General features: G+C 69.9%; 148 protein-coding genes. 41 read left to right on the forward strand and 107 right to left on the reverse strand.

The genetic code is table 11. The features are described from left to right. Positions 1-259 precede the first annotated feature (259 nt). The 8 genes from ACQEV1_RS52390 (at position 260) to ACQEV1_RS52425 (ending at position 6,254) form a co-directional block, all read left to right on the forward strand. Positions 260-484, forward strand: coding sequence for a hypothetical protein (locus ACQEV1_RS52390; protein WP_433405741.1), 225 nt, complete (start codon positions 260-262; stop codon positions 482-484). A gap of 221 nt (positions 485-705) precedes the next feature. Then, a complete protein-coding gene (locus tag ACQEV1_RS52395; protein WP_433405743.1) occupies positions 706-993 on the forward strand; it encodes an HU family DNA-binding protein in 288 nt (95 codons plus the stop codon). A 70-nt stretch (positions 994-1,063) separates the two neighbouring features. Then, entirely contained in the window at positions 1,064-2,215 is a 1,152-nt protein-coding gene (locus tag ACQEV1_RS52400) for a DUF2637 domain-containing protein (RefSeq protein ID WP_433405745.1), read from the forward strand. Positions 2,216-2,437: 222 nt separating this feature from the next. Next, complete coding sequence (locus ACQEV1_RS52405) at positions 2,438-2,815, forward strand: hypothetical protein (protein ID WP_433405747.1); 378 nt, start codon at positions 2,438-2,440, stop codon at positions 2,813-2,815. A 124-nt stretch (positions 2,816-2,939) separates the two neighbouring features. Beyond that, on the forward strand, positions 2,940-3,203 hold the full coding sequence (locus tag ACQEV1_RS52410; RefSeq protein WP_433405749.1) for a hypothetical protein: 264 nt from the start codon (positions 2,940-2,942) through the stop codon (positions 3,201-3,203). After that, positions 3,190-5,586, forward strand: coding sequence for a DNA translocase FtsK (locus tag ACQEV1_RS52415; RefSeq protein WP_433405751.1), 2,397 nt, complete (start codon positions 3,190-3,192; stop codon positions 5,584-5,586). The genes ACQEV1_RS52410 and ACQEV1_RS52415 overlap by 14 nt, the downstream gene beginning before the upstream one ends. Before the next feature lie 11 nt (positions 5,587-5,597). Then, on the forward strand, positions 5,598-5,966 hold the full coding sequence (locus ACQEV1_RS52420) for a hypothetical protein (protein WP_433405753.1): 369 nt from the start codon (positions 5,598-5,600) through the stop codon (positions 5,964-5,966). A gap of 66 nt (positions 5,967-6,032) precedes the next feature. Beyond that, positions 6,033-6,254: a hypothetical protein gene (locus ACQEV1_RS52425; protein WP_433405755.1), complete on the forward strand. Its 222-nt coding sequence runs from the start codon at positions 6,033-6,035 to the stop codon at positions 6,252-6,254. Between the two features lie 175 nt (positions 6,255-6,429). Here ACQEV1_RS52425 and ACQEV1_RS52430 read toward each other — a convergent pair whose 3' ends face one another. The 3 genes from ACQEV1_RS52430 to ACQEV1_RS52440 form a co-directional block, all read right to left on the reverse strand. Continuing rightward, complete coding sequence (locus ACQEV1_RS52430; RefSeq protein ID WP_433405757.1) at positions 6,430-6,531, reverse strand: DUF397 domain-containing protein; 102 nt, start codon at positions 6,529-6,531, stop codon at positions 6,430-6,432. Positions 6,532-6,559: 28 nt separating this feature from the next. Beyond that, a complete protein-coding gene (locus ACQEV1_RS52435; RefSeq protein ID WP_433405759.1) occupies positions 6,560-7,429 on the reverse strand; it encodes a helix-turn-helix domain-containing protein in 870 nt (289 codons plus the stop codon). A gap of 269 nt (positions 7,430-7,698) precedes the next feature. Then, a complete protein-coding gene (locus ACQEV1_RS52440; protein ID WP_433405761.1) occupies positions 7,699-7,977 on the reverse strand; it encodes a GntR family transcriptional regulator in 279 nt (92 codons plus the stop codon). Positions 7,978-8,195: 218 nt separating this feature from the next. Here ACQEV1_RS52440 and ACQEV1_RS52445 point away from each other — a divergent pair, with 218 nt between their 5' ends. Both ACQEV1_RS52445 and ACQEV1_RS52450 read left to right on the forward strand, forming a co-directional pair. Then, on the forward strand, positions 8,196-8,699 hold the full coding sequence (locus ACQEV1_RS52445; protein ID WP_433405763.1) for an ATP-binding protein: 504 nt from the start codon (positions 8,196-8,198) through the stop codon (positions 8,697-8,699). Positions 8,700-8,807: 108 nt separating this feature from the next. Continuing rightward, positions 8,808-9,383: an NUDIX domain-containing protein gene (locus tag ACQEV1_RS52450; RefSeq protein WP_433405765.1), complete on the forward strand. Its 576-nt coding sequence runs from the start codon at positions 8,808-8,810 to the stop codon at positions 9,381-9,383. Here the strand turns inward: ACQEV1_RS52450 and ACQEV1_RS52455 are convergent. After that, the gene (locus ACQEV1_RS52455; protein WP_433405767.1) at positions 9,325-10,713 is read right to left on the reverse strand and encodes a hypothetical protein; all 1,389 of its coding nucleotides are present in this window, start codon (positions 10,711-10,713) and stop codon (positions 9,325-9,327) included. The two genes, ACQEV1_RS52450 and ACQEV1_RS52455, sit on opposite strands and share 59 nt — an antisense overlap. 229 nt (positions 10,714-10,942) lie before the next feature. On the opposite strand from ACQEV1_RS52455, the gene ACQEV1_RS52460 reads away from it, so the two are divergent. The 7 genes from ACQEV1_RS52460 (at position 10,943) to ACQEV1_RS52490 (ending at position 18,252) form a co-directional block, all read left to right on the forward strand. Next, positions 10,943-11,257, forward strand: a complete 315-nt coding sequence (locus ACQEV1_RS52460) for a hypothetical protein (protein ID WP_433405769.1) — start codon at positions 10,943-10,945, stop codon at positions 11,255-11,257. 125 nt (positions 11,258-11,382) lie between these two features. Then, positions 11,383-11,808, forward strand: a complete 426-nt coding sequence (locus ACQEV1_RS52465) for an ATP-binding protein (protein ID WP_433405771.1) — start codon at positions 11,383-11,385, stop codon at positions 11,806-11,808. A gap of 462 nt (positions 11,809-12,270) precedes the next feature. Next, positions 12,271-12,642 (forward strand): helix-turn-helix domain-containing protein, encoded by a 372-nt coding sequence (locus ACQEV1_RS52470; RefSeq protein ID WP_433405773.1) that lies wholly within the window; start codon positions 12,271-12,273, stop codon positions 12,640-12,642. Between the two features lie 404 nt (positions 12,643-13,046). After that, positions 13,047-13,535: a helix-turn-helix domain-containing protein gene (locus ACQEV1_RS52475; RefSeq protein WP_433405775.1), complete on the forward strand. Its 489-nt coding sequence runs from the start codon at positions 13,047-13,049 to the stop codon at positions 13,533-13,535. Then, positions 13,532-15,385: a hypothetical protein gene (locus tag ACQEV1_RS52480; protein WP_433405777.1), complete on the forward strand. Its 1,854-nt coding sequence runs from the start codon at positions 13,532-13,534 to the stop codon at positions 15,383-15,385. Before ACQEV1_RS52475 ends, ACQEV1_RS52480 begins: the two co-directional genes overlap by 4 nt. Continuing rightward, positions 15,378-16,064 carry an SDR family NAD(P)-dependent oxidoreductase gene (locus ACQEV1_RS52485; RefSeq protein WP_433405779.1) on the forward strand — a complete coding sequence of 229 codons (687 nt, stop codon included), beginning with the start codon at positions 15,378-15,380 and terminating at the stop codon, positions 16,062-16,064. Before ACQEV1_RS52480 ends, ACQEV1_RS52485 begins: the two co-directional genes overlap by 8 nt. Positions 16,065-16,362: 298 nt before the next feature. Continuing rightward, on the forward strand, positions 16,363-18,252 hold the full coding sequence (locus ACQEV1_RS52490; protein ID WP_433405781.1) for an AMP-binding protein: 1,890 nt from the start codon (positions 16,363-16,365) through the stop codon (positions 18,250-18,252). Positions 18,253-18,266: 14 nt separating this feature from the next. Here the strand turns inward: ACQEV1_RS52490 and ACQEV1_RS52495 are convergent, their stop codons facing one another. Continuing rightward, positions 18,267-18,707 carry an NUDIX hydrolase gene (locus ACQEV1_RS52495; RefSeq protein ID WP_433405783.1) on the reverse strand — a complete coding sequence of 147 codons (441 nt, stop codon included), beginning with the start codon at positions 18,705-18,707 and terminating at the stop codon, positions 18,267-18,269. A 77-nt stretch (positions 18,708-18,784) separates the two neighbouring features. Here ACQEV1_RS52495 and ACQEV1_RS52500 point away from each other — a divergent pair, with 77 nt between their 5' ends. Then, positions 18,785-19,492 (forward strand): TauD/TfdA family dioxygenase, encoded by a 708-nt coding sequence (locus ACQEV1_RS52500; protein WP_433405785.1) that lies wholly within the window; start codon positions 18,785-18,787, stop codon positions 19,490-19,492. 91 nt (positions 19,493-19,583) lie between these two features. Here the strand turns inward: ACQEV1_RS52500 and ACQEV1_RS52505 are convergent, their stop codons facing one another. The 3 genes from ACQEV1_RS52505 to ACQEV1_RS52515 all read right to left on the reverse strand — a co-directional run bounded on the left by ACQEV1_RS52505 (position 19,584) and on the right by ACQEV1_RS52515 (position 21,364). Continuing rightward, entirely contained in the window at positions 19,584-19,847 is a 264-nt protein-coding gene (locus ACQEV1_RS52505; protein WP_433405787.1) for a hypothetical protein, read from the reverse strand. 369 nt (positions 19,848-20,216) lie between these two features. Then, a complete protein-coding gene (locus ACQEV1_RS52510) occupies positions 20,217-20,480 on the reverse strand; it encodes a hypothetical protein (RefSeq protein WP_433405789.1) in 264 nt (87 codons plus the stop codon). A 539-nt stretch (positions 20,481-21,019) separates the two neighbouring features. Then, entirely contained in the window at positions 21,020-21,364 is a 345-nt protein-coding gene (locus ACQEV1_RS52515; RefSeq protein WP_433405791.1) for a hypothetical protein, read from the reverse strand. A 214-nt stretch (positions 21,365-21,578) separates the two neighbouring features. Here ACQEV1_RS52515 and ACQEV1_RS52520 point away from each other — a divergent pair, with 214 nt between their 5' ends. The 3 genes from ACQEV1_RS52520 (at position 21,579) to ACQEV1_RS52530 (ending at position 23,228) form a co-directional block, all read left to right on the forward strand. Then, positions 21,579-22,247 carry a DUF433 domain-containing protein gene (locus ACQEV1_RS52520; protein ID WP_433405793.1) on the forward strand — a complete coding sequence of 223 codons (669 nt, stop codon included), beginning with the start codon at positions 21,579-21,581 and terminating at the stop codon, positions 22,245-22,247. Positions 22,248-22,333: 86 nt separating this feature from the next. Further along, entirely contained in the window at positions 22,334-22,684 is a 351-nt protein-coding gene (locus tag ACQEV1_RS52525; protein ID WP_433406171.1) for a hypothetical protein, read from the forward strand. 136 nt (positions 22,685-22,820) lie between these two features. Then, the gene (locus ACQEV1_RS52530) at positions 22,821-23,228 is read left to right on the forward strand and encodes a hypothetical protein (RefSeq protein ID WP_433405795.1); all 408 of its coding nucleotides are present in this window, start codon (positions 22,821-22,823) and stop codon (positions 23,226-23,228) included. Between the two features lie 201 nt (positions 23,229-23,429). On the opposite strand, the gene ACQEV1_RS52535 is transcribed toward ACQEV1_RS52530, so the two are convergent. The 12 genes from ACQEV1_RS52535 to ACQEV1_RS52590 form a co-directional block, all read right to left on the reverse strand. Then, entirely contained in the window at positions 23,430-23,741 is a 312-nt protein-coding gene (locus ACQEV1_RS52535) for a hypothetical protein (protein ID WP_433405797.1), read from the reverse strand. A gap of 56 nt (positions 23,742-23,797) precedes the next feature. Beyond that, positions 23,798-24,577 carry a hypothetical protein gene (locus ACQEV1_RS52540; RefSeq protein ID WP_433405799.1) on the reverse strand — a complete coding sequence of 260 codons (780 nt, stop codon included), beginning with the start codon at positions 24,575-24,577 and terminating at the stop codon, positions 23,798-23,800. A 107-nt stretch (positions 24,578-24,684) separates the two neighbouring features. After that, a complete protein-coding gene (locus tag ACQEV1_RS52545) occupies positions 24,685-25,740 on the reverse strand; it encodes a DUF1906 domain-containing protein (protein WP_433405801.1) in 1,056 nt (351 codons plus the stop codon). Continuing rightward, positions 25,730-26,404, reverse strand: a complete 675-nt coding sequence (locus ACQEV1_RS52550) for a CHAP domain-containing protein (protein ID WP_433405803.1) — start codon at positions 26,402-26,404, stop codon at positions 25,730-25,732. Before ACQEV1_RS52550 ends, ACQEV1_RS52545 begins: the two co-directional genes overlap by 11 nt. Continuing rightward, a complete protein-coding gene (locus ACQEV1_RS52555) occupies positions 26,401-26,862 on the reverse strand; it encodes a hypothetical protein (protein ID WP_433405805.1) in 462 nt (153 codons plus the stop codon). Before ACQEV1_RS52555 ends, ACQEV1_RS52550 begins: the two co-directional genes overlap by 4 nt. After that, positions 26,862-27,167: a hypothetical protein gene (locus ACQEV1_RS52560; RefSeq protein ID WP_433405807.1), complete on the reverse strand. Its 306-nt coding sequence runs from the start codon at positions 27,165-27,167 to the stop codon at positions 26,862-26,864. Before ACQEV1_RS52560 ends, ACQEV1_RS52555 begins: the two co-directional genes overlap by 1 nt. Positions 27,168-27,204: 37 nt before the next feature. Beyond that, positions 27,205-29,532 carry a glycosyl hydrolase family 28-related protein gene (locus ACQEV1_RS52565; RefSeq protein WP_433405809.1) on the reverse strand — a complete coding sequence of 776 codons (2,328 nt, stop codon included), beginning with the start codon at positions 29,530-29,532 and terminating at the stop codon, positions 27,205-27,207. 13 nt (positions 29,533-29,545) lie between these two features. Further along, on the reverse strand, positions 29,546-30,169 hold the full coding sequence (locus ACQEV1_RS52570) for a hypothetical protein (protein WP_433405811.1): 624 nt from the start codon (positions 30,167-30,169) through the stop codon (positions 29,546-29,548). After that, positions 30,166-31,359 (reverse strand): hypothetical protein, encoded by a 1,194-nt coding sequence (locus tag ACQEV1_RS52575; protein ID WP_433405813.1) that lies wholly within the window; start codon positions 31,357-31,359, stop codon positions 30,166-30,168. Before ACQEV1_RS52575 ends, ACQEV1_RS52570 begins: the two co-directional genes overlap by 4 nt. Beyond that, on the reverse strand, positions 31,359-32,279 hold the full coding sequence (locus ACQEV1_RS52580; RefSeq protein WP_433405815.1) for a hypothetical protein: 921 nt from the start codon (positions 32,277-32,279) through the stop codon (positions 31,359-31,361). The genes ACQEV1_RS52575 and ACQEV1_RS52580 overlap by 1 nt, the downstream gene beginning before the upstream one ends. Before the next feature lie 8 nt (positions 32,280-32,287). Next, positions 32,288-33,232, reverse strand: a complete 945-nt coding sequence (locus tag ACQEV1_RS52585; RefSeq protein WP_433405817.1) for a hypothetical protein — start codon at positions 33,230-33,232, stop codon at positions 32,288-32,290. Between the two features lie 13 nt (positions 33,233-33,245). Continuing rightward, a complete protein-coding gene (locus tag ACQEV1_RS52590) occupies positions 33,246-37,163 on the reverse strand; it encodes a phage tail tape measure protein (RefSeq protein WP_433406256.1) in 3,918 nt (1,305 codons plus the stop codon). Here ACQEV1_RS52590 and ACQEV1_RS52595 point away from each other — a divergent pair. Next, positions 37,066-37,290 carry a hypothetical protein gene (locus ACQEV1_RS52595; protein WP_433406296.1) on the forward strand — a complete coding sequence of 75 codons (225 nt, stop codon included), beginning with the start codon at positions 37,066-37,068 and terminating at the stop codon, positions 37,288-37,290. The two genes, ACQEV1_RS52590 and ACQEV1_RS52595, sit on opposite strands and share 98 nt — an antisense overlap. A gap of 175 nt (positions 37,291-37,465) precedes the next feature. On the opposite strand, the gene ACQEV1_RS52600 is transcribed toward ACQEV1_RS52595, so the two are convergent. From ACQEV1_RS52600 to ACQEV1_RS52685, 18 genes are all read right to left on the reverse strand, one after another. Beyond that, positions 37,466-38,053 (reverse strand): hypothetical protein, encoded by a 588-nt coding sequence (locus ACQEV1_RS52600; RefSeq protein WP_433406258.1) that lies wholly within the window; start codon positions 38,051-38,053, stop codon positions 37,466-37,468. Further along, entirely contained in the window at positions 38,053-38,556 is a 504-nt protein-coding gene (locus ACQEV1_RS52605; RefSeq protein ID WP_433406260.1) for a hypothetical protein, read from the reverse strand. Before ACQEV1_RS52605 ends, ACQEV1_RS52600 begins: the two co-directional genes overlap by 1 nt. 6 nt (positions 38,557-38,562) lie before the next feature. Then, positions 38,563-38,859: a hypothetical protein gene (locus tag ACQEV1_RS52610; protein ID WP_433406262.1), complete on the reverse strand. Its 297-nt coding sequence runs from the start codon at positions 38,857-38,859 to the stop codon at positions 38,563-38,565. A 1-nt stretch (position 38,860) separates the two neighbouring features. Next, a complete protein-coding gene (locus ACQEV1_RS52615) occupies positions 38,861-39,202 on the reverse strand; it encodes a hypothetical protein (protein WP_433406264.1) in 342 nt (113 codons plus the stop codon). 63 nt (positions 39,203-39,265) lie between these two features. Further along, positions 39,266-39,706: a hypothetical protein gene (locus ACQEV1_RS52620; protein WP_433406267.1), complete on the reverse strand. Its 441-nt coding sequence runs from the start codon at positions 39,704-39,706 to the stop codon at positions 39,266-39,268. After that, positions 39,703-40,065 carry an HK97-gp10 family putative phage morphogenesis protein gene (locus tag ACQEV1_RS52625; protein ID WP_433406269.1) on the reverse strand — a complete coding sequence of 121 codons (363 nt, stop codon included), beginning with the start codon at positions 40,063-40,065 and terminating at the stop codon, positions 39,703-39,705. The genes ACQEV1_RS52620 and ACQEV1_RS52625 overlap by 4 nt, the downstream gene beginning before the upstream one ends. A gap of 3 nt (positions 40,066-40,068) precedes the next feature. Continuing rightward, positions 40,069-40,491, reverse strand: a complete 423-nt coding sequence (locus ACQEV1_RS52630) for a DUF6093 family protein (RefSeq protein WP_433406271.1) — start codon at positions 40,489-40,491, stop codon at positions 40,069-40,071. After that, positions 40,491-40,874 carry a hypothetical protein gene (locus ACQEV1_RS52635; protein WP_433406274.1) on the reverse strand — a complete coding sequence of 128 codons (384 nt, stop codon included), beginning with the start codon at positions 40,872-40,874 and terminating at the stop codon, positions 40,491-40,493. Before ACQEV1_RS52635 ends, ACQEV1_RS52630 begins: the two co-directional genes overlap by 1 nt. A 41-nt stretch (positions 40,875-40,915) precedes the next feature. Beyond that, positions 40,916-41,635: a hypothetical protein gene (locus tag ACQEV1_RS52640; protein ID WP_433406276.1), complete on the reverse strand. Its 720-nt coding sequence runs from the start codon at positions 41,633-41,635 to the stop codon at positions 40,916-40,918. Beyond that, positions 41,635-42,897, reverse strand: coding sequence for a hypothetical protein (locus ACQEV1_RS52645; protein ID WP_433406279.1), 1,263 nt, complete (start codon positions 42,895-42,897; stop codon positions 41,635-41,637). Before ACQEV1_RS52645 ends, ACQEV1_RS52640 begins: the two co-directional genes overlap by 1 nt. Before the next feature lie 14 nt (positions 42,898-42,911). Further along, positions 42,912-43,190 carry a hypothetical protein gene (locus ACQEV1_RS52650; RefSeq protein ID WP_433406281.1) on the reverse strand — a complete coding sequence of 93 codons (279 nt, stop codon included), beginning with the start codon at positions 43,188-43,190 and terminating at the stop codon, positions 42,912-42,914. 21 nt (positions 43,191-43,211) lie between these two features. Further along, complete coding sequence (locus tag ACQEV1_RS52655; RefSeq protein WP_433406283.1) at positions 43,212-44,360, reverse strand: hypothetical protein; 1,149 nt, start codon at positions 44,358-44,360, stop codon at positions 43,212-43,214. A gap of 13 nt (positions 44,361-44,373) precedes the next feature. Then, positions 44,374-44,727 carry a capsid cement protein gene (locus ACQEV1_RS52660; RefSeq protein WP_433406286.1) on the reverse strand — a complete coding sequence of 118 codons (354 nt, stop codon included), beginning with the start codon at positions 44,725-44,727 and terminating at the stop codon, positions 44,374-44,376. 42 nt (positions 44,728-44,769) lie between these two features. Further along, positions 44,770-46,785: a hypothetical protein gene (locus tag ACQEV1_RS52665; RefSeq protein WP_433406288.1), complete on the reverse strand. Its 2,016-nt coding sequence runs from the start codon at positions 46,783-46,785 to the stop codon at positions 44,770-44,772. A 10-nt stretch (positions 46,786-46,795) separates the two neighbouring features. Beyond that, positions 46,796-47,128, reverse strand: coding sequence for a hypothetical protein (locus ACQEV1_RS52670; RefSeq protein ID WP_433406290.1), 333 nt, complete (start codon positions 47,126-47,128; stop codon positions 46,796-46,798). A gap of 4 nt (positions 47,129-47,132) precedes the next feature. Further along, on the reverse strand, positions 47,133-48,206 hold the full coding sequence (locus ACQEV1_RS52675; protein WP_433406291.1) for a phage minor head protein: 1,074 nt from the start codon (positions 48,204-48,206) through the stop codon (positions 47,133-47,135). Positions 48,207-48,230: 24 nt separating this feature from the next. Continuing rightward, the gene (locus tag ACQEV1_RS52680) at positions 48,231-49,877 is read right to left on the reverse strand and encodes a hypothetical protein (RefSeq protein WP_433406294.1); all 1,647 of its coding nucleotides are present in this window, start codon (positions 49,875-49,877) and stop codon (positions 48,231-48,233) included. Positions 49,878-49,912: 35 nt separating this feature from the next. Next, the gene (locus ACQEV1_RS52685; protein WP_433389668.1) at positions 49,913-51,391 is read right to left on the reverse strand and encodes a hypothetical protein; all 1,479 of its coding nucleotides are present in this window, start codon (positions 51,389-51,391) and stop codon (positions 49,913-49,915) included. 61 nt (positions 51,392-51,452) lie between these two features. On the opposite strand from ACQEV1_RS52685, the gene ACQEV1_RS52690 reads away from it, so the two are divergent. Beyond that, entirely contained in the window at positions 51,453-51,779 is a 327-nt protein-coding gene (locus ACQEV1_RS52690; RefSeq protein ID WP_433389671.1) for a hypothetical protein, read from the forward strand. Positions 51,780-51,872: 93 nt separating this feature from the next. On the opposite strand, the gene ACQEV1_RS52695 is transcribed toward ACQEV1_RS52690, so the two are convergent. Beyond that, positions 51,873-52,094: a hypothetical protein gene (locus ACQEV1_RS52695; RefSeq protein ID WP_433389673.1), complete on the reverse strand. Its 222-nt coding sequence runs from the start codon at positions 52,092-52,094 to the stop codon at positions 51,873-51,875. Positions 52,095-52,174: 80 nt separating this feature from the next. Here ACQEV1_RS52695 and ACQEV1_RS52700 point away from each other — a divergent pair, with 80 nt between their 5' ends. Beyond that, positions 52,175-52,663 carry a hypothetical protein gene (locus ACQEV1_RS52700; RefSeq protein WP_433389676.1) on the forward strand — a complete coding sequence of 163 codons (489 nt, stop codon included), beginning with the start codon at positions 52,175-52,177 and terminating at the stop codon, positions 52,661-52,663. A gap of 52 nt (positions 52,664-52,715) precedes the next feature. On the opposite strand, the gene ACQEV1_RS52705 is transcribed toward ACQEV1_RS52700, so the two are convergent. Then, entirely contained in the window at positions 52,716-52,958 is a 243-nt protein-coding gene (locus ACQEV1_RS52705) for a hypothetical protein (protein ID WP_433389683.1), read from the reverse strand. Beyond that, positions 52,955-53,209 carry a hypothetical protein gene (locus ACQEV1_RS52710; RefSeq protein WP_433389685.1) on the reverse strand — a complete coding sequence of 85 codons (255 nt, stop codon included), beginning with the start codon at positions 53,207-53,209 and terminating at the stop codon, positions 52,955-52,957. Before ACQEV1_RS52710 ends, ACQEV1_RS52705 begins: the two co-directional genes overlap by 4 nt. An 84-nt stretch (positions 53,210-53,293) precedes the next feature. On the opposite strand from ACQEV1_RS52710, the gene ACQEV1_RS52715 reads away from it, so the two are divergent. The 6 genes from ACQEV1_RS52715 (at position 53,294) to ACQEV1_RS52740 (ending at position 57,579) form a co-directional block, all read left to right on the forward strand. Further along, positions 53,294-53,893: a DUF6011 domain-containing protein gene (locus ACQEV1_RS52715; RefSeq protein ID WP_433389688.1), complete on the forward strand. Its 600-nt coding sequence runs from the start codon at positions 53,294-53,296 to the stop codon at positions 53,891-53,893. A gap of 27 nt (positions 53,894-53,920) precedes the next feature. After that, positions 53,921-54,145, forward strand: a complete 225-nt coding sequence (locus tag ACQEV1_RS52720; protein ID WP_433389690.1) for a hypothetical protein — start codon at positions 53,921-53,923, stop codon at positions 54,143-54,145. A gap of 50 nt (positions 54,146-54,195) precedes the next feature. Beyond that, entirely contained in the window at positions 54,196-54,795 is a 600-nt protein-coding gene (locus ACQEV1_RS52725; protein ID WP_433389693.1) for a hypothetical protein, read from the forward strand. Positions 54,796-54,948: 153 nt separating this feature from the next. Further along, positions 54,949-56,133, forward strand: coding sequence for a poly-gamma-glutamate synthase PgsB (gene pgsB, locus ACQEV1_RS52730; protein WP_433389695.1), 1,185 nt, complete (start codon positions 54,949-54,951; stop codon positions 56,131-56,133). 13 nt (positions 56,134-56,146) lie between these two features. Then, positions 56,147-56,629: a poly-gamma-glutamate biosynthesis protein PgsC/CapC gene (locus ACQEV1_RS52735; RefSeq protein WP_433389698.1), complete on the forward strand. Its 483-nt coding sequence runs from the start codon at positions 56,147-56,149 to the stop codon at positions 56,627-56,629. Next, entirely contained in the window at positions 56,626-57,579 is a 954-nt protein-coding gene (locus tag ACQEV1_RS52740) for an NlpC/P60 family protein (RefSeq protein ID WP_433389701.1), read from the forward strand. The genes ACQEV1_RS52735 and ACQEV1_RS52740 overlap by 4 nt, the downstream gene beginning before the upstream one ends. A gap of 161 nt (positions 57,580-57,740) precedes the next feature. Here ACQEV1_RS52740 and ACQEV1_RS52745 read toward each other — a convergent pair whose 3' ends face one another. Continuing rightward, the gene (locus tag ACQEV1_RS52745; protein ID WP_433389704.1) at positions 57,741-58,154 is read right to left on the reverse strand and encodes a hypothetical protein; all 414 of its coding nucleotides are present in this window, start codon (positions 58,152-58,154) and stop codon (positions 57,741-57,743) included. 213 nt (positions 58,155-58,367) lie between these two features. On the opposite strand from ACQEV1_RS52745, the gene ACQEV1_RS52750 reads away from it, so the two are divergent. Both ACQEV1_RS52750 and ACQEV1_RS52755 read left to right on the forward strand, forming a co-directional pair. After that, positions 58,368-58,571, forward strand: a complete 204-nt coding sequence (locus tag ACQEV1_RS52750; protein WP_433389707.1) for a hypothetical protein — start codon at positions 58,368-58,370, stop codon at positions 58,569-58,571. Positions 58,572-58,646: 75 nt separating this feature from the next. Next, positions 58,647-59,147, forward strand: coding sequence for a hypothetical protein (locus tag ACQEV1_RS52755; RefSeq protein WP_433389709.1), 501 nt, complete (start codon positions 58,647-58,649; stop codon positions 59,145-59,147). A gap of 274 nt (positions 59,148-59,421) precedes the next feature. Here the strand turns inward: ACQEV1_RS52755 and ACQEV1_RS52760 are convergent, their stop codons facing one another. After that, positions 59,422-59,799: a hypothetical protein gene (locus tag ACQEV1_RS52760; RefSeq protein WP_433389712.1), complete on the reverse strand. Its 378-nt coding sequence runs from the start codon at positions 59,797-59,799 to the stop codon at positions 59,422-59,424. Positions 59,800-60,034: 235 nt separating this feature from the next. Here ACQEV1_RS52760 and ACQEV1_RS52765 point away from each other — a divergent pair, with 235 nt between their 5' ends. The 4 genes from ACQEV1_RS52765 to ACQEV1_RS52780 all read left to right on the forward strand — a co-directional run bounded on the left by ACQEV1_RS52765 (position 60,035) and on the right by ACQEV1_RS52780 (position 61,951). Continuing rightward, a complete protein-coding gene (locus tag ACQEV1_RS52765; protein WP_433389715.1) occupies positions 60,035-60,550 on the forward strand; it encodes a hypothetical protein in 516 nt (171 codons plus the stop codon). Between the two features lie 117 nt (positions 60,551-60,667). Next, positions 60,668-60,934, forward strand: coding sequence for a hypothetical protein (locus tag ACQEV1_RS52770; protein WP_433389718.1), 267 nt, complete (start codon positions 60,668-60,670; stop codon positions 60,932-60,934). Continuing rightward, positions 60,931-61,347 carry a helix-turn-helix transcriptional regulator gene (locus ACQEV1_RS52775; protein WP_433389720.1) on the forward strand — a complete coding sequence of 139 codons (417 nt, stop codon included), beginning with the start codon at positions 60,931-60,933 and terminating at the stop codon, positions 61,345-61,347. The genes ACQEV1_RS52770 and ACQEV1_RS52775 overlap by 4 nt, the downstream gene beginning before the upstream one ends. 64 nt (positions 61,348-61,411) lie before the next feature. After that, positions 61,412-61,951: a hypothetical protein gene (locus tag ACQEV1_RS52780; protein ID WP_433389723.1), complete on the forward strand. Its 540-nt coding sequence runs from the start codon at positions 61,412-61,414 to the stop codon at positions 61,949-61,951. Positions 61,952-62,175: 224 nt separating this feature from the next. Here ACQEV1_RS52780 and ACQEV1_RS52785 read toward each other — a convergent pair whose 3' ends face one another. Both ACQEV1_RS52785 and ACQEV1_RS52790 read right to left on the reverse strand, forming a co-directional pair. Next, the gene (locus tag ACQEV1_RS52785) at positions 62,176-62,799 is read right to left on the reverse strand and encodes a hypothetical protein (protein WP_433389725.1); all 624 of its coding nucleotides are present in this window, start codon (positions 62,797-62,799) and stop codon (positions 62,176-62,178) included. Beyond that, positions 62,799-64,004, reverse strand: a complete 1,206-nt coding sequence (locus tag ACQEV1_RS52790) for an RtcB family protein (protein WP_433389728.1) — start codon at positions 64,002-64,004, stop codon at positions 62,799-62,801. The genes ACQEV1_RS52785 and ACQEV1_RS52790 overlap by 1 nt, the downstream gene beginning before the upstream one ends. Before the next feature lie 484 nt (positions 64,005-64,488). Between ACQEV1_RS52790 and ACQEV1_RS52795 the strand changes: the two genes are divergently transcribed. Next, a complete protein-coding gene (locus ACQEV1_RS52795; RefSeq protein ID WP_433389731.1) occupies positions 64,489-64,986 on the forward strand; it encodes a hypothetical protein in 498 nt (165 codons plus the stop codon). Between the two features lie 58 nt (positions 64,987-65,044). Here the strand turns inward: ACQEV1_RS52795 and ACQEV1_RS52800 are convergent, their stop codons facing one another. The 62 genes from ACQEV1_RS52800 to ACQEV1_RS53105 all read right to left on the reverse strand — a co-directional run bounded on the left by ACQEV1_RS52800 (position 65,045) and on the right by ACQEV1_RS53105 (position 93,133). Further along, positions 65,045-65,170, reverse strand: a complete 126-nt coding sequence (locus ACQEV1_RS52800; RefSeq protein WP_433389734.1) for a hypothetical protein — start codon at positions 65,168-65,170, stop codon at positions 65,045-65,047. 94 nt (positions 65,171-65,264) lie between these two features. Beyond that, the gene (locus ACQEV1_RS52805) at positions 65,265-65,597 is read right to left on the reverse strand and encodes a hypothetical protein (RefSeq protein ID WP_433389737.1); all 333 of its coding nucleotides are present in this window, start codon (positions 65,595-65,597) and stop codon (positions 65,265-65,267) included. Further along, entirely contained in the window at positions 65,594-66,496 is a 903-nt protein-coding gene (locus ACQEV1_RS52810; RefSeq protein WP_433389739.1) for a hypothetical protein, read from the reverse strand. The genes ACQEV1_RS52805 and ACQEV1_RS52810 overlap by 4 nt, the downstream gene beginning before the upstream one ends. Then, positions 66,493-66,774, reverse strand: a complete 282-nt coding sequence (locus tag ACQEV1_RS52815; RefSeq protein ID WP_433389742.1) for a hypothetical protein — start codon at positions 66,772-66,774, stop codon at positions 66,493-66,495. The genes ACQEV1_RS52810 and ACQEV1_RS52815 overlap by 4 nt, the downstream gene beginning before the upstream one ends. After that, a complete protein-coding gene (locus ACQEV1_RS52820; RefSeq protein ID WP_433389745.1) occupies positions 66,771-67,046 on the reverse strand; it encodes a helix-turn-helix domain-containing protein in 276 nt (91 codons plus the stop codon). The genes ACQEV1_RS52815 and ACQEV1_RS52820 overlap by 4 nt, the downstream gene beginning before the upstream one ends. Further along, positions 67,043-68,041: a hypothetical protein gene (locus ACQEV1_RS52825; protein WP_433389748.1), complete on the reverse strand. Its 999-nt coding sequence runs from the start codon at positions 68,039-68,041 to the stop codon at positions 67,043-67,045. The genes ACQEV1_RS52820 and ACQEV1_RS52825 overlap by 4 nt, the downstream gene beginning before the upstream one ends. Next, complete coding sequence (locus tag ACQEV1_RS52830) at positions 68,034-68,243, reverse strand: hypothetical protein (protein WP_433389750.1); 210 nt, start codon at positions 68,241-68,243, stop codon at positions 68,034-68,036. The genes ACQEV1_RS52825 and ACQEV1_RS52830 overlap by 8 nt, the downstream gene beginning before the upstream one ends. Beyond that, positions 68,236-68,388, reverse strand: a complete 153-nt coding sequence (locus ACQEV1_RS52835; RefSeq protein WP_433389752.1) for a hypothetical protein — start codon at positions 68,386-68,388, stop codon at positions 68,236-68,238. The genes ACQEV1_RS52830 and ACQEV1_RS52835 overlap by 8 nt, the downstream gene beginning before the upstream one ends. Beyond that, positions 68,385-68,975 carry a hypothetical protein gene (locus ACQEV1_RS52840; RefSeq protein WP_433389754.1) on the reverse strand — a complete coding sequence of 197 codons (591 nt, stop codon included), beginning with the start codon at positions 68,973-68,975 and terminating at the stop codon, positions 68,385-68,387. The genes ACQEV1_RS52835 and ACQEV1_RS52840 overlap by 4 nt, the downstream gene beginning before the upstream one ends. Beyond that, positions 68,968-69,300, reverse strand: coding sequence for a hypothetical protein (locus ACQEV1_RS52845; protein ID WP_433389757.1), 333 nt, complete (start codon positions 69,298-69,300; stop codon positions 68,968-68,970). The genes ACQEV1_RS52840 and ACQEV1_RS52845 overlap by 8 nt, the downstream gene beginning before the upstream one ends. Further along, complete coding sequence (locus ACQEV1_RS52850) at positions 69,290-69,925, reverse strand: DUF5662 family protein (RefSeq protein WP_433389759.1); 636 nt, start codon at positions 69,923-69,925, stop codon at positions 69,290-69,292. Before ACQEV1_RS52850 ends, ACQEV1_RS52845 begins: the two co-directional genes overlap by 11 nt. Then, positions 69,922-70,653, reverse strand: a complete 732-nt coding sequence (locus ACQEV1_RS52855; RefSeq protein ID WP_433389762.1) for a hypothetical protein — start codon at positions 70,651-70,653, stop codon at positions 69,922-69,924. Before ACQEV1_RS52855 ends, ACQEV1_RS52850 begins: the two co-directional genes overlap by 4 nt. Then, entirely contained in the window at positions 70,646-71,035 is a 390-nt protein-coding gene (locus ACQEV1_RS52860; RefSeq protein WP_433389764.1) for a hypothetical protein, read from the reverse strand. Before ACQEV1_RS52860 ends, ACQEV1_RS52855 begins: the two co-directional genes overlap by 8 nt. Further along, positions 71,035-71,358 (reverse strand): hypothetical protein, encoded by a 324-nt coding sequence (locus ACQEV1_RS52865; RefSeq protein WP_433389766.1) that lies wholly within the window; start codon positions 71,356-71,358, stop codon positions 71,035-71,037. The genes ACQEV1_RS52860 and ACQEV1_RS52865 overlap by 1 nt, the downstream gene beginning before the upstream one ends. Continuing rightward, complete coding sequence (locus ACQEV1_RS52870; RefSeq protein WP_433389769.1) at positions 71,355-71,657, reverse strand: hypothetical protein; 303 nt, start codon at positions 71,655-71,657, stop codon at positions 71,355-71,357. Before ACQEV1_RS52870 ends, ACQEV1_RS52865 begins: the two co-directional genes overlap by 4 nt. Further along, positions 71,654-71,980, reverse strand: coding sequence for a hypothetical protein (locus tag ACQEV1_RS52875; protein WP_433389771.1), 327 nt, complete (start codon positions 71,978-71,980; stop codon positions 71,654-71,656). The genes ACQEV1_RS52870 and ACQEV1_RS52875 overlap by 4 nt, the downstream gene beginning before the upstream one ends. An 11-nt stretch (positions 71,981-71,991) precedes the next feature. Continuing rightward, entirely contained in the window at positions 71,992-72,165 is a 174-nt protein-coding gene (locus ACQEV1_RS52880; protein WP_433389774.1) for a hypothetical protein, read from the reverse strand. Further along, on the reverse strand, positions 72,162-72,368 hold the full coding sequence (locus ACQEV1_RS52885; protein ID WP_433389777.1) for a hypothetical protein: 207 nt from the start codon (positions 72,366-72,368) through the stop codon (positions 72,162-72,164). Before ACQEV1_RS52885 ends, ACQEV1_RS52880 begins: the two co-directional genes overlap by 4 nt. Continuing rightward, the gene (locus ACQEV1_RS52890) at positions 72,368-72,610 is read right to left on the reverse strand and encodes a hypothetical protein (RefSeq protein ID WP_433389779.1); all 243 of its coding nucleotides are present in this window, start codon (positions 72,608-72,610) and stop codon (positions 72,368-72,370) included. The genes ACQEV1_RS52885 and ACQEV1_RS52890 overlap by 1 nt, the downstream gene beginning before the upstream one ends. Before the next feature lie 128 nt (positions 72,611-72,738). Then, a complete protein-coding gene (locus tag ACQEV1_RS52895) occupies positions 72,739-73,161 on the reverse strand; it encodes a hypothetical protein (protein WP_433389782.1) in 423 nt (140 codons plus the stop codon). After that, positions 73,158-73,628, reverse strand: a complete 471-nt coding sequence (locus ACQEV1_RS52900) for a hypothetical protein (protein WP_433389785.1) — start codon at positions 73,626-73,628, stop codon at positions 73,158-73,160. Before ACQEV1_RS52900 ends, ACQEV1_RS52895 begins: the two co-directional genes overlap by 4 nt. A 3-nt stretch (positions 73,629-73,631) precedes the next feature. Beyond that, positions 73,632-73,886, reverse strand: a complete 255-nt coding sequence (locus tag ACQEV1_RS52905) for a hypothetical protein (RefSeq protein WP_433389787.1) — start codon at positions 73,884-73,886, stop codon at positions 73,632-73,634. Continuing rightward, positions 73,883-74,293 carry a hypothetical protein gene (locus ACQEV1_RS52910; protein ID WP_433389790.1) on the reverse strand — a complete coding sequence of 137 codons (411 nt, stop codon included), beginning with the start codon at positions 74,291-74,293 and terminating at the stop codon, positions 73,883-73,885. Before ACQEV1_RS52910 ends, ACQEV1_RS52905 begins: the two co-directional genes overlap by 4 nt. Next, positions 74,290-74,619 carry a DUF7694 domain-containing protein gene (locus ACQEV1_RS52915; RefSeq protein WP_433389792.1) on the reverse strand — a complete coding sequence of 110 codons (330 nt, stop codon included), beginning with the start codon at positions 74,617-74,619 and terminating at the stop codon, positions 74,290-74,292. Before ACQEV1_RS52915 ends, ACQEV1_RS52910 begins: the two co-directional genes overlap by 4 nt. Next, positions 74,616-74,810, reverse strand: a complete 195-nt coding sequence (locus ACQEV1_RS52920; RefSeq protein ID WP_433389795.1) for a hypothetical protein — start codon at positions 74,808-74,810, stop codon at positions 74,616-74,618. The genes ACQEV1_RS52915 and ACQEV1_RS52920 overlap by 4 nt, the downstream gene beginning before the upstream one ends. After that, entirely contained in the window at positions 74,807-75,637 is an 831-nt protein-coding gene (locus ACQEV1_RS52925) for a hypothetical protein (protein ID WP_433389798.1), read from the reverse strand. Before ACQEV1_RS52925 ends, ACQEV1_RS52920 begins: the two co-directional genes overlap by 4 nt. Further along, positions 75,637-76,095 carry a DUF6248 family natural product biosynthesis protein gene (locus ACQEV1_RS52930; protein ID WP_433389800.1) on the reverse strand — a complete coding sequence of 153 codons (459 nt, stop codon included), beginning with the start codon at positions 76,093-76,095 and terminating at the stop codon, positions 75,637-75,639. The genes ACQEV1_RS52925 and ACQEV1_RS52930 overlap by 1 nt, the downstream gene beginning before the upstream one ends. Beyond that, positions 76,092-76,898, reverse strand: coding sequence for a hypothetical protein (locus ACQEV1_RS52935; RefSeq protein ID WP_433389803.1), 807 nt, complete (start codon positions 76,896-76,898; stop codon positions 76,092-76,094). Before ACQEV1_RS52935 ends, ACQEV1_RS52930 begins: the two co-directional genes overlap by 4 nt. Then, the gene (locus tag ACQEV1_RS52940) at positions 76,895-77,152 is read right to left on the reverse strand and encodes a hypothetical protein (RefSeq protein ID WP_433389806.1); all 258 of its coding nucleotides are present in this window, start codon (positions 77,150-77,152) and stop codon (positions 76,895-76,897) included. Before ACQEV1_RS52940 ends, ACQEV1_RS52935 begins: the two co-directional genes overlap by 4 nt. Further along, positions 77,152-77,367, reverse strand: coding sequence for a hypothetical protein (locus ACQEV1_RS52945; protein WP_433389809.1), 216 nt, complete (start codon positions 77,365-77,367; stop codon positions 77,152-77,154). Before ACQEV1_RS52945 ends, ACQEV1_RS52940 begins: the two co-directional genes overlap by 1 nt. A 2-nt stretch (positions 77,368-77,369) precedes the next feature. Further along, on the reverse strand, positions 77,370-77,804 hold the full coding sequence (locus ACQEV1_RS52950; RefSeq protein ID WP_433389812.1) for a hypothetical protein: 435 nt from the start codon (positions 77,802-77,804) through the stop codon (positions 77,370-77,372). After that, the gene (locus ACQEV1_RS52955) at positions 77,801-78,652 is read right to left on the reverse strand and encodes a hypothetical protein (protein WP_433389819.1); all 852 of its coding nucleotides are present in this window, start codon (positions 78,650-78,652) and stop codon (positions 77,801-77,803) included. Before ACQEV1_RS52955 ends, ACQEV1_RS52950 begins: the two co-directional genes overlap by 4 nt. Continuing rightward, positions 78,653-78,868, reverse strand: coding sequence for a hypothetical protein (locus ACQEV1_RS52960; RefSeq protein ID WP_433389821.1), 216 nt, complete (start codon positions 78,866-78,868; stop codon positions 78,653-78,655). Continuing rightward, positions 78,865-79,770 (reverse strand): WhiB family transcriptional regulator, encoded by a 906-nt coding sequence (locus tag ACQEV1_RS52965; RefSeq protein ID WP_433389824.1) that lies wholly within the window; start codon positions 79,768-79,770, stop codon positions 78,865-78,867. Before ACQEV1_RS52965 ends, ACQEV1_RS52960 begins: the two co-directional genes overlap by 4 nt. Further along, entirely contained in the window at positions 79,770-80,540 is a 771-nt protein-coding gene (locus tag ACQEV1_RS52970; RefSeq protein WP_433389827.1) for a hypothetical protein, read from the reverse strand. Before ACQEV1_RS52970 ends, ACQEV1_RS52965 begins: the two co-directional genes overlap by 1 nt. Next, positions 80,537-80,920, reverse strand: coding sequence for a hypothetical protein (locus ACQEV1_RS52975; RefSeq protein WP_433389829.1), 384 nt, complete (start codon positions 80,918-80,920; stop codon positions 80,537-80,539). Before ACQEV1_RS52975 ends, ACQEV1_RS52970 begins: the two co-directional genes overlap by 4 nt. Then, positions 80,917-81,060: a hypothetical protein gene (locus ACQEV1_RS52980; RefSeq protein ID WP_433389832.1), complete on the reverse strand. Its 144-nt coding sequence runs from the start codon at positions 81,058-81,060 to the stop codon at positions 80,917-80,919. The genes ACQEV1_RS52975 and ACQEV1_RS52980 overlap by 4 nt, the downstream gene beginning before the upstream one ends. Further along, positions 81,057-81,284: a hypothetical protein gene (locus ACQEV1_RS52985; protein WP_433389835.1), complete on the reverse strand. Its 228-nt coding sequence runs from the start codon at positions 81,282-81,284 to the stop codon at positions 81,057-81,059. Before ACQEV1_RS52985 ends, ACQEV1_RS52980 begins: the two co-directional genes overlap by 4 nt. Then, positions 81,281-81,754, reverse strand: coding sequence for a hypothetical protein (locus tag ACQEV1_RS52990; protein WP_433389837.1), 474 nt, complete (start codon positions 81,752-81,754; stop codon positions 81,281-81,283). The genes ACQEV1_RS52985 and ACQEV1_RS52990 overlap by 4 nt, the downstream gene beginning before the upstream one ends. Continuing rightward, positions 81,751-81,978 carry a hypothetical protein gene (locus ACQEV1_RS52995; RefSeq protein ID WP_433389840.1) on the reverse strand — a complete coding sequence of 76 codons (228 nt, stop codon included), beginning with the start codon at positions 81,976-81,978 and terminating at the stop codon, positions 81,751-81,753. Before ACQEV1_RS52995 ends, ACQEV1_RS52990 begins: the two co-directional genes overlap by 4 nt. After that, positions 81,975-82,895, reverse strand: coding sequence for a hypothetical protein (locus tag ACQEV1_RS53000; RefSeq protein ID WP_433389843.1), 921 nt, complete (start codon positions 82,893-82,895; stop codon positions 81,975-81,977). The genes ACQEV1_RS52995 and ACQEV1_RS53000 overlap by 4 nt, the downstream gene beginning before the upstream one ends. Next, positions 82,895-83,296: a hypothetical protein gene (locus ACQEV1_RS53005; protein WP_433389845.1), complete on the reverse strand. Its 402-nt coding sequence runs from the start codon at positions 83,294-83,296 to the stop codon at positions 82,895-82,897. The genes ACQEV1_RS53000 and ACQEV1_RS53005 overlap by 1 nt, the downstream gene beginning before the upstream one ends. Beyond that, positions 83,293-83,913: a hypothetical protein gene (locus tag ACQEV1_RS53010; RefSeq protein WP_433389847.1), complete on the reverse strand. Its 621-nt coding sequence runs from the start codon at positions 83,911-83,913 to the stop codon at positions 83,293-83,295. Before ACQEV1_RS53010 ends, ACQEV1_RS53005 begins: the two co-directional genes overlap by 4 nt. Further along, positions 83,910-84,281, reverse strand: a complete 372-nt coding sequence (locus ACQEV1_RS53015; RefSeq protein WP_433389849.1) for a hypothetical protein — start codon at positions 84,279-84,281, stop codon at positions 83,910-83,912. The genes ACQEV1_RS53010 and ACQEV1_RS53015 overlap by 4 nt, the downstream gene beginning before the upstream one ends. Then, entirely contained in the window at positions 84,278-84,502 is a 225-nt protein-coding gene (locus ACQEV1_RS53020) for a hypothetical protein (protein ID WP_433389851.1), read from the reverse strand. The genes ACQEV1_RS53015 and ACQEV1_RS53020 overlap by 4 nt, the downstream gene beginning before the upstream one ends. Further along, positions 84,499-84,972, reverse strand: coding sequence for a hypothetical protein (locus ACQEV1_RS53025; RefSeq protein ID WP_433389854.1), 474 nt, complete (start codon positions 84,970-84,972; stop codon positions 84,499-84,501). Before ACQEV1_RS53025 ends, ACQEV1_RS53020 begins: the two co-directional genes overlap by 4 nt. Continuing rightward, entirely contained in the window at positions 84,969-85,280 is a 312-nt protein-coding gene (locus tag ACQEV1_RS53030) for a hypothetical protein (protein WP_433389857.1), read from the reverse strand. Before ACQEV1_RS53030 ends, ACQEV1_RS53025 begins: the two co-directional genes overlap by 4 nt. Next, entirely contained in the window at positions 85,277-86,296 is a 1,020-nt protein-coding gene (locus ACQEV1_RS53035) for a hypothetical protein (protein ID WP_433389860.1), read from the reverse strand. Before ACQEV1_RS53035 ends, ACQEV1_RS53030 begins: the two co-directional genes overlap by 4 nt. Continuing rightward, positions 86,293-86,559, reverse strand: a complete 267-nt coding sequence (locus tag ACQEV1_RS53040; RefSeq protein WP_433389862.1) for a hypothetical protein — start codon at positions 86,557-86,559, stop codon at positions 86,293-86,295. Before ACQEV1_RS53040 ends, ACQEV1_RS53035 begins: the two co-directional genes overlap by 4 nt. Then, entirely contained in the window at positions 86,559-87,065 is a 507-nt protein-coding gene (locus ACQEV1_RS53045; RefSeq protein ID WP_433389865.1) for a hypothetical protein, read from the reverse strand. The genes ACQEV1_RS53040 and ACQEV1_RS53045 overlap by 1 nt, the downstream gene beginning before the upstream one ends. Continuing rightward, on the reverse strand, positions 87,065-87,415 hold the full coding sequence (locus tag ACQEV1_RS53050; RefSeq protein ID WP_433389868.1) for a hypothetical protein: 351 nt from the start codon (positions 87,413-87,415) through the stop codon (positions 87,065-87,067). Before ACQEV1_RS53050 ends, ACQEV1_RS53045 begins: the two co-directional genes overlap by 1 nt. Continuing rightward, positions 87,408-87,851, reverse strand: a complete 444-nt coding sequence (locus tag ACQEV1_RS53055; RefSeq protein ID WP_433389870.1) for a hypothetical protein — start codon at positions 87,849-87,851, stop codon at positions 87,408-87,410. Before ACQEV1_RS53055 ends, ACQEV1_RS53050 begins: the two co-directional genes overlap by 8 nt. Further along, a complete protein-coding gene (locus tag ACQEV1_RS53060) occupies positions 87,851-88,129 on the reverse strand; it encodes a hypothetical protein (RefSeq protein WP_433389873.1) in 279 nt (92 codons plus the stop codon). The genes ACQEV1_RS53055 and ACQEV1_RS53060 overlap by 1 nt, the downstream gene beginning before the upstream one ends. Continuing rightward, a complete protein-coding gene (locus tag ACQEV1_RS53065; protein ID WP_433389875.1) occupies positions 88,122-88,754 on the reverse strand; it encodes a hypothetical protein in 633 nt (210 codons plus the stop codon). Before ACQEV1_RS53065 ends, ACQEV1_RS53060 begins: the two co-directional genes overlap by 8 nt. Next, positions 88,754-89,731, reverse strand: a complete 978-nt coding sequence (recT, locus tag ACQEV1_RS53070; protein WP_433389878.1) for a recombination protein RecT — start codon at positions 89,729-89,731, stop codon at positions 88,754-88,756. Before recT ends, ACQEV1_RS53065 begins: the two co-directional genes overlap by 1 nt. Position 89,732: 1 nt before the next feature. After that, on the reverse strand, positions 89,733-90,668 hold the full coding sequence (locus ACQEV1_RS53075) for a YqaJ viral recombinase family protein (protein WP_433389881.1): 936 nt from the start codon (positions 90,666-90,668) through the stop codon (positions 89,733-89,735). After that, positions 90,665-90,949, reverse strand: coding sequence for a hypothetical protein (locus ACQEV1_RS53080; protein WP_433389884.1), 285 nt, complete (start codon positions 90,947-90,949; stop codon positions 90,665-90,667). The genes ACQEV1_RS53075 and ACQEV1_RS53080 overlap by 4 nt, the downstream gene beginning before the upstream one ends. Beyond that, positions 90,946-91,602 (reverse strand): hypothetical protein, encoded by a 657-nt coding sequence (locus ACQEV1_RS53085; RefSeq protein ID WP_433389886.1) that lies wholly within the window; start codon positions 91,600-91,602, stop codon positions 90,946-90,948. The genes ACQEV1_RS53080 and ACQEV1_RS53085 overlap by 4 nt, the downstream gene beginning before the upstream one ends. Next, positions 91,599-92,333 (reverse strand): hypothetical protein, encoded by a 735-nt coding sequence (locus ACQEV1_RS53090; RefSeq protein WP_433389889.1) that lies wholly within the window; start codon positions 92,331-92,333, stop codon positions 91,599-91,601. The genes ACQEV1_RS53085 and ACQEV1_RS53090 overlap by 4 nt, the downstream gene beginning before the upstream one ends. Next, entirely contained in the window at positions 92,330-92,635 is a 306-nt protein-coding gene (locus tag ACQEV1_RS53095; protein WP_433389892.1) for a hypothetical protein, read from the reverse strand. Before ACQEV1_RS53095 ends, ACQEV1_RS53090 begins: the two co-directional genes overlap by 4 nt. Positions 92,636-92,714: 79 nt before the next feature. Further along, complete coding sequence (locus ACQEV1_RS53100; RefSeq protein WP_433389895.1) at positions 92,715-92,906, reverse strand: helix-turn-helix domain-containing protein; 192 nt, start codon at positions 92,904-92,906, stop codon at positions 92,715-92,717. Beyond that, positions 92,906-93,133 carry a hypothetical protein gene (locus ACQEV1_RS53105; RefSeq protein ID WP_433389897.1) on the reverse strand — a complete coding sequence of 76 codons (228 nt, stop codon included), beginning with the start codon at positions 93,131-93,133 and terminating at the stop codon, positions 92,906-92,908. Before ACQEV1_RS53105 ends, ACQEV1_RS53100 begins: the two co-directional genes overlap by 1 nt. 184 nt (positions 93,134-93,317) lie before the next feature. Here ACQEV1_RS53105 and ACQEV1_RS53110 point away from each other — a divergent pair, with 184 nt between their 5' ends. The 4 genes from ACQEV1_RS53110 to ACQEV1_RS53125 all read left to right on the forward strand — a co-directional run bounded on the left by ACQEV1_RS53110 (position 93,318) and on the right by ACQEV1_RS53125 (position 96,611). Continuing rightward, on the forward strand, positions 93,318-93,830 hold the full coding sequence (locus tag ACQEV1_RS53110; RefSeq protein WP_433389900.1) for a hypothetical protein: 513 nt from the start codon (positions 93,318-93,320) through the stop codon (positions 93,828-93,830). A gap of 147 nt (positions 93,831-93,977) precedes the next feature. Further along, positions 93,978-95,033, forward strand: coding sequence for a hypothetical protein (locus tag ACQEV1_RS53115; RefSeq protein WP_433389903.1), 1,056 nt, complete (start codon positions 93,978-93,980; stop codon positions 95,031-95,033). A 44-nt stretch (positions 95,034-95,077) separates the two neighbouring features. Next, positions 95,078-96,406, forward strand: coding sequence for a tyrosine-type recombinase/integrase (locus tag ACQEV1_RS53120; RefSeq protein WP_433389905.1), 1,329 nt, complete (start codon positions 95,078-95,080; stop codon positions 96,404-96,406). Between the two features lie 40 nt (positions 96,407-96,446). Then, positions 96,447-96,611 (forward strand): ribbon-helix-helix domain-containing protein, encoded by a 165-nt coding sequence (locus tag ACQEV1_RS53125; RefSeq protein WP_433389908.1) that lies wholly within the window; start codon positions 96,447-96,449, stop codon positions 96,609-96,611. The last annotated feature ends 147 nt before the right edge of the window (positions 96,612-96,758 follow it).

Raw genomic sequence — 96,758 nt, forward strand, 5'->3', positions numbered from 1 at the left:
GCTCTGGGCACACGTGTCATTGCGTGTCACCAGGTGTCGCGGCCCTCCGAGTGACACCTAATGACACCCAACGACACGTAATGACACGAGCCGCGCTGGTGTACGCGCTGGTGTACCCAGCCCCCTCGTTGCCGCAGGTAGGGAGGTGTCGCCGAGCCCCCTGAGACCCGCGAAAAGCGGCGGCCCCCGCCCGGTGTTGGCGCACCAGGCGAGGGCCTAGGAACCCACTTGGAACACCTCGCGAAAGGTAGGTGGGCCCATGGCCCACGATCGTAGGCGTCAGCCGAGCCCCGGAGCACCCCTCGCGCGCGCCGCCATCCTCATCGTCCTCATCGACGTCGGTGTGTGCATCGCCGCGCCGTGGCTGATCCACCCCGCCGCCAAGGCCTTCGAGACGGCCCTCATCGTGGTCGGCTTCTCCGCCGTCGTCCTGCTCGCGCTGGCCGTCGCCTGGCGCCGCGTACGGCCGCCGCGGGGGCACTGATGCGGCGCGATCCCTGGAACGACTTCCTCTGCATGATCGGCATCATCGGCTGCCCGATCGCTTTGATCATCGGGATCGTGCTGGCCCTCCGCTAGCAGCAGAGAAATCGTGAGCAGGCCCCGAGGCCGGAGCCCGCCGGGCGCTCCGCACCCCACTAACCCCGGGCCGCCACTCCCCATGGCTGAGGGCGGCCCGCCCACCCACACAAGAACAGGAAACCCATGAACAAGCGCGAACTCGTCGAGGCCATCGCCGACCGGCTGCCCAGCAAGGCGGTCGCCGGCGACGCCGTTGAGGCGATCCTCGACACCATCCAGGAGACCGTCGCCCAGGGCGAGAAGGTCACCCTCACCGGCTTCGGCACGTTCGAGAGGGCCAACCGCCCCGCCCGCGCGGGCCGTAACCCGGCCACCGGCGACACCATCCAGATCCCCGCCAGGTCGGTTCCGACGTTCAAGGCCGGGGCCGTCTTCAAGGGCTGCGTCGACGCCCGCCGGTTCAGCTCGTAGCTCGATCTCCGGCCCGCCCCTCACCACGGTTGAGGGGCGGGTCTCCTTCCCGACCAAGGAGCCCTCGCTCGTGACCACGCCCCAGCCCGCCAAGCGCCGTATCAACTGGCAGCGGATCCAGTACGGGATCCGCTACTTCTTCGCGTTCGCCGGCGGCCTCACGGTCGCGGGCGTGGGCGACTACATGAGCTTCCGCAACCTGAGAGAGTTCGGCGAGCGGCACGACTTCAGCCCTGGGTGGGGTCTCCCGGTCGGCCTGGACGCGGGGATCCCCGCCTTGCTGCTCCTGGACTCCCTGCGCCCGAGCCGCTTCCTCCGCGCCGTGGCCTGGGCGCTGTCGGCCGGCACTGTCATCGCGAACGCCGCGGTCACGCCGGACCACTCCTGGGTCTCGCGCGGTCTACACGGCGTCATGCCCGCGCTCGCGATCACCTGGTACGAGGCCGTACGGCGCCTCAACCGGCCCGAGACGGCCAAGACGATGGACCGCGTCCGGCTGATCCGGTACCTGGTCTCCCCGATCCGGACGGTGCGGCTCCGGGTCCGGATGATCCGCTGGGAGGTCGTTTCCTACAGCGAGGCGCTCCGCCTGGAGTCCGCCATCCTGCTCGCCCGCGCCGTGCTGGTCGCCGAGTACGGCCAGCGGGTCTGGCGCCGGACCCGCCGGCACGTGCCGATCATCCTCGCGCACTTCCTCGACACCGGGCAGTTGCCCTCGGAGTTGTTCTTCAGTCCGGACTGGGGCACTGAGGTCCGTGGGTGGGTCCGCGAGACCCTCGACGAGCTCGACCCGCGCCGCCACGGCGACCTGCTCAAGCCGGACCGGACCGAGGCGGACCCGAACCGGTCCGGCGACGAGCCGGAGCGGTCCCCGTGGGACCAGATCTGGGACCGGCGGACCGAGCTGGTCCCGCACGGGGTTGACAGCACCGTTCTCGCTCAGTCAATCGGCATCGCCCGCGACCACTTCGAGCAGGTCGGCGGGTACATCAGCGGCAGCCGCCTCGTCGCTCGGATCGGCGGCGCGAAGGGTCGCGCCAACGCGATCGCCGCCGTGCTCCGGACCGCCCACGAGTCCGGCGTCGACCAGGCGGTCGGAACCCAGGACTCCTCAGGCGCACCCAGCGGGACCGAGAAGAACCCCGTCCGGACCAGTCCCCCCCCAGCCGGTCCGAACGGTCGACGGGCGGACGCCCAGATTCCCGCTGGGGCCCAGCCGTGACCCGGCCCCAGCCCGGCCGAGGACCGGCACCGACCGGCCCTCGGCGGCACCGGTCCCCTCGGTCCCCTGCGCGGTACCGGGCCGTACGACCACCGCCCCACCACGGCGAGAGGAGGTGATGCCGACAAGCCATCGACGACCAGCCCAGGAACCGCCCAGGCCCGACCGGACGACCTGGACTGGCCGCCTCACGACACACACGCGAACGAGATGGAGATCACGATGGACACGAGCATTGCCGAGACCGGCAACGCTCCACCCCAGCCGGGGATCGTCCTGGCGCTCGACCCGACCAGCTCGGCCGGGTCCCCGGCGGTCGCCGCCGCGGCGACGCCCGAGCAGCTGCCCGCGAGCACGGCCACGACGGTGGCCGCCGGCAGCACCGGCCTGATCATCGTGCTGTTGATCGGCTTCGTGCTCTGGCGGGCCCTCGACAAGAAGAAGGCCAAGCCGATGCACCTGGCCTTGGCCTTCACGATGGGCGCGCTGCTGTCGGGGTCGATGGTCGGCGTGATGGCCAAGCAGACCGCCGACTCGATCGGCAGCGGCGTCGCGACGATGTTCAGCACGGTCACCACCAGCGGTGGCGGCCACAAGTAGCCCACGGGCGGGGGCGGTGTCTCACCGCCCCCGTCTCACCCCTCTCTCACCCAGTTGACAGGCCCCAAGGCGCGCGCGTATGCGCGCGCGCGAGCCCTGTGAGACACCCACCACGGAGACCCGAGTGCCACGCCTGTCCCTCGGCGCGATGGCCCGCCGGCGCATCGCGAACCAGGCCAGTTTCTTCGCCCAGAAGAGGGCCCAAGCGACCACCCCCAGCGACCGCGCACGCGTCGCCTGGGACCAGTGGCGCGCCCTGCTCCGGGAGCTCCCGGCCGACCAGGTCGCGCCGTGGGCAGACGCACTCGCCCGCACGCTCGACACCCACATCGCACGGCTCACCCAGATCTTGGATTCCGACGAAGGAGACCGGCATGACCGCCGATGAGGACGAGCTGCCGTCCCGGTATCAGGCCACACGGCTCGACAAGGTCCGCGACCACGCCAGGGCCGTGTACGCGCGGCTGCGTGGGTCTGACGACTCGGCGGAGGCCGCGGCCGAGGACCTGGAAGCCGCGACCACCGAGCCCGCCGAAGCGCCAGCGACGCTGTCCGACCAGGCGCCCGCGTGGGCGGCCGCTCAGCGCGCGCGGGTCCGCGCCGGCCTGCTGATGCTCCGCGGCCGGCTCGGGGACTGGGTGAGCACGCGGTCGGTCAGCGACGCGGAGATCATGAAGCGCATCGCCGAGGCTCTGCACGAGGAGCAGACGGGCGAGAGCTCCCGCGCCGCCCCGGCCGCGCCGAGCGAGGCGCAGATCGCCGAGACCCGCGGCCGGATGCGGTGGGGCAGGCGTCTCGCCGTTGCGGTGGCCGTCTGGTTCGGGCTGATGTTCGTGCGCGCTCAGCCCCTCGCTCTCGTCCTCGCGTGCCTTGGGTTGCTGCTGTACGCCTGGCATGTTGGTGAGGCTTCTGAGGGCGATGAGGCGGCCGTTGACGAGCCGGCCGAGACGACGCCAGCCTCCGAGACGCCGCCGGACAGTGCCCCTACCGACCTTCCAGGCCCGCCGGAGCCCGAGCCTGTCCGGCCGGCCTACACCATGCCGCCCGACGGCCTGCTGGAAGCCGCGCGGCCGGCGGCCGGCGGTAGCCGCGAGGCCGAGCGGATCACCGCGGCGATCACCCGGGTGCTCGCCGAGTTCAAGATCAACGCCAAGGTCATCGGGCATACCCGCGGGCCCACCGTGACCCGCTACGAGATCCGGCCCGGGCCCGGCGTGAAGGTCGAGAAGATCACCGGCCTCGCGCGGAACTTCACCCTCGCCGTCAAAGCGCGCGACGTACGGATCCTCGCCCCGGTGCCCGGCAAGGCCGTGATCGGCGTCGAGATCCCCAACGACGCCAAGGACCTCGTACGGCTCGGTGACGTACTGCGCTCGACAGCAGCGACCAGCCAGACGCACCCGCTCCTGGCCGGCCTAGGCAAGGACGTCGAAGGCCACATCGTGGTCGCGAACCTGGCGAAAATGCCGCACCTCCTCGTCGGCGGCGCGACCGGCGCCGGGAAGTCCACCTGCATCAACGGGCTGATCTGCTCCATCCTCATGCGGGCCACACCCGAGCAGGTCCGGCTGATCCTCATCGACCCCAAGCGCGTCGAGCTCACGGCGTACGCCGGCATCCCGCACCTGCTGTTCCCCACCATCACGAACCCGCGGAAGGCCGCCGAGACGCTGGAGTGGGTCACCGGGGAGATGGACCGCCGGTACGACGTGCTCGCCGCGGCCGGCTTCCGCAACATCGACGAGTTCAACGCCGCCGCGGCCGCGGGCAAGGTCGTGGTCGACGGGCAGCCGCTCGCGCCGATGCCCTATCTGCTCACCATCGTCGACGAGCTCGCCGACCTGATGCTCACCGCCAAAGACCAGGTGGAGACCTCCATCGTCCGCATCACGCAGCTGGCCCGCGCCGCCGGCATCCACCTGGTGCTCGCCACACAGCGCCCCAGCGTGGACGTCGTCACCGGCCTGATCAAGGCGAACGTGCCGTCCCGGCTGGCGTTCGCCACGTCATCCCTGGCGGACAGCCGCGTGATCCTCGACCAGGGCGGCGCCGAAAAGCTCCTGGGCCAGGGCGACGCCCTGTACTGGCCGATCGGCGCGAGCAGCACACTGCGCCTGCAGAACGCCTACGTCTCCGACAAGGAGATCGAGGCCATCGTCCGGCACTGCAAGCGCCAGGCGTCCCCTCCCCTCGACGAAGAGTCTTCGGCACCGGCCGAAGCCAAACCCACCGCCGAGGACGTCGGGGAAGACCTCGAGCTCCTTCTCCGTGCGGCTGATCTGGTGGTCTCGATGCAGTTCGGGTCGACGTCGATGCTGCAGCGGAAGTTGCGCGTCGGGTACGCGCAGGCGTGCCGCCTGATGGACCTGCTGGAGAGCCGGACCATCGTGGGGCCGAGCGAGGGATCGAAGGCCCGCGACGTCCTGGTGAGTCCCGACGCCCTCCCCGAGCTGCTGGCCTCCCTACGCAAGCAGAACGCCGAGGGCCACGAGGACGCCGTGACCGTCGCTGACGGCGCCCCGAGCACCGTGGCGCCCGGAGTCACCCCGGCCGCCCCGGAGGAGCCAGAGGAACCGCCCATCCTCGACCAGCTCGTCACCGCCCTTGAAGCGGCCGACGGCGGCCCGCTGGAGTGGCGGCCGCTCGCCGAGGCCGTGGGCGTCAGCCGACCCACGCTGTACCGGCGCATGGCCGAACTGGTCAAGGCCGGCCGTGTCCAGCCCGTCGCCGGCGGCGGCTGGCAGCTCCCCAACGACAAGCCGACTGACTGAAGGAGACCCGCATGGGCGCGTTGTCCGACATCAACCTCGAGCCCGACGACCTGGCCGACATCGCCGAACGCCTCGCCGACGAGGCGCCGAACGCGGCGGCGCTCATCACCGCGATGACGACGTTCCTGGCCGAAACCGAGGAACGCTGCGAGGACCTTCTCGCCGAGACGATCGACATGCGCCGGTCACACCTGACGGCGCTACTCGCCGTGGCCCAGGACACGCGCGCCCGGCTGGCGGAGGTCCTGCGCGGCGTCGATCTGGACGGCCGACTTCCGGACGCGGACCTGGTCGACCCGGTACACGATGGCCTCAACACCACCGGCGATGCCCTCGCGGCCATCGTGGGGGTCCTGGCCCGGAACCCGCACACGAGCTGAATCCCGCGCCAGCCACACAGGCTGGTCGGTCGAACGACTGTAGAACTATCAACGGAAGGATCGAGGATGACAACGAGAGTCGAGCTGCAGGTGCTGCTGACGGTCGGCGACCAGGCCGAGCTCATCACACCCGAGCACACGGCCGAGAACCCGCTGCGGATTCCGATGGCCACGATCGCGCAAGAGGCGGGTCTCCCCGAGAACGAGTTGCCAGGACGCCGCTTCACGGCGATACGGGACGGCCAGTCCTACCGGGACTTCAAGCTGGTCGACGATCCACGGATCTAGCGTCCTGCGCGTGCATACGCGTGACAAGCGGTGGCTGTGGGCGAGCGTGCAACATGCGACGAAAAGTGTCGATTGTCCAACAGTGAACGGCATTTCTCATTAAACTGGTATGAAATTCCCTCTCGGGAACAGATAGGGGCACCGAGCACCTTCGGTGCCCCTATCTTCTCTGCAGTCACTTGCCAGTTGGCGGGACCAGTGCGACCTCTACACAGTTGCCCTGCTGATTGGTCCTGCTACTCTTTCTCCAGGTCAGAGGCTTGTCAATTTTGGCCATTGAGAACAGACCTTAATCTTGGGACGGATCACATAGTTGCCGCTGCTGCGGTGATTACGGCGATCGTATCCAGCCTGTTCAATGCTTTGCCCCTGAGGGTCTCAAACGCGTTGGAGTAGACGGCGACGTCGGTTTCATCCTCGATGAACAACTCACCCGCGATGGTCTCGACGTAGACGGCCGGCGCGTCGGCAGCGTCCGCGAACTGCAAGATCATGAAGGAGCCAGCGACGCCCGGGTGCGCGCCCGCGCGAAACGGCAGGACACCGATGGTGATATTCGGCAGCTCCATGAGCTCGATGAGGTGCTCCATCTGCGCGCGCATCACCTCCGGGCCGCCGACGATCCGGTGGACGGCGGCCTCGTCGACGATGACCGACAGCCGCGCCGGGGCGTCCGGGCGGTGAAGGATGCGCTGACGCTCACGGCGAACTTCGACCCTGGCGGCGACGTCTTCGGCCGGCATGTTCGATGGGCCGCCGGCGGCGATCAGCGCGCCGGCGTACGCCTCGGTCTGGAGCAGGCCGGGAACGGCGGACGGCTCGAACCCGCAGACCTCATCGGCCTCTGCCTCCAGGCCGATCAGTGTGGTGAAGGTCCTGGACAGCATCGTGCTGTACGGATGCCACCAGCCCTTCTGCCGCGCGGCCTTCGCCAGCTCGACCAGTTCTTGACGTTGTTCGTCGCTCACGCCGTACAGCTCGGCGAGGCGTTCCATGTCGTGCGGGTCCGGGCGCTTGGCTTGGCCGGACTCCAGGTAGAGCGGCTTGTTCTTGTCCCAGCCGAGGCGGCTGGCGACTTCGGCTGCGGACATGCCGCTCGCGGCGCGCAGGTCGCGGAGGCGGCTGGTCAGGCGCCGCCGTCTCAGCGTGGGACTGGGATCGCGCGAAGCAGCCACTGATTTCCTCCTCCTCGTCGTCGCTGGGGGCGATCGTAGAGCAACCGGCTTTCTCGCATACCGGACATTCAAGGAGGAATATGGCATCCGAAAGTTCAGGTATTGAAATTCGGTTCCCGAAGATGCATGGTGGCTTAAGTCCCCACCTGGGAGTGATGAGTATGGCACTCGCCGCAGTGACCGCTGGCTTAGAGCCCGAGACGTACGCCAGTCTGCTGTTCGCCGACACGTGCGTCCGTACCGCTCTCGCCGCGGTCGAGCCGAGGCGGTTACTCCTTAGGCGGCGGAGTCTTCACCACGTAGGTCCCCCGTCCGTGCACGGTCTCGACCGTGCCGCGTTCCCGAAGCTCTTCCATCGCACGTCGGATCGTCGAGTACGCCACGCGGTACAGGTCTCGCAGATCCCGCTCCGACGGCAGTTTGCTATCGACGGCCAGCTCACCTCGCCGCACGCGCTCGTCGATCAGGTCGGCGACCTGAAGGTACAGCGGTCGGCGCCCCTGGTAGTTGATCGCGGGATGCCCCTGCCACTCCTCTTCCTCTGGCACCCGCACACCGTAGAACTCTCAAGATCACTTAGGTGCTCCCATGTGCTCTGGGGTGCTCCTATGAGCTCCTTCCTCCATCAGCGCACATGCGCGCTGCCCACAGACGGCGGCGGCGTGGGTCCCGAACCGGGTCTCCGGGGTCCAGCCTGCGTCGCCGTCCACGCCGAGCGGCCGCGGCGGCTGGTCACCGCCGCGGCCCTCGGACCGAGGAGATAACCATGGTCGCGCCGCGCGTTCGCCTGTCCCGTTCCCTGGAGGCCAAGGCGATACGACGCGGCCATCTCGTCGGCCGGCACCGAAGTCCCACCTGGCATCGGCTGCCGATTGCCTCTACGTCGGTCAGCGCGGCCCGGAAGGTCGCAGCGGCGCTCCTCGTCGACGTCGCGGCTACCGATGCGCAGCACGTCGACGACGTGATCCTCGTCGTCTCAGAACTGGTCACCAACGCGGTGCGTCACGCAGCCGGCGGGAAGACCCTTCGCCTGGGCGTCGCTGTGCATGATCGGTGGACGCACGTGCTCGTTGAGGACCCTGATTCCACCGTGCCCGCACCGCCCCCTGACCCCGATCAGCTGAGCGAGTCAGGCCGGGGCCTCGCAGAGATCGTCATCCCGCTGTGCGCACTGTTCCGTTTCGAAGTGCGCCGGTCCGGCAAGGTCGCGCACGCTGTCATCGCTCGGGCGCCTCGCCAGTCCTCGGCCGGCGGGGCATCTTCGGTCTGAGGCGCCCAGCGACCACGGAGTGAAACAGCTCGACGTCCATAACCTCGTCGAGACGCCGCATTCCCCCACCCACCCCCACTTTCAGAACCGCGCGGGTACCGTCGCCACGTGACCGATGACGCCTTGCCCGAGCGCTCCCGCTGGACCATCCACGGCGAACGCCTGCTTGATGACAGCCCGCATGTCCGAGTCTCGATGGCCAGTGTCGAGCTCCCGAACGGTGTGACCTTCGAGCAGTACGTCTTCCGGATGCGCCGCTGCGTCATGGCCGTCGTGCTCGATGACGCCGGGGAGAACATTCTGCTGATCTGGCGGCACCGCTTCATCGTCGATCAGTGGGACTGGGAGGTTCCAGGCGGGTACGTCGACCCGGGGGAGGATGCGGCGGCGGCCGCCGCCAGGGAAGCCGAAGAGGAGACCGGCTGGCGCCCCCGAGAACCGAAGTTCCTGCTCTCCTATCAGCCGATGGTGGGATCAGCCGACGCCCCGCAGGACATCTACATCAGCCACGGCGCCGAGCACGTCGGTGAACCTGAGATTGATGAGGCCGAGATCGTACGGTGGGTGCCGATCGCGGAGGCGCAGGCGATGATTGCGCGTGGCGAAATCCTCGGTGCCGCGACGATCATCGGAGTGATGCATGCGGTCGCAGAGCGGGCAGACGGGTCTTCGCGTACTCCCTGAGATCTCGGCATTCCGCGACGTCGTCGTAGTCCGACAGATCGACGAGCAGGTTCCTGATGTAGGTCACCACGCGCGCCGACATGAGGGGGGCGGCTCGGTCGATGGCCTCCCGTCCTGTCACGCATGCCTGCTCGACGTCGCCCTGGATCGCGTAGCTGGCCGCCAGGAGTGCGACGTTGAACGCCCGTCCGCGGACGTACCGCTTGTCCATGATCAGGGATTGCTTGGCGTACTGAACGGCCGTGTGGCCCTGGCCGAGCGCGCGGAACGTGTGCGCGATGCGTGCCGAGAGATAGGCCTCGTCGAAGTACCCCAGCCACGCCGGTGTCTCCGCGCTGTTCTTCTCGAAAGCGACACTCGCCCGCCTCAGTGCCCGCGAACAGGCGCCAGCGTCGCCGAGGAGGGCGTGAGCATGCGCTTCCATCACCAGTCCCTCGGTCTTCAGGACCGGCAGATCAGCGCGGTTCGCGGCCTCTTGGGCGGCGTGCGCCAGATCGATCGCGTGGGTTGGCTGGGACACCCATATCGCCTGGTGGCTCATCGCGGCGAGGATCTCACCGCCCAGGCCGTCGTCGCCGGCGTGACGCGCCATGGACAGCGCCTGTACGAGGTACCGCTGGGCAACGCCCTGCTGCTCCAGGTCGTAGGCCTGCCAGCCGGCGAGCTGCGCGACCTCCGCCGCTGCTGAGAACAGTTCCCGCCGGACGTCTTCCTTGCAGCGGGCGTCGTGCAGCAGGGGGATGAGGTTCCCCCGCAGGTAGTCCACCACCGTTGACTGGATCCGCCCACCGCCCATCTGGTTGTCCAGAACCCGGAACGCGCGTGTGGCCTCTCGGATGTCTTCGACGTCGGCCATGCCAATCGCCCGTGAGCCCTGGGCGTCGAGCAGCGCCGTGCGGGGCGCCAGTAGCCACCGCAATGCAGCGGACGAGTACGCGGCCAAATCGAAGCCGGCCTCAACGAGCGCGCGGCGATGTTCCAGGTCGTCGTGGGCGAGAGCGGCGAGTCGATGAGCGCTCTCGGCGGGGTGGAGCGTTAACCGCAGCGCGGCGCCGGAGTCGCTCTTCTTCCTCTCCTTCATGCCGATGTCGGCGGCGGTGATCGACCGGGCGAGCGAGTTGCTCAGTACCTCGGCGATCAGATCAGGCGTTGGCTGACGTGGCGTTTCACCACGTACCCATCGTGCGACTGAGGAGTGGTTGTAACGAAGCTCGAGACCTCGGCGTTCACCGAGCTTGACGACGCGCGCGGCCAGCCCCTTGCGCGACATACCTGCTTCGCGCATGAGCGCGTCGAGGGAGTCGTTCGGTTGCTTGGGCCGTCGTCCCATGGTCCCTGCCCCTTGCCGGTACACGCAGTGTGGCATGGCCAACACAACCGGTTCTATGGGTTCGTGGCACTGCACGCCCCCCCGTTCACGCACCCGCCCTGCTTCACACGCCTGATGTTGGACCGTCGCATCGTGTTCGCTGCACTGCATGAGTACGGAGCTTGCAGGTGCTGGCAGCGTGGTAGCCCAGCTGCGCGATGCTGCGAGGGAGGCGGCCAGAGTCGCTCTGATGAGCGAGCGACTGCGCGATCTCGCGGCTCTGCTGCTCGCGCAAGGACTCAAGGTCGTGACCCGGTCGACGGTCATGACGGTGTCGGATCCTGTCCCCGTCGAGGCCAACAATCCAAAGGACCGCCGAGACCTAACGCAGAGCGTGCTTCTTCGAGCCACTGACGAGGGACTGCGCTGGTACTTGGTGCGGTCAACGCCGCCAGGGCGCACGCCAGAACTGGAGCCGCTATGTCCGGGTGAGGACATCGACCAGGCTGCCGCACGTATCGCCCAGGCGCTCGCCGAAAAGCTAGCCGCGGCGGCGGAATCGTGATCGCCGTGGCCGTGAAGCCTTCCACCATCACCCCGTCGTCGGGGTATCCGGTGATGGCTCCGGATCGCGCATGGACGCCGTTGGGCGATTCACCGTGGCTTCGGCTGGGGCCATATCCCGAACTCGTGCGTACGGCCCGCAACCACGTGCTTGAAGTCCTCGCAGAGCACTCCGTCGATGACATCGCCGAGGACGTGCAGCTCATCGTCAGCGAGCTCGTGACGAACGCGATGCGGGCCGCGCAGCGGTTCGCCGTGAACCGGGGCGTGGGATGGGCGTGGTACGAGCGGCCGGTGGCGCTGCGGGTGATCTACCGCCCCGCGTGGGTGCACCTCATCGTTGTCGACCCCGACCCGGTCGTGCCGGACCCCGCACCGGCGGACCTCCTCGAGGAGAACGGCCGCGGCCTGTCCATCGTCGACTCCGTCGCCGCGCTGCACTGGTGGATGCCAGGCGATCACGGCAAAGCGTGCCACGTCGTGGTCACCCGCGAGCAGACGCCGCTGAAGCCCGAAGAGGCCGACATGCTCAGGCGCCGGGTGATCTTGTGACCAACAGCGGCTCCTGCGGCGCGGCCACCGCCGAGCAGTACCGGGAGGCGATGGCGATCCTGACGAGAGCATCCACGACCGAGACCCGCCCCCCGGGGAAGGTGTCCCGCACCGGCGACCCCCGTGCCGGGCGGGATGAGGGGGGAGGGGCTGCCCGCGGTAGGCGCTGACCGCGAGCAGTCCTGGCCGCCGGGCGGGTGCGCCTCAACCCCCGTCGACACGCCCCCGCCCGGCGGCCGCGAAGCCCCGTGGCCCCGGTGCTCCGCAGCCATGGACGGATGCCGGGGACGCGGCCACAACGAGAGACCAGGAGAGGAGGAAGGCATGGACCAGTACTGGCGGTGACCCGACCACGACTCCTGTAGTCGCGCCACACCGTCGTCGGATACCCAGCGCCGTGGCCTCGGACCGTACGACAGCCGGGGCCACGGCGCCCCTCCCGCTAGGAACTCCCCCACCGCCGTGACGTCCCTGAGATACCACCTGCACCTGCTCAAGCCCAAAGAGGCGGCCGACGTGTTAGGCATCACCACGACCACTCTCGCCCGATTCGCCCGCGAGGGACGGATCGACTCGGCGTTCAAAACGCCCGGCGGGCACCGCCGCTACAGCCTCGAGAACCTCCGATGCTTCCAGGCCGGGCGGGCCGGCGTCACCGAGGAGGACGTACGGGCCGACGACATGGCGCGCCTGTACGAGCAGGGCTGGAGCATCCGGCAGGTGGCCGCCAAGTTCGACACGACCTACCCCATCGCGCGCCGCCTCCTTCGGACTCGGACAGTTCTGCGGAGACCGGGGGGCGTCCCCGCCGGCCAGATAGGTCTCTTCGACTAGTCAGCAGCCCCCTCGTTCCTCCCCCCGTCTCTCTGTCGGACACAGGTCGAGACGCGACTCAAGCATCGGAAAGGATCAACGATCGTGCAGGTAGCTGACCCGGCGCCATTCCGCCGGCGGATCCGTCACCTCCAGGACCTGAAACGTGCCCTGGCAGACGAGGGCGTCACCACACGGATCGAAACACTCGGCCCCAGGCACGCCGTGCTGGTTGTTCCCGGGGTGCCGAATGGGGTCACGTGCAGACCCAACGCGGCCGACGCCCAGCACTGGTGGTACTGGGCCGGTACCGAGCCGTTCGCGGCGGCCTACGACGCGGCGCAGGCCCACGAAGCGGCCGTGACGCTCCTGAGACGGCCTACGGTGGCGGCGGCTTCTGGCGTAAGCGACGGGTGAGCAGGGCCGTGCCTGTGCCTGCTGGGCAGTTGCAGGCCCGTCGGGCGCTGGCGCGTGAGCTTCAGGCGCTGCTGACGGTCAGCAAAATCAGCCAGCGGGAGATGGCGAAGCGCGTCCGCATCAGCCAGTCGATGGCGTCCCGCGCCCTCAACGGCACGGCAACCCTGACCAACTCGGTCATCACCCGCTGGGCGCGTGCGGCGGGAGCTGACCAGACGAAGCTCGATGAGCTTCTCACCTTGAATGAAGCGGCGGCACGCGCGGGAGCGCAGGCCATCCCGAAGGGCAGCGCCGTCTGGGGGTTCTCCTTCACCTACGTCGAGCCCGAGAACGCCCCACCGTTCTTGGCAGTGCAGATGCCTCAAGGCGAACTGCAGGTGGAAGACCCCGACCGTGACCTCATCGAAGAGCAGAAACGACAGCTGTACCAGATCGCCAGCGATGTCATTACCGGCCGCTATCGGGCGGGCGGAAGATCCCCGAAGGAGGGACGATGATCCTCACCAGCACCTACCGCGACCACACCACGGCCAGCCGTGACCTGCTCGCGGCGTTCTCCTCGCTCGACCACGCCACCACAGCGAACCTCGCCGCCGATGCGCTGGCGGCCGCGTTCGACCGGCTTCTACGGCGCCTAGCCGTCCTGGCCTCGCTCCACGGTCCCGACGTCCCCGGGCAGTTCCTCGCCGCGCTCGCCGCCGCCGGCCCCGGCGTCGACGTCGTCGACCTGACCGCCGCCTACCTCGAACGCGGAACCGGCGAGGCGTCCGGCGAAGCGAGCGAGATTCAGCAGGAGCTCGTCCACTTCTCCCGGATCGTCGACATCGGGCAACTCGGTCTCGACGCCGGCGCTACCGAGCACGCTCTGCGCCGGCTCCGCGGATCCGACCGCCTGCCCGACTCCCTCAAGGTCTTGTCCGAACTCATCATCGTTACCCGCGCCCGGCTCGCTCAGCGCGGCCAGCTGTTGCCGATCCCCTGGCTACGGCCGCTCGCCGCAGCCGAGACCGACGTCGGCGACGTCACCGTGGCCATCCCACCGACCACGCCGGACTACTGGATGGCGATTCGGTGCGACCGGCGCCGCCTCCGCCGCCAGTTCCGTTACGAGCTGTCGGCGCTCCTGGAGTACCTGACACCGGTCGAGGCGGCCCTGGCGCTGTGGGTCCACGCCCACGAGCAGCAGTTGCCGATCCGGGTTGAGCTCGCCCTCGTCCAGGCCGACGCCGCCGGCGGCATCACGACCACGGCCTGGACCTACCAGCCCACCAGCTGCCCGCCGGATCAGGTGATCGGGCATGTCGCGGAGCAGCTCCCGTCCATCACTCGGGTGCGGGCGGGCGAATCCCACCTCATCCGGCTCGGCGAGTCCGGTTACCGGGTCACGGCCGGGGCGTTCGCCTCCGCGCTGGTGGCCGATCAGTCCAGCGACGGCGTCGCCGCGGAACTCACCGCTCCCCTGGAGGAGACCGCGGGCCCAGGCGTTCTCGCGGAGCAGGCCCGCGCGCTGCTCGCCGGCTACAGCGGCCCGGAGCTGGTCAGCATGGAGGCGGGGCATATCCACCTCGACCGTGACCTGGACATCGACCAGGAGACCGGCGCGGCGATCGGCGAAGCGGTCTTAGGGCTGCTCGACGAACGGCAGACACGACGGCCTGTGCTCACGCCGATGATGGACGACGACCACGTGCTGGTCCGGCTCACTCCGGCGACCTACCGGCGGTTCCTGCGGTCGAACTTCGGTGACGCGCCGATGCACCTGATCTGTGAGTCCTCGCCCGTCATCCGCTCCATCGTCGTCGCGCTGTACCAGCGGATGGCCAACTCCCGGCTCGCGAACCGCTTCGCGCGGCGTGGCGGGAATCTGTTCCTACCGCTCGGCGACGGCACCAGCTGCGAGCTGTTCGAGGGCGTCGACAGTGACGTGCCGATCACCGGGTGCGTGTTCTTCGAGACCGCGCTGCTGACCTACCGGACCGCCCCTGCCCGCTTCGACCGCTACTTCTGCGACCGGTACGGCCTGACCGTCGACGTACACACCCACGCGGCGGAGTTGCTTTCCACCGATGAGCCGCACGATGCGAAGGTCGCCGCGCTGCAGGACTACTACGCCACGTTCGCCGACGTCACCGACCCTCGCCACCCGGACCGGCATGTCACAGCGCTCGTCGAGGAGGTCCTCGACGACGCCCGCCCGGTCACCGCGCACCTCAACATCTTGGAGGACTACTACGAGGTCCAGCAGCGTCGCGTCCGGAGCCTGCTGAGCCTGCTCGACCTGCCGCTGCGGCTGGTCACCGTGCACTTCAACGCCGCCACCGGCCGCGTGGTCCTCCGCGATGACTGACCCCGGTGTCCTGGTCGTCACCGGGGCGTCCGGGACGGTCGGCACCTGCGTTCTCGACCACCTGGTCCCGGCCTGGCCCGGCCGGCTGTGCGCAATCGGCCGGGCCCGCCCGCCGCAGCTGCCCGCCGCCGACTTCCTCGCCTGCGACCTGGCGGACCCGGCCGCCACGGTCGAGGCGGCCAGCCGCCTCGCAGCGCAAGCGCCCATCGCCGGGCTCATCTGCATCGCCGGGGTGGACTGCCGGGCCAGCCTCGACCAGATGACCGTGGCCGCCTTCGCCGTCAGCGTGCAGGTCAACTGCGTCGCCCACCTCGAGCTCCTGCGCGCGTCCGTGCGGGCCCAGCCGGCGGTGACCCGCCCCCTGCCGGTCGTGCTCGTCTCCAGTGACGTCGTCGGCGCGCCGCAATTCGGCACGCTCATCTACGCCGCAGCGAAGGCCGCGGCCGAGGAGGCGTTCCGGCACGCCGCGGTCGACGTCCCGGCCCCGGGCATCGCCCTGCTGACCGTACGGCTGCCCGACATCGGCGTGCCGATGCGGGCCGCCGCTCCCGGACCGCCACCTCCGCCACGGACCAGCGAAGACCGGCCCAGCGCGCAGCTGCGGGCCGCCGCGCAAGCCATCACGAAGTTCATCACCGCCGACCACGCCACCGGCATCGAGGAGATGTGGCATGCCTGAGTGGATGATCTCCACCAGCGGAGCAGACCCGTACCCGGCCCGGCACGTCGCCGAGGAAACTCGTCTGCCGCTGAGCTGCTCGGCCGAGCACCCGGCCACCTACCTGCTGTCCGGCTCGGACCAGCCCCGCATCGCCGCCTGCGCCGAAGCCGCACTGCACGCCGGTCACCGCGTTGTCCTGCTGCCGGGCGAACCGAGGGGCTCCTTGCCCGACGGGACCGGCGTGCACATCGACCACAAGCGCGTTCACACCGGCCCGTACGCCGGCCGTGGGGCCCGCTCCGGGTGGGACGTCGCCATGTTCAGCTCCGGCAGCACCGGAACACCCCGCGGTTACGGCTTCACGACCGCTCAGCTGGAGGTGGTCACCGGCTGGTATGAGCAGATCTACCAGGTCACTCCGGACAGCATCATCGTCACTGCGCTGCCGGCGGCCTACAACTTCACCTTCGTCGCCGGTGTGTTGCTGGCCGCCCGCCTCGGTGCCCGCCTGCACCTGAGCCGCGCTTTGCACCAGGTCCTCCACGACGCTCGTGAGCTGGCCGTCCTGGCGGACCGCGTGGTGATACTCGCCAACCCCGTCGTGCTGGAGCAGGCTGACGTGACGGGACCGCTGCCGCGCAACGTGCTGGTCGATTCCGGCGGCGCGCCGCTGTCGACGACGGCGGTGATGGAGTACCGCGACCGGGGGATCGACCTGCGCGAAGGCTACGGCCTGACGGAGACGGCGTCGCTGACCCACTTCGACGCGGTAGGCGGCATGTTCGCAGCGGGGACCGTCGGCCATGGCATGCCCGGCGTACGAACGACGCTGGAGCCGGTGGCCGACAAACCGCGCATCGTCTTGGCCAGCCCTGCCATCGGGGTCCCGCTCGATCCGTACGAGCCCGAACCCACTGGTCTGCTGCGCAGTACCGACGTCGGCGCGATCGACGCCGAGGGCCGCCTGCGGCTGCTGGGCCGTCTCGACGACGAACCGATCGGTGGTCTGTGGCCCCGCGACACCCTCGACGTCCTCGGGCCGCTGCTGCATCGCCGCTGCGCCCTCGTCCGCCACACCGACGGCCAGGTCATCATCAAGCTCTTGGAGGTGGCCAGCGACGAATATGCTGCGGCGATCCGGCATCGGGCGGCCGACGCCCTCGACGTCCCGCTGGAGAACGTCACCGTCACATCCCAGCACCAGCGTCGCCTGCTGCACTCGGTGAAGTTGTCCCGTTACGATCGCCGCGTGACGACGCCGCGAACCGTCGAACCGGGGAACACCGCCATCCGCCCGACCTGGAAGCAGCTGCCCGTTGCGCTCCGCGCAGGCCTCGCCGACCGGCTCGGTGAAATCGCTTCCGCCGACGTCCAAGGCGGTGGCTTCACCCCGGGCCTGGCCGCGCGCCTGCAGCTGGCCGACGGGCAGCGCGTGTTCGCCAAGGGCATCCCCGCCGAGCATCCACTCGCCGGGAAGTACCGCGATGAAGCCGCGACGACCCGGCTGCTGCCGCCCACGGCACCGGCGCCACGGCTCCGCTGGGACGGTGACATCGGCGGCTGGGTGGTGCTCGTCTTGGACGACGTTGACGCCCGGCACGCTGATCTGTCCGTCGGCTCAGCCGATGTTCCGCGTGTCGTCCCGACGATCGCCGGCCTGGCCGACGTGCTGACGCCCTGCCCTTCCGCTGACGCGCCGGCCGCCGAGGTTGACCTTGCCGGGCTCGTGCACGGGTGGCGCGAGCTCGCCGAGGCGCCGCCGGCTGATCTGCCGGAGTGGCCGCGCCGCCATCTCGCTGCGCTGGCGGACCTGGAAACCTGGTGGCTCGCGGCGGCCGCCGGCGACACACTCGTTCACGGCGACGTCAACGCCTCGAACCTCCTCGTCAACGATGCAGGCGTGTACCTGATCGACTGGGCTCAGCCCGCGCGCGGTGCCGCCTGGCTCGACGTCGCCGACCTCATCCCGCATCTGATCCTCGCCGGCCACACGCCTGCGGGGGCCGAGGCGGCGATCGCCGACGTGCCGGCCTGGCACGGCACCGACGCCAAGGTCATCACCAGTTATGCGGCGGCGTTCGCCGGCTACTGGGCGCGCGTCTCGCGCCAGCCCGCACCCCCTGGCGTTCCGCACCTACGCGGGCATCAAGCCCGAGCCGCGCGTGCTGCGACCGCCTGGGTGGCGTACCGAACGGGCTGGGTGTAGCACCGGATGGCATGTCACCCGTGCCATCCGGTGTACCAGGACGCGATGCTGTTCTTGTAGCCCTCCGGCATCCGGAGCCCCGGCACCTCAGCCTCGGTGAACAGGCCGATCTCCTTGTGCTCGTGGCTGAGCACGGGCGGCCGGTCCGTATCCAGCCGGCACCCGTAGGTGACGATCAGGACGTCCACGCCCTCGGTGATGTGGTACACCCAGCTGTCCAGGATCGCCTGGACTGTCACCGGCCAGGACGCCTCTTCGGCGATCTCTCTCGCCACGCACACGGCCGGGTCCTCGCCCAACTCGAGTTTGCCGCCGGGCAGCTCCCACTCATCGCGTTCGTTCCGTAGCAGCAGCACCCGGCCGTCGTGATCGAGGACCACGCCTTTCACGCTGACCGGGAAGCGGTGCGCCGCGTTGTCGGTGGCGGTCACCACCGCCGCCGTGATCTCACCCATAGCCGCACCCCAACACGCCCCATTGGCGCGCACCACAGCCGCCGGCGATCACCGATCAACAACCGAAGGAATCCTTGATGACCGTTGACCTTCGCGCCGACACCTGGCGCGACACAGCAATCGAGCTCCTGGCCACCTGCGGGCTCGTCATGTTCACCGGCCTGCGCGATCGCAACCACCTTCTGCGCGTGGCCCGCCGCCTGGTGACGATCCGCCCCCACCGCAGCGCCGGCGCCGACGGCGTCAGCGTCATCGCCGACCGCGCCGACCAGCGCAGCGGATACACCGCCTACAGCACCGCCGCGCTCCCGCCCCATACCGACGGCACGGCCATGCCCAACCCTGCTCACCTCATCATCTTGGCCTGCCAGGAACAGGCCGGCGCCGGCGGCGAATCCCTGGCGATCGACGGCCAGGCCGTCTACCGCACGCTCGCGGCGGAATATCCCTCCGAGCTGAAGGAGCTCTGCCGGCCGAACAGCGCGGTGTTCAACGGCCTTCGCTCCTCCGTCTTCGCACAGCTCAACGACGGCCGGGTAGTCGTCCGCTGCCGCTTCGACGAGCTCGTGCAATACGACCCGGCGGTCGCCAGCATCCTGGCGATCTTCAAGGCGGTCATCGCCAAGCACACCGAGACGGTCCGCCTCCGTCCGGGCGAGGGTTACATCATCGACAACTCCCGCTGGGCGCACGGGCGGGCTCAGTTCACCGGCACACGCGTGATGTTGAGGGTGCTCGGCGACCCGCTGCCCGACGCGAGGCTGCCTCTGGGGTTCATGCCCTGATCCACAGCAGTCGCCAGCCAGCCGATCGCCCACGCGCCACGAACGCCCCGCGCCCTCATGTGGAGGGACGGCGGGGCGTCGCGCTATCGGATCAGGCGCGCTTCCACCGCCACCGGCCGTTGCTGTACCGCGTGCACCGGTACCGCTTCCCGGTCTTGTACGCGTACCCGTAGTGCTTGTGCGCCGCAGCCGGGCAGTAGCTCCCCGGCGTGATGCATGTCCAGTGGCTGGTACCCGACACCCGATGGGCGTGGCAGCGTGCCTCAGCCGCCGCGCCTACCGACCCGGTCACCGCCACGGCACCGCCGGCGAGAGCCAGCGTGACCGCGGCCGTCACCGCGAACCTCTTCAGCACTCGAACTCCTCGATGAGAACGACGCGGGGTGATCCTGCGGTTCTACCGGTGACCAACCGGTAGCGGCGGCGGATGACCAGACACGGACCGCATGTGAACCAACCCGCCCGGTTCGGAGTCATCCACATCGCCGCAGGTAGATAGCCTGTCCCCATGCTCATGGTCGACGGGTACGGACGACGCCTCGAGGTGATCGTCCTGAACCGTGGCCATGGCCCGCAGACCTGGATCCGCGTCTCGTGGAGAGGCATCCTCCTCGGCCCCGGCGCCGCGTACGCCGGCATCGGCCCCGGTTACTACAGGACGGTGTCCGCCGCGCTCCGCCATGTCGATGTCGAGTCCCTCGTCGAGGTCATCGAGCTACCCCGGTTATCCGCCCGAGCTGTCGGCTTCCAACGCCTGCGCGCCAGCCATGGCTTTTCGGGCGGCTTCACGAAGCGCCATCCGCGCTTGGTAGGGCGTCTCGTGCTTCCGTGTTTCCTTGACGAGCTTGTGGGTCAGGTCTTGCAACCGCTGGCCGGCGGCCTTGAACGCCGCGTCGTCGCCGCTCTTGGCGGCCGCCGTGCGGGCCTGGTCAGCGACGAACCAGTCGACCTGGAGCTGGACGAGTTCGAGCGAGAAGGTGAAGCTCACGGCCACCAGTATGCGCGGCGGCCTCGTGGGTGATTTGTCCGGGTCGCCAACACTTCGTTTGCGAAGAAGTGTTGGCGACCGGTGGTTTCGCCTGGTTCTTCGGTACGGTCGTCCCCGCATCACCGCTTCATTCCCTCGGTCGGCACGGATCCGGCCGACCGGAGTGGATGGTCGGCCGGCTGGCCCTACATGGGTCGGTCCGTCCTGACCGGCCGCCCCGTACGGGCGGCTGCGGAAGGTGGTGCTGATGGCCGGGAAGCACCGGCGATCAAGACCGTACGGTGCCTGGCGGCTCCGACTTCAGCTGGTGAGGCTGCTCGTGGAGTCGCTGGTCATGAGATACGGGAACGGCCCCGGCCGCCGCTCCTGAAGGGAGCGGAGACCAGGGCCAGTTACTGGCCCTCGCGTTGACCAATGCCCGGACGGCGCGAGGGCCTTCGTAATTCGGCACGTCGGACGATCGGGGACATGTCGACGTTGCCCCGATCAACCTGAGCACACCGTACCGCGCGGAGTCTCGCGAGATGGCGAGAGACGGGCTACCAGCCCCGGGGAGCCTCCGGCCGGCGCCATCGGTTCCGCCGCTCGACGCCGACCGGCACCCACTCCTGCACGCGCTTGTCGTCGCGGTCCACGTCGGCGACTTCGAGAAGGAGCTCGGCGCCGCCGTCGTATCGGGTGTAGTTCGGGTCGGCCTCGTCGGCTGGGCGCAGGCCCAGCATGATCCCGGCCGCCTGCGCCAAGAGGTCCGTACGGTCGCCGGCGATTTCGCGGAGGCGCGCCAGCACGCCCGCACGGTGTTGGCCGGTCGGCGCCGTCCAGGTGCGGGTGGCGATGGTGAGCAGGGTGCTGATGACCCGCTGGTCCTGCTCGTGTTCCCCCATGACCGCAGGCTAGAACAGACGTTCGACTGATCGCCAGTGGGCGTCCCGTCGATCACTCGCTCGGGTGGCCGTGTACGGCCATCGGTGGAAACGGTCAGGCGATCTGGTCGATGGTCTGGTGAAACACCGGGCAAGGTGGCGGTGACTCTACGGGCATCGCCTGCCATCCTGGGGAAGGAGGCTGAAGAGTGACAGCAAGCGGAAGGGGGAAACCGTGACGAGCGTGCTGGACCGCGAGATGTACTCCGAGGCAGAGGCCGCTCGCCTTCTCGGCGTCCACCAATCCACGCTGCACTACTGGCTCGAAGGCGGCCAGAGCAGGGGCAAGACCTACCGGCCCATCATCCGCGAGGCCCCGAGAGGGGTCAGGACAGTGACGTGGGCTGAGTTCGTAGAGGCGGGCTTCCTGCGCGAATACAGGAACCGCAAGGTGCCCATGCTGGAGTTGCGGAAGTTCGTCGACGAGCTTCGGGACACCTTCGGTGTTCCTTATCCCCTCGCGGACCGCCGCCCCTTCGTCTCCGGCCGCCGCCTCGTCTATCAAGCGCAGGTGTCGGCCGGGTTGAACCCGGAGTACTGCCTCGTCTCCTTCATCGACGACCAGCTCATGCTCACCCCGCCCGCGGAGACATTCGTCGACCGTGTGGAGTGGGTCGACAACGTGGCCGCGCAGTGGCGACCCGACGACAACCCCAGATCCCCCGTCCGCGTCAATCCCGATATACGGTTCGGCCGGCCGAACATCGAGGGGATCAGCACTGAAGCGATCTGGGAACAGATCGAAGCCGGCGAGAACGTCTCCACAGTCGCGGACACATACGACCTCACCGTGCCCCAGGTGCGCTGGGCGTTGTCGTATGAGAACTCCGTGCGGGCGGCGTGAGCCGCGTCAAAGCGGCCAGGATCAGGTTCTACGTCGACGCTGACGTATTGGGTCTCGCTCATGTCCTGGTCCGGCTGCGCCCTGATGTGACCTACCCCGGAGACCCGGGTGGGCCTGTACACAAACGAAAACGCCCTGCGTGTCCGATTACGACACCGAAGACCCCCGACGAGGTGTGGATCCCCGAGGTGACCCATCGTGGGTGGTTGATCATCACCCGCGACAGCAAGATCCAGATCCGAAGACGGGAGATCCAGGCCGTTCGCGAGCACGGGGCCCGGATGATCGCGTTTGGTGGGGTGGATGCGATCAGCACCTTCGCCCAGCTGGAGATCCTCATGTGCCAGTGGCGGAACATCGAAGCACGTCTGGACGAGGACGGGCCGTTCATCTACGCGGCGAACCGAACGAGCTTCCGACCCGTGCCGCTCGGCTGAAGCGCAGCACGGCTACTCGCCCGGCGAGTACGCGCGAATCCGAGCGCCAAGGACTGGTCGCGGTGACCCATCCTTGCGCCAAGCCCCAGCGCGTCTCGACGCCGCACCAGCGTCAGCCGTCCTACGGTCACGCGACATGGCGAAGAAAAACGAGGCGTCGTGCTGCGAAGCCGCCGCCGAGGCAGACGAGGCCGACGCACCCGAGCGGACACTGACACTCACTGGTGAGGAAGCCGACGCCTGGGACGAGTTCGTCGGCGTGAAGACAGCACTCCGCATGATCAACACGGTCGTCGACAATGGCAGTAAAACGACCGACCCGGATAGGTGGTCCGAAGAGTGGGAGAAGCTATCAGCTGAGCAAAAGACAGAAGCGGCATACTTCCTGACGACTGTCGGCGGATGCGCTACATCCAAGGTCTCCGGGACGCCGCGTGAGTGGCTTCTCCTGGCCAGCACGCACTGGCTCATGCCCGAGGAAGTACGCCGGGTATCGACATCCTCAGACAACGTGACAGCGCTACAAGCTACAGGGACGGAGTGACGGCGCGAGCCGGAACGCTGTCGCGGCTCCGGGCCGAACCTCGAACATCGCCGGGTGCCCTCAGAAGCCCAGGGTCTCCGCATGCCGAAAGCCGCCGCCCTCCCGAGGAGGACGGCGGCTCTCTGGTGAGTGCTCCCAGGAGCCCGAAGGCTCCAGCGCCGAAGGCGCTCTCGATCCGGGTGATCAAAGTCTGCGGCCAGCCTACCGCTCGCCGGGCCTCGGCCAGTGCTCCCCGGTCGTCTCCTCGACGCGGCCCTGGATGACGATCGTCGCACCGGGCGGCAGGTAGAGCGGCGCTTGCCGACGCGCCAGGCCGGCGGACAGCAGCACCCGGCCGAGGCCCGGCCAGCGCTGTTCGACCCAGCGGGCGAGGGCGTAGTAAGCGGTCGTGAGAATGACGGCGACGATCTCGGTGACCGCACCGCCGGGCAGGTTGAGGCCGATCATCGCAGCCCAGGCGAGCAGGTGCCCGACGATGAGCGGCACGACGGTACGGGTGATCGAGTCGAGCATGGGTAGCCTCCTCAGGCGAGGTCGGAAAACTACAAGTCCCCACGCAATCGCGCAGGTCAGACGCGGATCTGCTTCACATCGATCTGCGCACGGAGCCGCGCGTACGTGGCCAGGCGCATCCGGCCGTAGCCGTTGTCGCCCCACGAGCGGTTCCACGAGTTCGGGAAGCGAATCACCGAGTTCTCCGGCGCCCGCTCGTCCCAGGTCTCCAGCGCGACCACACAGAACTCGTGGCCGCCGGCGACCTCGGAGGACTCCCAACCGCCTTCGTCGACGAATCCGTCCGGGCCCGGCTCGAACCACGCTTCGTACCAGGGCGCGCCGAACATGATGCTGCCGCGTTGGAGGAGCGCCGCGACGCCTTCCAGCGTGGTCGCCCAGGTGTAGGAGCCGATCAGGCCGCGGGCCTTGAGAACCTTGCAGACACCGAGGCCGCTGCTGCCGCAGTCGGTCGGTGGAAACGCCACGTCGGGGTACTCGTCCGCGCGCGTGACCTTGGGGTACAACCGGATCGCGAACCGCTCGTCCAGGACCTCGCCTGCCGCACGTACGCGCTCGGACAGCGCCGGGGAGGTCGAGAGGGAGTAGGTGCCCGCGTTGCAGGTGCACGAGCCGAGCCCATCGACGTCGGTCGCGCCGGGCACGAGCTGGGAGACGTGGATGCCCTGGGCGAGCAGGTTGGACTGGTCGAGGATCGGGATCGAGATCGGGTGGTCGACCGGCTTGATGGTCGGCGGGGTCTCCTGCCGCTCGATCGCGTACGGCAGCGACCGGTCGTCGAGGAGCATGTGCCGGCCGAGCAGCGGGTGGTAAGGGAATCGCTGGACGTGGACCACTCATGCCTCCTGGCATGACGAAGCCCCGCACGATGGCGGGGCCGAGAGTTGAAGAGGTTGGGCGAAGAGGTGAAGGTCAGGCGGGGACCCAGCGGCCTTCGCGTAGCTCAGTACCGGAAGAGGCTGGCCTTGGCCATCGTGACCGGCTTGCCGTCGGCTCCGGCGGCGACGACCGTGAGGTCCTTCTCGCTGGTGTTGTGGATCCGCAGCCGCAGCCGGTTCGAGTCGTTCAGGCCGAACTGGCCGCCGATCTCCCCGTGCACGACGCCCTGGGCGTCGGCGATGTAGGTGAAGGGGCCCCATCCGTTGTCGATGAACGTCCCGTCGTCCTTGACCCGCACCCACGCGACCTCGACCGCGTCGCCCTGGGCGAGGCCCGCGAACGTGAACTCGGCGTCCAGGACCGCCCACAGGCTCTCCTTGGCGATGGCCACGGAGGTGCCGCCGTCGCCGTGCAGGCCGTGCTTGTCGGTGTACTCCTCCGTCCACTTCGCGTCGGCGGTCTTGCCAGCCTTGATGACCTGGGCGCCGTCGACGCCGAGGGAGCTCACCTGTGCCATGTCGTCCTCTCCTTCTGGGCTGACGCCGACGCGCCACTGTCCGTAATCGCTGGTCATTGCTCGGTTGTAGTCACAGCCGACGCCGCCGAGCGTGTGGCCGTTGCTGTACTGCTGCAGGTGCACCCCGGCCGCCCAACGGCCGCCGGACCAGGCGTAGGTCTGCCACGCCCAGCGGGCCTTGCCGACGGCGAGCGCCCGGGAGACGGGCCCGTACCCGCCGTAGATCCCGACCCGGTCCCGGCCGAGCACGGACGCGGCACCGTCGAGGTAGGCGTTGATCGCGGACTGCTGGCTCACCGTGGCGTCCCAGTCGACCGCGAAGTAGATCGGGCGGCCGTCGGGCATCCCGCACACTTGTGCCTGGGACAGCGCGTCTCGGGCGTCCGTGGTACCGGCCGCCTTGCCGTCCAGTGCGCGCTTGGCGGTGGTCTCCCAGACCGCAACGATCCAGACGCCGGCCTCGGACAGCCCGCGGGCCTCGGCCGCCGTGAGGTTCTTGGACGGGCTGTGGGACAGGTACCGGCAGACGAACGTCTTGCCGGCCGCGAGGAGTGCGGCGAGCGAGGGGCGGCCCCAGGCGTAGTCGATCCCCTCAGCCGACACCGAGGCTCACCACCATGGCCACGTCGTCGGCGCCCGCGTACGGCGGGCGGCCGCGGCCCACGACGTACGTCGCGTCGCGGTGCTCACGGCGGCACTTGTCGCCGATGTTGCACTCGATCGTGGTGAAGCTGCCGTCCGCGTAGACGTGCTCAACGATGCCGACGTGTTCAATGTCGTCGATGCTCTTGCCGCGCGACCAGGAGAAGAAGACGACGTCGCCCGGCTGAAGGTCGTCGGCGCCGTAGTCCCACAGGCCGCGGTGCTTGAAGTCGGCGGCGTGTGCCGGGGTGAAGGCGAACCCGCGGCCGAGGCCGCCGCAGACGGCGTCGATGTTGCCGGAGTGGATCGCCGCGACGCTGACGCCCATGTCGCACCACGGCCCGTCGCCGATACGCGCGATCTTGGCGTTGTACTCGACGGTGACTGCGTTGTGGTTGGCCGGACGCTCGCCCATCCCCAAGAACGCCACCATCGCGGCGACCATCGCCGCGGCGGTGCCCGACACGATCGCCGCCTTCGCCTTCGCGCCGTACCGGCCAGCGGCAGGCTGCTCGTCGAACAGGCGCGGATCTTGGGAGATCTCCGAGATGCCCGGGAGCGGCGGCACGTAGGACGGCAGCTCGTTGGCGTGCGCCTCGATCTCCTGCTCGGTCCAGTTGGTCACTTCCGACCTCCTACGGTCACGTCCACGCCGACGTCCGGCAGGACCCCCAGCGGCAGCCGCGCGGACAGGTTCAGGCCGCCCGCGGGCGAGCCGCCGGACGTGGGCTCAGCTGTCGGTGACGGGCGAGCTGTCTGGCCGCCACCGCTCGAGCTGGCGCCGGAGCTCCCGCCCGAGCCGCTCTTCGCGCCCGCCGCTCCGGAGTGCCCTGCCCGCTCGCTCGCCGCGAGGAGCGTGCGGCCAGCGCTCGGTTCGGCGTCCGATGGGCGCGGGCTCGGAGACCGGCGGTCGGCGGCCGGCGGCCGGGCGGTCACGGTGGCTGTTGCGGTCGGTCGTGCCTGGGCCGCCTCGCGGCCCTGCCGCCATCCGGCCGCTGTCGAGCTGAGGAAGCTCGCGAGCAGCACGACACCGGCCGCGCCCGCCGCGTAGCTCACACGCTCGGCGGCGTGTTTGGCCTGCATCAATGGCCTCCTTTGAAGGCGATGAGAATGAGGCTGGTCACGAGCGTGCCGGCCGCCGCCCAGACCGCGTTCGCCGCGCGCCGGCGCGCGGTCGTGACCTCCTCTTTGACCTCGCCGAGTTGCTCCCGGAGGGCATCACGCTCGGTCTGCCAGACCTCTTTCAGCACGTAGTCCTTGAACTGCATGGACAGTTGCTGGAGTGCTACGCCGAGCTGGGTCTCCAGCTTCGCGATCGCGGATGAGGTCTCGGCGTGGTCGCGTTCGAGGAGCCGCTTGAGTTCGCCGTTGCTGGGCTCATCGCTCACTCAGACCCCCTGGTTGTTGTCGGTCAGGCGGGCGGAGTCAGGCGGTAGCGATGAACTTCTCAGTGCTACTGACCGTCGACGTGGTGCCGTTGTCGGTGACGTTCGCAACCTGCGTTGTCCCCCAGCCGCGGAAGTAGTTCGCTGCGGCGAACGCATCCGTGCTGCTTGCCGTGATGACCAGGGCGATCAGGCCGGTGCCGCCATTGCCTTTCCAGACGTAGTTGCTGTTGAACAGGCACTGGCTGGCGTTGATCTCTGCGGATGCTTTGGATACGTTCCCGCAGTTCCGGAAGCGGTTAGCGACCAGAGACGTCGCCGCGGAGTCGATCTGCGCACCGGTGGTCGAGCAGCTCACCAGGTTGTTGCCCTGCACGACGCCGCCGGCCCCGCTGACGGAGTTGGCCTCGCGGACGTGGATCCCGTACGCCGCGGTGTCGAGCTTGTTGTCGGACACGACCGCGTTGGCGCTGGAGACGAGGTCGATGGCCTTGCATCCCGTCGCGGATCCGGTCTTGACCGTGTTGCCGTCGATGACGGCGTCGGCGGTGTTCACGACCTCGACGGCGGCGGCCGTGGCCCAGGTCTTGATGATGTTCGCCGCGATCGTCGCCTCGCGGGCCGGGACACTGGAGGGGGTGGTGAGGCCGAGGACGCTGATCACGCCAGACACGATGGCCGCGCCGTTGTTCTGCACGCCCATGTTGCGGAAGGTGTTGCCGACTACGTTGATGGACTCGCCGCCGACCGTCGCGCCGGACGGGACCTCGAAGCGGACGCCGCCGTTGCTGTCGACGCACGTGTTGCCCTGGACGACGACGTCGAGCCAGTTGTAAGCCCTGACCAGGTAGTCGTTGAGAGCTTGGCCGTGGTTGCCGATGACGCGGATCTTCTTGTGGAAGACCGTGTCGGCGTAGGAGTGGCTGCCGACGAGCCGACCGTACGAGCCGAGCGACCCATACGCCCGCGCGGTGCAGCCGGTGACCAGCACCCCGTCGCACGGGGTGCTGTCGTAGGCGCCGGAGCCGATCCCCGGCAGCACACCGGAGTTGAGTGCCAGGTCGATCTGGACGGCCTCGGAGATCTGCCGGTTGCTGGCGACGGGGTTGAACCCCTCGAACACGCAGTCCCGGACGATCGCGTCCTGGCTGGAGTTGATCTCCACGCCGTGCCAATCGCGCACGTTCCGGACCGTAACGCCATCGACCCGGATGCCCTTCGCGTGCGCAAAGATGATCGCCGTCACGCTGCCTGTGAGCACGTCGCCGGCCGCGTCCCAGACCCCGCCGGAGATCCGGATGCCGCTGCGGCCGCCGTACGCCGTGGGCGCGTAGTCGCTGGCGAAGTTCTTGATCATGTACTGCATCGACGCCGCCCCGCGCTTGAGCGTCGCGCCGGGCATCAGGTCGAGGTGGACCGACGACTTGATCTCCAGCTCCTCCTCGAGAAGGTACGTGCCGGGCGGGACGATGACGCGGCCGCCCGGCGCGGTGGAGGCGACCAGGTCGAGGACGGCCTGGATGGCGTTGCTGTCGTCGTTGACGCCGTCGCCGAGGGCACCGTAGTCGGTGACGGCGTAGCCGTTCGCGCCCGCGATCTGCGCGGGCAGTTGGGAGGGCAGGACTCGGCCGTCGGAGCCGAGGGTGGCGAGGCCGAGTGCCTGACCGCGGCTGGACTCGATGACGTCCAGGCGGTCGGACATCCCACCCGGTCCAGTGATGTAGCCCTCGATGGCGATGACCCGGTCGTCGGTGTCGCTGGGCTCGATCAGTACCGGGTCGACGCCCTCGATCACTCCGGTGTCGCTGCCGATGATGTACAGGTTCGGCGTCTTGTTCAGGTCGAGGAAGCCCGGGTAGTAGCCGCGGGCGTCGGCGACGAGGACGCCTCCGGGGATCGGTGTGCCGTCCAGGGTGGTGATGTTGATGACCTGGTTGGCTCCGTTCCCGCCGAGTACGCCGTCCCACAGGGTGCCGTGCGCGCCCGGGATCGGACGTCCCTGGGCATCGGCGGCCTGGTACGGGACACGGTCGTAGCGGCGCGCGGAGGCGAGCTGGGCGTCGTAGTTCGGGATCGCGGCCACGATGACGAGTTCGGTGGTGACGACCGGCGTGCCGCCGGAGGTGCCGGACCAGGTGACGAGGTAGCCGCCCGGCGTCTGGTCGACGGGGACATCCCAGTCGTAGGTCCACACGCCGGTGTCGGGGTGGACGATCCCGCTGGACGTCGCGCCCAGCACCGTCGTGGTGCCGTCGGCCGAGGCGATCGCGATGGTGACGTCGTCGAGGTCCGCCGGCGGGCCGCCTGGGTACTCGAAGATCTGGTTGAGCAGCGTGGCGGTGGCGCCCTGCCGGACGGTCGTGGTCACCTGTTCCTCCTCCTCAGAGCGGACCGTGTACGGTGCCGGTGGCGTCGCGGTAGTAGAGCCGGTTGCCCTTGACGTAGAGCACGACGCAATCAGCCGGCGGGGCGGGCGGGTCGGTCGTGCGCGAGTTGGTGTAGAGGAGCAGCCCGCCGTCGGCAGAGATGTCGACGATGCTGCCGTTGGAGTCGCCGACGCCCCGCGCGGACAGGCTGACGGTGGCACGGGAGTTTCCGCCGCCGGAGTCTTGGACATCGGCGTAGACCTCGGCCTGAACGGTGGCGCTATCGCCGTCGACTCGGCTGACCTGGAGGTTCGTGAAATATGGGCCGTCCCAGATCAGCGCGCGCGTCCCGAACGGGAAGATGGTGCCGGCGTCGCTGGTGCTGTCGAGGATTGCACCGCCCGTCCCGTGCGCGGCGAGGGTCGTGGGTGGGCCTTCCGCGTTGTTGAACCTGATGTGCGACTCGCCGGCGCTGATCTCGATCCGCGACGGCGACGCGGGATCGCCGACGACCAGTTGCCCGCTGGAGAAGCTGGTCTTGGCGGCGCGCGGTGCGGTCTCCAGAGCGCGGAGCCGCCGTTTGATGTCGGCGAGTTCGCGAGCCAGCGTGCGTTCGTCGCGGGGCATGTTCTGCGTCATGCGGCCGCTCCCGTGTCCCGGGGGTCCTCGATCACCAACGTCGTTCGTTCCTTCGGACCGGGCGTGATTCTGAGAGAGATGACGCGCGCGGAGATTTCCTTCGGCGTCACCGTCGAGCCGGGGAATCGCGCCTCGTCGCTGATCCGGGCGCGGACGTAGTCGCCCGGCGCGACGTTCGGCACGCCGATCAGGTTGAAGCTCGGGACGGTGATGTCGCCTTGGGTGCGCGCCAGCTCAGCGGCGGCGTGCTGCGCGGCGATGCTCTGCACTGAGTCGTTCTTGTAGCTCGCGGTGGTCTCCAAGAGCGGGTAGCCGCCCCGGAGTTCGGCCGCGTTGACGGCCTCCGCCCAGACCATCGCTTCTTCCTCGCCGGCGCCGAGCGCCGCGAGATAGTTCGGGCTGTTCTCGCCGTCCTCGGGGTAGACGTAGTCGGCGATCGTGCCGGGGTACTCCAGCGTCAGGGAGTCAGCGTCGAACGGCCGGCCGACGTGGGGGTAGCCGAGGACCAGGCGGCGCCGCAGCCGGTTGTCCTGGTCGAAGAACGAGTCGACGCGCCACTCGAACCCCACCGAGCTGGCAAGGTCGTCGAAGAGCTTGCCGTAGTAGTCGAAGGTGTACCCGTGGTACGCGCCGGCGTCGTCTTCGGTGTCGCGGCGGTCGATGAGCTGCCCGGACATGACGGTGGGGTCGGCGATCACGCCGATGTCGCCGACCGGCATGTCCTCGAACATCACGGCTTGGGCGTCGCTCAACAAGGCCCTGAAGACGTCGAACGCGTCGGTCTGCGTGAACTCGAGGGTCTTGCGGGAGCCGTACCCGTCCGTCGGGCGGAGCACCCGGTGCTTGTCGAAGTAGCTCCGGACCTCCATGCAGGAGACGGTCATGACCTTGGCGCTGGCCTTGTAGTCGGGTCGGTTCCAGATGAGGTACTCGCCCATCGCCTGGTCGTCGCGGCAGGGCACGAGCGTCGTACGACGCGGCTGCGCCCGCCCCCAAGGGTCCATCTTCTGCACGAGCGGGTCGTCGACCGGCAGCGTGGCCGTCAGCGTTCCTGCCTCGGGTAGCGAGCGGTCGAACGGCTGAACGTCGAAAGGTACGTGCTCGGCGATCTGCTCGCCGGTGGCCAGGTCGTGCAGGGCGTACCGCCACTCGCCTGGCTCGGAGACCGGGGCGGCGTCCAGGACCGCCATCAGGCGACCGGCTCGGCGAGGAGCTGCCCGGCGGAGAACGTGACCGTGCTTGAGCTGCCGGAGGAGATCCGCCACATCGGCGTGATGGTGATCGCGCCGCCCGGGGTGAGGCCGTCGATGTAGGTCGTCCGCGAGCCGGAGTGGGAGGCGTTACCGCATGCGAGCACTGCCTTGGAGTCGAGCGGGTCGACGCTGATCGTGTTCGCGCCGGACACCCGGTAGGAGATCCGGATGCTGGAGACGTCGGTGTTGGTGTTGGACATGTTCCCGCCGCTGATCGTGAACTTGATGGCGCCGGAGGCGGGAACCGCCATGGTGATGGGGGGCCACTGCGCGCTGGTGAAGTCCACCCACGTGCTCGTGCTGCCCCACCCGGGCGGAGAGACGAAGTCAGACTTCCTGGGCCGCAGGGACTGCATAGCCGACGGGGCGACGATCGTGACGTCCTGCGCCCGGATGAAGCCGTTGGTCTCGGCGGCGGCCTGCACGTACGCGTTCGCGACCCGCAGCGTGTACGCGCCCGGCGCGTCGGCCGGCGGCAGCGCGGGCGGCGACGGCACGCTGGCCGGCGTGCCGGTGAGGATCCGGTACAGGTAGGTCGAGGTGGCGTCGCCGTTGTCGAGGACCTGCGCGATCAGGCTGTCAATACGCGGCTGCGTCGCGCTCGATGGGGCGATGTCGAGGTCGACCTGCGTGGAGTTCGCGAGCGGGTAGTAGCCGCTCTGCCCGTCGTCGACGACGCAGAGGCCGGCCGGCAGGCGGAGCTTCATCGCCGGCGTGGGCAGCGCGGAGACGGTGAGCCCGCGGACGATGCCCGCGCGGTCGTACAGGCCGCCGAGGATCTCCCGGCGCATCTGCGCCGCGTTGACCTGGACGCCGTCCATCCACGCCGGGGCGAGCGCCGCGACAGAGTTTGCCATCGTGTCTCCTACTCCCAGGCGGGGCTGAATTGGACTGATGCGGTCGCGAGCATGGCCGGATCGGTGGCTGTACCGCGCAGGTGAAGGGTGTTGTCGCCGGGAGCGATCACCCAGCGGCTCGTCACCGCGCTGCCGACCGCAGGCGACCTGGGCGCGACGCCGTTGAGGAGGGCGACGCCGGCATGGCAGTCGACGAGGAGATAGTCAGTCGCGCCGAGTGTGAGGTCATAGGCCAGCGTGAGGCCCGTGGCCGCATTGGTGATGGCGAGGCCGGCGCCGGGCCCGTTGAGGCGCACGAGCGGCTGCGTGGCGATCTGGCCGACGTTGGTGACGGTGACGGTGTCGGTGCCGCCGGACCGGGGCGGCAGTGTGATCGGCGGCGTCCACGGCGGGGCGAGGCCGAGCGCGGGCTGGACGACGGCCAGGTCCTCGGCCACGGCATTCAGCCCGTACTTACGGAAGTCGGGCGCGAGGATCGCCACGGAGAACTTGGAGTGCACCTCGTCCAGCGGCTTGACCATGAGCCGGCCACTGCGCCGGCCCATCACGTACTTCGGGACGACCTCGTCAATCCGGAGCCGTATGAGCCGGCGGGGAGGAACGGCCTGGCGGAGCTGGTACTCGGCCGCCTCCCGCAGCTCATAGGTCGGGGCGGTGAGCAAGCCCTCGATCGTGACGATCCGGCCCGCGTAGAAGTTCTGCGCGTCCCAGGAGCCGTCTTCGCCGACCTTGGCCTCGGCCTGCTCCTGCAGGTCGGCCGAGTCCCAGCCGTCGAGATCCTGCATCCTCCAGTCCACATACGCGTCGTCGACGGCGTTGAGGGGGATGACGATCCCCGACCCACCCGGCCCCGTGTCGTCGATGACGCCGGTGAGCCTCGAGGTTTTCGTGCCCGGCCGCAGGCTGGTGGGAGTGCCCGGTGCGACCGGAGGCTCTACAGCGGGGATCGACACCGGGCACCTCCTTTCAGCCGAGCTGCCAGGCGATTTCGCGGTTGACGGTGTGGGCGAGCTCGGCCTTGTCCATCTCCTGCGTCGGGAACGTGTTGTGGATCGTCGGCCCGGCCACGACCGGCGCCGGGGCCGGCGCTGCGCGGCCGCCGGACGCGCCGGAGACCAGGTGGCGGATGAACTGGTCGAACGTGCCGTCGTTCATGGCGTTCAGGAAGGGCCGGTACCGCCGGGCCGGGCCGTCGCGGACCATGAACTCCCCGCGGGTGGCGCGGATGAGGTTCGCGTCGACGCCGGGCCGGCCGGTGATCTCGCCGCCGCGGGCGTACCCGTGCGCGTGCATGTCGGCCACCAGCGCCCGCCCGGCCGCGGTCTTGCCGAGGTCGGTGAGCATCGAGTTGACGGCGAGCGCGAGCACATCCGGAGTCAGGCCGGTCGCGGTGAGCAGCCCCACCCACGACGAGCCCTGCCCGGCCTTGATCGCGGCGCGGGCGGTCAGGATCGACGGCAGGTTCGCGAGCTGCTGAGCCTGCTGCTGAGCCTGGCCGACTTGGGAGTTCAGGGTCTTGAGCTTGGAATCGGACAGTTTGACGGCGTCGGCGGCGATCTTCTCTGCCTGGCTGTCACCCATCGCGAGGAGCTGCTGGGCCAACGGGCCGAACCCGCGATCCGTGAGCGTCGTGAGGTTCTTCACGAACGCGGCCTTGGCCTTGATGTCCATGCCCAACGCGTTGCCGAGTTGGGTGGCCGGCTTCTGCTTGGTGAATTTGTAGCGGGCCTCCACGTCCGCCAATTTCGAGGTCGCCGCGGCGACGTCCTTGCGTTCGTTCGCGACGCGGCGCTCGGCGGCCGCGATGTCTCGGGCGTTCCCGCGCCGGCGCGCCCGGGCCAGGGCGTCTTCGGCGTTGGCGAGCTGGTTGAGCTGCGTACGCCGCGCCTTCAGCGCGGCGTCCACCTGGGCCTTCGTTGACGGCTTCACCGCGTTCGTCCAGTCGCTCAAGATGCTGGACAGGCTGAAGTCGGTCGTGGTGCCGCCGTTGGCGAACGCCATGATCCCGCCGTCAGCCATGGCCGTGGCTGGCTTGACCAGCTCGTACCCGAAGATCCTCGCGACGTCGGAGAGCAGCATCGTCGATCGGGCCCGCTTCCGCGCACCCAGGGGGATGTACGCCTCGCCGCCGGTCTCCGGCTCGCCGTACAGAACGGTCGGCCGGTTGACGACGTGCGGCGGCAGGTCGTGCCGCACGCCACCGTCGGCGTACCGGTCGATGCCGCCCTGGGCGTGGTGCGTCGTACCTGGCTCGTTCGCGCTGTTCAGCGGTACGTAATAGAGGCCGATCTTCCGGGTGGCGACAGTCGGGGGAATAGCATTAACCGCACTCCAAAACGCCGACGTGTTCCCGGTGATCCGCCCCGTCTTCGTGTCGATCTTCAGGTGATTCGCGGCCAGCCACTTATTGTAATAGTCGGCATTGTTACCAACGAAACGGCCGGTTTTCGGGTCGAGTTTCAGCCCTTTCGCCTTGAGCCACTTGTTAAAGTAATCGGAATTGTTGCCGAGTAGCAGGCCGGTCTTGGGATCGATCTTCAGGTTCTGCGCGACGTGCAGCTTGGCCATGAAGTCGGCGTCGTCCGCAGTGAGGGTCGTCTTGACCTGCGTCGGGATCAGCCCGTACCGGTCGGCGAGTTCCTCGGCGGCTTTCTTCGACCCCAGCATCTTCTCGGCGACCTTGACGAACCCGTCGCGGAGCGCCGCCATCTTCTTGGTGAGCACGTCACCGCTCGCGCCGTTCGCCTTCATCGCGACCAGTTGCTTCTGGTCCGCGCTCGCGAGGTCGAGCAGGGCCTGCTTCTCGGCGAGCGATGCGCCCCGCCGCTTGTCGATCGCCTTCACCGCGGCCTGTGCCGCCTTGGCCTGGTCGATCGCCGCCTGGTCAGCGCCCATGTGTGCGCCGGACAGCTCGTCGAGTGCCTGCTTGAGGTCGTCGGCGGTCTTGGTGGCATCGGTCAGCGCCTGGGCGAGCTTCTGCTCCTGCGAGGCGTGCACGACCGCCGCGGCGGCCGCCTGCTCCTGCGCGGTGGTGCCCTGGGACATGGCCGCGGCGTTGTCTTTCGCAGTCTGTGTCGCTTTGGCCAGGTCGCTGTTCTCCCCCTTGAGGATTCCCTGCATCTCCTCGTAGGCCCCGACTCGCGTCTTGTACTGCTCGGCACCGATCTTCCCGGCGTTGAACAGCGCTTTCTGCTTGTCGATCTCGCCTTGGAGCTGCGCCTGGAGCTGCTGGCTCGCGGTGCCCTGCCCGAGCATCGCGTCGGTGACCTGCGACAGGTTCAGGTGCAAGTTCTTGGCCATCTCGATGACGCTCATGTTCGAGTCGTTGACCTTGCGGGTCTGCAACTCGTGCACCATCCACGCGCGCGTGTTGGTACCGATCGCGGCGCCGTCTTTCTGCACCGCGTCGGTAAGGGAGGCCAACTTGGCCTTGGCGGCCTCTTGCCGGGCGATCCACACGCCCAGCAGCGCGGCACTGCCCGCCAGGGCAATGCCGAGAGGTCCGACGATCGCGCCAGCCGCGCCTTTCACCGCGCCGCCGAGTTTGCCGGTGACGCCCTCGCCGGACGCCATGGCGGTGCGGAACCCGCTCCACGCCTCCTTGGCGTCCCGTACGGTCCCGACGATCGACAAGATGCCCTTCGCCGCGAGGATCCCGGCGCCGCTGACGCCAGCGAGCGCGACGAGGGTGCCCTGCACGGGCCCGGGTAGCGCCGAGAACGCGTTCACGGCGCTGGTTGCGGTCTTGACCAGGTCGCGCAGCACCCCGTTCGCCTGGCTGCCGGACTGGATCAGCGCGGTGTTCAGTGCGGCTTTCAGGTGCGTCAGGTCCCCGGCGAGGTTGTCCATCCGCGTCGCCGCCTGCTTGGACGCGAACCCGGACTCGTTGACCTTGTCGATCCAGCTCTGGATCCCGCCCTGGCCCTGCTGGTACAGCACCGAGGCGGCCCGGATCGCGTCGCTACCGAAGATCGTGGCGAGCGCGGCGTTCCGCTGTGCCTGCGTCAGGCCGCCGAGCTTGTCGTGGAGCTGCCCGGCCAGCGCGGCGACACCGACGAAATTGCCCTGCGTGTCGTAGGCGTTGATGCCCAGCTCATGCATGGTCCGGGCGGCCTGCTGCGAGGGGTTCGCCAGCGACAGCAACATCTGCTTGAAACTGGTGCCGGCGTCCGAGCCGACCAGGCCCGCGCTGGCAAAAGCGGTCAGCGTGCCGACCGTGTCCTCGACGCTCATGCCGAACTGTGAGGCGACGAGGCCGCCCTGCTTGAGCGCGAAGGCCATGTCGTGCACGCTGCCTTGGGCCTTGTCCGCGCCGGCCGCCAGGAGGTCCGCGACGTGCGGCACGGCCTGGCCGCTCAGTTTGAACTGTGTCATCGCCGTCGCGGCCGTCTCGGCGGCCTCGCCCACGCTGATCTGTCCGGCGGCCGCGAGGTTCAGCGCGCCGGACAGGCCACCGTGAACGATGTCGGTGACGCTGACGCCCGCCTTGGCGAGCTCGTCCTCACCCTCGGCCGCCTGCACTGCGGAGAAGGCGGTGTCTCGGCCGGCCTGCAGCGCGGCGGAGCGGAGTTGCCCGAGGGCCTGCCCGGTCGCCCCGGTGTTCGCCTTCACCGAGCTCATGGCCTTGTCGAAGTCCATCGCAGACTTCGCCGCCAGGCCGAACGCGCCGACCAGACCGACCGCCATGATCGTCGCGCGACGCCCGGTGGCGTCGTAGGCGGCCTTCTGCCGGCCGGTCGCACCCTCGATCTCGGCGGACATCTTCGCGACACCGGACACTGCCCGCTTGGCCGTGTCGTTGACCGCGGTGCCGAACGCGCGGGCGGAGGCGATCGCCGACGCCACGTCCATCCGCATCCGTACGGTCACGGTCCGGTCAGTCATCGCGCACCTCCCGGATCACCACGTGCGTCGCGGCTCGAAGAACAGGGCACGCGTGTCGTCGTACGCGGCGGCTGCTTGCTGGACTGCGGTGCAGGCGTGGCAGCGGGTCGGCGGGTCGACCCGGTAGCCCTCGTACGCCTCGGGGTGTGTGGACTCCGACAGCGGCTCACCACACCCGCGGCAGGTGTCGGCCTCGACGGCTTGCAGAGCGAGCGCCCAGGCCCGCTCCTGCTCGTCCCATTCCGGTTCGGTCTCGGTGACCGCCTCGACGACGCGGCCCTCGTCGTCGTAGGTGTAGCGGGTTACCCGGCGAGGCTCCCACCCGAGGAACCGGCGGCGGGAAACGCCCCAGGCTCGGGCTGTGACGGCCTCGGCGCGGAGCTCGCCCGAATCGCGGAGGCGGCGAACGAGAAAGGGACGTCCACCTTCTTGCGGTTACAGGCCAGGGCCGTGTCGTACAGCTCTTCCCACTGCCCGTCGGTGATCTTGTCGTGCAGCCGCTCGGCCTGCTCGACCGTCATCTTCGGGTCCAGCGCGCACGCAGCGACCAACGCGGCGGGCCACGTGTCGAGGTTCACTCCTGCGCCGGCCTGCTTCTGCTCCTCGGTCGGCGGGTGCTTCGCGAGGAGGTCGGAGTAGGACTTGGCGCCCAGGGCGGTGAACCGGAACATGGTGACGTGCTCGGCCATCTTCCGGCGCACGTCCTCGATCTGCTCGGCCAGCTCACGCGCCCGCACGCCGCCGGCGAGCGCATCGTCGTCGGTCTCTTCGGCCTCGCGGAGCTGCCGTTCGAGGACCTCGAAATCGGCCTGAAGGTTCCCCTTCAGGCACAGCTCGACGGTCTTCTGCGGCAGCTCCGCGGACCCGAGGATGTCCTCGATGTCGGCCATTAGGCGGCCACCGTCGCCCGCTGATCGCCCGAGGCGTAGTTGAACAGCTTGACCATGAACTTCTGCGGAGCGTTTTTCTCCGGCGGCTGGAGCGCGGGCAGTCCGCACCGGCTCGGGTAGGTCTCCACGTTCTGGCCTGCGGCGTACGCGGTGGCCTCGGGCAGGTTCCTGCGGACGACCAGCGTGCCGACCGCCCCCCGGGTGAGGGTGTTGTACGCGACGTCCTGAGTGGAATCTTCCTTGCGCTTGCAAGTCAGGGAGTTGTCGTGGCTATCCATCCCGACGTCCTGCGTCTCCTCCGTCGAGGCGAGCGCGGTGTTGTCGACCGCCGCGGTGTCCGGCTTCAGGTCAAGGCCGTCCTTGGTCACGAACCACTGCAGGTCGACCACACCCGGGGCCGTGAGTTCGGCGAGGGTCGGGTTGGACACGTCGGCGAGGGCACCTGGAACCCAGGTGACCTTGATCATTCCGTCGTTCAGCAGATCCGTCGCGGTGTTCGTCATCGCGCGCTACTCCTTGGTCTGAGCCGCACCGGCGGCGGTCTTGCGGGTCTTCGAGCCCCGGGCCTCGCCGGGGGCGGGTCCGTCGCCTCCCGGTTCGGATCCGGCGGACGTGGGGCCGACCGGCTCGCCGCCCGCGTCGGTCTGCGGCGCGGTGTCGTCCGGGGGAGGGTCGTCGTAGCCGAGGCGCTTCCGCTCGTCGGCGTCGACGGGCACGTACGCGGGCAGGTGCTTCAGCGCGGTCTCGGGGATGTCCGCGGTGGCGCCGGTGACCTCGTGGCGGCAGGTGATGAAGGCGACGGCCATGTCAGACCACCCCGATCTGCTTTGCCGCCCACGTCACCGAGGCGGTCGCCGACCAGCCGAGAGCGATGCGGCCCCCGTCGGAGGGGTCCCCGTACGCCGCGAGCATCGGGATGTCCTGCTCGCCGGCGGCGGCGATCGACCAGGTCTTCGCCGGGTTCGCCACGCCGTACTGCGTCTTGCCGGGCGGGTTGACGGTCAGCGTGACCGGAGCCGCGCCGCCGTTCTTCACGGTGACGAACACTCCGCGGCCGCCGGCGGCGACCTTGTCGCCCGACGCCGCGGTGTTGTAGGTGGGGGTGACGCCGTCGACGGTGATCGCCTTCGGCGTGGCGGTGGTTCCCATGCGCTCCTTCTTTCGGGCATGCGGACAGGCCCGCGCGGCGGCGGGGCATACGGCGGGATGGGGTCAGGCGGGGGCGGGCCCGGTGCGGAACGCGAGCTCCAGGACGAGGTAGTGCACCGGCGGCGCGACGCTGTCGTCCCGGGAAGCCGGACGGTCCAATGTCAGCCAGACCGGATATGACGAGCGGCCAGCCACAGTGAGGCGCCGGCCGACGAGGGTCTTGACCTTGTCCGCCACGGCCTCGGCGCCCTCCGAGGTGGCGGCGACGCAGGTGACCTGGCAGCGGTAGTCCAGGTACTCGCTGGGGTCGGCCAGGTCGCCGTCGGGGATTCCGGCGCCGGGGTAGAGCACGGCGTACGCGGTGAAGGCGGTGCGGCCGGGCTCGCCCTGCCAGCCGCCGTCGTCCGGCCGGCCGCCTCGGCCGACGAGCACGCCGACGCCGGTCAGGGCCGCTTCGAGGGCGTCGGTGTGGGGCCGGGACGGCGCGGCGGGCAGCAGGCTCACGGCAGGATGCTCCCGCCGAGCTCCTCGACGGCCGCGACGAACGCGGGGACGTTGCGGTCGAACGCGGGACCCATATACGCGTGGGGCGCCATCTTGCTGGTGCCCCACTCGACGAACCCGCCGTAGTTTGCCGTCGGCCCGGCCTCGAACCCCATGCCGTCGCCGTCGAAGTCCACGTTGATGGAGTTCTTGAGGTTGCCGGTGTCGACGGGGACGAACGCCTGCCCGTCGTGGACGATGTCGTTGCCGACCTTCTTTACAGCCCGCGAGCCCTTGGCAGCGACGATCAAACCGGCGTGGGTCAGGTCCGCGTCGAGGGCGTTAAGCTGCTCGACGCCCTCGATCCACACCGTGGCCATGGTTCAGTCCTCCCGCTCGTCACACACGAGGTCGCGCTGCCACTGCTCGGAGCCGTACGCCACCGAGATCACGCGGAACGCCTTGCCGACGAGGCCGGCGTCCGGGGCGAGGGTGATGTGCACCGAGGCGTTGATGGGGATCTCCACGGCGTCGTAGCTGATGGAGACCCGGTAGCGGTGGTGGGTCTCCTGCGCCTCGCCGATGAGGTCGACGGCCTCGTCCTGGGACAGGGACAGCACCCGGCACGGCCCGGCGTACAACGTGGCCGGGTTGCCGGGGGTGTAGTTCCCGTCGCCGTCGGTGGTTCCCGCGTCGGTCTGGTGGGTGATGACGCACTCGGCGTTCATGGTCGCGGTAGCGGTGGGGCGGTGGACGTTGCTCCACCGTGGGTCGATGACCCGGGAGCCTCTGCCCTGGAGAGGCATCACCACCACCGTTCCGGCTCGGTCAGCTCGTGCCCCCACAGGGGTCGGGTGAACGGGTCGATGAAGTCGACGATGTCGAGGCCGCCTGCGGTGTCGGGGTCGTCCTCGTCGACCTGGCGGCGCAACTCGGCGGCGCGCTTCAACAGGGCGTCGCTGACCTTGGCGCCGTCCGTGGCGAGGTCCTGGGTCGTGATGACCTTCGCGACCAGCGCGGTATTCGACGCGGCCGCCTCGAGGGCCGCGGCGGTCGCGCGCTTCACGATCCCGCCCTCGATCGCCAGGAAGGCGTCGATCTGCGGGTCGTCGAAGAGCTGGTTGTCCTCGTCGGTGTCGGGGATCAGGACGCGGACCTGTCCGGCCGGCGTGGTGTAGTCGATCGGCATCGGTCACCTCCGTCCCATCGAGGTCGTGGGCTTGCAGGTGGTCACAGGTGCACGCCCCAGAGGCCGTTGCCAGGTGGCGTCGGCGCGGCCGCCGGGCGCAGCGCGATCGAGAACGCGGCCCAGGGATGGGCCTGGGGGCTGGCGGCTGGGCCCGCCGTGGCGGTCATGATCCCGGTGGCCGCCGCGGTGGCCTGCAGTAGATCTGCCGATCCGATGGCGGCGTTGTTGACCGACGCGATCGTGGAGCACGCGGTCTTGGCTGTGCCGAACCCGGAGGGCGGTGTCCAGTCCGTCCAGTTCGTGTTCGTCGTGGTCGCCATGCCGTAGAAGTCCACGACCATGGCGCCGTCGGTGGCGGGGGTGAGGCTGGGGCAGTCCGGGGTGGCGTCTGCCGTTCCGGAGTTCGCGGTGCCAATCGTGACGTCGTACGCCGTGGTGGTGTCCACGCCACGGTACGCGCGGGCGATCACGCCGATCTCGCCGGACACGGTGGAGCTGACCGTGATGGTCGCTCCGGAGTCGCTAGCGGCGACCGCTCGTTTGGACCACAGGCCCATGCGGAATGTGCTGGTGCCGGGCCGTACGAGCGGGACGTCGTTGCTCCAGCCGGCTACGGTCACAGCCGGAGCGCTGGCGGTGACCAGTCCGACGGCCAGCAGCACGAAGTCATCGTCCTGGAGGGTCGGCAGGGTGATCGTCCGGGCGCCCTCAGCGGCTGCCGACGCAGACTGCACCTGGTCGACGCGGGTGATCCCCGCCATCAGTACACCTCGACCTGCACCACCAGATCACTGCCGGCCACGGTCGAACCGACCTGATCCAGGTCGACGCTCAGGTAGTCACCATCCGCGAGAGTGTTGATGTCCATGTTCGTGACCTTGCCGCTGGTCGTGGCGCCGGCGGCGATCGCCGGCCGGTTCGCCTGGGTCGTGAAGATCGTCGCGCCGTTCTTGTTGACGTCGACGACGATCGCGGAGCCGGTGGGGGCGGTTCCGGCCGACGCGCGTACCGACCGGATGGTGAGCGTGGTCCCGGTGTCGTTGTAGAGCCGTGCCTTGCCCGTCGCGGTGGCCAGCGTGCCCGGCAGGCTGAACGGCAACGTTCGACCGAGGTTCGCAGCCCGCACTCGGCCAGCCCCGTCGACCCACGCGAGCGCGACGTTGTTGATGTCGGTCCAGTCGGTCAGGTTCGCCGACTGGCTGGCGGAGTGCTGCTTGACCCGAAACGGCGTCTGGTTGTCCGCGATGGAGATGACCCGCGGCATGCCGTACTCGTTCAGGTAGCCCGTGCGGGTCCATGTCGGGCCCAGGGCGGTGCCGGTGTTGACGTACACGCCGAAGGTGTCGGGAGCGCCCAGGCCGGTGCGGTCCCCAGTCGGGAGGCGGATCGCGAGCGCCTGGGTGGAGTTGTCGCCCTCGGGGATGATGATGACCGACCCGCCCGCGAGCTTCACATATTTGCTCGCGGCGTCAGCCCGGTCGCCGTGCGGGTCCGACGCCGCGGCGTGCGTGGTGACGGCGGCCGCGGACGTACCGGCCGGGTCGGCGCCGACCGACGCCGCAGTCGGCGCGGCCGGCGTTCCGTGGACGTGGTCGCTGCGCGCCGGTGTGGACGCGCTGCCGCTGTTGGAGCTGGCTCCGAACGCCGTCTGCGCGGTCACGCTGCCGAAGCTCTCGCGGCCGTGGACGTGATCGGCGCGTGCCGGTGTGGTCGCGGTGCCGACGGCGGCCGTGTCCCCGACCGCGCTGTTGCCGGGCGCGGAGCTGGCGAGCGCGGGCGTGCCGTGGGTGTGGTCACCGCGAGAGGCGGTCGACGCTGACCCGGCGGATGCGGCTGCCCCGTAGGAGGTCTCGCTCGTGACGGTGCCGGCGAGGCTGGGGCCGCCACCATCGCCTCCGCCGGGGATCTGTGCGGAGGGGATGAGGCCGCTGGCGTCGAGCGGGCCGGCGGGGCCGCCGACCTCGCCGACGCTGCTGACATCGACCTTGTTCGGGTCGCCGGTCACGTAGCCGACAGCAGCCATGCCTCATCACCCCCTCACGAGCTGGTGGTCTTGCGGGCGGTGGTGTTGCGTTGAGCCGGCCGGGACCCCGAACCGGCCGGCTTGCGCTTGGCCCCGCTCCCCGCGTCCGCGGTCTGGGCCTTGGCCGAGGGGGCGGGGGGCTTGGGCTCGGTGAGCTCGACCGTGCCGTCCTCGCCCGTGCTCGGGGGCGGGGACGGCGTACGCTCGAGGAGCTGCCGGAGCTGCCGGAGCAGCCGGTTGGTCTCACCGAGCTGGTCGTGGATCGCGGCGAGGAACTCCTGGTCCCTCGTCACAGGGTCCGGAGCTCCCATCGGTCAGGAGCCGGAGCCGTTCGACCCGACGCTCATCTTCGGGTCGACGGTGGTTCCGCCGTAGACGTGCCGGACCTTCTTGGCGTTGCCGTCCGTGGCGAAGTCGACCATGTCCTCGGCGCCGCCCCCGATGCGGCGGGCGTCGGGGATCTTCTCGAACAGCGCCGGGGCCTCGTAGCCGCGGAGCCGGCCGAACTCCATCGCCGGGCGTGCGCTGGAGGTGCTCGCGAACACCCACCAGGACGTGTCGGCGTTCGCGCTGGTGGCGACCGCCGGGATCCAGTAGTTGATGTTCAGCCGCAGGTTCGCGGCCAGGCCGTTGCCGGTAATGATCCGCAGGTTGGAGCCGTCCTGGACGCGGTACTCGGTCGTGTCGATGATCTCCTGCGCGGTCAGCGCGAGACCGGGGCCGACGACGAGCTCGACCGCGGTGACGACGATCGGGTTGCCGCGCTCGTCCTTCCGCTTCATCAGCGTGGTGATCGCGCCCTGCAGAGCGGTCCGGGACAGCGGCGGGTTCCCCGAGATGAGGTTGCCGTTGCCCGAGGTGAAGAAACTGGCGTTCGGGCCGGAGGTGTCGCAGAACAGGCCGGTGACGAACGCCTCCTCGCTGTCGACGACGGAGTCGGCTAGGTCCTGCGGGAGCCGCCGGAACATATCCAAATCGTCGTTGATCATCGCCTCCCAGGAGGCGGCGAACGTGGCGCCGTACTTGGAGACGGCGTACTCGTACTCGGTCTCGGTCTGCGCCCGCTCCGGGTACTCGCTCAGCTCGCCGACCTTCTGCAGCTGCCCGCGGATGCCGCTCGTCGCGAACCGCTTGACCTTGCGGAAGTCGTTGACGGTGGCCGCGCGGGCGTAGTTCCGCCAGGTCGGGGTGGTCGCCATGTACGCGCCGTAGAGCTGGCGGTCCAGCGAGTCCCCGAAGAGCTGGGGGAAGTCCGAGGTGGACATGGCCTCGGCGAAGTGGGCGAGCGGACGAGTCCCAAACAGGATCTCGTCCATGAACCGCTCGGCCTCGCCGAGCATCTGCAGGTACTTCGGGTTGTCGCTGCGGCGGACGCGGCGGTCGCCGCCGAAGGCCTGGTAGATCGGGTCGGCCTCGTGGTCGAGACGCTCGACCGCCGACTCGAACAGGGTGCTGGTCGTCATGGTGGGCGGTCTCCTAGTACCCGATCTTGACTTCGATGGAGGCAGTGGCGCCGGACGTGACGGCGCCGAGCGCGTAGCCGAAACGGACCCCCGTGGCCTTCTTGGAGAGCTTCGGGGTGTCCGCGTCGACGTAGTAGAGAAGGTCGCCGACCGCGACGGCGGCGTTCCCGGAGCCGTCGACGCCCTTCACGGAGAAGGTCGCCGTGCCGTTGAGCTTGACGCTCGTCGTGCCGTCGGCGCGCTCCTTGGTCTGCGCGACACCGGGGAGCTGCCCGACTCGCACGGGGTCACCGGAGGCCGGGACGGCCGGGTCGGTGCAGACGAGGTCGAGGCAGTCGCCGTCCTCGTGGGTGATGTTCGTCGCCATCGTTCAGATTTCCCTTCCTGGGATTCGGTCCGGGACGGCCGGTCAGTACCGGCCGGCGGCGGCGCGCTCGGCGGCCTCGTCCGACATGCCGCGGCGCTTGTACGTCTCGACCAGTTCCTTGCGGGCGGCGTTGGCCTCCTCGAGCGAGCGCTCGTCGCTCCGGCCGCTCCAGCCGGCCGCGCCGTTCGAGCCGTGCCCGCGGACGCGCCCGGCGCCGGACGCTTCCTCCAGGCCGGCGAGGAACGCCTGCTCGGCCTTGACCGCCTCCTCCACGACGCTCTTGAAGGCGTCCTCGTCGAGGGTGTCCTTGTCCGTCAGCGGCACCGCGCGCATGGCCTCGTTGAGGGCGCGGGTGCGGGAGACGGCGGGCAGGTCGGACTCGTCGAGGATCTTGGTCGCGATCGGCCGGGCGGCGTCGGTCGCGCGGAGCCGGGCGGTCTCGCGGCGGGCCTCGGCGAGCGCGGTGTTCGCTTCGGCGAGGTCGGCGCGGGCCTGGTCGCGCTCGGCGAGTGCCGTGTCGCGGCCCTCGGTCAGCGCGCGCGCCTCGGCCTCGGTCAGTTCGGGCATCGTGCCCTCCTGTTCTTCCTTGGTGGGGTCGGGCTGGATGCCCGGCGCGTTTTCGGTGAGGCCGTCGCCGCCGGCCGTTTGGCCGGTGGGTTCTTGGCCGGTGGGGACGTAGGTGGTGCGCTGGGTGACCTCGACGGCGTCGCCAGTGAGCATGACGGCCTGGGTCTTCTCCTCGACCGTGTAGGGCTGCTGGTAGAGGACGCAGTCGGTCGGGTCCTCGATGCTGAAGACCACCCAGTCGTCGGTGTTGTCGCGGACCCAGGTGTAGGTGTCCTTGGCGCCGTAGGTCTCCTTGACCGCCCGGGACAGCGCGGTGGACAGGTCCCCGGCGGTCATGCCGTGGGCCTCGCGGAGCGTCCGGCGCGACTCGCTGACATCGGCGGTGTCCTCGGGCGGGCCGTCCCACAGGTCCCGCTGGTACAACTGCGGAGCCGCGGCGGTCACCGACTTCGTGAACGCGTCGAGGGCATCTCCGATCGCCGACGACAGCGCGATCCGCTCATCCCGGGTGACGCGCCCGCCGCCGTACATGTCGTCGGCCAGGTCGGTGAATTCCGCGTGGATGCGGGACTCCAGCCACGCCCCGACGTTCCGCCCCTCGACGAGGCTCGCCGCACCGGTCGCAGCCGCCTCCTCCTGGGCCATTCCGGCTGCCTTCAGCAGGCCTGCGGGCGGGTCCTCCTTGAGCTGGTTCTTGTACAGCCCGACCAGTGCCTTCGCGGCGGCCGTCTTCTTCTCGGCCGAGACGCCCTTCACCGCGCCCACGCCGTGCGCGCCGGCCGCGGCGTGCACCGCGTTCCGGTTGAGCGCACCACCCGGCTCCTTCACCGGCAGGGAGTAGTCGCTCTTGTTGTCGGAGGCCTCGTCGGGCTTGATCAGGCACGCGGCCCGCCACTGCTCGATCGTGTAGTCCGCCGCGGAGAAGTCGCTCCACGGCTTGTCGGAGACGGCCTCGACCAGCTCGTCACCGGCGGCGCGCGCGGACTCGATCAGCTCGAGGACACGGCCGCCCGCGCCCGCCCGGGTCACCCAGTCGACCGAGAGTCCTTCCTCGATCGACTCGACGATCGGTCCCTGCCGGCCTTCGGCTTCGCCGTACTCGGTACGGCCGTGTGCCCGGATCGACAGGCCGATGCCCTTGGCGAACTCTTCGTTCAGCAGGTCCTGCCACTGTGGGTAGACCTGGACCTCGGCGACCAGACCGCGGCCGGGCTCCCAGACCGGGTCGGTGACGATCCGGCTGGCGAGGTCGCGGACCGACCGCTCGGGCCGCTCGATCCGCTCCTCGATCGTCGGGTGGTCCAGGTACATCTGGGTGCCGGCGGGCCAGGCCTTTGGCCCGTCGGACTGGAGGACGGCCTCGCTGTAGTAGCCGCTGCTGCCCCATCCGGGCGCGATCAGCAGCGCACGGAACCGGCCGCCCTTCGGCTGCGTCTGCTGGACGTCTGTGAGGCTGCCCGGCGCCTCGGTGAGCTCGGTCAGTTCCGGCATCAGGGTCTCCTCAGCGGACGGCGTCGCGCTCGAGCTGCGCGGCCGCGGCGACGAGCGCGTCGACCTGGTCGGCCAGAGTGCGCACGGCGGTGGTGATGCGGTGGATTCCGGCGCTGACCTGCTCGTCGCCGTCCTGCGGGTCGCCCTCGTGGAGGGTCTTGGCCGTACGGTCGGACAGGTCGGCGAGTTGGCCCCGCAGGTCCTCGGCGAACGCGCGGACGTCGCCGGCGAGCGCCAGGCCCTCCCCTGCGAACGTCGCCTCGGTCTTCGCGTCCTCGTCGGCCTTGCGCGCCGGCGGCCGGGCCTTCGGCGACGTGGCCTTGTCGTCCTTGCTGGTGGCCATGCGGTCACTCCCTTTCAGCGGGTCTGTTCTGCAGCAGGTCTCGGAGCGGCGCGGGTGCCCAGGAGTCCCGCCATCCGGCCGTCGTCCGCCGCTGAGGCAGGTCAGCCCAGGCGATCTGGCCGCGCTGGAGGGCGTCGAGGCGTGCGGCGCCCATGATGTGGACCTGGTCGGCGCGGGGCAGCGCGGCGAAGACCTGGCGGGCGTCGGGCAGCAGGTCGGGCGGCTCGGGGATGTCGAACCCGAGGTCCGTCCACGACTTGGTCTTCGGCATCCGGGAGCAGCGGCCCTGCTGATGGTCCAGCGGCCCCGGCTCGTCGAGCGGGTGGAGCGTGCCGTTCTTGGCCCAGCACGATGGGCAGGTCCGTCTCGTCAGCTCGGCGTGCCAGATCCAGCCGGCCAGCAGCTTGCTGTTCGCGGCCTGCTGGGCGGTGGCGGCCGCGCGGTGCGCGTCGAGGATCTCGGTGCGGGCGATCACCAGGGCGCGCTGCAGGCCGCCGTTGAACGCGCCTTCCAGCCGCTGCAGGATCCGGCGGGCGGTCTCGCGCGGGTTGTCGCCGACCGCGACGCCGCGCACCAGCTCCCGCTTCATCGCCTCGGTCGCGTCCGCGGACAGCGGTCGCAGGAGCGAGGTGATCTGCTCGCTGGTGCGGACGACGATCGCGTGCAGGGTCGCGGCCTGCGCGCGGTCCAGGGACGTGGCGAGGGTCGCCTTATCGCCGGCGGCGGCCGGGAGCTGGGAGGCGATGATCTTCGCGGTGTCGGTGGCCGTACGGCTCACCACGCCGGCGACGGCCTCGCGGAGGTCCGCGCCGCCCTGGAGAGCGAGCTGTTCGAGCTGAGTCTGCGCGAGGACGAGCGCGCGGTGCAGGCGGGCGGCGCGGGCGAGCTGCGCGCGGGTCGGCCGGTCGTCTCCGGCGAGGCGGACGAGTTCGTCGAGGGCGGCGGTGAGTTCGTCCACGATGGTGTCCCAGGCCCGGGCCCATGCCTGGACGAGGCGGCGGGTCTGCTCGTCGGCGACGTCCAGGACGGCGCGGCGTAGTTCCCGGGCCAAGGCGAGGGTGTCACGACGGATCGCCACTGATGCTCCGTGATGTCAGCGGCCTCACGCGGCGGCCTCGGGCGGCTGCTGCTCGATGCCGGTCGCCCCGGCGTCGCCGACGACCGCGGCCGGGTCCTCGCCGCGCCGGAACGCGTCGACCGCGGCCTGGGCGGCGGTGGCGTTGGGCGGCAGGAACTGGCCGTCGTCGTCGGTGACCATGTCGAGGATCTCGTCGACGTCGTCGACGTGGAGCGCGACGAGCAGGAGCCGCAGGACCTCCAGGGGCGGGATGTAGCCGAGGCTGTCGGCCTTGACGATCGCGTCGACGAGCATCGCCGGGTCCGTGTCTTCGAGCTTCGGCCAGTCGACGGTGACGGTGCGGGACGCGTCGCCGGCCAGCTCGACCCACTCGCGGTCGCCGTCGCGCCGTACGGTGCCCTTCAGCAGCCCGTCGGGTGCCTTGGCGGCCTGGTCGATGACGTAGCCGAGGATCGTGCGCAGGACCTCGGTCCACAGGCCGCGGCGGCCCTGCATGGCCAGCTTGGTGGGCTCGTCCAGCGTCTCGGCGGTGGCGCGCGCGCCGGTGACGCCCGGGTCGCCGAGCAGCATCGTGATGGGCAGGTCCAGCGCCGCGGCGACCATCGTCGCGAGCGGCCGGCCGGACTCGCTGTCGATCGTCGCGCCGGTCTTCGGGATGGCCTCCAGCGCCATGTCGGCCGGCAGCGACGCGGTCGCGCCGGCGTGCCGCCGTTCGCCCGTGACGGGGTCGGCGGACGGCGCGGCCGACAGGGCGCGGCGGGCCTGCGCCTGCCGGGACCCTTTGGACGTGAGCCGCCAGGCGAAGCGGGACAGGGCGCGGACCAACGTGGCCCAGTCGGTGAGGAACTCCCTGTACGCGTTGGCCCAGTCGATCGCGGCGTACGCATCGGGGATGCCCCACTGCCAGCCCTCGGGACTGTTCACCTTGACGTGCACGACCGGCGCGTCCCAGCGGACCTCCCGGCTGCCGATCTGACGCGGCCGGGTCACCGGCCGATATCCCATCGCCGGGTAGTACGCCTCGCGCTGCGTCTGCGTCAGCGTCCCCGAGGCGAGGTCGAAGCGCCTCTCGGTCCAGCGGCGCAGGTAGAACTGCCGTTTCGCGGCGTCGTCGGGGTCGGTGATGATCTCGGCGACCTCGTCGAACGGGATGGTGCGGATCTGCACCGCGCCGGTCCGCGGGTTCGTGAAGCACGCGAAGAACACGTTGCCGTCGGTGCCGAGCGACGCCTCGTTGCGGTCCCGGGCGGTCTGGCCGAACAGGACGTCCTGGTTGCCGGGGTCGTCGATGCAGGCCTGCACGACGGCGTTGACGTCCTGGCCGGAGCGGGCGGCGCGGCGCCGGTCGCTGCGGGAGGTCTTCACGCCGATCTCGACGCCCTGCCCGTGCACGTACCCCTGCCGGAGCGACAGGCCTCGTTTGATCAGCGGGTTCTTGATCGACATGAGCCTGCACGCCACCGCGATGTCGATCAGGCCCTGCCGGGAGAACTCCTGCTGCGACCGGGCGGCCATCTGCTGCCAGCCCGGCTCCCGCATCCGGTTCTCAAGGTCGGCGATCGACTCTTGCAGGTGGGAGACCATCTGCCGCTCGGCGTGCAGCGCCTCAGCGATCTCGCGGCGGCCGGTCGCCCGGTACCAGGTCTCCTGGAGCAGGGAGGTGACGCCCATGCGTGCCCCCTCCCGGTCGGCGTGGTGCAGGTTCGCTAAATGGGGCTGATCTCATACGCGTCCAGGTCCTCATCCAGGTCCTGGCCCTCGACGACGTCGTCGGTCGGCGGTACGACGACGTGCGCCTTGGCGAGCATCACCGCGTCCGCCCGGTCTGGAGACGGCAGGCCGCGTTTACGCATGTCGTCTTTGGACTCGATCAGCACCTGGCCGCGCGCGGTGTACTTGAACTTCACCGTCCCAAGCTGCGCGGCGAGCTCGTCGTCGTCCGCGGCGATGTCGATGTCGCCGGCCTCGAACCGCTGGCGGAGCCCCCACCACCATTCGGCGCGGGCGTTCGCGAACTTCTCGCTGTTGATCGCGGCCGCACCGGACTGCATGTCGACGACGTCGTGGCCCACTCCGAGGAGCTCGTCGACGACACCGGCGCCGACGCCCACACCGTCGACGCGGAGCTCGTCGACGTCGTGCTCGCGTTTCGTCGCGATGACGTGGCCGGTGGTCTCGGTGGTCCGCAGCTTGGCGTGGTCGCCGACGATCCGCACGACAGGCCCGCGGGCGAGCGCGAGGATCGTACGGTCCGAGCCGAACCGGGCGACGTCGACGCTGAGCACGCTGTGCGGGCCGGGGTCGAGGGCACGGGCCTGGGCGGCTTCGATCCAGCGCGGCGAGATGAGGGTGTCGTCGCCGATCTCGGGGAAGTCGCCGAGGACCTTCGCGATGTAGCGGGGGGACTTCTCGCCCCAGCGGCGGCGCTTGTCCTCCTCCCACTCGGGCGCGAGGAGGAGCGGCCGGAGCGCTTCAGGAACGGCCTCGCCGGTGAAGTTCGGGGTATCGAACGCGCTGATCCGGATGACGTTCCAGCCGGAGCCGGGCTTGCAGACCTTGCCGAACTCGGTGTTCGGGTCGTCCGGGTTGCCGATCACCAAGATGCGGCAGTCGGCGTTGGTCGTGATCGCCTCGACGGCGGTCCAGATCTGCTCGGGTACGCCGCACGCCTCGTCGATGATGACGAGGACGAACCGGCGGTGGATGCCTTGGAAGCCGTGCTCATCGCGGTCAGCCGGTTTGCGGCCCCAGCCGACGAGCGTGCCGTCATCGAGCTTCCACTCATCGGATTGGAGGATTCGGCCGGGCAGTGGCTCGTCACGGGCCGTCGCGCGTTTGGCGCCGGCGCGGATCTCTTCCCACAGGATCGCGTGGACCTGCGGGTAGGTCGGGGCGGTCGAGACGACGAAGGCCTCGCCGGGCGGGTGTACGTCGATCCAGTACTGCGCAATCGTCGCAGCTAGGAACGACTTTCCGGCGTCGTGGCAGGACTTGACCGCGGTGCGTTTGTTCGCGACGACCGATTCGGCGATCTCGCGCTGCTTGGACCACAGGTGCAGGCCTTGGCGTTCTCGAGCCCAGTCGACCGGACGGCCGAGGTACGGGTTCGGTTTCGGCGGCTCGAACCGGCGGGCCGCGAGCTCGAACGGGTCCAGGGCGACGCCTGCGGCTCCCGGCAGGTTCACGGCGTGGCCCTGATCGGCCAGTGCCGCTCCGTACGGTCAGGCATCGGCGATCCTCACGGTCATGACCAGATCGAGGGCCGGCCGTACGGCGGCCGTGTGCGCGTTGGCAGTGCTGCTCGCCGGGTGCGCAGACCACCGGACACCGCGGGAGCAGGTGCGGGCCGCGTGCGAGAAGTACGTGGCCGCGAAAGCGAAGGCGGATCACCTGGCAGGGCGGCCGCGGTTCGTCGCCGAGAGCGTCGAGATCGGCGCTGTCCGGACCCGGGCGTCGGTTGACGGCACGGTCCAGCTCGGCCAGCAGCGCCACGACTTCCTGTGCTCGGTGGAGAAGAAAGGCGGCCACTGGCGGCAGGTCGTGGTGATCTGGCGGGACTTCACCGGCCTGTGAAATGCGAAGACCCCGCACGCTGGCGGGGTCATTCTCGGCGACAGCTCACCGATCTTGGAAAGATGATGTTGGACAGGGTCACGCTCCGTCAAGTCAGGCTGATCGCGTGTTCCGCTCCCAGGTCTCGCGCTCGGCGTCGAGCACGGCCTGTTCGGTGACCCAGACGCGCCGGCTGCCGGGGATGCGGAGCGGTTTTAGGTAGCCCTTGTGGATCCACCAGCGCAGCGTCGCTGGCGCCTTGTTCACGTTCGGGAGCGCGGCGGCCTCGTCGATCGTGAAGACCTCCGACAGTGGGTCGTTCGGATCCAGGCGCACATGATCATTGTGCCTGGTCGCCCTGGCCCGCGTGAGCCAAGCTCCAGGCCGGAAATGCCGCCCTGTGGAAAGGTTTCGCTATGGCTGTTGCAGCGCTCGTCATCTCGATCGTTTCTCTCCTCGTTGCCGGTCTGGCCGCGTGGTTCACCTGGCGGCAGACACGGGCCGAAGAGGCCGCGACATCCATCGAACGGAAGCGTCACCACGCGGAACGTGAGCCGGCCTTCGAGGGCCGCGTCAAACTCGTCAGCAATAGTGGCTGGCATCGGCTGGACCTGCGGCTCGCTCAGGGCGGGCCACTGGCCAAGGTCACCGTGACGATCGTTGAGGGCGACGGAGTCGAGTTCGCGGGCAACCAGTACGGTGTGCCGGGCCCAGCCGCGCGCGCCACCGCGTTCACGATCAACCCGTTGAAACGGGATGAGTTGGCGACGTGGCGGGTTCTGCTCGCCGACTCACGTTCAAGCCGCATACGGCTCGTGTGCGAATGCAGCGACGACGCTGGCGACACGTGGGAAGTGTCTACGTGGGTGGACCTGCCGCCGAAGGTCAGAATCAGCGTGTGGTGAAACGCAGCCACCAACATTTCCGTTCATCTGGCGGACGCGACGCTCGGCGGACTCAGGACGCGGTCGTCCTGAGCCAGTGGGCGCACGCAGGGCACAAGTCGAGCCAGCGCGGGCCGATCTCGGTGTCGGCGACGTACGCCAGCGCCGCACGCTCGCCGCACCTCAGGCAGGGGTGCACCTCGTCGAGCCGCCGACGCTCCATGTCCTGGCCCGTGTAGCTGGCCGGGGCTTCGGGCAGCAACGTCGGGTTTGCCCTGAGGAGATGCAGCATGCCGTCAGCGGTCGGCTCGCTCATGGCCCGGAGACCTTCCCATCGCGGATGTTGGCGACGTACGCGCGGGTCCAGCCGGAGGCCTCGACGACCTCGTTCAGGCGACCGCGCACCTGCGGCTCGCCGCGCTTCTCGGGGAAGCACTGGGGGATCAGCTCGAAGATCTCGGCCCGGTCGCGGTCGATGCGGTCCCGGAGCTCGGCGATCCGCGCGATGCGTTCCTCATCGGTCTTGAGGGCGGGGCGGTCGCCGTCGGCGTGGGATGGATCGGCCATGACCCGAGTATCGCATACGCGATATGCCTAGTCTCTATGCATAGTGAGTTGACTTTGGATAATCAGTAGGCATACTCTTTATACATGATGACGACGCGGGCCACCCAGACCGTCACCCTCAACTGCGGCCACCGGTTCACCTACACCGCGGGTGAGGGCCAGCTCTCCATCCCCACCTGGCTCGCGCCCGACCACCCCTACACCTGCATCCACTGCTGGAACCTCCACGGCTACGAGGGCGTGCGCTACGTCGTCCACGTCACCGACATCGAGCCCGAACCCGCGCAGGCTCCCAAGCCCCGCCGTTGCCTCCGCCCGGGCTGCGGCCGCACCCTCACCTCCGCTCAGAGCATCGCCCGCGGCTACGGCCCCACCTGCTGGGCCAAGGTCCGCAAGGCCGCCCGGGACGTCGCGCTCGCCCAGTTCGCCCACGTCCCACACCTGGTCGCGAAGGCCGAGGAGCTGATCGAGGCCGGCGGCATCGTCCCCCTCCGCAGCGGCCGCGTGTTCCGCACGGCAGGCAGTCGCGGCGCCCGCTACCTGACCGCGCCCGAGGCTTGCAACTGCGCGGCCGGGCTGCGCGGCAAGCACGTCTGCCACCACCGGATCGCGGCGGCCGCCGTACGCGCCACCTACGACCTACGCCCGGCCACGGCGCCCACCGCCTACGCCCTCGCTGCCTGAGCCAACCCGGAACGGAAGGAGACCGTCGTGACGAAGTTCGGCCCCGGCGACGAAGTGCTCGTCACGCGCTCGGCCAAGCCCGGCGAGCGCACGACGTGGCGCGGCGTGATCCTCGCCGGCGACTCCGAGGAGGGGTTCTCGCTGCGCGGCGTGTGCCTCACCACGGGCAACGCCGAGCACTCCTGGTTCTCCGGGGCCGAGGTGCTCAAGCGGACATACGGCTGCATCCAGACCGTCACCCGCGCGGAGTGACTCCCATCCCCGCCGCCTGACCAGCCCTTTCCAGGCAGGAAGGACCCCCAATGACCGACCTCACACCGTCGATCGTCATCCGGTACACGGACCGCGACGGCAAGCCCGCCAGGCTCGGTCCGATGACCCGTATGGAGGCCGGCCCACTCCTGGCCGAGATCCTCGGCGGTCTGGATCCGGACGCGACGTGGGCCGACCTTCTCGGTGATCTCCGGCGGCGCCTTCCGGTCGGCGTCCGGGTTCGCCACGCCACTCGGGAGCTGTTCGGCGCGGTCGTCGAGGACGACGGGGCCGGCGCGCCGGGGAGGGCGGCGGCGGGGCGGACCGCATACTCCATCACCCACAAGGCCGTGACGTACGTGGCCGTGCGGTGGGACGACGGCACGGTCGGTTGGTACGTCTCCGACTGGATCGCCAAGCTCGCTCACGCCCGCCAGCCGAACCCGCGGATGCCTTCCCAACGGAACGTCCGGTACGGATCCGGCCGCCGGCCGGTGGGCCCGTCCTCACCTGCGGTCACCTTGTGCGACGCGCCGGCGACCGACATCGACCTGTCGCTCCGCGAGGCGCGGTCGAAGGCTCATGTCAAGCACCTGACGTGCCCGGACTGCCGCGCCATCGTCGCGGCTGGCCGTTCGACTCCGGGATGAGGTCGCGGTCCAGCCCCAGGCGGTAGCCACGGGCCGGACCCCGACGTCTGCTTCCGGGCCTGCCCTTCGCGAGGGACGGGCAGGCTCGGCCCCCTCCCGCAAGTCCCTCACGCACTTTCCCCAAGCAGCTCCCGACTGGGGGCAAGGAGCTACATGCGCATGTCCATCGTCTGGATCTTTTACCTGTTGCTCGCCGGCGGCTTCACGGTGCTGGTCGCCTGGCTGGTCTCCGAGCAGCGCCGTCACACGCGCAACCTCGAGCGGATCCCCGTCCGCATCCTGGTGAACGGCATCCGGGGCAAGTCGAGCGTGACCCGGCTGACCGCCGGCGCGCTGCGCGGCCCCGGCCGTACGGTCGTCGCGAAGACGACCGGGTCCGCGGCCCGGTTCATCGCGCCCGACGCGGCCGAGATGCCGATTCCCCGCCGGTTCGGGGTGGTGAACGTCATCGAGCAGCTCGGCGTCGTACGGCGGGCGGCCGAGCTGGCCGCCACCTTCCTGGTCGCCGAGTGCATGGCCGTGCAGCCCGACCTTCAGGAGCTGAACCAGAACAGGCTCATCAGGTCCACGATCGGGATCATCACGAACGTCCGCCTGGACCACGTCGAGGAGATGGGCCCCGGCCTGGAGGACATCGCCCGGTCGCTGTCGCGCTCGATGCCCTGGGGCGGGGTGTGCTTCACCACCGAACGCGAGCACTTCAGCGTCCTGGCCCTTGAGGCGATGCGGCGGAACTGCACGCTGATCCGGGTCAACCCCGAGAACGTTACCGACGCGGAAATGCGCGGGTTCGACTGGATCACCTTCAAGGACAACGTCGTGCTCGCGCTCGCGGTCGCCCGCTACCTCGGTGTGTCCCGCCGCGAGGCGCTCGCCGGGATGTACGCGGCGCCGCCGGACCCTGGTGTGCTGCGGGTCGAACGGCGCCAGGTCGGCGCCGCCGAGCTGCAGGCGGTGAACCTGTTCGCGGCGAACGACCCGCAGAGCACCTTGATGAACATCGACCGGCTGAACCTGGCCGGCCGGGACGTGCAGGTCGTCATCAACTGCCGGCCCGACCGGATGGAACGCAACGCTCAGATGGGCGAGATCGTCGCGGCGATCGACCCGTCGCAGGTGTACCTGATCGGCTCCCCGACCCGCTCGGCGCTCCGCGCGATCTCCCCCTCGTACCGGCCCCGCGTCGTCGACCTGGGCGGCGAGGAGCACACCGGCCCGGCGCTGCTCGAGCGCATCGGCGCGCGCCTGCGGCCGGCCACGACCCTGCTCATGATCGGCAACATCCACGGCCGGGGCGAGCACTTGCTCTCCGCCCTCGGCATGGGTGACGTGAACTAGGAGACCCTCCGAAATGAACCTCATCCCTGCGGTCGGCATCGATGTCGGCCCGGCTCTGTCCGCGGTGATCCTGGCGATCGGGCTGCTCGGCGCGCTGATCTGCTACCTGGTCACCAACCTGTCCCCGGGCGGGCTGATCGTGCCCGGCTGGCTCGCCCTGACGGTCGTGGAGTGGCCGAAGACGGTCCTCGTCGGCGTCGCCGCCACGGTGACGACGTACGCGCTGATGAAGGTGCTGCGCCGGCACGCGATCCTGTACGGCAAGCGGCTGTTCGCCGCGACCGTGCTGGTCGCGGTCCTGATCGAGGTGGCGCTGTTCCTCACCCTGCGCGGGCGGTTCCCGGCGTTCTTCCCGCACAACACGCTCGGCCTGGTCGTGCCCGGTCTGATCGCCTACCAGATGGACAAGCAACGGTTCCTGCCCACGCTCGTGTCGTTGGTCTCGGTCGCCGCGGCCACGTGCGTCATGCTCACCGTGGGGGTCGCTCTGTCATGAGGAAGCCGATCATCGCCCTGGTCGCCGTCGCGGCCGCCGCCGTCATCGCGCTCATGCCCCTGCTGTCCCGCACGGTGGTGGACGCGAAGGAGCGTCACCGGGTGGGGCACTCGGCGCGGCCGCTGCTGCCGGGATACCGCTACATCCGCTCCCGGCACCCGGACCGTACGAGCGTGTACGACGAGCGTGACCACCTGGTCGCGACGCTCACCGAGGGCGCGCGGACGGTCGTGTTCCGGCCGAAGTCGCGGACGTTCACCGACCCGCAGGCGGCCGCGCCGGTCCGCACCGGCGCGTGGGTGCGGTTCGCCCCCACGGCGTGGCGGTTCGGGCAGCAGAACACCGCGGCGTTCCGGGCCTGGTTCGCCCGGGAGGTCACCGACATCTCCCCGGACCTGCTCGCCGACGCGATGCGATACGTCACCGGCGGGCCGGCCGACGCCGGGTTCGGTCCGTACGCCGAGGATGAGGAGCACCGGGTGCGTGGCGCGGACTGGAACGACTACCTCGGTGTCGCCTGGGGCGGCCTCCAGCCTGATCCGCGCCTGCACCGGGACGTGGACTGCTCCGGGTTCGTGCGGCTCGTCTACGGCCACGACATGGGCATCAAGCTGTACGCCGACACCGGCTCGCACGCGGACGGTCTCGGCCGGTTCTCGCGGTCGATGGCGGCCGGGGCGCCAGGTGTGGTCATCGCGGACAGCCGGCCCGAGCAGCTCACGGACCTCGACGAGCTCGAGCCGGGAGATCTGGTGTTCTTCGCGCTGCACTCCCGGACGCGGATCTCGCACATGGGGTTCTACCTCGGCCGGGACGAGGAGGGGCACCCTCGGTACGTGTCGTCGCGGATGCGCGCGAACGGGCCGACGTTCGGTGACGCGGGCGGCGCGGCCGTCCTGAACGGTGACGGGTACTACGCCCGGCACCTGCGGGTCGTACGGCGCTTGTGACCGCTGCCCGGCCTTCGGCGGCCGGCCAAATGCTCGAGGCCGGCGAGGCCTGCGCCCACCTTTGGGCGGTGTCCTCGCCGGCCTCGGTTTGTGCTTCCGCAGGTCGACCACTCCGAGAGGAGAGGGGCCGTCCCCGGCTGGCTGCCGGGGACGGCCGGTGATCACTCCTCCGAGGACTCGTCGTCCTCGGCGTCGAGATCGATGTCGAGATCGAGCAGTCCGGAGATCTGGATGATTCTCCGGACTGCCAGCTCGATCCCCTCAAGCCGCCAGGGCGCTGGCCCGGCGATCTTGGTGAAGGCCCAGAGGTCCCAGGCGACGAGCCACTCCGTCAGCAAGCGGCGGAGGAAGTCTCGCGGCATTGGGTCGATCGGCTCCTCGTTGAGGAGGACGGTCCGGGCGCGGTCCATGGCGGTGATAGCCGTCACGAGGTCCCAGGCGTCTTCCTCCATCGGGGGGAGCCCGATCGGGAGGGGGAGTTCCTGGAGGTGCTTGCTCGCGAGCGCGTACGCCGACGAGAGCGCCTTCAGGAGCTGTTCCATCCGCTCCTCCGGGTCTGGCAGTTCGTCTGCCATGCCTTTCTCCTCTCTGGAGTTGTCAATCTGCGGTGCCGGGTCGGGGGTCTCACTCCCCTTGCCGACATGAACAACAATAGCCTAAGTCCAGTCGTTACGCAAGGATATAAGGCCGATAGAGGAGGTGGAGTACGAGAGATAAGTCCTTGCGTAGTGACAGGACTTAGGCTAGATTAGTCCTTGACGGGAGCAAGGGAAGGAGGTGAGAATTACATGGCAGACCGGATGGACCAGCTCATCGCAGCGGCCGCCCGCCAGGGCTGGTCGGTGCGGCAGACGCCGCGCGGCGTCTGGGTGTTCCGCAAGGGCCTGATCACGGTGACCGCCAAGCGCACCCCGGAGACGGGACGCGAGTGGCTTTCCCTGATCGGCGCTCTCAAGGGCGCCGGGCTGGACTTCCCGCCCACCGGGAAGTAGCCGGAGGGGCCGCGTACGGGCGCGGCCCCTCCCCATCCATCCACTCCGACGGGAGCAAGGAAGGACACCACCATCATGGCCTCATGGCACGCCGAGGTCACCCTGACCGGCAAGCCAGGCGACACGGCGATCGAAGAACTCACCACCACCCTGCCCGGTTTCCCGGTCATCACCGCCGACGAGCAGACCGGCCGCCTAACGGTCGCCCTGGCCGTCGACGCCTCCACGGTGCGGCAGGCCACCGACGCCGCGTTCAAGGCCGTCACCGACGCCGCGCGGGCCGTGCTCGGCAAGGCCGAGCTCGTCGGCGTCCGGGTGCTCAGCGAGGAGGACTACCGAGCCGAGGTCGAGCGCCCGGCCCGGCTCGACCTGGTCGGCTCGACCGAGGGCTCCAAGCTGTTTGACCCACCCATCTCCCGGCAGCGTTTCGAGGAGCTGGCCCGCACGCACCCGGACTTCCCCCCGCACGTGGCCGAGCTGGCGCGCGGGAAGGTCTACACGCGCGCGAGCGTCGAGGCGTTCGGCGGGCGGTGGGAGCGGAGGCGCACCGGGCGGCCGCCCAAGGCGAAGGACTGATCATGCGCGGTGTACGTGCCACACCCCCGGCCGGCCTCGGCGCGCGCCCAGGCGGCGGGAGACCGTCGACCTCCTCCGATGGAACAGGCCGGCCGAGGAGGAGGTAGGTACTATCGAGGTGGCTCTCTGTGAGGGTCAATCTGCACGGGACCGGCGGGTGTCTCACCAGGCTTTCGAGCCTGTATCCCGCCGGTCCCTTTGTTTCTGGCAGACCGACAACTCCGGAGGAGGGGCGGGGTGCCGCCCCGAGCTGGCTGCTCGGGGCGGCGGCGACTCACTCGGGATCGATGTCCCGTGCGAGTCGTTCGTTGACCACGTCCGCTCCCGCGACGATTCGGCCTATCTGGATCTCGACTGCGTCGAGTAGCCAGGGCTCGGCGTCCTCGTCGTCGGCGAACAGCCATTCGCAGGCGGTGACCCAGTCGATGATCATCAGTCCGAGCTGCCACGCGATGTCGGCATCCATGGGGATGTCCTTGAGCAACGCGTAGGCGCGGACCAGACCCTTCCGGATCTCGTCGGCGTAGATGCTGTCCCCGACCTCGGGGAGCTGGATGCGGAGCGGCAGCCCCATGAGCATCTTGGCGATCAGGCCGTAGGCCTTGATCATTCGGATGACACACAGAGCGTGCCGCCGCTGGTGGTCGTCCACCGTTTCTCCTCTCTGGAGTTGTCAATCTGCCTGCCGGGCGGGGGTCTCACTCCCCTTCCGACACCACAAACATTACCACAGTTCTGTCCCGTGCGCGACGAGTCAGGCGGATTGAATCAAAGAAATTTCGCGCACCACTAAGGGGCAGAACTGTGGTATAGTTACTTGTGTTGGGCGAGGGAGTGAGACCCCAGACCCCGACACCGCAGATTGACAACTCCAGAGAGGACGCACCATGGGAGAACGACGCACCGCCACGCACGAGACCCACCTCACGGTCCGGCTCCTTGGACCCCACGAGGTGACCTGGCGGATCGCCAACGGCGAACTCGAGGTGATGATGCCCGGAGCGGTCATCAACGTCACCGACCGCAAGGCGCTCTCGGGCGTCTACGGGGCCTGGGTGGAGGCGGGCGTCATCGCCCTCAACGTCTTCACCGGCGACCGCCGCGCGGTCCGGCAATACGTGAGCCGGGTCCCGCAGCGGATCCTGGGCGTAGTGAAGATCAGCGGCAGGCAGCCGCATCCGACCATCGCCGGGAAGGCGCCCGAGATCAGCCCGAGCGGCTGCGGCCAGCTCGTGATCCGGCTCGGGCACCTCACGATCGTCTGTGACGACCGGACGGCGTGGGAGTCCCAGGACGCCGGATGGCGCGCCGCGTGCGAGAGCGCCGCCGAGGCATGGGGTGGCCCGCAACTCACCCTGGCCGCGTTCCGGGGAGAACAGCGGGCGAAACGACGCTACGAGTGACGAGAGGGGGCAGGCCACACGGCCTGCCCCCCGAGTTATCCACAGAACCGCGCGAGGGACTTACCCGCCCCAGGCTCACCCGGCCACAGTGAACACCACGCAACGAAAGGAGACACCATGTACACGGTGCTGGAAGTACCCGCCCGCCGACTGGTCGCCCAGGCCGCCGACCACGGCGGGGCGCTGCACCTGCTCGACGCCGAGTGCCGGCGCCTGCATGACCAGGCCGCCGCGGACCCCGACGCCGAGGCGCGCACCCACAGATTCGAGATCGTCAACGCCGGGACCGGCCGCGCGGTCGCCTGGCTCACCTACAGCCCCGACGTCGCCCGCCCGTACGTCAGCGTCCTGGTCGACGAAATGCCCGCCGGAGAACGACAGTGATCCCCCGAGGCCGGCCGGTCGTCGACGCGGCCGGCGCCGCGCAGCTGCTCGGCATCAGCTACAAGACGTTCCGCAACACCGCCGTCGCGGCCGATCCGGAGTTTCCCGCACCGGTGAACCCCGGCCGCCGGAAGCTGCTGTACGACGAGGCTCAGGTGCGGGCGTACGCGGCCGACGAGCCGTTGCCTAAGTTGCCGACCGGCGAGCACCCGGACGACCTGCTCGACGACCAGGAGACCGCCGACGTCCTCGACGTGGCGTACGCGACGATCCGCGCAGACCGGCGCGCCGACCGCCTGCCCGAGTACGTGGACGTACTTGGCGTGCCGCACTATCGGCGCGCGGACCTCGCACGAGTACCGACTGAGATGCGGCCAGGCCGCGGCGCCGGGGGCGGTCGGCCGCGGAAGTAGCTCCAAATGCCTAAGCTCCCCAAACACGAGAGCAGCAACCGCGTCACTCGGGCATGGTGAAGCTATGACACAGTGGGCAAACGTCTTAGCGACCGGTGGCGCAGCTGCGGCTGGCGGCGCGCTCACTGGATTCTCGGCTATCTGGGCTCAAGTTGTGACACACCGCGGAACGTCCAAGCGTGAGCGGGAAGCGCGCCGCGAAGAATCCCTGCGCAAACACCTTAACCTAGAGCAGGACACATTATTGGCGCTACAAGACGCCCTTGAGGAGGTCAGCTCGCTAGTCGCACGAATTCGCGTCGGTCTGATCGGGGACCCGATGGAGCTAGCGACCGAGGCCCACGGGAAGATCGGCCGCGCGATGAAGCTGGCGAACCGGACCCGTGCGATCGACGCGGCAAAAGCGGCCATTTGGTACTGCCGTTTAGTTTACGAAGCGATGGGACTTGATCTCGGTCTGGTGCTAGATACAAACTTTCTGATTGAAAAATCCAGAGCGGTTGAACAGGCATGGACCGACGCAATGTGGCTGACGGGCGAAGCTCTTAGAGCCCCCTACAGCCAGATCGATGATCTGGAGCCACCAGGGTGGGTAAAGGCTTAGATCCGAGGATCGCGGGTTCGGCACCACGGTGATCTCGTAGCGGCAGCGGCCGACGCGCGTGAGCCGCGCGCAGGGCTCCTTGGGCGCGTCAGGGCAGGGCCAGGGCGTGACGGTCGCGGCCGGGTCCATCGACGTGGATGGCGGCGTGTACCCCGGCGGCAGCTCGGCCTCGACGACCCGCGCACCTTGGCGGAACCCCACCAGCCACCAGCGCCCTCGCGCGTTCACCGCGGCTGTCCTGCGTCGTGCGGGTCGCAGCCGTTCGGGCAGGTCCAGCGGCCGTACAGCGTGGACTCGTTGCCCGCCCAGTCGGTGGGGTCCACGGAATCGCGTTCGGCGGGCGTGCCGCAGACACCGCAGTACGGGCCGCCCGCCGTTCCGTGGACGATGCCGTCGACCAGGCCACTGTTCTTGAACGGCCGGGGGATCACGCCGCCGGACGCGTATCGGATCTCGGGCCGGGCGGGCACAGCGGGCATGGCCTCCCGGAAGCGGGCGAGGGCCTCGGGCGTCGCTGAGTTCAGTAGGGCGCCATGGCGCAGCGGTGCGAGAGCCTTCACCCTGGCGGCGATCCGCTCGGCCTCGCGGCGGAGCGCGGCGGGAAGCGTCCGCTCTTCGGGCTCGGGCGACAGGCGCACCGTGCGCGCGTGCGTACGCGCACGCTTCATGAGCGGGCTGTCCGGGCAGTAGTACGTGCCGTCCCCGCCGTCTGGATCGCAGGCGCCGCAGGACGCGTAGTGCAGGACGTCCTCATCGGCCCAGCCGGTCACCTTCCGGTACGCGGCGAGGACCGCGGCGTCGTCAGTGGGCTGGGGCGCGTGAACGCTGCCCTCGATGGCGTGCTCCATCAGTCGCCCTTGACGTTGATGATCTGCCGGAGCGTGTGCCGCACCTCGACCAGGTCCGCGGCGTCGGCCATGACCTGGTCGATCGGCTTGTACGCGGCCGGGATCTCGTCGATGAACGCCGCGGTGTCGCGGTACTCGATGTCACCCATCGCCTCGCGGAGATCCTCGTGGGTAAAGGTCTTGCGGGCGGCGGAGCGGGAGTAGTTCCGGCCGGCGCCGTGCGGTGAGGAGTTCAGCGCCAGCCGGTTGCCCTTGCCGACGACGACGTAGGAGGCGGTGCCCATCGAGCCGGGGATGAGGCCGGCCTTGCCCGCGGTCGCTTCGATCGCGCCCTTGCGGGACAGCCACACGTCCTTGCCGAAGTGGTGTTCCTGCTGGGTGAAGTTGTGGTGGCAGTTGATCCGCTCGGCCTCCTCGACGGCGGCGCCGAACCATGCGGAGGTGCAGGCGATGACGCGGTCCATCATCTCCTCGCGGTTGAGGAGCGCGAAGTGCTGCGCCCAGCGCAGGTCACGGATGTAGGCCCAGAACTCCGGCTCGCCCTCGACGAGGTAGGCCAGGTCCCGGTCGGGCAGGCTGATCCACCGGCGTTCGCACTGGGCCTGGGCGACCTTGATGTGGTGCTGGGCGATCTTGTTGCCGACGCCGCGGGACCCGGAGTGCAGGAACAGCCAGACGCGGTCGAGTTCGTCGAGGCTGACCTCGATGAAGTGGTTGCCCGAGCCGAGGGTGCCGAGCTGCAGCCGCCAGTTCCCGGCGTACTGGTCGGGTGTGACGTCCCAGCGCGGGTGTTCGAGGTCGGCGATGCGCGGCCGCGCGGTGGCGGTGAGGTCGGTGTTGTACTTCCCGGCCGAGAGCGGGACGGCGTTCTCGATCGCCTGGCGGAGCGCCGCCTTGTCCCGGCCGGTGACGTCGCGCGCGGTGAACTGGGTGCGGACGGCGATCATGCCGCAGCCGATGTCGACGCCGACGGCGGCGGGGATGATCGCGCCGAGGGTCGGGATGACGGATCCGACGGTCGCGCCCTTGCCGAGGTGCGCGTCGGGCATGAGCGCCAGGTGCGGGTGGATGAACGGCATGCTGGCGGTCGTTTCGGCCTGGGCGAGGGTGTTCGGTTCGATGATCGAGGCCCAGGACATGAGGCGCTTGCTGATCTGCTGCACCGTCGTGATGCTAGGTCCGAGCCCGTCGGGACGCCTTCGCATTTTTTGTCCTGTCGCTCACGGCCGGGTCGCCTCCTCGAGTTGCGTGCCGCCGTCGTCGGCCTCGACGAGGTCCTGGTACTCGTGCTCGTGCATGAGCCGGCCGCACGCCCGGCACTCCGTCATCCCGTCCGCCCGGGGCGGCGGCGGGCGCGCTGTCGCAGTGTGGTCGTCATGGCGTGATGAGGATCGATTCCGGACCGGTCAGGTGTGCACCGAACGCGAGGCTCTGCCGGGGACGGAGGTCCGCAGCCACGTCGCCCCTCCTGAGCAGAGGACGACACGGAGATCAGCGGACAGGATTTCGGACAACCCGAAGCGATGACCCATATCTCGCACACCACAACGACTATTTACTTAGATCTATACCAGAGGTACATTCCGTCCGCACGGTCAAATGGTTTAGGACGGGAGCGCAACCATGTCATGCGGAGGATCCTCAACCAAGGCATGGGGCGACTCGCCGTCAGTGCCTGCAGAAAAGGCCGTGCCGGTCATCGCGGGTTTGTGGGCGACCTACATTAAGCAAATCCCGGAGCTCGTTACTTCTGGGAATCAGACGATGAAGGCCGGCCGGAAAACCACCTGCCGCATGAGCTTTGAAGAAGAAAACGAGTTCGACGGGACTTCAACATCCGGTTATCACGGCGAAATCGACTGCCTGAACCAGGCCGAAGAAGCAGAACTGGACCTTTCAACAGGCGAGTTCGTCAGTCTGAGCAATCCCGTATGTCTCGTATGCGCGACGGTCCTGTACGCGGTTGGCATCACGACAGTTCCGGCGATCGCCACGGGCTCCAAGGAGTACGCAAACTACAAGCTACCCGGCTGGCTGTGGGACGAAGATCAAGAGTACTTGGAAGACCTCCTTGGCGAACTAGCCTTCAACGCGTGGACGAATCACGTCTCACCCGCGACCCGCCAGAAATCCGAAGTCCGTCAACAACTCGTTACGGCAATGACGCAGGTGCTACGGAAATCATGATCTAAGAAGCGGCGTCCTGCCGAACTCGCGTACGGCGACGCTGAGTGGATGGTTGGGATCACAGTTCGGGCACGCCCGCTGTCCCGCGCAGTTGCCAGGATCGTGGGTCGACCAGCTCACCGCCGAGCGCCGCTCGCTGGCGGTAGCGGAACTCGGCGGCGGTCTCGTCCCATGGCGGCGTCAACCGCAGGCCGGGCTCGGGCGGGCTGAGCGCTGCCTCCAGGCTGGCCCGGGTGATCTCGACACACGAGCCCTCGTCGCGTGGAACCTCAGCTTCTTCACCATAACGGTATCGGCAGGTCGCGTGCCGGGCCGGCAGCTCGTGCAGCGCTTCTGAGAGGGGGATGTCGCGCGGGCCAGGCCGCGCAAGTACTCGCTGACGTGGAGACGGCGCGGATCCACGTCACGCCGCGCTCAGGCTCGGGCATGTCGAGCAGGTGCTCGGGGCTGCGCCGGTCGAGCTGGTGGCGTACGCGCTCCGCGCGGCCGTAGAGCATCCGGGCGATCGCGCACTGCGCTTTGACGCTCAACAGGGCGGCGGACTCGACCTCGGCCGGGTCGCTGAGGGTGTCGGCGAACGTGCGCAGCTGCGCGGCGATGCGGCGTCTCACGGTCTACTCGCCTCCTGGATGTCGGTGCCGCCGTCGTCCGCGTCAACGAGCTCCTGGTATTCGTGCTCGTGCATGAGTCGGCCGCAGGCCCGGCATTCGATCATCCCGTCCGCGCGCGTCCATAGTGCGCGCTGCCGACACCGGTCGTTCGGGCAGCGGGCCGGGCGCCGTTGTATCACGGGGTCGGTCTTGGTCATCTCCTGCAGGGTGCGCTCCCACCACAGGACCGCGCGGCCGAACTGGACGCTGCCGGGGTGGTTGAGGATGTCCCGCAGCTCGTCGATGAGGAAGGCGAGCGTGAGCCGGCGGGCGCGGGAGTCTCGGGCGCGCTGCGGCCGGCGCCGGTAGCCGCGGTACTCGCGCCAATCGTCCTCGCATTTGACGAGCTGGCTGTACAGGTCGTCGAGGGTGTCCCCGATCGGCGACGGTGAGCCGGGGTTCGCGCGGTTGCCGGTCGTGCCGTACTTCTGGCTCGCGGTGGAGCCGCGGTGCCCGTCGGCCCAGGAGCCGAGTAGGGACGCGAGGTCGTCGAGGGCGGTCAGCGCGCCGCGGATCAGGCCTGCGTCGCGTGAGCACCAGACCGGGTCTCCCTTCCGGTACGCGAGGTCGTCCTCGGTGGGTTCCGCCGGCGGGGCGGGCGGGGGCGGGAAGGTGGGGCTGATCGGCTCCCGTACGACCAGCACCCCGGCGTCGGCGTGATGTTTCCACCAGCCGTACGCCTCCTCGTACGCGGCCATGGCCACCTTGAAGGCCGCCTCCAGGACGGGACGGGCCTCCTCGTAGTCCGCGAGGGCCTGGCCGTGGACGACCTGCGCGGCCAGGTAGGCGTCGACGGTCTTGCGGTACCGGCGATTGCACGGCCCCGGACATGCGTCGGCGGCGTACGGAGTGTCGGTCACGCGTAGTCCTCGGGGCTCGGCGGCGGGGTCTTGGTCAGGAAGTTGAACGGCTCGCGCGCGACGCCGGTCGTCCGGTCGATCTGGTAGACGCGGATGAGTGGCCCCCCGACCTCCGCTTCGGCGGGCGCGATGAGCTCGACACGGGTCGTCGCGTTCGGGTCGATGCCATGGGTCGCGAGCCAGGTGCAGAAGGCGCTGAGGAAGGAACCGCTGGGCGGCCAGCTCTGATCCGAGACGTCGTAGACGGCGCTGGGCGTGTCGGTGGTTTGGTCGGTCATCGTGGGTGTCCTTCGTGGGGGTCGATGTGGTGGTCGCGCATGCCGATGGCGACGGCGTGCGCGCGGGTGCGGGCGCCGAGTTTGTGCTGCATCGCGGTGACGTACCGGCGGTACGTGCGGGTCGAGATGTCGAGGGCGTGGGCGATCTCGGGGTCGTGTGCGCCGTCGGCGAGCTGGCGGAGGATGTCGAGCTCGACGGGGCGTAGCGGGTCGCCGCGTCGGGCGCGCTGGTCCACGCCGAGGTGGTAGCCGGTGGTGGCCCGGGCCGTCACTGGCCGTCTCGCGGGTGGTCGGCCTCGGCCTGTTCGGCACGGTGCAGGAGCTCGGCTCCGCTCTCCTCGAGCGCTTGGACGCGATTTCGGAGGCCGGCCGCGTCAGCGCGTGCCGCTTCGAGCGCCTGGTGCTGGGCGGTGAACACCGGGGTGATGAAGTCGTGGACGGCGGCCGCGGTCGCGTCGGCGATCTGGTCGGCGTCGGTGCCGGACAGCGTGATCGGTCCGGTCGCGGCCTGCTCGATGGCGCGGGGGCCGAGGCGGAGCCGTACGGTGTCGCGGACGCGGGCGGCGATGTGGTCGCGGAGGTCGGCCCGGCTGACCGGTAGCGGGCCCGCACCGGCCGGTGGGAGGTCCTCGGTCAGGGCGGCCCGCCAGACGGCGACCGTCTCCTCGCGCAGCCAACCGGTACGGACGCATGCCTCGCCGGGGTGGCCATGCTGGGTGATGTGGCTGAGGATTTCCGTGGCCAGGGCTCGGTACCGGTCGGCGCGCTCCCGGTGGTTGGCGAGCGCGCGACAGGCTGCCTCATACGCGTGCTGCGTCGGGTAGTACGGGCGGATCTCCAGGATGGGATCCTCCTCGACCGCGAGGAGGGCCGCGTCGGCGAGCGCACCGAAGCTGCGGATCTGGGTGTGCTCGCAGACGATCGCGGTGCGGTTGTGCTCCTCCATCATCAGCTCGGCCATCCGCTTGCGTAGGTCCCCGACCAGCTGCTGGACGTCGGCGCCGGTGACTTCGTGGTCGATCTGTCCGCACGCGTTGGCCGGCAGCGGGTCGCCGTCGACGTGGTCCCGCTCCCAGGAGGCGTTGCCGGCGACCTCGACCAGCGCGCCGACCGGCCAGGTGCCCGGGCGCGGGTCATCGCCCTCCGGCACGGCGATCCGGGTGAGGTCGTAGTCGAGGAGCACGGCACCGCACCAGGCGCAGCGCTGCCGGAGCTGGGCGCCGACCGTGATGTCGGGGCCGGCGATGTGGACGATGCCCTCAGCCACGGCTGGCCTCGGGCTTCTCGACGAGGCGGAAGATCGCGCCGTCGTCGGTGTGCTCGACCGTGATGCCGGCGCGGTACGACGCGATTGCCGCTTCGCCGAGTTCGAGGTGGGTGAGCGTGAGGCTGCCGCCGCTGCGTTGAAGGGCGGCGGCGAGCAGCGGTCGCAGGTTGGCGTCGACGGGGATGGCCTTCGGATCAGACACGGTTCCTCCTGCGGCGCTTGGACTGGCGGTGCTTCTTCTTGGGGGTGCCTTCTCGGCGGCCGATGTGGTCGCGGAGGTGGCGGTTGAACTCGTGCTGCGCGACCACGACACCGTTGGCGACGTGGTTGTAGCCGCGGCCGCTCACGCGCCACCGTCCAGGACGGCAAGGGTGTCCCGAGCCTGCTCGATGGCCTGCACGCGACAAGACGCGGCAATGGTCAGCTCGCACAGACGCCGCACCCGCTCGACGGCTGCCTCGGCGGCGTACGCGCGCCGCTGAAGGTCGTTCCGCTCCAGCTCGGCGTTGAGGAGGAGCTGCGGGTGCACCATGACCGGTTCGCCGAGGAGCGCGGACAGCGGGGCCCGGTCGTCACCGCGGCGCATGACGCGCTCGGAGTCCGGCTGGCCATTCGGTATCCGCCAGCATTCGAACCACCACCCGGCGGCGAGAACGTCGGCGTAGCGCAGGATCGACGGGTGTCGGTGCAGCGCGGTGATGCTCCGGCTTGTGACGACCGGGCAGCTGTCGTGGACTTCGGGGTTGAGCTGGTCGGCGTCGCCGCGGTGCAACCACCACAGTTCGGACCAGTCCTCGTTCTTGCCTTGGCGGCCCCGCGGGGTTGGGTGGCGGTCGATGCTCCACAGCACGCCGGCGGTGTCGGTGGCCTGGTAGCGGTCTTGGGCTTCTCCCTTCCAGCTGAGGCGGGGTACGCCGCTGTGTTGTTCAGCCACGGTCGGCCTCCGTCACGTCGAGGTAGGTGGGGCAGGGCCAGATGAGGCCGCAGCCGATGCAGCCGGAGCCGTGCCGGTCGGTGCGGGGGCCGCGGTGGCGGTGTCGTACGCGTTCGAGGCGGGCTTCGGCCTGTGCGCGTGCGGTCTCGTGGGTGCACTCGATCGGGTCGCCGTCGCAGGTGCACGGGCGGACGACGCGGAGCACGGTGTCGGCCAGCATCAGCGAGACGGGGTGGCGCTGCTCGGGTGTGCCGGTGCGGTTGGCGGGGTGGTGGGTGATCGCGTCGGCCACGGCCTGACGGAGCTGGGGAAGCCTACGAACCACGGCGTGCCTCCCCGGCGGTCTCTCGCGGCCACGTATACGGCTCGTGCTGGCCGTCGCAGTGGTCGCCGTCGTGGCCTTCCGGGGTGTCGAGCGGCACGGTGCAGGTCATGACCGTGCCGTCGGGCGCCTCGTGGACCGAGCCGCAGGGCTGGTGATCGAGCCACCGATACTCGCGGGCGGTGTTCCAGAGGATCTCGTTGAGCTGGTCGTCGATCCCGAAGCGCTTCCGCTGGATCGTGAGGGACTTGGTGAGGCTGCCGTCCGCGTGCCGCTCGCTCGCGGCGCGCCAGTCGGCGAGCATCTCGATCAGGTCGACCAGCGTCATGCCGGAGATGCCGCGCGCGTGGTGCTCGGGGTGGTGGCGGTTGTTGGCGTAGTGGTGTTCCAGGCCGGCCTGCATCGCGGCGAGGTGCCCGTGGTACTCCTCGCAGCCGTACGTCGAGTCACGGAGCTTCGGGGTGAACTCGTTGAACACCTCGAGCTCGGGCGGCTCGGTCTTGCTGCGGTCGTGGCGGACTGAGCGGTTGACCAGCTCGGCGATCAGGGGCGCCATGAGCTCGCCGACGCGCTGGGCGTGCTTGAGCGTGTCCGCGGTGCTGTCGTACGGGGCAGGCTCAGTGGTCACGGCCGGCTCCCTCCTTCGGGGCTCTCCAGGGAACTCGTGTGACCGCACCCACAACCGGGCGGGCACTTGCAGATCGGACGTCCGGCGTCGGGGGCGTGGAGGGCGCCCATGGCGGCGAGCAGGTCGACGAGGACCGCCCGGGCGGAGGTGCCGCCAGCGGTGTGGGCCTTGAGCCGATGGGCATGGATGGCGACGCCGGTCAGGTGCGCGCGGAGGTCGTCCCGCTCGGCCAGGATGCGCCCGTACTCGTCGTGCCAGCGCTGGGCTGCCTGCTCGGCCATCTCGCACTTCCGCTCAGCCGCGTTCGCGCGTTGCCGCTCCAGCTCCCAACGGGCCTCAGCCTGGGTGAGGCGGGCGGTGAGGTGCGCGACGCGCTCATCGCGGACGGCCAGCACGGCGCGACCGGCGGCGCGGAGGGACTCTTCCGGCCCGTCATCGGTTGGCGGGTCGTCGAAGAACCGCTTGAGTGCCTCAGCCATCCGCTCGCACAGGTCGCCCTGGTCGGCGGCGAGCGCGGCGAGGATCGCGTCGACGTCGCGGCCGGCGGCTTCGCGAGTGATGCGCGAGCGTGTGGCCTGGGGCAGCTTCCAGGCGTCGAGCAGCGCGGCGATCAGCGTCTCGCGGGCGCTCGGCGTGGTGGTGGTCCCAGGCGCGGTCGGCTCGGGCTCGGCGAACACGATGGGCTGGCCGTTGTTGATGCTGGCCATGCCACGCGGGTCCTCAGCCACGGTCGGCCTCCTGCTCGCGGGTCGGCCACCACGCGTCGTGCAGGTCTTGGCGGCACAGAGCGCACAGGTCTCCGTGCGAGCTGCGCTCACCGCATTCACGGCAGACACCGGGCGTGCCGGGCGGCTCCGGTTCGCGGCCAGTGGCTACCGCCAGGCAGGTGAGGCAGAAGCCTGGCGGCAGCTCGGCCGTACGGCCCTCGTTGATCAGGTCGGTGATGTCGCCGAGGGTGCCTTCGGGGACGACCGCCAGGCCGCCGCAGGCGGCTGGGCACAGCCCGCCCGGCTTCGGCCTCGCACCGAGCAGGGACGGCAGCAGGTGCCGCGTAGCCGGGTCGGCGTCGGCATACGGGCTGTAGGGGTTCGGGGTGAGTCGCTCGGCCATCAGAGTGGGCCTCCGCCGTTCCACGGAGCGTCGGCCTCGCGATCGGCGGGCACCAGCGGGCCGAGCTCGTATCGCTGGACGGGCGCCGGTGCGTAGCGGCGGGCGACGGCGCGGGCGATCTCCTCGGTGGTCGGGGTGATCGCGTACACCGCCCCGGGCGCGTAGAACTGCGTCGCGGGCGGCTCGCTCGGCACGTCGATGCGGAGGAAGCTCGCGCCGGCGATCTGGGCCTCGGTGACGCGGCCGGCGAGGCGGCGATGGCCGAGGAGCTCGAGGATCGCCCACTCGGCGAATACGGACTCGTCGGCGGCCTGGTCGGTCAAGGTCGGTCTCCTTCGTGGTCGGACATGGCGGTACGGCGCGTGGCCGGGCGGTCGAGCTTGCGAACCTCGGTGACGAACGCCTCCAGCGCGGCGAGGAACGCGGCCTGCTCGCGCAGGGCGGTCATGCCGCCGCGCTGGTAGGCGGTCGGTTCGAGGACGGGCGCGAGGGCCTGCATCTGCTCGCAGACGCTCCGCATCCCGGGGATGTCGATCTCGTCGGCGACCATGGTCAACGCGGTGGTCGCGCCGACGAGCAGGTCGAGGTTGCGCACGTAGTCGGCCGGGTTGAGATCAGTCATCGTCGCCGCCCTTGGTCGGCCAGACGTTGACCAGCTCGGTGCCGGCGGGGTGCGTGGATCTCGGCCATGACCGAGCGGCGCTCGTCCGGGGCCGGTGCGATGGTGACCGGCCAGGCCAGGAGCGACGTGTCCTCGTCGACCTGGCCGACGGCGATGGCCCAGCAGCCGTCGAACAGCGCGTGCACGCGCATCGTGTCGCCGTCGGGCGCGCGCAGTTCGCCGCGCCAGACGACGGGGCCGGTCTCGTAGGTGTACAGCTCCTCGACGATGTCGCCGCGGAGTTCGATGGCGTCGTCGCTGGCGCCGTAGATCCGGATCGTCATGTTTCTCCTGGTCAGATGTAGGAGTTGAATCCGCCCACGACGACGGCGGTAGTGGGCTCGGCGGGCGTGGGAGTGGGGATGGGGGTGGGCAGGACGCGGGCCAGGATCGGGGTCAGGTCGAGGCCGGGCAGATCGTCCAGGCGAACTTCGGTGAGGTCGTGGAGCGCGCTGATGTAGCCGTTCATCGGGTGTGTCCTTCCGTGTTGGCGATCGGGGCGGGTTGTGGCGTCGCGGTTCCGGCGGGCCGGTGGGCGCAGCCGCAGCCGTTGGGTGTGCGGCCGTGGTCGCGGCAGATCGCCCGGTCGTGGCCGAGCGTCGGCGTGCCGTGTTCGGCGGCGATGCGTTGGTCGGTGTCGGCGGCGTTCGCGCAGGGCTGGCAGATGGCCATCAGCGGAACCTCCGCAGGATCTCTTCGGCCTGCCGCCGCTCGTCCTCGGTGAGCAGGTGGGCAGCCCAGAGAGCTTGACCGGCCTTGCGGCGGCCGAGGACGGGGGTGAGCGCGGCGAGTTTGCCGGGCCGCGGGCCGTCTGCCGGTGCGGGAGAAACGGCGGCGTGCGGAAGCTGTTCCGGCGGTTTCGGGGCCGCCTCGGGTTCCACCTCGGGGCGCGGAGGAGCCGCAGGCCGACTCATGACGGGCGAGGTGGGCCGGTCGCACTCGTTGGGCGACGTGGCGCGGCCGGCAGTCGGTAGCTCGACGCGCGCCGGGGTCTCCTCCCACGCCGGGATGCCGAGCCACCGCGCCAGGCGTCCGTGAAACCTCACGGTGTGATCACGACCTGGCGAAGCGCGGTGTCCTGGCGGAGCTGCTCGCGCAGCTCGGCCAGGCGCCGGACGGCGAGGTCGTCACGGCGGGACAGGGCGCGGCGGGCGGCCGGCTGGAGGGTGTACCAGCAGCCGGGGCACAGGTACTGGCTGGCCTTCTTGGGGAAGGTGCAGCCCGGTGTCGGGCAGGTGGTCGGGTCCACGGTGGTGGGGTTCTCGCTTTCGGGCAGGGTCCGGTCGTGCCGGAGCTGGTCGAGCATGTGGGCCTCGACGGCGGCCTGGTAGATGGCGCGGCCGGTGTCGTCGTCGAGGTCGGCGTGGCGGAAGTACCAGTCGGCGGCGAGGCGCCAGCAGTCGGGCGCCATGGTGTGGAAGGCGCCGTGCAGCAGGCACATGCTGGGCGCGTGGTCGCGGCTCATGAGGTCGCTGCCTTCGCTCGCAGGAGGAGCCAGCCGCCGCACAGGGTGGCGGGGGTGCCGTCGGCCTTGTACGGGACGCTGTCGAGGACCGGCGGGTCGTACGCGCCGGGGTGCGCGGCGATCTCGACACCAGCCGGGTGCCGCAGGGTCACCGCGCGGCGGACGCCGGCGTGGCAGTAGAACGGGGTGCCGGAGGTGACGAGGTCTTCGAGGAGGTCCTCGTCACCGGCGTATCCGGCCTCGCCCTGGCGCTCCGGGGACTTCGGCCGGTATGCGCAGTCCCCGCACATCGCGAGTGGGTCGGGCGGGAGCGGCAGGCCGGGCCGAAGCGGCTGCTGGTCCAGGTCATATACCGGCTCCCAGCAGGTGCAGCGGTCCGGCCCGTACACCGCGGCGCCCATGCAGCAGGTGCCGCGGCCGGCGTCGGGCAGGTCGACAGCGTGCTGGGGGCGGCAGATGTCAGTCATCACCTACTCACCGCCTCGGTCGGCGGCGTCGCGAAGCGTCTGCTCGGCGTGCTGGAAATGCTCCCGTTCCCGCTCGGGAGGGAAGGACCACGGTTCGGTGCCGTCGCCTTGGAGGCTCCAGGCGGTCGCGGTCCCGTTGCCGTCGACGTGGATGGCGAGGGCGAGCCCGCGGGGGTGGAAGACGACGCGGTTGATCAGCCAGAGCAAACCGGAGTCGGTCAGCTCGGCGAACGGCCGGGGCTCGGTCCGGTCGGTCATCGGGTCGGCCTCCAGTGCAGCTCGAGGCGTACGGGTGCCCAGTCGACATGCGCGCCGGCGACGATGCGTTGCAGGCGCGGGATGATCTCCAGGCAGGCCCGGCAGGACTCGGCTTCGAGGTCGTAGTCGAGCCAGTGGGTCTCGCGCCGGCAGCCGGGGCAAATCGCGGTGAACCGCACGGCGAGGGCCAGGAGCAGGCGCTGGAGGCCGTCCTCGTACGAGGTGGTGTCCGCGGTGAAGGTGACCGTGAGGTGCTCAGGCGTGGCGGGGAGGACCAGGCGGTCGGCCGTCTCGTCGGTTGGGAAACGGAGCGTCTCGCCGGCGGCCGGGCCGAGGTAGACGGGCGGATGGTCGGGGACGGGGCTGCCGTCGCTCGATCCTGGGTGCCACCAGATGCTGCCGGTCATTCGCCCACCTGCCACAGGTGGAAGACGGTGGGGTGCACGTTGACGTACTCGGCGCGGGGCGGGAGGAACATCGCCATGGTCACCTGGTCGGGCACGAACCGGTAGCGGGCATCGGTGACCTCGTCCCAGGTCGGGTACCGGCCGGGCGGGTTGCCCGGGAGGTTGAGGCGGTGGCTGATGGACAGGTGCCACAGCAGGTCGACGGCGGGGTCGCGGCCGACGACGACGGACAGGTGCCCGTCGCTGGCCTCGCGCTGCCAGCAGGTCATGCCGGGCATCGGCATGGGCAGCGGGGCGCGGGTCCACTTCGCACGGCGGCCGGTCATCGGCCGGCCACCGTGGTGAGGGCATCGCCGCCCTTGTAGATCAGGATCACGCCGATGCCCGCGAGGACGATCGGGAGGCAGCCGAGGTCGCTGTCCTCGTCGACCAGGTAGTGCATGAGGACCGCGGCGCCGACGAGGACGAGGCCGACGGTGAGCACGATGAGCGACGGCCAGAGCTGGGCGAGTGTCACGGGATCTCCGGTTCGGGGTTCAGGGATGGCCGGTCGCCCCGGGCGGGCCTTCCGGCGTTGCGCTGATCGGGCCCGGCCTGGGTGGCCAGCTGCGCGCGCACGGCACCCGCGATCTCGGGGTGCAGCGGCCATAGGCTCTGGGCGCCTCGGTGCGGCACCGGTTCGGGCAGCGCCTGGAGGTCCGCGAGCTGCCAGTGGCACGCGCCCGGGAACGCCCATCGCCCGCAGCCGCAGTCCGTGCGGGCGTCACGGGTGGTGCAGATGCCGGTCAGGTCGGCGACGGCGACGACCTGGCCGAGGTGGAACAGCGGGTTGCGCCGGTTCAGGTCGGTCAGCGCGTGGCCGGCGGCCAGCCACGCGGCCCGAACGAGTGGGCTGTCCTCGCCGTCGAGGGCCCAGGCCTTCCCGGCGTGGATCGCGAGTTCGCCGCGGTGGCGGGTGGTCCAGCCGCGGTTCTCGATCGGCTTGCCGTTCATGATCGCCCACGCCCACGGCTGTTTCACGGTGAGCGCCTTCATCGGCATTTCCCTTCCGGGGGTCGTGGCCGACGGGGTCGGCGCGAACGTGGCGGCGATGTCCCGCAGAGCACCGAGCTCGTAGGCGAGGAGGCCGGTGCACGGCGGGCACCAGGCCAGGCCGTTCGGCGGGACGGCCGGCATCGGGTCCAGGACCGTCGCGTACGAGGCGCGGGTGTCGGTCATCGGCTGGCGACACAGCGCCTGCTCGCGAGCGTGCGGCCCGTCCTCGGCGAGGACGTGCAGGTACCGGACCCGCGTGCGGCGGAGGTCGCCCGGGCGGCGGAACGTTCGGTGCACGGCGATCGGCATCAGGTGCTCACCGTCACGTCGAACAGCACGTCATCGCCACGCGCAGGAACAGGCACGCGCCGCGGTGCAGGGGCGGACCGCTCCGCCACATCCCTGGCAGGCACAAGCCGGGACGGCGGCTCCGGAGCAGGCCCGGTCTTGGCACACGGGCACGGGCAGATGTACCGGCACGACGGCCCGTCAGCGGGCCACAGCGCCGGGCCGGAGACCATGCAGCGGCCATCGGTGAGGTACGCGAGCGGGTGCACCAGGGGCCGACCGTGCTGCCGGGACAGGCACCGATCATGCCGAGGCCGGCCCTTGTCGCTGGTGCCGTCGCACGCGCCGCAGATACCGCGCTGGCAGGCGCAAAGATGGAAGTAGCCCGGGGTGTAGGCGTCGTGGACGTCGCGGTAGGCGGGCGTCCAGACGTTCTCGCGGACCCACGCGGCCTCGGTGGGCGTCATCAAGTCGCTCACGCGGCATCACTCCGGCCGGCCACCGCGCGCAACTCCCGCGGCACGATCTCCTGGATCCACGCCGGCCACGCCTGCCGTACGCCGTCAGCCGCCCGGCCGACGTCCTCCGCGCCGCCGTTCAGCAGGCCGAGCACGGCCGCCAGGAGTCCATCCGCGACCCGGCTGACGACCCCGGCCAGCAGCATGGCCTGCTGCTCGGCGAGCTGAACCTGCTGCTCGGCGATGCCCATGTCGTGCGCCGTCTTGGCGTACCGGACGCACCGGTCGCGTTCCTGAGCCTCCAGCTGCGCGAGCCCGCGGATCGCCTCACCCGTCGCGAAGATCCCGATGTCCTTCACGCCCGAGAACTGCTGCCCGATCAGACCCACGCCGGGCCCGACCGGCGGGGCGCCCTGCGACCGCTCCTCGAACACCTCGTCGTACGCCTCGGCGACGGCCGCGCGGACGGCCGGCTCCCGTGCGGCCTCCGCCTGAGCCTCGTTGACCTGCCGCTCCAACAGCGCCGCGTACAGGTGCACCCGCAGCCACGACATCTGGAGCATGCCGAGCACGGCCTCGGTGTTCGACACGACCGGCTTCCCGCTCAGCGCGGACCAGGCGGTGATGGCCTCCCCTTGGGTCTTGGCGACCTTGCCGGAAACGCCGGCATGCATGCGGCAGGTCGGCGTGCCCGCAATACGGGAGCCGTGGCAGGACCCGCCGCCCTTCCCGTGCTTGGTGCACTCGTACCGCTGGTGTTCCTCACACCAGCGGCCCGGGTCACGGCGCATGGGGCCGTCCGGGCGCATGGGGCCGTCCGTCATGAGGGCCTTCCGGTGTGCGTCAGCCGCCAGTTGCGGACGGCGTTGTGGAGGTCGTAGGCGGTTTCGCCGCTGGCGAGGATTTGTGCGGTGATGACGAAGGTCCAGGGCCAGGGGCAGCCGGTGTCGCGGGCGTTGATGAGGGCGCCTTCGAGGTCTCGGCGGTTGATGTCGGGGCGGAGGCGTTCGGCGCAGTCGAGCAGGGCGCTCGGGTCGCATCGGAACTCGGGCTTGTCCGCGGTCTGTGTGGTGGCCATCAGAACGGGGGCTCCTCGGCGTACGGGCCGGTGTGGGCGGACCAGTCGATGGGCTGGGGACGCGCGTCGGGGTAGCTGGCGAGTTCGGCGATGAGGCTTGGCCAGTCGGTCCAGCAGCGGTTGCAGGCGTCGGCGAAGTCGGGGTCTTCGGGGGTGGGGCCGGCGACGCAGATGGTGACGGGGGTGTGGCGGAGTTCGAGTGCGGTGCCGGGCATGGTCAGGCTCCGATCGTGAGCTGGGCGGCGGGGCGGTAGCGGCGTATGGCGGTGGCGCGCTGGGCGGCGATGCGCTGGTCCATGGGGAGTCGCTGGATCTCGGTGATGACTCGGTCCGTGATGCGCTTGGGGTCGTCGTCGCGGCGGCAGAGGGCGCAGCGGCCGAGGACGCCGCCGTGCGGCTGGCAGAGCGGGACGTCGTCGGGCTCGCTGGGGAGGGCCGGGGTGGTCGGCTGCGGTGCGGGGGCGGGCGCCGGCCGTTCGGCGGCGGACGCCGTGGCGGCCGGTGGCGTGGGGTCGGCGCCGGCCATGGCGGCGCGGAGCTCGGTGTCGGTGAGGGCGTCGCGGCAGGGGCCGCAGTATCCGAGTTTTCGGGGGAATCGGCTGCGGAGCGCGGTTTCGCATTTCCGGCAGTGGGAGTAGCCGATGGCGTTCATGCGGCGTTTCCTTTCTGGGCTCGGTATGCGGCGCGTGCGGCGTGGACGACGCGGAGGGTGACGGGGGTGTTCGTGCCGAGTTCTTTTCCGGCGGCGTCCATGTATTCCTGGCCGTCATTCGGCAGGGCGGACAGGTATTCGGACGCTTCGGGGTAGGTGGGGTCCCAGCTGTTGGGGTCGCTCGTCCGGGTCGTCGGCGGGGCGGCGGCCGGGGTGGCGTCTTCCTCTTCAGGTGGGTCGGTGGGATCCATCGGAGGGGAGGGATGTTCTTTAGAGGGATTCTCTTTAGAGGGATTGGGGTCCGGTTCCCCGGAGGCTTTCTCCCTCATAGGGTCCGGTTGGCCGGAGGCTTTCGGGCCAATGGGTCCGGTTCCCCGGAGGCTTCCGTCGTCGAAGGTTCCGGTTCCCCGGAGGCTTTCGTCCTCGGCCGGAGCGTTCTCCACAGCACCGTCCCCAGGGTTATCCACAGGGCCGGAGGGGTCGTCGTCGGACGGGCGGGGCAGCGCGACGGACGCGGGAAGCACCGGAAGAATGAACTTCATCGCCCGCCCGCGATGCGCGAATACCGGCGCACTGGCCTTCGTGTAGCCGACCACGATCCGCGTTTCCAATTCCCTTTCCGCGAGCCCATTCAGCGCGGCAGACAACGCGCTTTTCTTCAATCCCGTCACCTCCATCAGGTACTCAAACTGCGTGCATCCATCGAGCGTGTGGCTCCACATTTCGCGGTTACGGTCGTTGGCTCGCTCGGCGATGGCGGACAGCACCATCCGCTGCGAGACGTTCAGGCCCTCGGCTGCCGGTGTGCGCAGCCACGCGTGGACCTCGCCGACGAGACGACCGCTCATTCAGCTCCTGCTTTCCGGGGACACGGGGGTGGCCTGTTGCAGCGCCGTGGCGAGCTGCGCGGCGTTCCGCGCGGCCCTCTCAGGGGTGATAGGTCTCAGCCGTTCCGCGAGGCGCTCAGCGACCGGCGGGGCGTCACGCTCACGCACGAGGGCGACGGGGTCCCGGACACGCTCACGCTCCAGGTCCACCGCGCTGGCGGGGCTTTCGCGGCTCATGCGTTCACCGAGCCGGCGTGGTCGCGGTCGTACGCCTCCCGGACCTCCTGCGGGATGCGGCCCCGCGGCGGGCACTTGATGCCACGGCTGGCCGCCCACGCACGGACGTCCTTCGGGTTCGGCCCGTCGCCGGCGGGGCGCCGTCCGGTGGTCTTGCCCGGGCGGAGCTCCTGCAGCTTCGCCCGCCGGGCAGCGAGCTGTTTCTCCAGCGCGGCGATCTCATCGAGGACCTGCTGCTCGACCGCCTCGGTCTTGACCCGCCGCTGGAGGTCGTCGACGGCGGCACGGACCTTCTCCGCCGTGGTCCGGGTCGTGGGCAACGAGGAATTCTCGCCGCGCCGGAGGAGCTCCTCCAGGCCCGACAGGTCTAGGTCGTCGACGTCGCTGTCGTCGGCCTGGTCGTGCTCGGACAGGTCGACCGCGGTCTCGCCGGCGGTGTCGTCGTGGCGGATGCCGACGATGACCGTGTCGCTGTGCGGGTCGAGGGTCCAGCCCGCCTTGCCGTTGATCAGGGCGGTGACACGCTGGCGCGGCCAGCCGTGCTCCTGCGCGACCGCCTTGACCGTTTGGCCGTTGAGCAACGCCGCGGTGACGTCGGTGGCTTCATTGGTTTCGTCGGTTTCATCCATGGTCGTCTCCGTGGTGATGCGGTCGGCGGGGTCGCGGCGGGCCCGGAAGCGAGGCGGCCTGCGGCGGGCGGCCGGGCGCATGCCGCGCCGCTCCTTCGGGGTGGTGCCGCCCCAGAACCCGTCGAGGCCGTCGGCCACCGCCTCGATGAGGCAGTCCTCCCGGACAGGGCAACGGGAGCAGAGCCTGCGCGTCGAGGCGGCCACGCCGCCGACCGGGAAGAACAGCTCGGGATCCATGCCGCGACACGCGGCTTCGTCTCTCCACCCCGACATCACGCACCCGGGTCCGGGGCGTCATCGCCAGGGCGCCGTACGCCGCGAGGGCGGTGACGCGGATCGTCGATCCGGTCGTCATCCCACGCCGCCGGCGGCGCGTGCCCGAGCGACCGCGCCTTGACCGCGGCGCTCTTCGACGGCCCCGGCCGCGCAGACAGCTCGCGGTACACCGCGTTGATCCGCCGGGCGAGCGCGACCGAGATCTGCCGCGACGGCAGGATCTCGGTGGCCAGCGTGCTCTTGGTCGTGCCGGCGCGGCGGGCGACCTCCTCGGCGGGCCAGCCCATCCAGGCGAGGGCCTGGACGCGGCGGCGGGAGCCGGTGGAGTCGATGCCACGGCGGTTGTCCGGCGGCGGTGTGAGCGGTACGGACAGCAGTGCCTCAGCGGATTCGGGCCACAGCCGTTGGGTTCGCCCGGTCGCGAGGAAGATCGGCACGTTGGGGCTCACGCCTGCGGCTTCCGCGATCTGCCGCCACGTCCACCCCATGTCGCGGAGCCGCTGGATGCGTGCTCGGATCTCATCGGTGTCGGTCACCCACCCGCACAGGCCCATGCGGCGGCGCCGGTTGTAGCAGGCGTTGCACCGCCCGCGGCGGTCTTGCGGGGTGAGGACGCGGTTGCAGCCGAGCGTCCCGCACGTCGTCTTGGTGGTGGCGGTCCCTGCGCGGCGTCGGCGGGGGCGCCCGCCCGCGGCCGGGAGTGCCGCGGGCGGGCGGGTGCCCGGCGCGTGGGCGGTGGTGGCGCCGGGCGTAGGGATGGTCGTCATGAGGTCGGTGCCTCCTCGGCGGCCTGGTAGTCCCTGCAGGCGGGCCACCAGGCGCGTACATCGGTGCCCGCGCCGCGCGTCACACGTGGGGCGGTCTTGTCCGTGACGGCGAACAGGCACTTGGGGAACCGGCCGTCGTTGTGCGTCAGCACCTGGCGGAAGCCGCAGGTGCCGCAGCGGAGGCCGGGCGCCGTACGGTCGTCGGCCGCCGCCGCCGGGTGGAGGCCGAGCGGGAAGCCAAGCGCCAGCTCGAGCGGGTGCCGCCTGCGGGTGAGGGCGTCGGCCTGGCGGAGCGTGCGGCGCCGGTCGGCGGACAGCTTCTCGGTCGGCTCGGGCGTACCGACCTGCGTCGGGTCGACGTCGAACAACGTGTCGCTCATGCGTCCCCCAGGTCTGGTTCGTCGATGTGCTCGGCGACCTCGGCCGCGCCCGCGAGGGCGACGAGTGCGAGCGCGAGGACGAGGACGACCGGCAGGGCGAGGACGACAACGACGCCGCCAAGCCGTAGGGCACGGTTCACCGCGCGCCTCCCATGAAGTGCCAGAGCAGGCCCATCGCGGCGATGCTGATGCCGGGTTCCCAGCCGCGCTGGTAGGCGAGTGCGCAGGCGAGGCCGATGGCCGCGGCGATGAAGAGCCGTGCGGCCAGCGTGAGGAGGAACTCCTCGACGGGTGGCTGGCGGGAGGCCGCGCTCTGGGCGTCAGCGGGTGTGCGCGCGGCCTCCCGAGTCTGTGTGATGGTCACGTGGCACCCCGCACGAACTTCGAGGTCCAGGTGATCGTGGCGGCCCGCAAGGCGGTCGAGAAGCCGGCGGTCCCCTCGCCCTGTACCTCCTCGACGCCCTTGGCCATCACGCGCTCGCCCTCGGCCGCGAGCTCGTTGGAGACCTGCTCGCGTACGTGGGTCTCGTGCGCCGGCAAGACAGCGGTGATCACCGCGCGGGCGCCCCAGTGGGTGACGGGTTCGTACAGCACCTCGCCGTCACGGACATCGCGGCCGCGGGGCAGGAAGGCTCCCGGGTCCGAGATCGCGAGACGGGTGAGCTTGACGAGGTCATCCGGCCGGTCAGCTGGCTCAGGCAGGACCGCGGCCAAGCCGAGGCGCATGGTCTGGACGTATTCGTCCGGGCAGTCGTCCAGGCTGGTGACCGGCCAGTCGCAGGCGGCGCGCAGGGCGGTCAGCAACTGCTCGTCGGTGACGTCGTTGGGCGTCATCGGATCCACCCCGTCCGCACGATGGCCTCGACGAGCTCCTCGTCGGCGAGGAGGTCGTCCGCGATCGCGTCGTACTCCATCTGCTGGGCCGGGTCCGGCAGGTCCGCGATGCGCTCAGGGTGGCGGCCCATCTCCTCGAGGAGGTGGGTGCCAGCACGCCAGCGGCGGTAGTCCGCGATGAGCAGGTCGATCCGGTTACGGAGGCAGGCGAGCAGGTACCTCACAGGAGCCGCCCCTGGCCGCCGTCCTGGATGAAGTCCCGCACCTCGGCCCAGCGGCGGGACACCTGAGTGAGCAGCTCGCGGTCGGCCTCCATCGCCGCGGTGTCGCGATCCCAGAGGCCTTGATCGCGCCACCGGCCGATCTCGTCCTCGATGAGTTGGCCGAGCGTGGAGGGGTCGAGGGCGTCGAGTTCCCAGGAGGAGTGGCCGTGCCGTCGGATGTAGCCGTCGGCGCGTGAGTCGGTGAGCTTCGCCGGGTTCGGCGGGGGACGGTACTGCTGGACCTGGTCCATGTTCAGCGCGATCCGGATGACCTTGACGTCCGCCTCGAAGAGCTCCAGGCGCTCGGCGATGTCGCGGGTCATGTCGATCCCGGAGGGATCGTGGTCGCCCAGGTGAATCACGATCGGCTGCTGGCCGGCGTCCTGGTACCGGATCATCCGCTGGGCGGCGCCCCACAGTTCGGACTGGGAGGTGTAGCCGCGGCAGGAGAAGTAGTCGACGTCGTTGCGAGCGCAGACACCGCTGATCACGCCGACGAGGGCGTCCTTTTCGATCCAGACCTCGACCCGATGCGGCTGGCTGGCCCAGCGTTCGGTGCGGTAGCTGTACGCGGTCGAGTCGATGATCTGGTCGGGCGAGTCCCAGTGCGACAGGCCGCGTAGGCTCCGGGTCCGGTCGACGAGGTGACGCCAGTCGAGCAGGCCGGCGAGGCGGGCGTTGCTGATGATCTCCCCGAGGCGCTTGTACTCCTTCTGCGCGTTGGGGATCCAGCCGCGCGCGACGAACTGGTAGTACAGCTGCCTCAAAGTGAGGTCGTAGCCCTGGTCGGCGTACTCGCGGCAGATCTCCTCAGCGCGGCGAATGATCGCTTCGCTCTTGGTGGTGAACCGCTTCTCGACGTACACGATCTTCGGCATCAGGCACCTGCCCAGTAGTCGTGCCCGGTGACGTCGTGCTCGTACGCCGCGTCCGGGTCGGTTTCCTCCCGGTCGCACGGCCACGCTGCGGTCGGGTCCGGGACGATCAGCCGGCCGTGGTCGGGGCAGGGACCGTGCACCGCGCGCCAGGCGCAGATCCCGCCGGGCAGGCCTTCGGCACGAGCGGCGCAGACCCAGCCGCGGGCGGTGTCGGACCAGACGATGGGCGCGCGACGTTCGGCCGCGTCCCAGTGCCTGGCCTCGGCCTGGTCGACATCGGCGAGGTCCGTGGCAGGCGCGGCCCAGTCGATCGGAGTGGCCGTCCGACGTTCGACGTAGACAACGCCGGCGAGGGCGGCGACCACGGCGAGGATGAGGACGACGGCGATGGCGGTGATCACTGGCCCTCACCGGCCTTGGCCTCGTCCTGTGCCTCGACGGTGGCGTAGTACTGCGAGAGCGGCACGCGCTCCCAGATCGCCAGGTCGACGTGATGCACGAGCCGGATGGTGCGCCAGTGCTCGTCGTCGCCGAGGTGTTCCTCGCGCTCCGGTCCGTCGGCCGGGATTTCCGGGATCGCGTCGATCGTCCAGGTGACGTAGACGGCACCGGCCATCTCGCGGAGGCCGGGCGAGCGGAGACCTTCGTCGGACGGCCGGTCGGCGGGCATCCCCGGCAGGTGGGCCTGCGGCATGTCCGGCACCGGGCAGGCCTGGATCTGCGCCGCGATGGCCCGGCCGGCCTGGGTACCGCGATGCGGGGTAAGGCCCTCGACCCGGCCGCGGCGCTTGCGGAGCCGCCACCCGGTCGGAACCGGGTCGCCGTCGCGGTACTCGACGCCGGCGATCCAGCGCTGGCCGAGGCCTCGGCCGACGAGGAAACCGCGGTCGGTGAAGCCGAGCTCCTTCAGCAGCTCGGCGGCGTCGGCCTGCCACTGCTTCACGTCGGCGTGGTACTTCGCGAGTGTGGCGAGAACGTCGGGGTGGGTGCTTCGGTAGGCGATCAGCTTCTCGGTCACCGGTCCTCACCACCAGCGGACCGCTGCCGGTCGGCGGCCTCCTTGGCCAGATCATCGGCGAGGTAGGCGATGACGTTCACCAGAGCCGTGGGGTGCATCCCGCCGACCGCGTAGGTGCCGAGAAGCGACGAGATGGCGAGCAGAATGTCCGAGGCGGTGCCCGGGTCGACCTGCAACAGGTGGTCGTCGTCTCGTATGAGACGGTGCAGGCTCTCCGCGGCTTTGCTCATCGCGGCGTACGGGCGCTCGTGGGCGTACCTGCGACGCTGCTCACGGATGACCGAGAGCATCAGGTCACGGTCGAAACGGGTCGTCGCGACGAAGCCGTGCGCGGCGTAGTGCTGCCGGATCCGGTCCTCCGGGGTCATCGGTCACTCACCTCGATTTCGGCCTCAGCGGCCCAGTCGGGCAGGCCGGTGACCTTGACGCCCAAGGCGCTCGCGAGGGTGATCAGCAGGCCGTACGCCTCGGTGCGGGTGGAGCGCATGTGCTGCTTCGAGCCGGCGGACAGGTGGAACCCTCGGTCGTCGGTGCGGACCCGCACGCGGGCCCCGTCCGGGGTCTGGGTACGGCGGTAGGTGGTGCTCATTGGCCGGCACCGCCGTTCAGGGCGAATGCCTTGGCGAGGCCGCCCAGCTCGGCACCGCCGATGTCGTAGCCCTTACGTACGGCGCGCTCGACGATGTCTTGGGCTGCGGACCACCCGGACGCCTGCTGCTCCAGCTCGGCGATCCGGCACCACGGGCAGTGGATGTCGTCGCGGGTGTTCGGGCAGCCGTTGTGGACCGCGCCGACCTTGTCGAGGTGCTCGCGCTGCCGCTTCACCTGGGCGAGCAGGTCGGGCAGGCGGTTGTGCGCTTCGACGATGGCCTCGGCATCGTTCTTGGCCGTCGTGCTGGTGATGTTCTCGGCGACGTACTCGCCGGTCCCTCCCGCCTTCGGTGCCCAGATGCCGATCTCGGGGTAGCCGTCGCCGTTGTCGTCTTCGGTGACCTCCCAGGGCCCGGCGGTGGCCAGATCATGGAGGTCACGGAGGCGTCGGATCTGTTCGGGGGTCATGCGGTCCTCGCGGTGAACGGTCGAGCGTCAGGGACGGTGGTGGGCGCGGCAGGGACCGTCGCCTCGAACCGGGCCCGGCGGCGGTGCGTCGGCCGGATGTGGTGGGTCACGCCCGGCCGGCCGTGCCGGTGGTAGTCGCGGCGGCGGGCGGTACGGGTGCGCCACAGCACCCACCTCCACATGGCGGCCACGAGCGCGGCGAGGAGGGCGGCGACGGCGGCGGGCAGGCCGTGCGCGGCGAGCAGCACGGCGACGACGATGATGGCGGCCGCGGCGGCGATGGCGAGCCAGGCGTAAGCGGCGCTCACCACGCACCACCGGTGAGCTTGCGGGCAACAGCGACAGCCTCAGCGCCAGGCGGGGTCGCACCGGCGATGCGGACGGCGTCCCAGTGCCGCGCTGCCTCGTCCAGCAGGGCGGCGAGCGGCCCTGCGGCCGCGGCGAGGCGGTGCCGCCGTTCAGCCTGGTCCGCGATCGGGCCGCGCAGGTACTCGACGGCCTGGCGGATCAAGTCCGCAGCCTCCGCCGGGTCGACGTCGTCTGGCGCGGTGACGTGGGCGCCGGTGGTGTCCGGGTGGGGGCAGCGCTCGCAGACGCGGTACCCGGCGCGCCACTCGCTGGCCGCGACCCGGTGGCCGCAGGTGCCCACGACGTAGCCGGGCTGGTCGGGGATGTCGCTGCCCGGCGCCGGGTACGTCATTGCGTCGCTGTCGGTCTCGCCGTCGTCCTCCTGCCCCATGAGCCGCTGGCGGATCGCGGTCATGGCGTCGTCCAGCTTGATCTCGCCGGCGTTCAACTGGGCGATGACGTTGACGAAGCCGCAGCGGCTGCACAGGTCGCCCATCAGGGGGTCGGGAATCCAGTGGCAACCGCCGACGCAGGCGTTGTTCTCCGTACAGCCGCAGACCCGGCAGCGAGCCTCGCCGACGGAGTCCTCCTCGTCTCCGTCGGCACCCCGTCGCCACGACTCCAACGCGTCCTGCATCCGCGTTTCGAGGTCGTGGGCGGCGCGCATCATCACGCAGGCGCCTACACCGCCACAGTCGTCACGGTCCGGGTGGATCTGGTCGTGCTCGTCCTCGATCGCGCGCCACCGATCGGCCAGCCGATCGAACTCGGCGTCGTAGCGACTCGCGCCGCTGGGCGTCTCGCCGCCGACGGCAGTGAGCGGCCGTAGCAACGCCAGGGCGTCGGCCAGCGCGAGCAAGCCTCGTGCCTGTGCCTCGGCGGCGAGGGCGGCTCCCACAGTGGGGTCATTGCCATCGCCGTAGGTCCAGTGGTTGGCCTGATCGGCCAGGCGCTCGGCCTCGGAGTAGTGCTTCACGGGACCAGCACCCCCGGGATTTCCCGCTCGGCTACGACGACCTGCGCGAGTGCGGTGTCGCGCCGCACGATCACCGGCTTGCCGTCGAGGGTCAGGACGCGGCGGTGGCTGCCGTGCGGCGTCCACGTCGCCCCGGTGGGGATCTCACGGCGGAGGTACTCCTCGGCGAACTCCTGGGCGTCCTCGACGCTGGGTTCCACGCCGAGCTCGAGGTCGACGCCGCGGGTCTCGGGGTCGTACAGGTGTGCGCTCCAGACGGTCATCACGCCGACGCACCCCCCGGCCGGCCGTTCTGCACCAGCGGCATGTGCCCGTCGTGGCGGGTGTCCAGCGCGGAGCCGAGTTCGGGTCCTACCGGGACCACGCCCGGCGGCAGGACACCGTTCTCCGGTGCCGCGCCCGCGACCGGCTGACCGGCCTGCTCGGCGACATCGGCCGGCGGATCGTACGGTGCGCCAGGCACGAGGGGCGGGAGGTTCATCGCCGCACGTTTCTCGTTGACCATGTCGGCCAGGTCGTCGGAGGAGTCCGACATGCTCGCACCGACGTTGTGGGCCTTCTCTGCCGTCGTGCGATGCGCCATGGCGGTCCGTTCGGCAGCGACCGCGTCCTCGGTGGCGTTCTTCTCGATCTGGGCCTGCTCGGCGGCCATGCGGCGGAGCTTCAGGTGCTCACCCCACATGCTGCGCAGGGTCTCCTCGTTGCGAACCACGAGTGCGGCCGGGGCCGGGGCGCTCGTGGCGGTCTTGGTGTCCCTGTTGCCGCGCATCACGCACTCGCCTTCCGACTGTGGAATCGGGTCCAGACCTTGACCCGGAAGTCGTTGAACGTCCCGTCGGCGAAGACGTCGTGCCAGGCGACGCCGTCCTCATAGGTGCCGGAGTCCTCAGCTACGTCGACCTCCAAGAGGTCGGCCCAGAAAGCGACGTCGTCGCGCCGCTCCTCGTCGCTTTGGTTGGAGCGGACGAGGCCCTCCAGGCGAACGTCGTACGCGGACATCTCCCAGGTCAGCTCAGGCATGTCCTCGACCTTCAGCAGCTTGACGAGGGCCTGGGCGGCGGCGAGCTGTTGCTTGCGGGTGCTCGCTTCGGGCGGCCGGGTGGTGGGATGATCATTCATGGCGCTCGGCTCCTTCCGAGAGTTCGTGATGCGCCTTCTCTGGGGCGGCTTCCGACCGGGCCGGGTCGGAGGCCGCTTCGTCTTCGGTGGTCATGCGGGCCGCGCGCAACGCGAGCAGCCGGGCCTTCCGCTGCTCCGGGAGCGGGGCCATCCAGCCGTGCCAGCCGGCGAGCTTCGTCCAGCGCTGGGCGTGCTCGCGGTCCTCGATGCCGCACCAGCGGCAGCCGGACGGCGGCATGAGGATCAGGTCCTTCCTGAGGTCCTTCATCAGGCAGGTGACCGCGGCCTCGTACTCCCGCGCCTCCGCGAAGGGAATGCGCATCTCGGCCGCGGCCTGATCGACGGTGAGGCCTTCCGCTCGGTGCTCCTGGTAGGCGAGCAGTTCTCGGAGGAAGAAGCGGCGGGCCTCGGGCATCGTCAGGTGCTGGGTCGCCATCAGCGCACCGCCTCAGCAGGCACGGCCGCCGGCTGTCGCGCGGCGGCCGACTGGTGGCCGGTGACGAGCTGGACGGCGGCGACGTGCGCGCAGCCGGTCTCCTGGCACGAGCAGCCCCAGCGACCAGCAGTCAGCCGCACCAGGTGGGTGGACCTGTAGCCCTCGACATACGCCAAGACGTCTCGAGGCTTACGGTCGTCGCCAGCCCCGAGCGCGTAGGAGATCAGGACCTTGCCGTCCCGCAGGTACGCGAGAGCTTTCGCGCGGGTGTCAGGCATCGCCGCCCCCCACGGGAGTCCAGAGCCGTCCGAGCTTGCCGTGCTTGATCAGCAGGCCCTCGTCGGCGAGCTGGTTGAGGAGCGTGCGGAGTCGTTCCGGGGCGATCCACCGGCCGGGAAGAGCGTGGCTGGCGCGGTGGACGGTCCAGTTGCCGCCCTCGGTCTGTACGGCGTCGCGCAGGATGTCGATAGAGGCCTCACCGCTCCGTCCGCGGAGCCGGGCCCGGAGCTTGGTGATCTCGCCATGAAGTCGGTCGATCTCGACGTCGCGTTCCTGCTGGCGTCGGGCTGCCGCCTTGCGTTCCCGCCGGATGTCCGAGTAGGAGCGGAACTGCCCGTAGGTCGCGCGGGCCACCTGACAACCCGTGCAGAGGCACTGATTCCGACCGTCGTCGGTGTAGGTCGGGTGGCCGGCGAGAACCTCAGCGAAGACCTTCCGCGCGTGCTCCAGCTCGGCGCGCCATTCCTGCCGGTCCTCCGCTGTCTCCGCCTCGCGGCACAGGCAGGCGAACCGGTGGTTGGTGCACAGCGGGTAGCGCGGGTCGAGGGTGTTGCGGGGCAGGTCGGCATGGAGCTTCTGACCGTCGTGAAAGGTCACAGTGGACAGGGGAACCAGGGCGCTCATCAGGCCTCACCGCCCGGCTCTGCGACCGACGGCCAGGAGCCCTCGCCGCTCTTCCCCGCGGCCTCGGCGTCGGCCTGCGCGGCGGCCTCGGCGTCCGGGTCGTGCGGCGCCGCACCCTCACCCGAAACGTTGTCGTCCGGGGCTTCAACCTCACCGGCGATGGTGCGGGTGACCTCGGAGGCGTCCATGTCGGGGGTGACGTCGAGGCGTACGCCCTCGTCGACCGCGAGCGCGACGGCCAGCTCGGTCGACATCGGAAGGAGCTTGATGATGCGGCGGACCATCGTCTTGTGCGCCATGGCCTCGAACTCGGTCTTCCACGGCCCGACGACCTCGCCCTGCTTGTTCTTGGCCATGGCGTACTTGTCGCGGTGCGCCTCCATGTCGGCCTGCGTCATCGGGTCGGTGAGCGCGTAGCCGCCGTCCTTCAGCCGCGCGACCGCGTAGTAGAGGCGCGGCTCACCGCGCGGCCCGTCCAGGTGGGGCCGGTGGACGAGCGTGTCGCCGGCCAGGCCGTACACCAGTTCGTACTCGTCCTGCGTGTACACCGTGCGGGGCGTGATGTTCAGGACCTGGCCGGACTGGTAGCACAGCTTCGCGTAGCCGCGGTATCCGATGACGAGCTGCGCGGCGTACCCGCCGCGTGGGCGGCCCCGCTCGTCGACGTTCGCCTTCTTGTCCCAGAACGGCAGGAGCCAGGCGTGTCCGAGCGCTCCGACACCGGGGCGCAGGCCGAGCTGCGCGCACGTCATCAGCCCGCCCAGCACGCTCTGCGGGTCGCACTGTGCGAGGTTCTTTGTGGTCCGGACGCAGGTGAGAGCGTCGCGGATGAGCTGGCCGGCCTCGGCACCTCGCGGCATGGCGAGCTGGAACGCCTTGTGCATCGACTGGATCTGCTGGGCCAGGGTCTGCTGCGCCGGAGCGGTCTCGTTCTGCTGGCGCTGCACGGCGGCCCGCTGGGCGAGGTTGCTTCCCACCTCAGGACTCCTTCAGCTTGCTGTTGAAGACCCGGAAGTGGGTCTCGGTGATCACGTCGGCGGCGGCTTCCGGGTACCGCGCGCGCAGGGCCGCGAAGTCCGCCTTCTCTTTGGTCTGGTTGCGGCGGGTGGCGACGAGCCGGTCGCCGTAGTACGCCTCGGTGGCGTCGCCCATCACGTGCGCGAGCTCGGCCCGGATGGCCTTCTTCCGCATCTCGGCGGCGCTGTACTTGGCGTGCTCGTCGCCGTACTCGCGGAGCTTGGCCATGAATTCGGCGTCGACGTCGATGCGCTTGCCGGGGACGCCGGTCGGGAACAGGCGCTTGACGAGCGCCTCGGCGGCCTTGCCGCCCTCCAGCGGCGGCGGTGTGCGGGCCTCGACCATCCGCCACAGGTCGAGCTCCATCGCGCGGATGTCGGCGATCAGCGCGTCGTCGCGCTCGACCCGGCGGATGACGGGCGGTTCACCGCCGATTTGCGCGACCACCCACGCGTGCGTCCGGCCCGTCACGCCTAGGTAGTGCTGAGACTGTGCTTCGGCGCCGTCAGCGACCTGGTCGTCCTCCCACTCGCCCCGGCGGTGGTAGTTCGTGTTCTTGATCTCGACGATGCCGCCGTCGTCGGACTCGGCGTCGACCGATGCCTGCTGGTGCGGGTGCTCGATCGAGCGCATCAGGCCCTTGCGGCGTACCGGGATGCCGGTGCGGTCGGTGAACCATTCGAGGATCGCGGCCTCGACGATCTGCCCCCACCGCATCCGGTCGGTCGGCTCCCGCTCTGGGGCCTCGCCGATCTTGTCGAGGTAGACCTCCAGCCGGGTCTTCCACGGGTCCAGACCGAGCGCAGCCAGGGCGTCGGAGCCGCCCATGCCCTCACGGCGGGCCTTCAGCCACACGTCCCGAGGCGCGTCGTACGGCAGCACCAGTTCGGCCGTCACCGGCCCACCCCCGTGGTCTCGTCCTCGTCAGCGGTCTGTCGCAGAGCCGCGGTGAGTGCCTCGATGAAGCGCTCGTAGCCGTACGCCTCACCGATGCCGACGCCGACCAGGCGGCCAGCCGACTCGATCGAGAACCCCTCGGAGCGGTGCGCGAAGAACCGCTGCATCCGGCGGAGCAGCCGGGACATCTCCGCGGTCTCCGCTCGGCGAATCCGCCGACGCTGCGCGGTCTTCTGCGCCTTCCGGGCGGTCTTACGCCACAGGCGCGTCTCAGGCCTCATGACCGGCCCCCGACCAGCGGGCGGAGCGCATCCTCGACCAGCGCCCGACACCGATTCGCCCAGGCCTCACCATCGCGCCACTCGGGGTCGAGCTGGTCGTAGTTCACGTCACCGCGTTCGGCGTCCTGGAAGGCCAGGAGCTGCGCCTCCAGCTCCTCGACCGCGTGCCAGCCCTGTTCGAGGGTCAGGTGCGGGGCGAGGTCGTTGAGCGCGTCTTCGATGAACGCGTCGGTGACGCCCGTGCCCTCGGCGAGGCGGCCGGCCTGCGCGGCGGCGCGCTGGTTGATGTGCTGGTGCGCGAGCCACTCCCAGGCCTCGGCGAGCTGGGCGTCGGTGAGCTCGACCGGGAGACCGGCCGACAGCCGCGAGTGGCAGCCCCGGCACAACTGCCGCAGTTGCCCGTCGCGGGGGTCCTCACCGGTCGCCAGGTCCGGGAGGGCCTGCCAGCACCGCCAGCAGCGGGACGGCGCCCGGCTCGGCTGGACCGGGTACAGGATCGGCGCGCCGTTCATGGCGTTGGTGAGGCGCCGGTACTCGGCGGCCTCCGCGCGTCGTACGCCGTGCTCGGCCTGCCGCGCCGTCCGCTCGTGCTGGAGCTGCTGCTCGTGACGTTCGGCCGCTTCTTGATAGCGGTTCTGGGTGCGGGTGGTCATCGGGCGCCCCCGGCCTGCCACAGGTGGGTGCGCTTCTGCTCCTCGACGATCGCGCGGGTCGGCGACTCTGCCTGCCAGTCACCGGCCGAGCACTCCGCCTTGTAGCCGACGTGCGGCTGGTCGCAGGCGGCGGTGGACTTCAGGCCGCAGACGGTGCCGTCCTTGTGCGTGCGGCGGATCGGCGCGGTGTGCCGGGCGGTCTTGCGCTGTTCCGCCTTCAGCTCCTTCAACGCCTTCTCGACCATCCAGATCGCGAGGGGGACCTGCTGGTCGTTGAGCGAACCGAGGCCGAAGCGGTGGCGGAGCAATATGAACGCGGCGTCGATGAGGCGGTCCTCGACCATCGACGGCGGCCGGCCTGATCCCGCGCCGACGTGTGTCGCGGTCCGGACAGCGTCGATGAGCTTGGCGGCCCACCTGGGCAGCGGCTCTTCGGTGGCCTCGGCGTCGGTGTCGGCCGGGTCGCCGCCAACGTAGATCGCGCCGTACGTGCGGGCGGTGCCGCGTGCGGCCTCGCCGATCGACCCGCCGGGCAGCTCCGACGCGGTCGCGCAGACCGCCGCGAGCTTGCCGTGGTGGCGCTCGACGACGGCCCGCTCACCGATGTGGTCGGCGTACTCGCCCTGCGGCCACCGGGCACGCGCGGTCTCGACGTCGACGCGTTCGACCGTGATCGTGTGCGGCTGGCCGGCGAGGTCGTCGCGCTGGACGGTGATGATCGGGGTGCTCATCGCAGGCCCCCGAACAGGCCGCGCTCGTCGACCTGGGCGAGCACCGAACCGTTGGGCAGCCGGACGCGGCACCGGAAGTCCAGCGGGCACAGGCTCGCCACGGTGACGGGTTCCCCCCAGAGGGACTCGTCGAGGCCCCAGTACGTGAGGTGATCGCCTGGCTCGACCAGGTGGTAGCCGACGGCACCCGGCTCGGCCGGCTGCGGCTTCGGCTGGTGGCTGGCGCGGTAGGCCTCGGCCTGGATGCCGTACGCCACGGCGGCGATCAGCGCACCGGCGCGGTGGCTAGGCTTCGTGATCACGGCCTGCTCCGTTCTGTAGAGGGGATGGGGTTGGCCGGAGGGCTCTGACCGGTCGCGACGGTCGGGGCCCTCGCCCTTTTCAGGGGGCGGGCGGGAGGTTCTGGGCGTACTCGCGGAGGGCGTCGACCGGAACGAGACGGCGGCGGCCCTGGCGGACGGTCCTCAGCGCTCCGGAGCGGACGAGCTTCCAGGTCGTGGTGCGGCCCAGGCCGATGCGCTCGCCGGCCTCCGGCCACACGTCCAGCAGGACCTTCTCTTCGGTGGCGGCCATCAGGCGCTCAGCTCGGCGTGGGCGGGGACTTCGGACATCCGGCGGATCTCGGTGATGTCCTCGTCGGCGAAGCGGATGACTCTCGGGCTGAGGCGGCGGTGAGGGACTCGGCCCTTCTTCGCGGCCTGCATCAGCCAGTGGCGCGTGACGTTCAGCATCCCGGCCGCCTCTTCTGGCAGGTGGAGCACCTGGTCAGGAGGCGATCCGGTGTGAGGGGATGACGACATGGCTGTGACCGTACGCGTATAGACGCGTTTTTACAAGTCTTGAGACACGCCGAAACGCGTCTTCGGACGTCTCGGCACGTCTTTGCATCTCAAGATTCGCTAACACTCGCCAAAGTCCGATTTGACATCTACAGTCGGCGAGACGGGAGCGACCCGCGGCTCCCACAGACCTGGACTGAGGGACATGGACACCAGCAGCTACCCGGCGGAGGCGTGGAAACGTCTCGGCCGAGCGGTCAAGGCGCGCCGAAACCACCTCGGGATGACCCAGCCCCAGGTCGCCACATCCGGCGGCCCATCGACCGCAGTCGTCAGCAAGATCGAGCGAGCGGCTCAGCAGGGCTACGAAGACGCCGTGATCGTCAAGCTCGAGAACGCGCTCGGCCTCCGGCGCGACGCCGTGGAAGGTCTACTACGGACGCCGGACAAGACCCGATTCGATGAGGAGGACATCAGCCGCCAGCAGGAAGCGGCACGCACCGAGCGGGTCCTCCCGCGTGGCGACGTACGAGCCGAAGTGCCGGCCTACGTGACCCGCGACCAAGTCGAGGACTGGGAGTGGGAGATTTGGACACAGCTCTCGTTGCTCAGCGACGATGACAAAGCGCTCATGATCGAATTCATGAAGGGCGTGCGTCGGCGTGCCGCGCGAGCAGAGGCTGGCCAGGACGCCGCCGGGCGGCGACTTACGGGCTGACCACCCGTCGTCCATCACTGTCAGTAATAACGCATTAGTAACAGAAGTAATAAGAAGGCCCTGTAAGCAACCGAACACCCGTTGCGGCGCGTCCGTAACTATGGACCCCGGAGACCATCGAATCTGCCTGTCTGATTCGGAGGCTCCATGAGTAGGACCCCCACGGACTTTCGAGTCCGCCACCTCGAACGTCAGCTCGCCGCTGCGCGGGCCGTCGGCGACCACGCCTGGGACCAGGGCTACGCCGAGGGCCTCAGGCACAGCAGATTGGAGATCCCTCAGGCATTCACCGACGCTCTGCGCTACGGGAGCGCGCACGAGCACTACCCCGTGCCGCTCCTCGACGGCCAGGTCACCATCGTCCTCGCACGCAATGGAACCGGCCGACCCAACGAGCGCACTGAGGCAGCCGTGTGGGAGGCACTCGAACGCGTCCGGCTGGACATCACTGACCAGGTGCTGGCCGGAGTGCGGTTCGTGCAACGCCGGGAGCTGCCCAGGCAACTCGCGGTAGCGATCTGGCATCACCATGACCGCGCCGCGATCGTCGCCAACACGACGACATCCCGGCCGCGGCTGCGCGCCGCCCTGCGGTCCCAGTACCACGGCTGGGCACTGCTGCCGGTCATCGGCTGGACGCTCGCCCGGCGACTGGGCCGCTGCGTCACGCACATGCTCGCGCCGGCTACGACGACGACAGTGGCCGTGGCATCCGCGGCGGCCGTGACGGTCATCGCCACCGTGCCGCCCGGCAGTCTCACTCTGGCCGAGCGGGGCGCCGATCCGGTCGTGCACACCGACCGGCCCTCACCCCTGGCCTACGACCCGGTCACCCATCCCCGCGCCCGGAAGACGACGCCCCCGCAGAGGGAACCGGCCGCCAGCTCTGCGCAAAAGCATGTGCCGGCACCTCTGCCGACCACGGCGCCGGAGGATCCGCCAGAGGCGGCAGCTCCGACGGACCCGCCGACCGAAACGCCGACGCCCGATCCCTCCCAGACGCCGAGCACACCGCCAGACGGGCAGCAATCCCCGCCCGGGAGCAGTCCGGTCGCGTCCCCGACGCCGTCGCCGGTGCCGTCGGAGGACAACGCCGACGAGGACCGGCCGGGCGGTGACCTGGCGCCAGGAGAGCAACTGGGCGGCGGGGACGCATGCCTGCTCGACCTGCTCCGAGGTCAGGGCTGCGATCCGGCCAGATAGCTTCCACCTCGCCACCCATTCCCTCCACGGCCCTGGAGACACGCATGTCCAAACCCGAGGAAACCCCTTCCCCTAGCAAGAAGCAGGGCGCTAGACGCACCCGGGGAAACAGAGAAGGAAAGCCGTACAAAACTGCCAAGGGATGGTGCGTCAAGGCGTACTTCGAGGACGGGAAACCGAAGTACATCTACGGCAAGACCGCAAAGGAATGCAACGACAAGCGGAAGAAGTTCTACGAGGAGCTGGAGGCGGGCGGCCCGATCACCATCGGGAAGAACATCAAACTCGGCGAGTATCTAGAGAAGGTGTGGCTGGCCCAGACGCTGCAACAGCGCCTTGAGATGGGGATCATCACGCAGTCGACTTTCGACTCCTACCGTGGCTCCTGCGAGGGACACATTATCCCCGATCTCGGACACATCGAAGCCGTCAAGCTTTCGACATCGGATGTACGGAAGTGGCATCTCGATATGCTGCAGAAGCCGTCCGCGAAAACGCCTCGTAAGAAACTCCGGCCTGGGGAGACGGAGCTGCCACCGCCGCCTCGGCTGAGCCGCCGCACGGTGGTCATCCACCACAGCGCCCTTCGGAAGGCCTTGGCCGACGCCCTGGCCGACGACGTGGTGAAGAAGAACGTCGCGAAGCTCGTGGCCGTGCCGACCACCGGCAAGTCCAAGTCGAAGCGGAAAGCCTTGACCCGGGATGAGGCCGCGCTGCTCCTGGCCGAAGCGTCCCGGGATCGTTTCTGGGTCTACTGGCTGACCGTGCTCGGCCTCGGCCTGCGCCGCGGCGAGGGCCTGGGCATGCTCTGGACTGGTGTCGACTTCGAGCAGAACACGGTCGCGCTGGAATTCTCCGTGCAGCGGCTGCGCGGAGAGAAGGACGAAAAGACCGGCCGCCGCCGAGGCCGTCTGGTCGCCAAGCAGCTGAAGACCGAGGCGTCCGAGGCCACGGTGCCGGCGCCACCGCTGGTCATGGAAGCGCTGAAGGCGCACAAGGAGGCCCAGGACGCCGAGCGGAAGGATGCGGAGGTGTGGGTGAACCCCGACCTGGTCTTCGCGACGCACCTAGGCACGATGCTGGAGCCTCGGAACATGAACCGGGCCTGGGCGGAAGTCTGCGACCGGTCGGGCATCGGCCGGCGCGTGCGGATCCATGACCTGCGGCACGCGATGGGGTCGTTCCTGTTCGATGCCGGGATCGACTTGAAGGTGATTCAGACGGTCCTAAGGCACACCCAGCTGGCCACCACGGCGGACATCTACACGCACGTCTTCCAGGAGGCCCAGCGTCAGGCCGCGGCACAGATGAATGGTGTGCTCGTCGACCTCCAGGCGCGGCGGGACCAGCGTGACGTGAGGAAGACCGGGTGAACCGCTCGACGGATGTAGTCACTTGTAATACGTTGACCGCGTGAGCGACCGCAATCCGACGTCCGTGCGCCTGACTCCGGAACAGGAGAAGGCACTGGAGGAGATCGGGGAGCGGGAGGATCGATCGCAGTCGTGGCTCATCCGTAGGGCGATCGACGAGTTCATCGAACGGCACGGACAGAAGGAAGGGGGTGCCTCGGAGTGAGCGACACTCCACGACATTCAGCGACACGAACGCCGCTGGTGTACGCGCTGGTGTACCAACGCCAAGGGCGCCCCTTGCGATCAAGGGACGCCCTGGTCAAACGGTGCGCAGCCGGAGGGATTCGAACCCCCAACCTTCTGATCCGTA

The organism is Actinoallomurus sp. CA-142502, assembly GCF_050936355.1.
Taxonomy (GTDB): domain Bacteria; phylum Actinomycetota; class Actinomycetes; order Streptosporangiales; family Streptosporangiaceae; genus Actinoallomurus; species Actinoallomurus iriomotensis.

Coding starts and splice junctions, on each gene's coding strand:
- ACQEV1_RS52390 (WP_433405741.1), top strand. CDS start 260: ATGGCCCACGATCGTAGGCGTCAGCCGAGCCCCGGAGCACCCCTCGCG.
- ACQEV1_RS52395 (WP_433405743.1), top strand. CDS start 706: ATGAACAAGCGCGAACTCGTCGAGGCCATCGCCGACCGGCTGCCCAGC.
- ACQEV1_RS52405 (WP_433405747.1), top strand. CDS start 2,438: ATGGACACGAGCATTGCCGAGACCGGCAACGCTCCACCCCAGCCGGGG.
- ACQEV1_RS52415 (WP_433405751.1), top strand. CDS start 3,190: ATGACCGCCGATGAGGACGAGCTGCCGTCCCGGTATCAGGCCACACGG.
- ACQEV1_RS52420 (WP_433405753.1), top strand. CDS start 5,598: ATGGGCGCGTTGTCCGACATCAACCTCGAGCCCGACGACCTGGCCGAC.
- ACQEV1_RS52425 (WP_433405755.1), top strand. CDS start 6,033: ATGACAACGAGAGTCGAGCTGCAGGTGCTGCTGACGGTCGGCGACCAG.
- ACQEV1_RS52430 (WP_433405757.1), bottom strand. CDS start 6,531: ATGGCCAAAATTGACAAGCCTCTGACCTGGAGAAAGAGTAGCAGGACC.
- ACQEV1_RS52445 (WP_433405763.1), top strand. CDS start 8,196: ATGGTCGCGCCGCGCGTTCGCCTGTCCCGTTCCCTGGAGGCCAAGGCG.
- ACQEV1_RS52455 (WP_433405767.1), bottom strand. CDS start 10,713: ATGGGACGACGGCCCAAGCAACCGAACGACTCCCTCGACGCGCTCATG.
- ACQEV1_RS52460 (WP_433405769.1), top strand. CDS start 10,943: ATGAGCGAGCGACTGCGCGATCTCGCGGCTCTGCTGCTCGCGCAAGGA.
- ACQEV1_RS52480 (WP_433405777.1), top strand. CDS start 13,532: ATGATCCTCACCAGCACCTACCGCGACCACACCACGGCCAGCCGTGAC.
- ACQEV1_RS52485 (WP_433405779.1), top strand. CDS start 15,378: ATGACTGACCCCGGTGTCCTGGTCGTCACCGGGGCGTCCGGGACGGTC.
- ACQEV1_RS52490 (WP_433405781.1), top strand. CDS start 16,363: ATGTTCAGCTCCGGCAGCACCGGAACACCCCGCGGTTACGGCTTCACG.
- ACQEV1_RS52495 (WP_433405783.1), bottom strand. CDS start 18,707: ATGGGTGAGATCACGGCGGCGGTGGTGACCGCCACCGACAACGCGGCG.
- ACQEV1_RS52500 (WP_433405785.1), top strand. CDS start 18,785: ATGACCGTTGACCTTCGCGCCGACACCTGGCGCGACACAGCAATCGAG.
- ACQEV1_RS52515 (WP_433405791.1), bottom strand. CDS start 21,364: ATGGGGGAACACGAGCAGGACCAGCGGGTCATCAGCACCCTGCTCACC.
- ACQEV1_RS52530 (WP_433405795.1), top strand. CDS start 22,821: ATGGCGAAGAAAAACGAGGCGTCGTGCTGCGAAGCCGCCGCCGAGGCA.
- ACQEV1_RS52535 (WP_433405797.1), bottom strand. CDS start 23,741: ATGCTCGACTCGATCACCCGTACCGTCGTGCCGCTCATCGTCGGGCAC.
- ACQEV1_RS52555 (WP_433405805.1), bottom strand. CDS start 26,862: ATGCAGGCCAAACACGCCGCCGAGCGTGTGAGCTACGCGGCGGGCGCG.
- ACQEV1_RS52570 (WP_433405811.1), bottom strand. CDS start 30,169: ATGACGCAGAACATGCCCCGCGACGAACGCACGCTGGCTCGCGAACTC.
- ACQEV1_RS52575 (WP_433405813.1), bottom strand. CDS start 31,359: ATGGCGGTCCTGGACGCCGCCCCGGTCTCCGAGCCAGGCGAGTGGCGG.
- ACQEV1_RS52580 (WP_433405815.1), bottom strand. CDS start 32,279: ATGGCAAACTCTGTCGCGGCGCTCGCCCCGGCGTGGATGGACGGCGTC.
- ACQEV1_RS52590 (WP_433406256.1), bottom strand. CDS start 37,163: ATGACTGACCGGACCGTGACCGTACGGATGCGGATGGACGTGGCGTCG.
- ACQEV1_RS52600 (WP_433406258.1), bottom strand. CDS start 38,053: ATGGCCGACATCGAGGACATCCTCGGGTCCGCGGAGCTGCCGCAGAAG.
- ACQEV1_RS52605 (WP_433406260.1), bottom strand. CDS start 38,556: ATGACGAACACCGCGACGGATCTGCTGAACGACGGAATGATCAAGGTC.
- ACQEV1_RS52610 (WP_433406262.1), bottom strand. CDS start 38,859: ATGGCCGTCGCCTTCATCACCTGCCGCCACGAGGTCACCGGCGCCACC.
- ACQEV1_RS52615 (WP_433406264.1), bottom strand. CDS start 39,202: ATGGGAACCACCGCCACGCCGAAGGCGATCACCGTCGACGGCGTCACC.
- ACQEV1_RS52625 (WP_433406269.1), bottom strand. CDS start 40,065: ATGGCCACGGTGTGGATCGAGGGCGTCGAGCAGCTTAACGCCCTCGAC.
- ACQEV1_RS52630 (WP_433406271.1), bottom strand. CDS start 40,491: ATGCCTCTCCAGGGCAGAGGCTCCCGGGTCATCGACCCACGGTGGAGC.
- ACQEV1_RS52635 (WP_433406274.1), bottom strand. CDS start 40,874: ATGCCGATCGACTACACCACGCCGGCCGGACAGGTCCGCGTCCTGATC.
- ACQEV1_RS52640 (WP_433406276.1), bottom strand. CDS start 41,635: ATGGCGGGGATCACCCGCGTCGACCAGGTGCAGTCTGCGTCGGCAGCC.
- ACQEV1_RS52645 (WP_433406279.1), bottom strand. CDS start 42,897: ATGGCTGCTGTCGGCTACGTGACCGGCGACCCGAACAAGGTCGATGTC.
- ACQEV1_RS52655 (WP_433406283.1), bottom strand. CDS start 44,360: ATGACGACCAGCACCCTGTTCGAGTCGGCGGTCGAGCGTCTCGACCAC.
- ACQEV1_RS52660 (WP_433406286.1), bottom strand. CDS start 44,727: ATGGCGACGAACATCACCCACGAGGACGGCGACTGCCTCGACCTCGTC.
- ACQEV1_RS52665 (WP_433406288.1), bottom strand. CDS start 46,785: ATGCCGGAACTGACCGAGCTCACCGAGGCGCCGGGCAGCCTCACAGAC.
- ACQEV1_RS52670 (WP_433406290.1), bottom strand. CDS start 47,128: ATGGCCACCAGCAAGGACGACAAGGCCACGTCGCCGAAGGCCCGGCCG.
- ACQEV1_RS52680 (WP_433406294.1), bottom strand. CDS start 49,877: ATGGGCGTCACCTCCCTGCTCCAGGAGACCTGGTACCGGGCGACCGGC.
- ACQEV1_RS52690 (WP_433389671.1), top strand. CDS start 51,453: ATGACCAGATCGAGGGCCGGCCGTACGGCGGCCGTGTGCGCGTTGGCA.
- ACQEV1_RS52700 (WP_433389676.1), top strand. CDS start 52,175: ATGGCTGTTGCAGCGCTCGTCATCTCGATCGTTTCTCTCCTCGTTGCC.
- ACQEV1_RS52705 (WP_433389683.1), bottom strand. CDS start 52,958: ATGAGCGAGCCGACCGCTGACGGCATGCTGCATCTCCTCAGGGCAAAC.
- ACQEV1_RS52710 (WP_433389685.1), bottom strand. CDS start 53,209: ATGGCCGATCCATCCCACGCCGACGGCGACCGCCCCGCCCTCAAGACC.
- ACQEV1_RS52715 (WP_433389688.1), top strand. CDS start 53,294: ATGATGACGACGCGGGCCACCCAGACCGTCACCCTCAACTGCGGCCAC.
- ACQEV1_RS52725 (WP_433389693.1), top strand. CDS start 54,196: ATGACCGACCTCACACCGTCGATCGTCATCCGGTACACGGACCGCGAC.
- pgsB (WP_433389695.1), top strand. CDS start 54,949: ATGCGCATGTCCATCGTCTGGATCTTTTACCTGTTGCTCGCCGGCGGC.
- ACQEV1_RS52735 (WP_433389698.1), top strand. CDS start 56,147: ATGAACCTCATCCCTGCGGTCGGCATCGATGTCGGCCCGGCTCTGTCC.
- ACQEV1_RS52740 (WP_433389701.1), top strand. CDS start 56,626: ATGAGGAAGCCGATCATCGCCCTGGTCGCCGTCGCGGCCGCCGCCGTC.
- ACQEV1_RS52745 (WP_433389704.1), bottom strand. CDS start 58,154: ATGGCAGACGAACTGCCAGACCCGGAGGAGCGGATGGAACAGCTCCTG.
- ACQEV1_RS52750 (WP_433389707.1), top strand. CDS start 58,368: ATGGCAGACCGGATGGACCAGCTCATCGCAGCGGCCGCCCGCCAGGGC.
- ACQEV1_RS52755 (WP_433389709.1), top strand. CDS start 58,647: ATGGCCTCATGGCACGCCGAGGTCACCCTGACCGGCAAGCCAGGCGAC.
- ACQEV1_RS52765 (WP_433389715.1), top strand. CDS start 60,035: ATGGGAGAACGACGCACCGCCACGCACGAGACCCACCTCACGGTCCGG.
- ACQEV1_RS52770 (WP_433389718.1), top strand. CDS start 60,668: ATGTACACGGTGCTGGAAGTACCCGCCCGCCGACTGGTCGCCCAGGCC.
- ACQEV1_RS52780 (WP_433389723.1), top strand. CDS start 61,412: ATGACACAGTGGGCAAACGTCTTAGCGACCGGTGGCGCAGCTGCGGCT.
- ACQEV1_RS52785 (WP_433389725.1), bottom strand. CDS start 62,799: ATGGAGCACGCCATCGAGGGCAGCGTTCACGCGCCCCAGCCCACTGAC.
- ACQEV1_RS52790 (WP_433389728.1), bottom strand. CDS start 64,004: ATGCGAAGGCGTCCCGACGGGCTCGGACCTAGCATCACGACGGTGCAG.
- ACQEV1_RS52815 (WP_433389742.1), bottom strand. CDS start 66,774: ATGACCGACCAAACCACCGACACGCCCAGCGCCGTCTACGACGTCTCG.
- ACQEV1_RS52860 (WP_433389764.1), bottom strand. CDS start 71,035: ATGGCCGAGCGACTCACCCCGAACCCCTACAGCCCGTATGCCGACGCC.
- ACQEV1_RS52870 (WP_433389769.1), bottom strand. CDS start 71,657: ATGACTGATCTCAACCCGGCCGACTACGTGCGCAACCTCGACCTGCTC.
- ACQEV1_RS52875 (WP_433389771.1), bottom strand. CDS start 71,980: ATGACGATCCGGATCTACGGCGCCAGCGACGACGCCATCGAACTCCGC.
- ACQEV1_RS52880 (WP_433389774.1), bottom strand. CDS start 72,165: ATGAACGGCTACATCAGCGCGCTCCACGACCTCACCGAAGTTCGCCTG.
- ACQEV1_RS52885 (WP_433389777.1), bottom strand. CDS start 72,368: ATGGCCATCTGCCAGCCCTGCGCGAACGCCGCCGACACCGACCAACGC.
- ACQEV1_RS52890 (WP_433389779.1), bottom strand. CDS start 72,610: ATGAGTCGGCCTGCGGCTCCTCCGCGCCCCGAGGTGGAACCCGAGGCG.
- ACQEV1_RS52895 (WP_433389782.1), bottom strand. CDS start 73,161: ATGAGCCGCGACCACGCGCCCAGCATGTGCCTGCTGCACGGCGCCTTC.
- ACQEV1_RS52900 (WP_433389785.1), bottom strand. CDS start 73,628: ATGACTGACATCTGCCGCCCCCAGCACGCTGTCGACCTGCCCGACGCC.
- ACQEV1_RS52905 (WP_433389787.1), bottom strand. CDS start 73,886: ATGACCGACCGGACCGAGCCCCGGCCGTTCGCCGAGCTGACCGACTCC.
- ACQEV1_RS52910 (WP_433389790.1), bottom strand. CDS start 74,293: ATGACCGGCAGCATCTGGTGGCACCCAGGATCGAGCGACGGCAGCCCC.
- ACQEV1_RS52915 (WP_433389792.1), bottom strand. CDS start 74,619: ATGACCGGCCGCCGTGCGAAGTGGACCCGCGCCCCGCTGCCCATGCCG.
- ACQEV1_RS52925 (WP_433389798.1), bottom strand. CDS start 75,637: ATGCCGATCGCCGTGCACCGAACGTTCCGCCGCCCGGGCGACCTCCGC.
- ACQEV1_RS52935 (WP_433389803.1), bottom strand. CDS start 76,898: ATGACGGACGGCCCCATGCGCCCGGACGGCCCCATGCGCCGTGACCCG.
- ACQEV1_RS52940 (WP_433389806.1), bottom strand. CDS start 77,152: ATGGCCACCACACAGACCGCGGACAAGCCCGAGTTCCGATGCGACCCG.
- ACQEV1_RS52945 (WP_433389809.1), bottom strand. CDS start 77,367: ATGCCCGGCACCGCACTCGAACTCCGCCACACCCCCGTCACCATCTGC.
- ACQEV1_RS52950 (WP_433389812.1), bottom strand. CDS start 77,804: ATGAACGCCATCGGCTACTCCCACTGCCGGAAATGCGAAACCGCGCTC.
- ACQEV1_RS52955 (WP_433389819.1), bottom strand. CDS start 78,652: ATGAGCGGTCGTCTCGTCGGCGAGGTCCACGCGTGGCTGCGCACACCG.
- ACQEV1_RS52960 (WP_433389821.1), bottom strand. CDS start 78,868: ATGAGCCGCGAAAGCCCCGCCAGCGCGGTGGACCTGGAGCGTGAGCGT.
- ACQEV1_RS52965 (WP_433389824.1), bottom strand. CDS start 79,770: ATGTCGGGGTGGAGAGACGAAGCCGCGTGTCGCGGCATGGATCCCGAG.
- ACQEV1_RS52970 (WP_433389827.1), bottom strand. CDS start 80,540: ATGACGACCATCCCTACGCCCGGCGCCACCACCGCCCACGCGCCGGGC.
- ACQEV1_RS52975 (WP_433389829.1), bottom strand. CDS start 80,920: ATGAGCGACACGTTGTTCGACGTCGACCCGACGCAGGTCGGTACGCCC.
- ACQEV1_RS52990 (WP_433389837.1), bottom strand. CDS start 81,754: ATGACGCCCAACGACGTCACCGACGAGCAGTTGCTGACCGCCCTGCGC.
- ACQEV1_RS53000 (WP_433389843.1), bottom strand. CDS start 82,895: ATGCCGAAGATCGTGTACGTCGAGAAGCGGTTCACCACCAAGAGCGAA.
- ACQEV1_RS53015 (WP_433389849.1), bottom strand. CDS start 84,281: ATGACCCCGGAGGACCGGATCCGGCAGCACTACGCCGCGCACGGCTTC.
- ACQEV1_RS53020 (WP_433389851.1), bottom strand. CDS start 84,502: ATGAGCACCACCTACCGCCGTACCCAGACCCCGGACGGGGCCCGCGTG.
- ACQEV1_RS53025 (WP_433389854.1), bottom strand. CDS start 84,972: ATGACCCCCGAACAGATCCGACGCCTCCGTGACCTCCATGATCTGGCC.
- ACQEV1_RS53040 (WP_433389862.1), bottom strand. CDS start 86,559: ATGACCGTCTGGAGCGCACACCTGTACGACCCCGAGACCCGCGGCGTC.
- ACQEV1_RS53045 (WP_433389865.1), bottom strand. CDS start 87,065: ATGCGCGGCAACAGGGACACCAAGACCGCCACGAGCGCCCCGGCCCCG.
- ACQEV1_RS53050 (WP_433389868.1), bottom strand. CDS start 87,415: ATGAATGATCATCCCACCACCCGGCCGCCCGAAGCGAGCACCCGCAAG.
- ACQEV1_RS53055 (WP_433389870.1), bottom strand. CDS start 87,851: ATGGCGACCCAGCACCTGACGATGCCCGAGGCCCGCCGCTTCTTCCTC.
- ACQEV1_RS53060 (WP_433389873.1), bottom strand. CDS start 88,129: ATGCCTGACACCCGCGCGAAAGCTCTCGCGTACCTGCGGGACGGCAAG.
- ACQEV1_RS53065 (WP_433389875.1), bottom strand. CDS start 88,754: ATGAGCGCCCTGGTTCCCCTGTCCACTGTGACCTTTCACGACGGTCAG.
- ACQEV1_RS53080 (WP_433389884.1), bottom strand. CDS start 90,949: ATGAGGCCTGAGACGCGCCTGTGGCGTAAGACCGCCCGGAAGGCGCAG.
- ACQEV1_RS53085 (WP_433389886.1), bottom strand. CDS start 91,602: ATGACCACCCGCACCCAGAACCGCTATCAAGAAGCGGCCGAACGTCAC.
- ACQEV1_RS53090 (WP_433389889.1), bottom strand. CDS start 92,333: ATGAGCACCCCGATCATCACCGTCCAGCGCGACGACCTCGCCGGCCAG.
- ACQEV1_RS53100 (WP_433389895.1), bottom strand. CDS start 92,906: ATGGCCGCCACCGAAGAGAAGGTCCTGCTGGACGTGTGGCCGGAGGCC.
- ACQEV1_RS53105 (WP_433389897.1), bottom strand. CDS start 93,133: ATGTCGTCATCCCCTCACACCGGATCGCCTCCTGACCAGGTGCTCCAC.
- ACQEV1_RS53110 (WP_433389900.1), top strand. CDS start 93,318: ATGGACACCAGCAGCTACCCGGCGGAGGCGTGGAAACGTCTCGGCCGA.
- ACQEV1_RS53115 (WP_433389903.1), top strand. CDS start 93,978: ATGAGTAGGACCCCCACGGACTTTCGAGTCCGCCACCTCGAACGTCAG.
- ACQEV1_RS53120 (WP_433389905.1), top strand. CDS start 95,078: ATGTCCAAACCCGAGGAAACCCCTTCCCCTAGCAAGAAGCAGGGCGCT.